This is a genomic window from Winogradskyella damuponensis, from assembly GCF_039538385.1.
Classification (GTDB): domain Bacteria; phylum Bacteroidota; class Bacteroidia; order Flavobacteriales; family Flavobacteriaceae; genus Winogradskyella; species Winogradskyella damuponensis.
In genome coordinates, this window is sequence record NZ_BAABCB010000029.1 from 1 (window position 1) to 105,782 (window position 105,782).

The following is a 105,782-nucleotide window of genomic DNA, read 5'->3' on the forward strand; positions in this document are numbered from 1 at the left end:
GTACTAAAGAACAACATGCCGAAAACAGACGTTCAGAGTTCCTTATTGTAAGTGGTGCTCCAATGACCGAATAAAAAAACATTAACTGAAGCGCAGAAATTAAATCTTAAGTTTTTGCATCTAATTGAGGTTATATTAATAGCTATATCTCTGCGCTTCTTTATAAAAAAGAAAACTAATTACACCGTATTTAATTAAATACATCATAAACAGTTTATTGTGAAAAAGACGTTATCTCCTAATACTATTATTCACCAAGATTCATTAAAATTTGAATTAATAGAGTTCTGCAAAAAAAACCAACTATTAACTTATGGTAGCAAAATAGAATTGGAAAAAAGAATAACAGCTTTTTTAAATGGACAAATAGAAAAAGACAAAAGCATACCTTCTCTTAAATGCAAAAGAAGAATTATAAAAAAAGTTATCTAAAATGTAATTTGTATCGGTTTTCAATGCAAAATAACTAAACCTAAAGAATTAACCTGCATTTTATAGTTCGCATTTATATTTCTACAATACTACACTAGCCTATTAAGGTTAATATCAATTCTATAAAACAATAGAGAATAGCACACATTAGAAAAACAAAACACACTTACAAAATCATTGTAAAAAAATGCTCAAAAAGAGAGCATTCTGTTTTTAGTTTCGTGCTTTAATCTTTAAAATTTGCAATACCTTCTTTTAACCAAGCATTATAATCATCAATATTTGGAGTATAAGCAACCGGTTCGTTTAGGTTTTCTTCATTATGATCCATCAACACATAATAAGGCTGCGTATTGGTTTTGTATTTAATAGTTTGCATTTCGCTCCATAGCTGTCCTTTATTTCTCAGTTTTTTACCTGGTCTTAATTTTGAATCTGGAGCTTCCCCTTCAGGAAAATCTATTTGTTCATCAACGTATAAAGAGATAAGTACAACTTCGTTTTTAAGCTTAGACAAAACCTTAGGATCTACCCAAACATTTTGCTCCATTTTACGACAGTTGACACAAGCCCAACCTGTAAAATCTAACATCACAGGTTTTCCTACTTTTTTGGCATAAGCTAATCCTGTTTCATAGTCATTAAATGCTAAAATATCATGTGGTGCTAATAAATGGGCTCCTTCAGGAATATCAGTTGAACTTACAGAACCGCCACCTTTAGAATTCCCTACTCCATATGGTGATTCAGAATAATCCAATGGAGGCGGAAAAGCACTTATAATTTTTAAAGGAGCTCCCCAAAGTCCAGGAATCATGTAAATGGTAAACGTTAGCGTTAGTAAACCAAATAATAAGCGTCCTACTGAGATATGCTTTAATGGTGAGTCGTGTGGTAATTGTATTTTCCCAAAAAGGTACAACGACAGTGTTCCAAAAATAGCAATCCATATGGCTATGAATACTTCACGTTCTAAAACATGTAATTGCAATACTAAATCGGCTTGTGACAAGAATTTAAACGCTAGGGCTAATTCTAAAAATCCTAAAACGACTTTCACAGTATTTAACCAGCCTCCTGATTTTGGTAATGAATTTAACCAACCCGGAAAAGCAGCAAATAATGCAAATGGTAATGCGATTGCAGATGAAAAGCCTAACATACCAATAACTGGAGCTATTCCACCTTTAGAAGCTGCTTCCACCAAAATAGTTCCTACTATTGGTCCTGTGCAAGAAAACGACACAATGGCTAAAGCTAAGGCCATAAAAAAGATGCCAACAAGTCCACCTCTATCAGCTTGTCTATCGGCTTTATTTGCCCATGAATTTGGTAATACAATTTCAAAAGCACCTAAAAAAGAAATGGCAAAAACCACTAATAATATAAAGAAAATAAGGTTAAACCAAACATTTGTGGCTAAGGCATTTAAAGCATCCGCCCCAAAAATTGCTGTTATGATTGTACCTAATAAGACATAGATTACAATAATTGATAATCCATAAATAATAGCATTTCTAATTCCTTTAGCTTTAGACTGGCTTTGTTTTATAAAGAAACTTACCGTCATAGGTATCATTGGAAATACGCATGGTGTTAATAATGCGACAAAGCCTGAAAAGAAAGCAATAATAAAAATAGACCATAAACCTTTACTTGACTCGTCGTCTTCTGTCTCAGAAGCTATCATATCTGTTGTTGCTGCAACAGTTTGAGTTAAATCGTATTCTAAATCTATATAGGTTGGCGCTGTACACTGAGTATCATCACAAGACATAAAACCAACCTCTGATACGACTTTAGAAATTGTAGCGTCTGAAATTTTAATTTTCTGCCTGAATTGCGCCTTATTTTTAAAGTATTTAATCTTCATATCGAAGACCTTGTCTATACTTTCATTCCCTTTTTCTTCGTTGGTAGATCCCACTAAAGTAACACCTTCTTTTAAGGTATAGTCAAAACTTGTTGGAATTGGTCCACCATCAGCAACATTTTGTGAATACAATTTCCATCCTTCATCTATTGTTGCTGTAGAAACCAAAATCAATTCGGAATCATTTATTTTTTCAACAGAAGTACTCCATTTTACGGGCTCTAGGATTCCTTCTAAACTACCCATTGCGTTTGTAGTAGCACCTGTTAAATCCAGAGACATTTCTGCAGAGTTAGCTTCTACAACCTCAGCGTCCTTTAAATTATACTGAAGGTCTATATAGCTTGGCGGCAAACATTTTTCATCGTCGCAGACCATAAACTCAACCTCCCCTTCTACTAAGGACAATTCCTTATTTAAAACTTTAATACGTTGTCTAAATTCTGCTTTACTATCGAAAAATTTAATTTTCATCTGAAAAATAGGATCATCTACTGTCTGACCTTCATCTTCAGAAGTTTTACCAACTAATTCAAAATTTTCATTTTCTGTATATGAAAAACCTGTGGAAATAGGCCCATTGTCGGGTACACTTTGTGAATACAAATGCCACCCAGAATCAATAGTTGCTATAGAAATAAGGTTATATTCTGTATCGGAAATTTTTTCAACTTTGGTTTCCCATTTTACGGGATCAAAAACTTGAGAGAATAAATTAAATGAAAAACAAAATGCAAAAAGGCTAAGTAGTAGTACTTTTTTAATCGTCATAAATAAAGCATTAAAACACAAAAATAATTGAAGTGTTTTTATTAATAATTAACAATCTACTAATTTATAAAAACCTTAGGAATTTCGTTTGTTTTTACAATAAAAAAACCGAACTAGATGTTCGGTTTGTTTGTTTTAAGATTTAACTTCAATCTTTATTTTATCGGAATGCTTCCATTTGGAAATTCCTCCTTCTAAATCGTATATTTTTTCAAAACCAGCATCTTTCATTTTTTTAGCACATTTAGCACTTCTCCCTCCTGACTTACAATACAATATTACGGGTTTCTTTTTATCTAATTTATTAATGTCTTCATCAAAAGTTGGAGACATAAAATCTATATTTTGAGAATTGGCAATATGAATTTGTTCGTGTTCTTTTGGAGTTCGCACATCAACTAATTGAACATCTTCCAACTCTAGAATAGATTCCATTTCTTCAGCCGTTACTAACTTTACTTCAGTAGTATTATCGAGTTTTTTATCTAAACAGCTTACATTAAAAACCATTGCTGTAAAAAGACAACAGATTACAAATACTTTTTTCATAATTATTTGAATTAAAATTAGTCTTTAAAGGCAACATCTCCTTGCCATTCGCTAAATCCTCCAATTAAATTATAAGCGTTATTAAAACCTAATTGATTCATTATTGCACAAGCCTGACCACTTCTACCACCAGATCGACAATACACATAATAGTTTTTAGTTTTATCTAACTCTTCAAGCTCATAAATAAAACCTTGACCTTTATAAATATCTATATGAATAGCATCAGTAATTATACCCATATCAACTTCTTCTTGTGTTCTAACATCTAAAACAACTGAATTATTGTCTTCTTCAAGTTGTTTTTTCCAATCTTCTTGGGATAAATCTGCCATAGTCTTCTTAATTATTAGTGCAAAATTAACATTTCATTGTGATATAGACGTAAAAAAACCCGAAGTGTTACATAACGGGTTCATTTTTTAACATATCTAATCTAAAAAGCACAAGCTCATGTCTATCTAATTACACTTTAATAGTACAACCTATTGCTTTTGTTTCCTTTACTTTAACGTCTTCTCCTTTTAATAAGGCATCAACCGCATTTTCTACATATTTTACTTTTACAGCTTTCGCATCTTGGTAATTATCGTCTATCGCCCCAATATATTTTACTTCGTTACCTGCTGTTGTTTTTTCTAAAATGTAAATATGTGGTGTCTTAGTTGCACCATATTGCGGATAAATTTTCTGACCTTTATCTGTTAAATAAGGAAACGTAAAGCCTTTAGATTTTGCTCTTTCTTGCATTGCTTTCATGTTGTCACCAGGCATAACATCTGTATTGTTTGGCATAATAGCAATAACAGGAAAACCTTTAGAAGCATATTTTTTATTTAAAGCCTCTATTCTATCTTCATAAGCTACAGCATAAGGACATGTGTTACAAGTAAAAGTCACAATAAAGCCTTTTGCATCTTTATAATCTGAAAGAGAAACCATATTGCCATCAATATTCTCTAGATTAAAATCTGTAGCCATATCTCCAACGTTATACCCCTGACCATTTAATTTTGTTGTAACAGCAGATAGTGTAACTAACACTACCATTACCGTTAGTAATTTTAATATCTTCATCTGTTTATTATTTTAAAAATTGTTTGAGTTCGGTTTCTAATTCTTGTTGCGTGAATGATTTTTCGTAAAACTGTCGTTTGTCATTATTGTAAATAATTGTCGCTGGTATTGCACCAGACCATTCTTCTGCTATTGCTGGAATCCATCGGTTTTGATCAACATCATCTAAAGCAACAACCTTAGCTTTTAAATTATTCTTTTCTATAAATGGCTGTAAGGCAGTGTCGTATTTATTTGGAAAATCTAAACTCACCAATAATAGCTCTACACCTTTGTCTTTATACTTTTCATTGACAGCCTCAAAATAAGGCAATTCTTTAATACAAGGTGCACACCAAGTTGCCCAAAAATTTACAATATGAACTTTACCATCCGTTTTATTAAGTAAAGGTGCTAAACCATCATAATCATAAACCTCAAATTGACGATCTGCCTCTAATTGTGCTACATTAGGTACGACCTCAGGTTTTATAATCTCATTTGTAGTAGATGTATCCTTACACGACATCAAGATTAATAAAACTAAAACTGCTACTTTTTTCATCTTATAAATTTATTAATCAAAGTCTATAACTTTATAAATTTAACAAAATATTAATTTTATATATCAAGAAAAAATATACATTTGTATATACAATTGTTGTATATGAAAGAATTGAATGACATATTAAAAACAAAAGCTGATTTACCGATATCAAGAGCGACAGTAATTAACATTTTTCATACCACCACTTGGATAAAAGATGATTTGTTATTGGAGCTAAAACCTTTCGATTTATCCTTAGAACAATTCAATGTGCTTAGGATTTTAAGAGGTCAAAATGGAAATGCCATAAACTTACAAGACATACAAGAACGTATGGTAAATAAAATGAGTAATACCACTAGATTGGTTGATAAGTTGATAAAGAAAAAATTTGTAAAACGTACGATTTGCAAATCCAACAGGAGAAAAGTTGAAATCGTTATTACAGATTTAGGTTTAGAAACGCTAAAAACAGTAGACCCAATTATAGATCACACAGAAAAAAACATTACAAAAAACTTAACTCAAGACGAGTTAACACAATTGAACACCCTTTTAATAAAACTTAAAAACAAATAATTATGAAAAACAGAAATTCAAACATTGCCATGCTATTAGTTTTAGCATTATCATTTATGTCTTTTACGACATTAAAAGACAAAACCGTAAAAGTTGAAGAGAGCTCAGTAATATGGAAAGGCTATAAAGTAGGTGGAGAACATACTGGAACGATTAATCTAAAAAGCGGTACTTTATCATTTGATGGCAAAACGTTAACTGGTGGAAATTTCAGCATAGATATGACCTCTATTAATACCACAGATTTACAAGGAGAATACAAAAGAAAATTAGATGGTCATTTAAAATCTGATGATTTCTTTGGTGTAGAAGAATTTCCTACAGCAACTTTAGAAATTACATCTGTGACAGGTAAAAATGGTACTTTTAATGTAAATGCAGATGTTACTATTAAAGGAAAAACGGAAGCGATCTCTTTTCCAATGTTAATTAAAAGCAACACAGCAACCGCAAGTTTAAAAATTGATAGAACAAAACATAACATCACTTACAAATCGCCTTCTCTTTTAGAAACCTTAAAAGATAAAGCTATTTATGATGACTTTGATTTAAATGTAACCCTTAAGTTTTAATCCCCCAATAACTAAATTTAGTAACATTTAAATTTTGATTCCTGTTTTAGTAAAAAAACTAATACAGGAATCTTTTTTTCCTAAAGTGTTTGAAATCCGAAATTTGATTTCTATCTTTGATGTTCAGATGAAAATAAATACAAATCATACTTGGTGGTGGAATTTCTCAAACTTACGTTCGTGAAATAATCCTTGGTATGTAATACTTATATAAAAAAAGGCTTGTCATTCACGACAAGCCTTTTTTTTTATTTAACAAGGCTTCAGAAGCTATTAAATTGAAACCTATCTCTGCCTAAAGAGATATCAAATTGAATTTGACATAAAATGAAAACATTTAGTTTAAACACACATTATAAAAAAATCTTAGCAGACACCATTACTCCTGTGAGTATTTATCTAAAAATTAGAGATAAATTCCCCAATAGTATTCTTTTAGAAAGTAGTGACTACCATGCTAACGACAACAATTTTTCTTATATATGTTGCAATCCTATTGCTTCTATAAAAGTTGAAGGCAATACAATTTACCAAACCTATCCCGACGGTAGTTCTAAAAATAGCCTTATTGAAAGCGACGGTGTTGTTGAGGAAATTCACAAATTCACACAACGTTTTAAAGTGGATTCAAATAAAGAATTCAAATTTATTAATAATGGAATTTTTGGATACACCGCATATGATGCTATTAAATATTTTGAAGACATTGAGATTTCAAAAAAAGACCATTCAGTGTCTATTCCTGAAATATACTATGCTGTATATCAAAACATCATCGCTATAGATCATCAAAAAAATGAAGCGTATATTTTTGCACATTGTTTTCATAGCGAAAATAATATTGAAGACATTTTACAATTGATCCAAACCAGACAATACGCTTCTTACGATTTTAAAACGAAAGGCAGTATTGAGTCAAATCTTACAGACGACGAATATAAAGCACACGTAGAACTGGCAAAAAAACATTGTGGTCGCGGAGATGTCTTTCAATTGGTACTGTCTAAACAATTCTCGCAACAATTTAGTGGTGATGAATTTAATGTTTACAGAGCCTTAAGAAGTATTAACCCTTCCCCTTACCTATTCTATTTTGATTATGGGAATTTTAAAATATTTGGTAGCTCACCAGAAGCACAATTAGTGGTTAGTAATAGTAAAGCCGAAATTCACCCTATTGCTGGTACTTTTAAACGAAGTGGAAACGACCTTAAAGACGCGCAATTAGCTGAAGAATTAATAAAAGATGACAAAGAAAACAGTGAGCATGTCATGTTAGTTGACTTAGCCAGAAACGACCTAAGTAGAAACGGAAGCAATGTTACTGTCGAAAATTATAGAGAAGTACAATTCTTCTCTCACGTGATACATTTAGTAAGTAAAGTTACAGGTACAATTCACAAAAACACCGACACCATGCAAGTGGTTGCAGACACATTTCCAGCCGGAACTCTAAGTGGAGCACCAAAACACAAAGCCATGCAGTTGATTGAAAAGTATGAAAAAACGAGCAGAGGTTATTATGGTGGAGCTATCGGTTTTATGGATTTTAACGGTAATTTTAATCATGCCATTATGATTAGAACATTTTTAAGTCAGAATCATAAATTATTTTGGCAAGCAGGAGCAGGAATAGTTGCCAAATCTGAAGCTGAAAGTGAATTGCAAGAAGTTTATAATAAATTAGGAGCATTGACAAAAGCGATTGAACAAGCTGAGGAAATTTGAATTAGCTATCATTCCTGCGTAGGCAGGAATCTATTTAAAAAAATTGAAGTATAATCAAAAAGACACCTGCTGTCGCAGGCATAAAATGAAAAAAATATTAGTCATAGACAATTACGACAGTTTCACATACAATCTCGTTCATTATTTAGAGGACTTAGATTGTGAAGTCACCGTAAAACGAAACGATAAACTAACGCTAGAAGACGTCGATGCTTTTGAAAAAATTGTGTTGTCACCAGGACCTGGTATTCCAGATGAAGCTGGTTTATTAAAACAGATTATAGAAACTTATGCACCAACCAAAAGTATCCTAGGTGTTTGTTTAGGGCAACAAGCTATTGGAGAAGTTTTTGGTGGTTCATTAGAAAATTTAGATAATGTGTATCATGGTGTAGCCACTAACATTACACTTTCAGTGGATGATGAATCCCTTTTTAAAGGCTTAGGTAAAACTTTTGAAGTGGGCAGATATCATTCATGGGTCGTTAATGCCAATTTACCAGATTGTTTAGAAGCCACGTCTTTTGATGATAACGGTCAAATAATGTCATTAAGACATAAAGTTTACGACGTTAAAGGTGTGCAATATCACCCGGAATCGGTGTTGACACCTAATGGAAAACAGATTTTAGAAAATTGGGTAAGCAGTAAGCAGTAAGCAGTAAGCAGTAAGCAGTAAGCAGTAAGCAGTAAGCAGTAAGCAGTAAGCAGTAAGCAAAAANAAAACTAAAATACAATTTGGGAAGAATACAAAATTCAGTAAAAATTAATGTCCCAAATTTCGACATCGTCGGAAACATCAAAAATCAGAAATAATGAACGAAAGAACGAAGATGCGAGGCGTAGCCTCAAGCACGAAGTTCTGAAAGTGAATGATGCTTTAGCAATTTCCTATTTTTGATTGTGATTTTTTGGTTCGTTTTGTATCAAGACAAAATGAACAGAACTAAAAAAGATATTTAATTAAAAAGATATTCCGTTTTACGGAACATTGATATGAAACAATTATTAAACAGACTCATTAACCAAGAAAGCATCTCTAGTGAAGAAGCCAAAAACGTCTTGGTCAACATATCCGAAGGAAAATATAATCAAAGTCAAATTGCATCATTCTTAACCGTTTATATGATGCGAAGTATCACCACGGAAGAACTTCGAGGTTTCAGAGATGCATTATTAGAGTTATGTATTCCTGTAGATTTAGACAATTACGAGACTATCGATTTATGTGGAACCGGAGGTGACGGAAAAGATACTTTTAATATTTCAACCTTATCTTCATTTGTAACAGCAGGTGCTGGAGTTCATGTTACGAAGCATGGGAATTATGGTGTGTCTTCGGCTTGTGGATCTTCAAATGTCATGGAATATTTAGGCATAAAATTCACAAGTGATACCGACTTTTTAAAACGTAGTATAGATGAAGCCGGAATATGCGTTTTACATGCACCTTTATTTCATCCTGCAATGAAAAATGTAGCCCCAATCCGAAAAGAATTAGGTGTAAAAACCTTTTTCAATATGTTAGGCCCAATGGTCAATCCTGCATTTCCAAAAAATCAAATGGTTGGTGTTTTTAATCTTGAATTATTGCGATTATACAGTTACTTATATCAAGAATCGGATAAAAACTATGCCATAGTTCATGCTTTAGATGGTTATGATGAAATCTCGTTAACAGGAAAAACGAAAGTGATTTCTAATACTTCAGAAACCTTATTTGAACCGCATGACTTAGGAGTCAATCAAATCCAACAATCTGAAATTTTTGGCGGAAACAGTATCAAAATGGCTGCCGAAATTTTTAAAAGTGTTATCAATTATAAAGGTACAGAAGCACAGCACAATGTGGTGTGTGCTAACGCCGGACTAGCCATTGCTACAGCCAAACAAATTTCACATAAGGAAGGATTTGAATTAGCGAAAGAATCGCTTGTTAGTGGAAAAGCAAAACAGAGTTTAGATAAACTAATTGAATTAAGCAAATGAACATCTTAGACAAAATAGTAATAGACAAACGCAAGGAGGTTAATCTTAAAAAAGAACTAATTCCTATAAAAGCTTATGAACAACTACCTTATTTCGGAATGAAAACAAGGTCTTTGTCTGAAAAATTAAGAGCAAGTCAGACTGGTATTATTGCAGAGTTTAAACGTAAGTCACCTTCTAAATCCATTATAAATGATACTGCTTTGGTTGAAGATGTTGCCATTGGTTACGAAAACGCAGGAGTATGTGGCATGTCTATTTTAACAGACGAGATTTATTTTGATGGCTCCATGGACGACTTAATGATTGCCCGAGAAAATTGCGAATTGCCCTTGCTTCGGAAAGAATTTATAATTGATGAATATCAGATTATTGAAGCCAAAGCTATTGGTGCAGATGCTATTTTACTAATTGCAGCCATATTAACTAAAGCTGAAATTAAGCAGTTTTCTGAATTAGCTAAAAGCCTAAATCTCGATGTGTTATTAGAAGTCCATAACGAAGACGAATTACATAAGTCCATTATGCCTTCTTTAGATATGTTAGGTGTAAATAACAGAAATTTAAAAACATTTGAAGTCAGTTTAGACATCTCAAAACAATTAAGTGCATTGATACCAAATGATTTTGTAAAAGTATCTGAATCAGGTATTAGTTCTGTGGACGCCATCAAAGAATTACAGCCTTATGGCTATAAAGGTTTTTTAATCGGCGAGAATTTTATGAAAACAGACAATCCTGGAGCAAGTGCTAATCAATTTATAAAAGACCTAAAGACCTAGCAGGTTTATAAAACCTAGCAGGTCTAAAATAGAAAAGAAACAAATTAATTTTAACGTCACTTCGAGTGCTATTTGAAGTACGAAAAAATTGTATCGAGAAGAAATAAATAGATTCTTGCCTTCGCAGGAATGACAAAAATAATAATTTAAAAAAGCCGAATGCGTGATGAGACTCCCGCTTTCGCGAGAATGAAGATGAAACTAAAAGTCTGCGGAATGAAATATAAGGAGAACCTAGAAGCTGTGGCTAATTTGCGACCAGATTATCTCGGTTTTATATTTTATAAAAAATCAGCCAGACATTTTGATTCTAGTATTCCTGAATTGCCAAAATCAATTAAAAAGGTTGGTGTTTTTGTGGATGAAGAACTAGAAATAGTGAAAGACACTATTAAAAAATTCAACTTACAAGCCGTGCAATTACATGGTCACGAATCGCCAGAATATTGTGCAGCAATAAACACTGTTGAAGTTATAAAGGTGTTTAGCATTAAAGATGAATTCAACTTTGATGTGCTTCAACCTTTCGAAAATGTCTGTGATTATTTTTTATTCGACACCAAAGGAAAATTACCAGGCGGAAACGGTTACACGTTCAACTGGAATGTATTAGAACAGTATCCATCCACCAAACCTTATTTTTTAAGTGGTGGTATTGGATTACATGAAATTGAAAAAATAAAAGAATTCAAAGAAAGTCCGGCTTCAAAGTTCTGTTATGCTATTGATGTGAATAGTAAATTTGAAATAGAACCTGGATTGAAGAATATTGAAGAATTGAAATTGTTTAAAGATAAATTAATAGTATAGTTTTAATGAGAAGTGAAAAGTGAAAAAAAATTAAAATATAAATTGGGAAGAAAACAAAATTCAGCAAAAATTAATGTCCCAAATTTCGACTGCGTCGGAAACATCAAAATTCAGAAATAATGAGCGAAAGAATGCAGGTGCGAGGCACAGCCTCAAGCACGAAGTTCTGAAAGCGAATGATGCTTTAGCAATTTCCTAATTTTGATTGTGATTTTTGGTTCGTTTGCATCAAGGCAAATGAACAAGAAAAAAAAAAGAAACAGATTGCCACATCACGTAAAAAACGTGATTAGCAATGACGATAATAAAACAATCATGAGTTACAAAATCAACGAAAAAGGCTATTACGGTGAGTTCGGTGGCGCATACATCCCTGAAATGCTTTATCCAAACGTAGAAGAATTACGTCAGAATTATTTAAAAATCATGGCTGAACCTTCGTTTCAAGAAGAGTTCAATCAACTTTTAAAAGATTATGTGGGTCGTCCTTCTCCACTCTATTTTGCGAAACGTCTTTCAGAAAAACACAATACCAAGGTCTATTTAAAACGTGAAGATTTAAATCATACTGGCGCCCACAAAATCAACAATACCATTGGTCAAATTCTGATGGCAAAACGTTTAGGTAAAAACAGAATTATTGCCGAAACCGGAGCTGGTCAACATGGAGTTGCAACCGCTACTGTTTGTGCTTTAACAGGTATTGACTGTGTGGTTTATATGGGAGAAATTGATATTGCACGTCAAGCCCCAAACGTCGCCCGAATGAAAATGTTAGGAGCCAAAGTGGTTCCAGCATTATCTGGTAGCCGAACGTTGAAAGACGCTACTAATGAAGCTATTCGCGATTGGATTAATAATCCGGTTGACACCCATTACATTATTGGTTCTGCGATTGGACCTCATCCTTATCCAGATATGGTGACGCAATTTCAGTCTATAATTTCCGAAGAGATAAAATGGCAGTTGAAAGAAAAAGAAGGTCGAGAAAACCCAGATTATGTTGTGGCTTGTATTGGTGGAGGAAGTAATGCCGCAGGAACCTATCATCATTTTTTAGATAATGAAGATGTTGGTATTATTGCTGTAGAAGCTGCTGGAAAAGGCATTCACTCAGGTGAAAGTGCCGCGACTTCTGTTTTAGGAAAAGAAGGTATTATACACGGTTGCAAAACCTTATTAATGCAAACCAAAGACGGACAAATTACAGAGCCCTATTCTATTTCTGCAGGGTTAGATTATCCTGGTGTTGGGCCGTTACATTCGCATTTGTATAAAACAGGTCGTGGTGAATTTTATTCAGCAACCGACGATGAAGCTATGAATTCTGGTTTAGAATTAACGCAATTGGAAGGTATTATTCCGGCTATTGAAAGTTCGCATGCCTTGGCTATTTTTAAACATAAAACCTTTAAACCTAGCGACGTTGTTGTGATTAGTTTATCTGGTCGTGGTGATAAAGATTTACAGAATTATATCGATTATTTTAAGCTGTAGAAGTTGAAATTGAATTTAAAAATGACATTAAAGTTGAATGTTTATTTTTGATTACATTTTATAGTTTTTATTAAAAACACCTCTAAGAGCTACGTTCGGTAATTTCTAATCAAAACATATTTTGATTCTTATTAGCCTCAAGGAGACAATTTGCTATTGAAGAATTTGGCTTTTTCAATTTGTCATTTGAAATTTTAAGCAATACATTTACAGTTACCAATTATTTATATTTAAAATATGTCCGAAACGGTTTTAGAACTTAGAGATGCTACGATTTATCAAGGTGACAGTATGGTGCTGTCTAAGGTGAATTTTGAAATGAAGAAAGGAGATTTCGTCTATCTTATTGGGAAAACAGGAAGTGGGAAAAGTAGTTTCATGAAAACGCTTTATGGTGATTTACAACTAACAGAAGGTGATGGCTCTGTTGTTGATTTCAATTTAAAAACCATGAAAGAAAAAGATATTCCGTTTTTAAGACGAAAATTAGGTATTGTTTTTCAAGATTTTAAATTATTACCAGATCGTACGATCATAGGCAACCTAGAATTTGTATTAAAAGCAACAGGTTGGAAAGAAAAAGACCGTATTAAAGATCGTATTGATGTTGTTTTAGATAAGGTAGCTATGAAGACTAAAGGTTTTAAATACCCTCATGAACTTTCTGGTGGCGAACAACAACGAATTGCTATTGCACGTGCTTTGTTAAATGACCCTGAATTGATTTTAGCAGATGAGCCTACCGGAAATTTAGATCCTCAAACCAGTATTGAAGTCATGGAAGTATTGCAAGACATTAATAAAAATGGGAATACCATTTTAATGGCCACACACGATTATGCTTTACTTTTAAAATATCCGAGTAAAACTTTAAAATGCGACGAAAATAAAGTGTTTGAAGTTGTGCAACGTAAAAGTTAGTCCATGCTTTCAATCTTAATTCCTTGCTATAATTACGACATACTTCCCTTAGTAAGTGAATTACACCAACAAGTTAAAGCCCTACCTATTGAGTTTGAAATCTTGGTATATGACGATGCTTCAAATTCTAAATTTAATAAAACCAATGCTTCAATTAACAACTTAGAAGGCTGCTGTTTTAAAATACTTTCTAATAATATCGGTCGGAGTAAAATAAGAAATCTACTAGGTAATGATGCCTCTTATGAGAATTTGTTATTTATGGATGCAGATACATTTCCTCAACAAAAGAATTTCATCAAAAATTACCTCAGTCATGAAAATGAAAAGGTTGTTTATGGTGGTATAACAAATGAAGTTGAAGTACCTGAAAAACCATACAAATTACGATGGCTTTACACAAAAAAGAGGGAAACGCAATCTATATGTTCTTCTAACTTTTTAATTAAGAAATCTGTTTTTCTATTAAACCAATTTGATGAGACCTTAACAACATATGGTTATGAAGATGTTGTCTTTTTTGCTGGCTTAAAAGAGAATAACATCAAAATAAAAACGATACAAAATTGGGCTATTCATCGTTGTCAAGAAACTGCTGACAACTATATTTCTAAATTAGAAACTGGTCTTCAAAATTTATTATACCTTATTGAAGGCAATAAATTAGCACAAGACGAATCTAAACTTCACAAGTTTTATGCATTAGCTCGAAAATTTGGAATGGTCCCAGTTGTGGTTCTTTTATTTAAAACATTAAAAAAGGGTTTAATTAAAAATTTTAATTCGTCTCATCCTTCTATAATTTTGCTCGATTTTTACAAACTTGGTTACTTTTGTCTTTTAAAAACTAAAAAATAATGTCGTTTTTCTCAGTTATAATAACAGTTTACAATAAAGCTGAGTGTATTAAAGACACAATAAATAGTGTTTTAAATCAGTCTTATAAAGATTTCGAAATTATTATAATTAACGATGGTTCTACTGATAAGAGTGAGGACATTATTAAAACTTTCAACGATCAACGTATCAATCTTATAACAACAAAAAATCAAGGAGCGTCAAAAGCAAGAAATATTGGTATAGAAAAAGCTACAGCGACATATATAGCTCTTCTTGATGGTGATGATACTTGGGAAATTGATTATTTAAAACACATACATAACGCTATTTCGAAATTTCCCGACATAAAAATTTTCACAACAGGAATTTCCCATAAATACGACAATAAAACGGTACCAGTTAGTTATAGTTTTAAACAAAAAGAACTTTATAAAATCCGCGATTTTTTTCAGTCAAGTTTAGACTTTCATTTAATTACTAGCTCTAGTGTTGTCTTTGATAAGTCCATAATTAGCAAAACCGGACTTTTTGATCCTTCTATTATTTCTGGTCAAGATACAGATCTATGGATACGATTTGGCTTACACTTTAAAATTCTATTTATAAATAAACAACTTGTTTACTATAATTTTGATCCCACAAGCTTATCTAACACAACTTTTAATCTTAGTAAGAAACCAAAGTTTGACAATTATTTTAATGAAGAAAAAAACAATATATATCTAAAAGTATTTTTAGACAATAACAGGTATGCAATGTCTATTCTAAGCAAGCTGCTAAATGATAAAAAACACTTTTTATATTACACATCACATATAAATCCTAAAAATTTAAACTTTAAACAACACTTCTTGTTAAAAAGCCCAAAATGGCTCTTAAAACTATTGCTTAAAGTAAAGTCTTTAAAAGGTGAAAAGGTATATTACCCTAATACCTAAATCTGAGATTTAAAAACCTCATAATCTCGGATATATTCTCCTTCATTATACTCTGTAGATGCTAGAACCAAACAGACTGAACCTGAGGAAAAATTATCTATTTCTCTCCATATATGTGTTGGTATATACAACCCTTGGTTAGGTTTATTAAGCATGATTCGTTTTTTGGTTTTACCATCATCTATAACAACCTCAAAACTGCCACTTAATGCAATAATAACGGATTCTTGTTCTTTATGAGCATGTCCTCCTCTACTGCTTTCTGTAGGCACATCATACAGATAATAAACACGTTTAATACTAAAGGGAATGGTGTCTTTTTCTATAACCGCTAAAAAACCACGTTCGTCATGAACTTTAGGAATATCAATTAATTTTACACTATGTATTGTATTCATGTTATTGTTTTCATTTACTTTAAAATGGATTGCCATTGCATTGCAATCTTTGCACTAGAAAATTGAGTAACACTTTGTTGTGCATTAGACTTACATTGCAAGTATAAATCTTTATCATTAATTAAACTATTCATTGCCTTTGCTAATGCAAGTGGATTATGATTTTCTACCAAAAGACCGTTGTATTTATTTACAATAACCTCATTAGGTCCCGACTTGCAATCTACCGCAATAACAGGCACATTAAGCGATAAAGTTTCAGGAATTACCATAGGAAACCCTTCGTACCTACTACTTAGGACCATAAACAAACTCTTTTTTACAAACGGGTATGGATTTTTTTCAAACCCTCGAAATATTATAGAATCTAAAAGTCCGATGCTTTGAACGTACGATTTTAAACGTTCTTCATCTAATCCACTGCCTAATACGAGTAGTTTAACTCCATTACTTGAAAGTTCAGATAGTTTATAAGCATCAAACAGTAATTTCAAATTTTTATGTTCATCATCCAATCTACCATAAAAGATAATGTATACGCCAAGGTTAATTTCAACATCCTGACTTGCTTTTGTTTTAATATCACTAAAATTAAAGCCATTATAAATAGTGCTTATATTTTTAAGTTGGTATAATTCTCTAAATTTTATCTCGGCTGCTTTAGAAACAGCAACCATAATTTCATTCTTGTACAAATACTTATTCAACCACTTGTATGCCGTAAATGTTTTTTCAGTTTTATAATTGTGTATTACATAAACTGTAGGTAATTTATAAATGAATTTTGTAATTACAAATTCTCTATAAGCCTGTGTTCGTGCTCTTCCATCTATAATAACATCAATTTTATTGGTTTTTAAGAACTTCTTAAAGATTCTAAGTCTATTTATTCTACCTAAAAAGGTATCATCCTTCAACTTTATATTACCAAGATTTAACAAAGTGCCTTTGTATTTATAATCTACAAATTCTAAAATAGTAACGATATAAACGTCATATCCCAAATCACTTAACATAACAGATAATAAAGCCGAAGATTTTTCCGCACCTCCTTTTCCTAAAGAAGAAGCCACAATACAAATTTTTTTTTTATTAGCTTTAATCATTAACGAGTATCTTTGAGACAAATGTAACATCCATATTTTAATTATAAGCACTCAGTAAGAGTATTTAGAAGGTGTTCTATCATAAATTAAAATTACAAGTTATAACGTATGAAAATTTTATTGGTTGGCGAATATAGCAGGCTTCATAATTCTTTAAAAGAAGGATTAGAATTACTTAACCATGATGTTACAATTGTGGCTGCAAAAGATGGCTTTAAGAATTATGATGTGGACTTCCCTATTTATAAAACATATGAAAAAGGATTTCTAAGAACATTCAAAAATCTTATTTATAGATTTACTAAAATTGACCTTGAATCAATTCAAATTAAAAAACAAATCATTAATCTGAAACCCAAACTCAGTGATTTTGATGTTGTTCAATTTATTAATGAAGCCTCATTTTTATGTACCGCCACTATTGAAAAAGAGATTTTCGATTTAATTTCAACTTGGAATAAAAACGTTTTCCTATTGTCTTGTGGTACCGATTACATAAGTGTGAAATATGCATACGATAAAAAATTTAGATATTCAATTCTAACTCCTTATCTAAATGGAAAAGATCAAATTTTAAGCTCTTATGGTTTAAAATATTTAGAGCCCGATTTTGTAGAACTTCACCATCATATTTATAAATCTATCGTTGGAGTTATAGCATCCGATTTAGATTATCATTTACCTCTATTAAATCATCCTAAATATTTGGGACTCATTCCAAATCCGATAAACACGGAACAATTAGAGTTTAAACCATTAAAAATTGAAGATAAAATCGTCATATTTCATGGTATAAATTCAAATAACTATTACAAAAAAGGGAATGATATTTTTGAAGAAGCCTTAGCGATTATAAATCAAAAATATGCAGATAAAATAAAAATTATAACTGTAAGAAGCTTGCCTTATAACGAATACATAAAAACCTATAACGAAGCACATATAATGCTCGATCAAATTTATGCTTACGATCAAGGGTTTAATGCTTTAGAAGCTATGTCCAAAGGGAAAGTTGTTTTTACAGGTGCAGAAAAAGAGTGGCTAGAGTATTATAATATTAAAGAAGATACTATTGCTATAAACGCTTTACCAGATGCTAAAACCATTGCAACTAAATTAGAGTGGTTAATTCTTAATCCTGAAAAAATTCTTGAAATTTCGATACAAGCTAGACGCTTTGTAGAAACACATCATGATTATAAAACTTGTGCTGAGAATTACCTAAAAACGTGGCAAAATCATATTTGAAACTACTCCGTTTTTGAGGCCGTTTGATTGTAATAACCTCTAATTACAAAAACTACGACTATAAAGTAGATGATATACCTTACGAAATGCGCAATAACAATGCCTTCTGTACCATAGTACTGAATAAACACTTTTGACAATACAAAAAACAATCCTAGAGAAATTATTTCAGTAAACACAAAACTTTTTACGAGTCGTTTAGCTAAAAACTGATGGGATAAGACTAAGGCGCCTAATCTTACAAAATCACCTAATAATTGCCATTTAAACAAAGGTTTCATTCCTGTAAAATCTGGGTAGATAAAGAGAATAATATAATCTTTCAGAATATAAACTAAAAGCATTCCCAGTCCAAAAATTGGCAAAATGGTTTTATAAATATTAAGCACTTCAATCTTAAACTCATGCTTATTATGGATACTCGCGAATTTTGGTAACACATACAGCGTAAATAATCCTGTGGCAAACACCATATAGTTTTTAGAAATAAATGTAATTGCGGTCCAATACCCAGCTTCATTAATGTTTATTTCATCTGTGACCAAGGTTCTTATATTCAACTCTATATAATTCAACAAAAATGAAGATATAAAAGACATTAATGTAAATGCCAATAACTTATTTTTATAAATAAGGCTAAGCGTTAAAGACTTAAACTTTACATAGGTTTTTAACGTTTTTCCAAATACAAATGCCAAAACAACTAACTGAATCACTGGTGCTAGTACAATGGCTATAATTACTCCTTTTAATTCTGAAGTATATAAACCAATAACAACAGCAACGGTTGCTAAAAGATAACTAATGAGTTCTATTTTAGCATAGCGTTTATAATCTGACAAACCACTAACTACAGCATTAACCACACGGCTTCCAGCAACAAAAGGCACAATAACCGCTAATAACTGAAAAATATAAATATACTCCTGAGAATGAAAAAGGTAGTTGGACAAATACGAGGCCCCAAAAAATAAAACAGCTGCAGAAACAACGGAACCAATTATAGCAAAAATGGTTACAGTTGAAAATACTTTTGAAAGTTCTGGCTGATTGTTTTTAAATTCAGCGACATACTTTACAACACCATTAAATGTTCCTAAGGTAGATGTACTTGTGAGCATTGCTAAAACATTCCTCACCTGACCAATACTAGCATAACCAGCTTCTCCAACAGTAACCGCAAGTAAACGCTGAATAAATGCAGAAACTATTAACCTAATAGTAATAACCACTGCATTAAGTGATGTAATCTTAAGCACTATATTATTACTAATAAATTTTGGAAGCTTCACTTGTTGGTTTTTATTAATTATCTAGGCCTTCTTCGGTAATAACCCCAAACAAAGAACTACTAAAAAGTAATAGTATTATTCCAAAGTACATAAAATAGCTTAAGCAGTGTCCCATTACTGCTCCTTTAAGTCCAAATTCATCAATAAGATAAATACTAGAAAAAAACATAACAACAAATAAGAACACTTCTAAAATAAGAAAGTGAGCAAACATCTTTTTTGCCAAAAATTGGTAAGCAATAACCATAGAAAGTACACGTGCAATATCTCCTAATATTTGGTAACCAAATAAATCTTCAACAGGTTTAAAGTCTTCAGTAAACAATAAGTTTACTAACAGAGATCTACTAAGGTAAATAATAAGTAACAACACTAAAAACACAGGCATTATGGTTTTATAAAAGCTAAAAACTTCTTTTCTAAATGCTGTTTTTGAATTGATTTCAGAAAATCGAGGTAAAATATACAGTGCCATTAACGAATTAATAAACATGAGATAATAATCTGAAACTCGAGTCATCGCTGTCCAATATCCAGCAGATTTTATTCCTACCTCATCAATGAGATAATTCCTAATTATAATCATAACAATAGGTAAAGCAATAGCACTAACCAAAGCCATTATCATATATGGGCTCAGTTTATTTAAAATAGACAAACTTACTTGAGTAATCTTAATTGAAGACACTAAGCTTTTTCTGAATGCGATACCTACAATAGTAATAAGTAAATTTAATGCTGGTGTTATAACAATAGCCAATAATGCGCCATCAATATTCTCTTGATAAATAAGAATTAAAGTCACTAAAAGCCCTAAAATTTGACTAAGAATATTAATAAGCAGTAAAAATTTATGCTTAGAAAACCCATTCATAATGGAAAACGCAAACATGTTTAAAGCATAAAACGGTAAGACAATCGCCAAGGTTTCAATGACATAAATATAGTTGTAGTTTGAAGAAAATATAATATCATTTATAAAGCCTGCATTGAAATAACATACAAAAGCCAAAAACACAGAAGAAAAGAATCCGAAGTAAAATACTGTAGATAAAGTCTTGGTAAGCTCAACTGCATTATCTTTAAATTCATTAACAAATTTAACGACACCTTTGTAAAGACCTGAAATTGCTAAGGATTGAATGGCACTTAAGAAATTTCGTAAATTCCCAATAAGGGCCATACCTTGTGGACCTATGTAAATAGCTATGAACTTAGAAATTAAAATTCCGGCAATAATCCTAAGACTAAGATTAGCCATATTTAAATTCGCAGCCTTTACTAAAACTTCGTCATTTATGTAATTAAAAAGCTTTTTCAATTAGTAGATATTTAAAATGTCTATAACAGTTTGAATGTCTTTATCTGTCATTACAGGACTTATTGGCAAACTTATAATTCTTTTATGAATCTTTTCTGTAAGCGGCAGATTAAAATACGAAAATGTTTGCAAGGCTTTTTGCTGGTGTGGTGGAATTGGATAGTGGATTAACCATTCAATAGCATTTTGATCTAAAAACTTAGTAAAATCTGCTCTATCCTCAACCTCAACAACAAATGCATAAAACACATGATTCTGAGAGCCATCGTAAAACGGAAGTTTAATTTTTAAATTATTAACTCCTTTTAAATAAGCTTTTGCAATTGTACGTCGTCTTTGATTGTCTTTATCTAAAGTTTTCAGTTTGATACTTAAAAAAGCTGCTTGCATATCATCTAAACGGCTATTGTATCCCACAATTTTATTGGTGTACTTTTCCTCGCTTCCATAATTACGTAGCAATTTTATAACTTCAATAAGTTCTGAATCATTGGTTGTAACTGCTCCTCCATCTCCGAGTGCACCCAAGTTTTTACTAGGATAAAAACTAAATGCTGCGGCATCTGAAAGGTTACCTGCTTTAGGTGAAATTGAAGTTGAAGTTGAACTGTCCTTTTTAGAATTTAAAATTGCTCCATGTGCTTGAGCTGCATCTTCTATGAGCAATAAGTTAAAATCAGACGCTATTTGCTGTAATGCTTCAACCGAAGCTAATTGGCCGTATAAATGTACCATAATAACAGCCTTAGCTTCTACAAATAAGCTGTGATCAGTCTCTACTGAGATATTATAAGTCTCAGAATTAGGCTCAACTAAAACAGGAATAAGTTCGGCATGTAAAACCGACAAAATTGTGGCAATAAAAGTATTTGCAGGTACTATGACCTTATCTCCTTTTTTTAATTTTCCGAGACGTATATACCCTTTTAATATCAATGTGAGGGCATCTAATCCATTTGCTGTACCTAAACAATGTTTAGTTCCACAATAAGTAGCAAATTCATTTTCGAATTTAGAGACATTATTACCTAATATAAAATGAGCATCGTCCAAGGATTTACTGAAAGATGCTTGAAACTCATCTCGAAAACGGTTGTTGATTTTATGTAGGTCTAGGAATTTAATCATATTCTAAAGTAATCAATTATAAGTTTGTTTTATAAAATCATCTAAAAACAAACTTAACTTTTTTGCACCATTTGTATTTAAATGGTCTGCATCGTAAAAGTCATCTGTATTAAAGCTTTCATTTGACATTAAATTTAAATAACTGCAATTATTATAGCTGTTATCCATTTTTAAACCCGTTGAAATTACCTTATCTAATTGCGCCTTATTTAAGTGCGCTATGTAACTTTTATAGGCGGGCAAGGTAACAATTATCACTTTAACATTTTGAGCATTACAGAGATTAACTATTTTCTCTAAATACTCGATATTTTCTATAACTAAATTATCATCCTCCGCAGTATGTTTCTGCGCAACTATTTGCCCTAATTCTTTTAAAGATTTACCTCCATTAGACTTCTTTAAAAAAGCCCAACCAGAATTCTCTACAGATATAGGTACTTCGCCTTTAATATAATAATTCTTAAGACGTTTAAGGTTGTTTTTTAGCTTTACACTAAGTACTTCACTATTAAATTTCAACTTATTAGACACTTTTAAGTTATAGTATAAATTATAATCCTTAAGTCTCCATGCTTCTTTAGTTTCACCAAGTTGTTCATGCAATGTGGTATATGACAAACGTATTACAACCGTTTTTAGTTTAGGCAATTCGTCTATATATTTCTGCAACAATAAATAATCTAAATCTATACTTTGCGAAACATGAGCTAAGTTGTAGGTTTCGTCTAAAAAATATTCTGGATTAATACCATACAAACTATGAGAACTCCCAAGAATAAGCGTCTCAACAGCTTCCTTTTTTAATTCTATTTGTTCGCTTTTTAATTTATAATCATTAGGAATTTGTCGTAACGAAAGTTCCATACTAATCATTATGATTATCACAGGACATATAAAAAACAAGGTATATATTATGAACTTTTTCATATCTAAAACTGAAAGTAAATAAATTGTTGTTCTTCACCATTGAAATAAAAGATGAGAAACACTAATACATAATAAAACGCAATACGATATTGTTTTTTATAGCTTGAAAAAATATGTTCTAAAGCATGTTCTTTAGCCCTACCAATCCATTCAATTATAAAAAAGAATGCTATCAGAATTAACAATATTAGAGCATCAGAAGCATTAGATAAATTTGGAAGACTAAACACTGAAAATGAAAAAATACCAGACAAAAACGTTACTGCACTTGTCAATGAATCTGCCCTAAAGAAAATCCTAGCAAAAACTAAAAACAGAAAGGTATGAAACATACCAAACAGCTCTTTACTATCAGGAAACCACCGATTATTTGCAATAACTGACGTATACTTTGTGTTTTTACCTTTAATAATATAAGGTACAAAATGCAAGGCATTAATAAATCCATAAACAACAAATTTCCAATGTGCGCCATGCCATAGACCAATAACTAAAAATATAGCGAAGGTATTGCGTAATTGCATCCATTTACTTCCTCTACTTCCACCTATAGGAATATAAAAATAGTCCTTAAACCATGTTGTTAAAGAGATATGCCAACGCCTCCAAAATTCTGCTATGTTTCTAGAGAAATATGGAAAAGCAAAGTTTTTCTTCAAGTTAAATCCAAACAATCTTGACACTCCAATAGCAATATCTGAATATCCCGAAAAATCACAATAAATCTGAATAGTAAACAAAAAAGCGCCAAACAACAACGTACTCCCTGAATAATTAGCATGGTTTTCAAAAATATCATTTACAAAAACAGCACAATTATCTGCAATTACCATTTTTTTAAAAAGTCCCCAAAGTATTTGTTTTAACCCATCTGTGGCTTTTATATAATTAAACACACGTCGCTTTTCTACTTGAGGCAAAAAGCTCGAAGCACGTTCTATAGGACCTGCAACCAATTGAGGAAAGAAACAAATAAACGAAGCAAATGCAACTAGATTAGTTGTTGGCTTTATTTTGTTTCTATAAATATCTATAGAATAACTCATTGTTTGAAACGTATAGAAACTGATACCTACAGGTAAAATAATATTGAGGTAATTGAGGTCTAAATCTCTTCCAAAAAGCTGAAAAGCAGCATTGAAATTTTCTATGAAGAAATTATAATATTTAAAAAAACCTAGGATACTTAGATTTAGTAAAATACTCAAAGTTAAATAAGCCTTTTTAGATTTTAAATTGGTTTGTTTTTCAATTGCTAAACCAATGCTATAATCTATTAAAGTACTTACTATTATTAGTCCTAAAAAACGCCAATCCCACCATGCATAAAACACGTAACTGGCAATTATTAATAAAACATTTTGAGATTTTAAAGACTTAAAAACAAACCAATATAGTATAAATACAATGGGTACAAAAATTGCAAAATCTATGGAATTAAATAGCATTATTTTTTATTCAGTATAATAAAAGTTAAAATCATGCTTTTACTATTTGAAGCGACTTATGAGCTGCTGTTTCAACAAGATACGTATTTGCAGTATGGCTACGAGCACCACAGCTTTCTTTCCAGAAGATAAGACCTTCGTTTATTTTTAGACCATTATCTTCACTTGATATATTAAAGTCGAAATAACGTTTATCCTCGCACATTTTATTAATAATATAATCGTACGCTAAATCTAAACTTCCAAATGAGTTTTTATCCACATTACCAGAAACATATTGCGGATGCACTGTGGTTTCGGTTAAAAAAACGGTTGTGCCTGCAACCACTTTATGATCCTTATAAATATTTACTTGTTTGATATTATCTGGAAAACGTGACGCTAATAATTCTATTTCTTCTAATGTATGTACAGGTAAAATGTTGTGTTTACTTTTTAAATTAGGAATTAGTACTTCATTCCAAAACCCAGCAAAATTAGAATCAACTTTTAATTCTAAATTTGCTCTTATGGCTTTATTAATGCCTTCTCTTCTGTTTTTTTGAAAACGTAATTTATGAGCATAATCAATAACCATTAAAACATCTTTCTTAATTAGTCTAGCATTTGCTTTATAGAGAAAATAATCTAATTCATCTGATGGCATTTTATTATAAAAAGTTGGAATCACCTTAATTTCCAATATTTTTAAGCCTTCATTTTCATAAAAAGCTAGCATAGTTTTAAAAGCTTCAAAAGCATAGAAAAACTTGGATGTATCTTGAAGCACAAAACTCCCATAAGTTAATCCTTGATGAGAAATCACTGTATCACCTACAACATTTGCAGGCAACAATGCATAAAGTTTATCTTCTTTATAAATCAATATAGAGCAATCTTCAAAACGATCACTGTGATAATCCATAAAACTGCGCTGAAACAAGAACGTTGCATTTTTTGCTGTTTTCACAAACGCATCCCATTCTGATTGTAACGCTGGTTGGTATTTTTTTACTGAGAAAATAATCTTTGCTTTTTAATTGGAGACTAAGGTAAATAAAAAACTACGAGTGATATTAATTATGATGGGTAATTGTTTAAAATAGGAGTTCTTGTAAATAAAAACTTTTAGAATTAGTTTTATATTACATTTATTTAAACTCAATAACTTATTACGTTATCAATATAAGTTAACTAAACTATTTAGTCTGTCAAATTATTGAAAACAAATCTCCCGTTATCATCAATATATTCGTAGTAATTAGCACTTCCACTTTCTTTTAAAGGTAAGAAGCTAGAATTCGCTACAGAATTAATAAGTAAATCTTCATTTTTACTTAGTGTATAAAATATATATCTAAACAAGTTAACATTAGATTTATACATTAAATCCTCTGAATCAACATCTTTTGGCCACTTTATACTTAACATACTACTAAATGCCGATTTGATTTCTAAATTATTTTGCTTTCGCTCTATAGACTCCAAAGTATAATCTAGACCAACATATCCACCGTGATCTGCAACAATAATAATTAAGGCTTGCTCATCAAATTGATTTATCTGAGATACGATTGATTTTAACCAATCATTGGCTATTTCTAATTTATCTAAATACTTCGTTCGCTCTATAACTTTACCTTCAGATATATCTTTTCTATGGCTTATATGACCTGGAACGGTTTTTTCAATAAAAAAGAAATTTTTAGATTTTGATAAGGTATCTAAAACAGTTTTAAAATCAGACAACATATCGACATCATGGAGGACACCGCTTTTATAAAATGAAGTTTGAGAAGGTTTAATATTACAATAATCAAAAAACATCGGTTCTCTATCGATTAGAAAATAGGAATTATCGGTTATTAAGTGCGACTTATAGTTGTTCGCTTTAAGAATGTTTAGCACATTATTATTTTCACCTATAATTGCGTTGTTAGCACCATGCGTTTTTAAGGTTGCTTTATCTGTATTAGAATAGTAATGATGTTGCATGGTAAACATCGATGCATTAGAAGTATATGTTGAGTAGTAATTACTTCTAAAGTTACTGTAATTAGTAAAACCCTCTAATCCCAACCAAGCTTCAAATACGGAATTATCATAACGATATGGTTCTTTGTTTATTTCTGAAAAATTGACGTAGCCATCGGGTTGAATTACAAAAATATTAGGCGTTTTTACAAATGTTGTATTTAATTCTTCTGGAGATAGCTTTGCCCAAGTGCTGTTGTCTTGTTGCATTTCAAACATTAATTTTGGCACTAAACCAATCATACTGATTACAGCAAGTAACATCTGGATTGCAACTATTTTTTTGAGGTGTTTTGCAATTACAAAACCTAATACAAATGCGATTATCAAAAGGAGAAGTAACATTTTTCTATTTAGGCTTAATACTAAAAAACCTATAAGCCCAAAAAACATAACACTATTTAAGATAGATAAACCATAAGGTCTCATCGGTTTAAAAAGCTTCATTTTATAACAAACGGACCAAATAAAGCGTAACACCAGTGGTAATACAATGCAAATACCTGCAATAAACAACAATTGCTGCCATGATGCTGCTATGGCTAAATTATTGTTGTAATACTGAAAAAACGGATACAAACCAGCAGCTACAACCACAAGAGTAGCGTATTGCTTACTATTCTTTAAAAAATTTTGAATTGGTCCTGTTATTTTTGAAATCATTTCTTTTTCAGTAAATACAATACACGTTCAGAGTTTTGGATTTCTTTTTTCTCTACAAGTTCAAAATAGTTTAAATAAGAAGATTCAAAATTATCAATATTGTAAAATTCAAAATAATGTTTAAAATCTGCTTTATTATTTAATAGTCGTTGTACCCAAGAATCGTCTCGTTTCGGAAATTCAATAATTAAATATTTAGAAAAAGAACTAAAAAACTTAGCCGACGCATTAAAAGGTACATTACCAGATAAAGACATGTGGTGAATTACAGCTAGTGCAAAAACAATATCTGGTTCAAAAGCTTCTATTCTCTTTAAAAAAGAATCGCGTTCTGTATTGTTTAAACCAATGGCTGGTGAAGGATTTAAAACATCTAATAAAAAAGCCAACATAAATTGCTCCTTTTTTAGTTTCGAGGTTTTATGGTTAAAATCTACCGCGTTATTATCGATATCACATACCAAGGCAATTTCAACCGAACGCTCTAATTTTCTAACAAATGTACCATCATTACCTCCTACATCAATGAGTCGTTCTGGTTTTAGCGTATTTACCCAAGTATTTATAATGTCTGATTTTTTTACAAAAGCATCATTAGTATAGTTGATTTTATCGTAATAATTTCCCCATTCCGAATGTTCCTTTAGGTCGATTTTTTTTATATAATCGTAAAGGCTTTGAATGATATTAAGTTGCCCTTTTTTAGATAAGGTGGCTTGTTTTGCTTCTCCTTTATAATCTTCGTTGTGCTTATCTTCTAATTTTGCCAATAAATGAATATTAGAATACAAAACAGGACTTAACTTAGTTTTCAACGGTAACATAGAGCTAATCATTTTTACAGGAATACCATCCATAAAATTGCTCAATAATTTTAATTGCTGAGCTCCATGATAATGTGCTAACACTAACGGTCCAAAAAAATGGGTAATGAATTGCTTATAGGCTCTCCAAGGGGAATCCTCAGTATAAAAGTCGAATGATAATGTGTCGATAAATACGGCTCTACCTTTATGGAATGTTATATTAAAAGCAGAAGCATCTTTTAAGGAAAAACCGTGTTCTAAGCTATACTTTTGAAGCTTTAAAGTGAGTAAAGCGGCTTCTTTATACATATTGAAACTCCATTCGTAAGGATACGTAACATATGGAATTTTTTCTGCTTGAATTATTATCTTTTCGGGAGTATTTGAAAGCTCTTCATGCGGAATTAATAAATTATTTTTAAACAAGACGTCATAAAACCCACTATCTGTTAGTGCTTTATATTGTTTAAAATATATAGGATTTATAACTCTTTTTATGTTTCCATTCTCCACAAAAACATAACCAGAAGGATCCCTAAATGAAGAAGGATGCGCGTTTTTAACGTTCACTAGAGTTTCGGTTTTCTGTATCTGAATCCTTAACCTCAATATCATCAAAAACATCATCTTCCATAGGCTTTGCCAACCCTAAAAACAATTTGATCTTATACATTAAATTCTTAGAAAAGAGTACGACTCCCGCAACTGCAGCTATAATAGCTTGTATAATCATAGCTCCTAAACCAGGATCGAAATAAAGTAAATGATGCATTTGGATTCTTTTTAGTAAATATACAAAACTTATAATATTATGATGTAAATAAAAAAGAGAAACACTTTTCAGTATTTCTCTTTTATAAATCTATCAATTAATTTGTAATTACATATTCTTATTACGCTTACGATCTACTTCTTTTAAATAGATTTTACGTATTCTTAAGTGGTTAGGCGTTACTTCTACATACTCATCTTTCTGAATATATTCTAAAGCTTCTTCTAATGAAAACTTAATAGCTGGTACAATCTTAGCTTTATCATCTGCTCCAGAAGAACGTACGTTACTCAACTTTTTAGTTTTAGTAACGTTAACTGTCATATCATCTCCACGAGAGTTTTCACCAATAACCTGACCTTCGTAAATATCTTCACCTGGATCTACAAAAAACTTACCTCTATCTTGTAATTTATCAATAGAGTAAGGAATGGCTTGTCCGTTTTCCATAGATACTAAAGACCCATTTTGACGTTCTGGAATTCCACCTTTTAACGGTTTGTAATCTGTAAAACGGTGTGCCATAATAGCCTCACCTGCCGTTGCAGTTAATAATTGATTACGTAAACCAATAATACCACGAGAAGGTACTATAAATTGACATACCATACGGTCGCCTTTAGCTTCCATACTTATCATTTCACCTTTACGCATCGTAACCATTTCAATAGCTTTACCTGAAACATTTTCTGGCAAATCAATAGTCATTTCTTCAAAAGGCTCACATTTAACTCCATCAATTTCCTTGATGATTACTTGCGGCTGTCCAATTTGAAGTTCATAACCTTCACGACGCATTGTCTCAATTAAAACAGATAAGTGTAATACACCACGGCCAAAAACCATAAATTTATCTGCACTATCTGTTTCTTCAACACGTAATGCTAAATTCTTTTCTAACTCTTTAGTTAAACGGTCTTTAATATGACGAGATGTTACAAATTTTCCGTCTTTACCAAAGAAAGGCGAATCGTTAATAGTAAATAACATGCTCATTGTTGGCTCATCAATAGCAATGGTTTTTAAACCTTCAGGATTTTCAAAATCGGCAACAGTATCACCAATTTCAAAACCTTCTAAACCTACAATAGCACAAATATCTCCCGTTTGTACTTCTTCTACTTTTAAACGTCCTACACCTTCAAATGTATGTAGTTCTTTAATCTTACTTTTTACAATTGAACCATCTCTTTTTACTAATGAGATTTGTTGGTTCACTTTTAAACTACCTCTTGTTAAACGACCAATAGCAATTCTTCCTGTAAATGAAGAAAAATCTAAAGATGTAATTAACATCTGAGTTGTTCCTTCTTCAAATTTTGGTTCAGGGATATGCTCAATGACCATATCTAATAAAGGCTCAATATTTTCAGTTTCATTTTTCCAGTCATCACTCATCCAGTTGTTCTTTGCAGAACCATATACTGTAGGGAAATCTAACTGCCACTCTTCAGCACCAAGTTCAAACATTAAGTCAAAAACTTTCTCATGTACCTCATCTGGTGTACAGTTTTCTTTATCTACTTTATTTACAACCACACAAGGTTTTAAACCTAAGTCAATTGCTTTTTGTAGTACAAAACGCGTTTGAGGCATTGGCCCTTCAAAAGCATCTACTAAAAGTAAAACACCATCAGCCATATTTAATACACGCTCTACTTCTCCGCCAAAATCGGCGTGACCAGGTGTATCAATAACATTGATTTTAGTGTCCTTATATATAACAGAAACGTTTTTAGAGGTAATTGTAATCCCTCTTTCACGTTCTAAATCGTTGTTATCAAGAATTAAGTCCCCTGTGTTTTCGTTCTCACGAAACAATTGACAGTGGTACATAATCTTATCTACCAATGTGGTTTTACCGTGATCGACGTGCGCAATAATTGCAATATTTTTAATCTTAGCCATAACTGATGCTGATTTTTAAGCGTGCAAATGTACGGTTAATTCTGCTTTTTTCGTTAATTAAATGTTATATTTTAATTATCAAGCAATTTGAGTTCATATCTTTAGTTAAATAATTGATTTACAACATAAAGCCTATCTGTAAAAACCAATCGTTAATTAGGCGTTTATAACTGTAGTTTTAAAACCCATTTAAACCTTTAATTATTAACAAATGCAAACCATTAATAAATTCACTAAGTTTATCCCTTACCTCTATTTTTTATCGGTAATTACCTATTGGTTTACTACTATAAATAAAACGGAAGGTATTTCTGCTTATCCTATTTTATTATTTGGAATTCCTTTTTTATGGCAACTTATTACACCTAATAGGAAGCTAAACTTCTCATTAGGAATTGTTTTTGTTTGCTTATCTTCTTACCTAATACTCGCTTATCTTTTTAACTTACTCAATATTATTCATTGGACAGATACAGCAAGAAAACTACTTTTCTACGGTGGTGTTTTAGTGGTTGGTAATTTTGTAATGTCGCTTTGGATGATACGAAATAGTATAAAAAAAGGATTTTAAATATTAAAAAAAGCCCTGAATTTTATACTCAAAACACAAATAACTAAAAATCTTGGTCCCAACTAAACATTCATAATCGTATCTTTGCACCTTAATTTTAAGTTTAAAGCTTTGATAACAATCCCAAAATTAAAACACACGCAATCCAATAATTTCTTTCTACTTTGTGGCCCTTGTGCTATTGAAGGCGAAGATATGGCACTTCGTATTGCAGAAAAAGTCATAAAAATTACAGACAAACTGGAAATTCCTTACGTTTTTAAAGGTAGTTTTAAAAAAGCGAATCGAAGTAGAATTGATAGTTTTACAGGAATTGGGAATGAAAAAGCTTTAAAAATACTAAGAAAAGTTTCTGAAACTTTTGATGTTCCAACAGTGACAGATATTCATGAAGCATCTGATGCGGCAATGGCAGCAGAATATGTAGATGTATTACAAATTCCTGCATTTTTGGTGCGACAAACCGATTTGGTTGTTGCGGCAGCTAAAACAGGTAAAGTTGTTAATTTAAAGAAAGGACAATTTATGAGTCCTGAAGCCATGAAACACGCTGTACAAAAAGTAAAAGATGCGGGAAACGAAAAAGCATGGATTACAGATAGAGGAACAATGTTTGGCTACCAAGATATGATCGTAGATTTTAGAGGTATTCCAACCATGCGCCAATATGCACCAACAGTTTTAGACGTTACACACTCATTACAACAACCTAATCAAAGTATTGGTGTTACAGGTGGACGACCAGATATGATTGAAACAATTGCTAGAGCTGGCGTTGTAAATAACGTAGATGGACTATTTATTGAAACCCATTTTGATCCTGCAAACGCCAAAAGTGATGGAGCAAATATGTTACATTTAGATAATCTAGAAGGTTTACTAACTAATTTGGTGGCCATTAGAAAAACTATCAATTCATTTTAATTTCATTTTCTAGACATATTTTGTAAGCAATCTTATTTGATTGTGACTATCTCTTTTTTACTCCAAGCTTATGACAATTAACTTTAATAGGGCCTTAATTATTGGGGTTACGCTTTTTTATTCAACCTTAGGTGCACAAACACAAGAAAGTCCAAAATACACATCTTCTAATAAAGGGAAATTCTTTATAAGTTGGGCCGGAAATAGAGATTCATATTCAAAGTCCGATATAAGGTTTAAGGGAAAGGATTACGACTTTACAATTAAAGATGCTACAGCTAAAGACAAACCTAAAGGCTGGCATGTAGATTATATAAATCCAACACGGATAACTATTCCGCAAACTAATTTTAAGCTCGGGTATTTTATTTCTAATCATTATATGGTTTCATTTGGAGTAGACCACATGAAATACGTAATGAACCGAGACAAATACAGAACTGCAGATGGTTATATCAATTTACCTGAAGATGAATTAGGAAGCACCTACAATGGAGTTTACAATAACGAAACCTTATTTGTTTCTTCAGATTTATTAAAATTTGAACACACAAACGGTCTTAATTATGTCTATACTGAATTTGCCCGATACGATGATATATCCTCAATCTTCGGAATTAAAAATACGGATACCTTTCAAATAAATATCACAGAGGGATTGGGTGCAGGTGTGCTTTATCCTAAAACCAATACTACACTTTTACAAAAAGAGAGGTACGATGAGTTTCATGTATCTGGCTATGGTTTATCTGCTAATGTTGGATTAAATTTTACTTTATATAAACACTTTTTTGTTCAATTAGAGGCAAAAGGTGGTTATATAGACATGAATGATATAAGAACCACAAATGATTCTGCAGATAGAGCAGAACAGCACTTTTTATTTTTTCAACGTATAATTGCTTTTGGTGGCATTTTTAGAATATAAATGATACAGGTTAGACAAGCACAAATAAAAGACAGTCTAGAAATTAGATCAATTTTTAGAGATACTATTATTCATGTTAATGCAAAAGATTACTCAGAAAAACAGATTGCTACTTGGGCTTCTGGTGCTGAAGATATTGAACAATGGGAAGAACGCATTAATACACTCTATTTTATTGTTGCTGAAACAGAAAATAACATTGTAGGATTTGCCTATTTAAAAAATGGCAATTATTTAGATGGCCTTTTTGTTCATAAAGATTTTCAACGTCAAGGTATTGGATCAAAATTATTACGAATTGTAGAATCTCAGGTTATGATGAATGATTTTGAAGTTATTAAATCTGATGTAAGCAAAACGGCTTTACCTTTTTTTGACAACAAATATTACGACGTAATTAAAAAGCAAAAGAAGAATTATAAAGGCCTTGTTTTTGAGAATTATTTGGTTGAAAAACCATTTTAACCAAACTAAAATTCTGTAATTATTTTACAAAATCTTTAACTCCTGCTTTAATTTCTATATCAACATAATTAACTCTTGGCACTATTGGACAAGAAAATTTTTCATTGTACACACAAGCTGGATTGTAGGCTTTGTTAAAATCAATTTCTAAAGTATCTCCATCAGGTATTTTTAAATCTAAATAACGTCCCCCTCCATAAGTTGAATCTCCATTGGTCTGATCTAAAAAGGGTAAAAACAAATAATCTTCAAAACCTTCCGTCTGCATTAATTCTTCACCTTGATACACGTTTAATTGAAATGATTGTCCTTTTATTTCAAACATTACAACACCATAAATACGCTCCTTAGAAAGTCTATCATCTGTTGTTTTCATATTAAACCACTCACTATCTGGTGTACGTTTTAATACCGCTTTTACAACAAACGTAGAATCAAATTTAAAAAAGTCTAAACCTTCAAATGTTTTTAAATCTTTTGCTTTTAAGGGAGATTTTGAAGCATCCTTAAACTCTGCATTCATTTTTTTCTGAAATGGCGTTTCGTCAACAATCCTTTTTTTACTTTCAGAACAACCAAACGTAAAGATGACCAAAAAAAACAATACCAAATTCTTCATTTCAAATTAATTTAAACTTCAAAAATACAACATATAGAATTTCATTTTAGTTTTATGAGATATTTAATAGTATACATTTTATAATTATCTACTTTAAATGTAATTTTAAACACTTATGAAAGAATTAGATTTAGACGTTTTAATTATTGGAGCAGGCCCAATAGGAATTGCCTGTGCTTTAGAATGTAAAAGGCGAAACTTAAATTATGTTGTACTTGAGAAAGGTGCTTTAACCAACTCATTATTTAATTATCCGTTAAACATGACCTTTTTTTCAACGTCTGAAAAATTGGAAATTGACAACATTCCTTTTATCAGTAACAATCCCAAACCAACACGAAACGAAGCTTTAGAATATTACAGACGTGTTAGTACTTCTAACTTATTAAAGATTCATCTTTATGAAAAGGTAACAGAACTCAACAAAACACCAAACGGGTTTACTATTCAATCTAACAAATCATTATACAATGCTAAAAATGTTATTATAGCGACTGGTTTTTATGACATCCCTAACCTCTTAAATGTAGAAGGTGAAGATTTACCAAAAGTGTTTCATTATTACAAAGAAGCACACCCTTTTTCGCTACAAAACATTGCCGTTGTGGGCGCCAGTAACTCATCTGTAGATGCCGCTTTAGAAATTTATAGAAAAGGCGGAAACGTTACCATGATTGTTAGAGGTGATGGCATTGGAGAACGCGTAAAATATTGGGTAAAACCAGATATTTTAAACCGTATTGAAGAAGGAAGTATTAAAGCCTATTTTAATTCTGAAATTAAAAGCATAAAACCTTCCGAAATTATTATAAATACTCCTGAAGGTGAAAAAATAATAGCTAACGATTACGTTATTGCATTAACAGGCTACAGACCTAACTTTGAATTTTTAGAAAACGCTGGAATTGATTTTTCAAAAGATGGCAAATCCATTCCAAATTACAATCCAGAAACCATGGAGTCTAATGTAAAGGGACTTTATTTAGCCGGAGTGATTTGCGGAGGAAAAGAAACCCATAAATGGTTTATTGAAAACTCTAGAATACACGCGAAACAGATTACTAAACATATAGATAAAAACAGACAAATTTAGATTTACCTAAAACACTTATTTTACAGGTTTTATTTCACTGTATTTTATAACATGAGACAGCACAATTTGAGTCTTTGTTTCTCCGTATGTTATAAGCTGATCTATAAAAGCTTCTAAGTGTTTTTGATTTTTTAGAACAACTTCCATTACAATGTTTTCATTTCCTGTAATTCGGTAGCAATTCACAACCTCATCATAAGTTTTAACCTTAACCAAAAACGGTTTTAGCATTCCCATAAATGCACGTAATGTAATTAAAGCTTTGAGTTGATAACCCGCTTCAAAAGGAGACACAAAAGTGGTATAACCTTGAATAATTTCGGCATCCTCCATTTTTTTTATACGCTCAGAAACCGCAGGCGAACTAATACCTACACGTCTTCCGATTTCGGCATTAGACATACGTGCATTTTCTTGCAAGCACTTTAAAATCTTCCAATTTAAATTATCTATATTCATTTAAAGAAACTAAGGTAAAATAACATCAATATTAAAGTAAATATACAAAACGACTTTAAATATTAAAGTTCAATTTCATTTTTAGTGCTTAAATTCGTGTGTATTGCTATTAAAATTATGAGTTACCACCTACCATCGCATTTTTCCGAATTGCCTGTTTACCAAAAGGCTATGGACATTATTGTACTTTCACGAAGTATTTCAACCTACCTCAATCAAGATTTATCATATTTGAATGCTGATGGTTCAGAGGATGAACATATTTATTTTACAGGAGATATTATACAGCAATCTACTAATCTGGCCCCTCAAATTATTAGTGCAGAACAGGAACGTTGTTCTCACAAAAAAAGTAAACATTTAGAAAGTTTAGATCGCCTAACCACTCGGTTATATAGTAATTGTAGGCGGTTAGAAAAATCGAATAGTAATGGAAGGGATTATTTACCTATTCTTAGAGGTGAATTAAAAAAGTTTAGAAAACTAAAGCGTCATTGGATGATGACCTTGTAATGCGCCATAACGCAGCTCTGCTCATGTCCTCTCGGAATTAATTCATCGTTTATATTATTTGCTTTTTATTAGGTGCGCATTACTCATAAAAGCATTTTGGTAGTTCTTTATTCTAGAATTCATATCATCTGCAATAATTACAAGCTGACATTTATTAAGACTCTCTGATAATCGTAAAATATGATTATAAGCATTATTTCGACCTAAATAATCGGCATCTTCAATAGCAAATAGCTGAACTTCTCCTAAATGAATTCCATTTAAAAAATAAAGTTTACTCAGACGAGACGGAGTTGCGATTACAATATCTTGCCCATAATACACTTCTGTTTTCTGCTTTTCAATATCGTATTCATCATAAAGCGCATAAATTCTTAAATCTGTGTTTTTGGTAAATCTTTCATACTCCTCCATTAATTTTAGAACATCAGCTTTATCTTTTGCAACAATAATTGCACGCGGAGAATCCTCATAAGCAGCTGCTTTTAATTTATGAATAGCAGTAATTATGAGTGCCGTACTTTTACCACTTCCTTTTGGTGCAATGACATAAGCATCTGATCCCCCTTTTAAAATGGGTAATACTTTTTTCTGAAGCGGATTTGAAGTTTCATAACCAGCGTTTTCTAAAGACTCTTTTAATAAAGGATGTAATTTTTTGAAAGACATGTATGCAATTTTTAATAGTAAATTAAAGATTTACTAATGGCTGCAAAGATACCATTAATGACAGACTTTACAGTCGGCTTTGTCTTGTATTTCTCCAACTAAATGGCCGTCTTCGTTCATTTTAAAACCACAGCAATCCATAAAACCTTGTGCAATCTGTTTTCTTGCACGTTGAATTTGAGATTTCACTGTAGGTAATGATAAGTGTAACTGATTGGCAACCTCTTGTTGTTTTAAACCTTTAATATCGGATAAAAACAAAGGGTCTCTATATTTTTTAGGCAAGCTTTTTATAATACCTCTAAGGCAATCTTGCTCAGAATGCTGATGAGTTTCTGGTTCTGATGCTACTTCTAAATCATCTACAGGAAGTTCTTTTTTACGCTCTCTGAAATAATCTAAAATGGTATATCTAGCAATTGAAAACAACCATGATTTTAGCTTGTCTTCATCTTTTAAAGTATGCAGTTTCGTATGAACTTTAATAAAGGTCTCCTGAAGAATATCTTCTGTAATCACAGAATTCTTAACCTTACTTAAAATAAAGTGTCTTATATCTTCTGCATAAATACCCCAAACATCTTTCGTAGTCATATTCTAAAGTAATTAAAATTAGTTCGGACACAAAACTTTGCATCCGAACTAACACTAATTTAACAATTGCAATTTGTACATGTACAATTATTGCATGTACAGTTTTGACAATTTCCTTTTGAGCAACCTTCACAGTTGCAAGTACAATCTTTATTTTTCATGATATCTGTTTTTTATGTTCATATAATAGACGAGATAATCCTAAAAAAGATGCAAAAAAGATGATAATATTTATTAAAGTTGAATTATTTTACCAATATCAATGCATCATGAGCAATTGGAAAATGACAAGAATTGGCTATAAAGCACAAGCTGTTGGCTTCTTTATGTAAACTTAGTGCTAAGTATTTTTGTCCTTCGTTTTTAGTTACTACTAGATTAAGTCTTTTAATAAATTGTGTAAAGTTCCATTTTCAAGTAGAAGACAATAATACTTAAAAATAGAGAATATTCGATAAGTCAAAACTAGAATTAGTCTATTTAATTGGCTACAAAAACCAATAAATGATACAAAACTAGGCTTTTTGTTATGAAATGAATTTTCTTAAATTGTAGCGTTAAATTTATATAGTAAATTTGGTAAAATTTTAATTAAATGCTGAATTCTAGATTTCTAATATCATAAATAAAAAACGTATCTTTCTAACAATAGCTTTACAAAACTTGTTAGTCAACTTGTCGTTAAAACAAATAAGTCAACTTGAGAGTTCTTTTTTTAATCTTACTATTTCTAAACTCAATATACTGCTATACACAATCTCGTAATTACGATGCGTTTTATAAGAACATAGAAAACAACATTTTTTATCACGAACACGCTAAGGTTTTAAACGAAATAAATTTTGTTCTTACTAACAAACCGAAAAATTATAGCACAGAACAAATAGATAATTTAAAAGTCTTAAAAGTTGAGGTACTTGTTGATGCTAATCTATTAGACGAAGGACTGGCGCTTTCAAACGAAATATTATCACAAAATCATTTAAATGACTATCACCTTACCAATTTATTTATAGAACGAGCTCTCATTTTTGAAATTACGGAAGACTTTTCAAGTGCTTTTGAAAACCTCACTTTAGCTAAAAAAAATATAGATAAAAATGAGGATCTCAAAAAAAAATATTATGCAACTTGGCTAATAAGGGTTTCTTCATGGTATCGAGTTCAAAAAAAAAGAAATAAATCCTATCAATATGCCTTAAAAGCAAAACAATATGCCGACAAAAACAACGATATTAGTAAAAGCTCTGAGGCTGGTACACTTCTGGCTTTCTATTATATTAATAAAAAAAACTATGATAAGGCCATACAATTATTCAATAAAGCGATTGCCGTAGGTAAGCAACTTAATAATAAAATAAGCGTCACTTATTTATATCTTAACCTTAGTAGTATTTATAAAAAAACAGACCAAGAAGCACTAGCATATAAATACATTGATTCTGCTTTTTACCATATAAAAAACACTAATTATCTCGAAATAAAATCTGCTAGCTATTTAGAGAAAAGTGAAGTTTTTGAAGCTCAAAATGCATTAGACTCTGCCCTACATTTTTATAAAAAAGCTATTGAATTTGAAAAAGCGCACAATTTCAATATGAAAACAATAAAAATGAACGAGCAAAATTTAGATTTTGAACTTCAAAAAGAAAAAATTCATACAGAAGAAATTGTTACCGAAAATAAAACCTTACAACAAAACCTTTTATTAATTCTAATTATTGCTGTTGTACTTTTCGCTTTTTTAATTCAAGAAAACAGAAGAAAAAAACAAATAGACAAACAAAAACTAATTATTGAAAAAGATGCGCTTGAACTAGAAAAAATAGTAAAGGATAAAACATTTTTAATCCATGAAATTAATCATCGTGTAAAAAATAATTTAGCAGTTATTTTAAGTTTAATTGAAATTCAAGGACAAGAAAACACCAAATCAACAGATGAGCTTATCAAGCAACTTCATGATCGCGTAAACACTATTGCTATTGGGCATCAACTATTTTCTTATGACTTGGATACTACTGAAAAATCTTTTGTTAACGTAAAACAATATGCAAATACTATTTTTCAAACCAAGCAATCTGCTACTACCAAAAAATGTAATTATATAGTAGAAGCTTCAGATATTCAACTAAAAGTAGATATCGCATTACCTTTTGGTTTGGTGTTAAACGAACTTATTACTAATTCTATAAAACATGCCAAACCTAGTAAAAATAAAGATCTCGAACTACAATTAAATTTAATTGCTAAAGACAAAACTATAGAGGTTATTTATAAAGATAATGGTGATTTTTTTCCAGATAATGCTAACCCCGAAGCGATGGGTATTTATATTATAAAAGGAATGCTTAACCAAATTTCGGGAACCTATAACAGAAAACAAAGTACTTTTTTTATTACCATACCTTATGCAAAAACAAGCTAATATCCTTATTGTAGAAGACGAGATGCTCATTGCATTTTCTATACAAAAAATGGTTCAAAAGCATTTTAACGTTTCACAGGTTGTTAAAAATTATGATGAAGCTATACAAGTGTTAGAAAATCAACCTATAGACTTAGCTCTTATAGATATTACATTAAACAACAGCAAAAGCGGAATAGACATAGGCCAACTAATCAATAAAAAATATAATATCCCGTTTATTTATTTAACGGCGTCTACAGACGAGGCTACCTTAACAAAGGTTATTCAAACAACACCAAGTGCCTATATTTCTAAACCGGTACAGGAAATCAATGTTATTACTGCTATAAAATTAGCATTAGTTAATACCATAGAAAAGAATATTGTACTAACTATAGGCAAAAAAGAATACCATATAAATATGGATCATTTTCTATTTGCACAATCAGAAGGAGTTTATATTACATTGCATTTCTCCATTTTGCAACCTATGTTATTAAGAACCACTTTTGCGCAACTACAAAAGCAACTTCCTAAAAGCAACTTTAAACGCATTAATAAAAGCGAAGCCATCAACCCAAATTATATTACTAAAACAGAGATAAAATGCGTGTTTTTAGATAAAAAAAGCTTTAAAATTTCAAAAACATACTGGAAACCATAAACAAAAAGTACGTTTCACAACAAAAAAAAGGCGTTTCCTAACATTTTTTTTATTTAAAGAGTTTTAGTTTCTATTATCGTTAAAAATATTAACAAACCTCTTAAATCTTATGAAAAAAACTACTTTACATCTTTTACTATTATTACTTTTTACAGTAACAATACATGCTCAAACTACGTACACTTATTTTGGATCTGGAGATTGGTCAAATACAGCAAATTGGTCGCCTTCTTATCCTGGAACAACCATTAACGCTGGAGATACTGTTGTTATTACTAGTGGTATTACTATTGATGAAACAATTACTAATGATGGAACTTTAGAATTTTCTGACTTTGTAAATAATCCTGGCACTATTACAAATAATGGCACTTTAAATATTTCACAGCCGGTTAATTATACTGGATCTATTATAAATACAACTACAGGAACTATAAATACAACTGGGAATATACATATTCACAATAATATTACTAATAACGGAACGTTTATTAACAATGGAAATATACATCTAGCTTATTTTGTTAACCTAGATGGTTCAGGTACTGTTACAAATAATGAAACATTAAGTCTTGATGGTAATATTGCCTCTAGTGCTACCTTAGAGTTTACAAATTCTGGAATTTTTAACATTAGTATTGTTAATTTTAATTCTAATATACAATTAATAAATACATCTACAGGAACTATTAATACAACTGGAAGCGTTTTAATTGGTGCCACTTTCACAAATGATGGAACCCTTACTAACGATGGAACTTTAAATTTATCTTCTTATCAACTTGACGGTTCTGGAACTTTTATTAATAATGGAACTTTAGATTTTGAAGGCCATACAGACTATAATAATTCTTTAACATATACTAATAATGGAATTATTAATTTAAATGGTCTTATTAATGGTCCCGATACTCTAATTAATTTGGGCACTTTAAATATTAATGGTGGTGAAATTGCCCTAGCGACTTTCACAAATACAGCTACAGGAACCATTACTACAACTGGAAATTCTTATTGGCGTGCTGATTTAACAAATGATGGCACAATTACTAATTACGGAACACTTAGAGCTATTGATTGTGATTTTAATGGTTCTGGATATTTAACTAATGATGGAATTTTAGAATTACCTAACATGAACATTGGTGCTAACCTAACAATTACAAATTTACTCACTGGAGACTACATTACTTCGGGAGTCACACATAATTATAGCTATAATTTCACAAATGAAGGAACACTTACTGTTTTAAATGGTACTTTTGAGAGTGTACATTGTACAAATAATGGAACTATAACTGTAAATAATTCTGGAACTTATAAAAATACTAGCCAACTTTTTAATACAGGAACATTTAACAACAATGGCACACTAACAGGTGTAAATACAGATCACACTGGTAATTTTAGTAATTCAGGCATCTTAAGTCCTGGTAATTCCCCTGGAACTTATACGTTTAGTAACGATTACACGCATGAAACTACTGCAACATTACTTACAGAATTAGAGAGCACCACAAGTTATGACAAAGTATACTCTTATGGTAATGCAAATTTAAATGGTACTCTAAACGTAAGCCTTTTAAATGGTTTTACACCTGCTGTAGGTGACAGCTTTACCATTTTAACCGCTAGTAATATTACAGGTACTTTTGATACAGTAAATTTACCTACTGGCTACGATTGGAATGTTAGCTATACAGCTACAGAGGTTATATTAGAAGTCGCTAATACTTTAAGCACACTAGATTTTGAATTAACTGATATTTCATTATATCCTAATCCAGCAAGTAACTTTATTACAATAAGTGGTTTACAAACTGAAGAAAACTATACAATATATAACACTTTAGGGCAGGAAGTAAAAAATGGAAGTGTTACAAACAATGCTAAAATTGATATTCAAAACTTAAATACAGGTTTATACTTTTTAAAATTTGAAAATAACACCACTATTAAATTCTTAAAAGAATAAAAATTTTGAGCAATACTTAGTTATAATTAGAAACTCTTAGTATATAAAATATTACATTTTCTACTTATAAAGAATAATAAACAAATAAAAAACCAAGCCTAGACTTGGTTTTTTATTTGTTTATTATGTTATACTACATATTTCTACGATACTGACCACCAACTTCAAATAATGCCGAGGTAATTTCTCCCAAGCTACAGACCTTACATACTTCCATTAAAGCTTCAAATATATTTTCGTTGTTTATGGCGCGTTGTTGTAAGTCTTTCAGCAATGCTTTTGTATCGTTTGCTGCATGAAGGTTCGCTAAGGTTTTAATCTGAAACTGCTTCTCTTCTTCTGTTGCTCTAATGACTTCCGCAGGCACAACTGTTGGAGACCCCTTACTACTTAAGAACGTATTTACTCCAATAATTGGGAATTTTCCGTTGTGTTTTAAGGTTTCATAATACAAGCTTTCTTCTTGTATTTTACTACGTTGGTACATGGTTTCCATGGCACCTAAAACACCACCTCTTTCTGTAATTCTGTCGAATTCTAAAAGCACAGCTTCTTCTACTAAATCCGTTAATTCTTCAATAATAAATGAGCCTTGGATTGGATTTTCGTTTTTATTTAATCCTAATTCTTTATTGATAATTAATTGAATTGCCATCGCACGTCTAACCGATTCTTCAGTTGGTGTTGTAATAGCCTCATCATACGCGTTAGTGTGTAATGAGTTACAGTTATCATAAATAGCGTATAATGCTTGAAGCGTTGTACGAATATCATTAAAGTCAATTTCTTGAGCGTGTAAACTACGTCCAGACGTTTGAATATGATATTTCAACATTTGTGCTCTTGCATTGGCGCCGTATTTGTGCTTCATGGCTTTTGCCCATATTTTTCTGGCAACACGACCAATTACAGCATATTCTGGATCAATTCCGTTTGAGAAAAAGAATGATAGGTTTGGACCAAACTTATTAATGTCCATACCACGACTTAAATAATATTCCACGTAAGTGAAACCATTAGATAAAGTCAACGCTAATTGCGTAATTGGGTTTGCTCCTGCTTCTGCAATATGATATCCAGAAATTGATACCGAATAGAAGTTACGAACGTTATTCTCTATAAAATACTCTTGAACATCTCCCATTAAACGCAACGCAAATTCTGTAGAGAAAATACATGTGTTTTGTGCTTGATCCTCTTTTAAAATATCTGCCTGAACCGTTCCTCTAACCTGAGCAATGGTATTCTTTTTAATTTCTGCGTAAACGTCTGCTGGCAATACTTGATCACCAGTGACGCCTAATAACATTAAGCCTAAACCATTATTCCCTTCTGGTAACTCACCATTATAAGATGGACGTTCTTTGCCTTTATAAAGCTTCGCTATTTTAGCCTCTACTTCTTTTTCCAGTCCATTTTCTTTAATATACAATTCACATTGTTGGTCTATGGCAGCATTCATAAAGAAACCTAATAACATTGGCGCAGGACCATTTATCGTCATACTTACCGATGTCATAACATTTGCCAAATCAAAACCAGAATACAGTTTTTTAGCATCATCTAAACAACAAATACTAACTCCTGCATTACCAATTTTTCCGTAAATATCCGGTCTTAAATCGGGATCGTTTCCGTAAAGCGTTACACTATCAAAAGCAGTAGATAAACGTTTGGCTGGTAAGCCTGCACTTACATAGTGAAAACGTCTGTTAGTACGTTCTGGCCCGCCTTCTCCTGCAAACATACGCGCAGGATCTTCGCCTGTACGTTTAAAAGGATATAATCCTGAAGTATATGGAAATTCACCTGGTACGTTTTCTTGCAATGTCCAACGTAATAAATCTCCCCAAGCTTGATACTTTGGTAAAGCAACTCGTGGAATTTGTAAATGCGATAACGACTCCGAATGTGTTTCTATTTTTATTTCTTTATCTCTTACCTTAAAGCTATAAATTGGATTTTTGTATTTGTTTACTTTCTCATCCCAACCCGTAATGACTTCCCAATTGTAAGGATCTAAGTTTAATTTTACACGGTCAAATTCGCTAACTAAAAGTTTTACAAAATCTTCATTACCGGCATTCTCCGAGATAGATTCTGAAGCAATTCCTGCTTTGTCTAATTTTGGTGTTACTTCTAAAACAGATTCTAATGTTTTATAAATACCGTATAAACGTTGTGCGACTTCAACTTGCGCATCAGCTGTTTTATCGTACGCGCGATTATTCTCAGCAATTTCAGATAAATAGCGTGTTCTTGACGGTGGAATCACAAAAATTTTCTCACTCATTTCCTTAGAAATTTCGAAAGTCGATTTTAATTCTGAGTCTGCCTTTTCAACCAATTTATCCATAATGGCTTTATAAAGCGTATTCATTCCTGGATCGTTGAATTGTGAAGCTATGGTACCATAAACAGGCAAATCGTCTTGATGCACATCCCAAAGATTATTGTTACGCATGTATTGCTTTTTCACATCACGCAACGCATCTAAAGAACCACGTTTATCAAACTTATTAATAGCTACCAAATCTGCAAAATCTAACATATCGATTTTTTCAAGTTGTGTCGCTGCACCAAATTCTGGAGTCATAACGTATAATGCCACGTCTGAATGTTCCATGATTTCAGTATCAGACTGACCAATACCAGACGTTTCTAATATGATTAAATCGTATTCTGCAGCTTTTAAAACTTCAATAGCTTCGTTTACGTATTTTGATAAGGCTAGGTTAGACTGACGTGTTGCTAAACTACGCATATACACTCTTGAGTTGTTAATCGCATTCATACGAATACGATCCCCTAAAAGTGCTCCTCCTGTTTTACGCTTAGAAGGATCCACTGAGACTAAACCAATGGTTTTTTCTGGAAAATCGATTAAAAAACGACGCACTAGCTCATCGACTAAACTGGATTTACCAGCTCCACCTGTTCCTGTGATACCTAAAACTGGTGTTTTAGACGTTTTATTTTTAATATGAATTTTGTCTAATGTTGCTTTTGCAACTTCAGGGAAATTTTCTGCTGAAGAAATGACTCTAGCAATTGCTTTTGGGTTTTTAGTAGGAAGTAGATCTACCTCGTTACTTAGTGTATCTCCTATGGCAAAATCGGATTGTTGTACCAAGTCATTAATCATGCCTTGTAAACCAAGTGCTCTTCCATCATCTGGAGAATAGATTCTGGTAATTCCATAATCCATTAATTCTTTAATTTCTTCAGGGAGAATAACTCCACCTCCACCTCCAAAGATTTTGATATGACCAGCTCCTTTTTCATTGAGCAAATCATACATATATTTAAAATACTCGTTATGACCACCTTGGTAAGAGGTTAATGCAATCGCATTTGCATCTTCTTGAATCGCCGTATTCACAACTTCCTCTACACTTCTATCGTGACCAAGGTGAATGACTTCCACTCCTGTAGATTGAATAATACGACGCATTATATTTATAGCAGCATCGTGTCCATCAAAAAGAGATGCGGCTGTTACTATACGTACTTTATATTTTGGTTTATAAGGTGCAACTTGTTCCATTCTTAAAAATCTTGCTTATTTGAGTGGCAAATTTAAGGAATATTCAAAAATCTAAAGCAATAATCATCAATTATCTAAAACTTAAAGAAAGTCAGGTTCGCGCGGAATTTTAATTAATTTTAACAATTCATTAAAGATCAATTTTATGCAAAAAATCACATTACTTATTCATTGTGAAGACCAATCCAACATTATTGCATCTGTAACTAATTTTATAGCTACCAATGATGGAAACATCGTTTATATAGACCAACATGTTGATAGAGAACAAAATATCTTCTTTATGCGTTTGGAATGTGAATTTGCATCTAACACATTTGCTCTAGAAAACTTCAAACAGCTTTTTAGTACAACCTTAGCTCAGAAATTTCAACTGGAATGGAAAATTTTTGCTGCTGAAAGAAAACCTAAAATGGCCTTGTTTGTTTCTAAGTACGATCATTGTTTATACGATATTTTAGGACGTTATAATTCTGGAGAATTGTTTCTTGAAATTCCATTCATCCTGAGTAATCATCTCGATTTAAAACCTATAGCAGACAGTTTTAATATTCCGTTTTATCATGTTCCGATAACTGCATCTACAAAAGATGAAGCCGAACAAAAACAATTAGAGCTATTGGAATCACACGCTATCGATTTTATTGTTTTAGCGCGTTATATGCAAATTGTATCTAAAACTTTAATTGATAATTATCCTAATAAAATAATTAATATTCATCATTCCTTTTTACCTGCATTTGTTGGTGCCAAACCTTATCATTCAGCTTATAAACGTGGAGTAAAAATTATAGGAGCAACCAGTCATTATATTACAGAAGTACTAGATGCAGGACCTATTATAGAGCAAGATGTGGCACATGTGTCCCACACGCATTCTATAAAAGATTTAATTGCCAAAGGTAGAGATTTAGAAAAAATCGTTTTATCTAATGCTATTAAGCTTCACACAAAAAGAAAGGTTATGGTATATAACAATAAGACAATTATATTCTCTTAAACACTAAAACACATACATTAAAACAAAAATTAAAGTGACTATTCATATTAACAAGTGTCTATAAATTAAGAACAATTTAGCTTTAAAATTTAAAGCATTTTTACCTATAAGAATTATCTTTACCAACAATTAAAACTACAATCATGATTAAAAGAATTTTTGCCCTACTAATTATTTTCAATTTAACAGCTTGCGCCGAGTTACAACAGGTTGTTGATTCTTTACCACAAGGTACAAGTGATGTTATAGGCAACGCTGATATCGCAGCAGGATTAAGAGAAGCGCTAGACGCAGGTATTGAGAAACAAGTAAGCAAATTAACCGCTGAAGATGGATTCTTTAAAAATGAATTAGTAAAAATAGTTTTACCAGAAGAACTACAGAAAGTAGACAGTGCACTTCGTAAAATAGGATTAAGCAGTTTAGCTGATGAAGGCTTAAAAGTATTAAACAGAGCTGCTGAAGATGCTGTATCGGAAGCTACTCCAATTTTTGTAAATGCCGTAAAAGATATCACTTTTGATGATGCTAAAAATATTCTTTTAGGAGAAGATAATGCGGCAACATCATATTTAACATCAAAAACGCAGACCGAACTTTATAGCAAATTTCAACCTGTTATTAATAATTCGTTTAGTAAAGTTGGAGCAGATAAAATCTGGTCTAATCTAATTACTAAATACAATAGCCTTCCATTAACTAGTGATGTAAACCCGGATTTAACGGATTATGTCACTGGCGAAGCTCTAAAAGGTGTTTATACAATGATTGCTGTTGAAGAAAAAGAAATTAGAACTAAAGTCTCTTCTCGAGGAACGGATTTATTGAAAAAAGTATTTGCTTTACAAGACTAAAACGTTAAAGTCATTATTTTTTGCTACAATTTTCTGTATTTTTAAAAGATAAATCACTAACTTTCAACGACTAACTAATATTTTTTTCGTTGTGGCCCATATTGATAAACTTCTAAATAAAAGGAAAAGGCTAAATCATAAATATAAGCAGCTTATTGAAGATGCTTATAATTTAAGACAAACAGACCACGCATTAAGTGACTTTTCAGAATACAAAGCCACAAAAGTTCTCAATAAACTTAACAAGCTTAAATTTGTTGTTGGAGATGCGAAATTGTACGCTAATTAATTAAAAACCTTAAGTGATTAAACTACATTTAATTATATCCTAATATTAGCATAACATTTAACTTATAAAATATCAGCATCTTTGTAATGCAAAAGATTGAGATAGTAATAATTTTAATTGAAATTATTAATTAAAAGTCGGTATTTAATTAAATACCGACTTTTCTATGTTATAGTATTTTACATTTAATCATATCCTAATATTAACATAACATTCAACCTAAAGAATATCAACATCTTTGCAGTGCAAAAAAGATTAAGTTAGTTAAGTTTTAAAGCAGTTAGTTAGTCAGAAGTCGATATTTAGTTAGGTATCGACTTTTTTATGTTTATTAATGAAGTGTTTGAAAATAGCTATAAGACTTTAGTAAGCGACTACCATACCAAGAGAACAACTCTCCATCTACAATTTTTATCGTTTTTTCTGGAAATTTTGATTGCAACTCCACAACATGAGCTTCTTTAAACGGAAAAGGTTCACTAGAAAGAAAAATCAGATCGGCTTCTTTTAATTTTGGATCATTTAAATCGATTTCAGGATAGCGTTTTTCATTGCTATAACTATTAATAAATCCTGCTTCCGTAATCATAGCATCTATAAAATTGTCTGATGCAGCAACCATCCACGGTTTTTTCCAAATAAAATAAGCCACTTTTAACTTATCTATATCTTGATATTGAAGTTGAAATGCTTCGCGTTCTAATTGAATATTGGCCACTAAAGTTGACGTGGTTCTTTTAATATTAAAAATCTCCCCATACATGGTAATGAGCTCAAAACAATCTTCTAAATTATAAATATCGCTGACATGAATAGGTGCGATAGCTTCTAGGCTTTCAATAATCTCCTTCGTATTTTCTTCTTTATTGCAAAGAATAATATCTGGACGAAGTGCTTTTATCTTTTCAAGATTAATTTGTTTTGTACCACCAACAACAGCTTTAGATATTCTAAGGTGCTTTGGATGTACACAGAACTTAGTCACACCTACAATTGAAGCTTCCAAACCTAAATCTACCAATAATTCGGTTTGAGAGGGCACTAACGAGATGATTCGTTTGGGTGTTTTTTTGAATTGAATTTCTCGTTTAAGTTGATCTTTCATTTAATTTCACTTTCTAGTCTCAGTTTACAAGCTAAAACACACTGAAGACTGTGATTGAGATTATAAACTCAGAATTTCTGACATCTGCAACTGTAATTCTTCAGCTTTTTGAGCTGCAGCTTCTGCAAAATCTCCATCTTGAGATGCATAAATAATGCCTCGAGATGAATTAATTAATAAGCCAATCGATTTATTCATACCATACTTACAAACCTCTTGAAGGTTTCCACCTTGAGCACCAACACCAGGCACCAATAAAAAGCTCTCTGGAATAATTTTTCTAATATCTGCTAAAAACTCAGCTTTAGTGGCACCAACTACGTACATTAAATTTTCAGCATTTTTCCAAGATTTAGACGTTTCTAAAACCTGTTTATACAACTCTACTCCATCGACTGATTTTGTTTGAAAATCAAAAGCTCCTTGATTAGAAGTTAAGGCTAAAAGTATGGTGTGCTTATCTTTAAAAGCTAAAAAAGGTTCAACTGAATCTTTTCCCATATAAGGTGCAACCGTAACACTATCAAACCCTAAGTCCTCTAAAAAAGCTTTAGCATACATGGTGCTTGTATTACCTATATCACCTCGTTTTGCATCTGCAATGGTGTAAATTTCTGGGTGATTTTTATTAAGATAATTGATGGTTTTTTCTAATGCTTGCCATCCTTTTATACCGTATGCTTCGTAAAATGCTGTGTTTGGTTTATAAGCTACGCAAAGATGGTGGGTTGCCTCTATAATTGCTTTATTGAAAGCGAAGATAGGATCCTCTTCTTTTAATAAATGCTTTGGGATTTTATTTAAATCGACATCTAAACCTATGCAGAGAAAGGATTGCTTTTTTTTAATTTGGTCTATAAGCTGTTGTGTGGTCATAGTATAAAAAAAGCCTCAAAAAGAGGCTTCAATTTAAATTACATCATCGTTCGCCTTTAACAACTCAGTGTTTTCAGCTAACATTAATTCGTCTATTATTTTTTGAATATCACCATTAATGATATTTGATAAATCATAAAGGGTTAATCCTATTCTATGATCTGTTACTCGTCCTTGAGGATAATTATAGGTTCTAATCTTAGCAGACCTATCACCAGAACTCACCATACTTTTACGTTTTTCAGAATCGGCAGCTTGTTGTTTTGCTAATTCTAAATCGTATAAACGCGAACGTAATACTTTTAAGGCTTTTTCTAAGTTTTTATGAGATGATTTCTGATCTTGACAACTTACAATCATACCTGTTGGTTCGTGATGTAACTTAATAGCCGAGTACGTTGTATTTACTGACTGACCACCAGGACCTGTTGATGTGGTACGCTCTATACGTACTTCCGTCATGTCTAATTCATAATCAAACTCTTCCGCTTCTGGCAATACCATAACGGTTGCTGCACTTGTATGCACACGACCTTGAGTTTCTGTTTGTGGTACACGTTGCACACGGTGTACACCAGCTTCAAACTTTAATGTTCCGTAAACATCTTCTCCAGAAACTTCAAAAATAATTTCTTTAAAACCACCAGATGTTCCGTCACTCTGACTTACCACATCGACTCTCCAGCCCTTATCACTACAATATTTAGAGTACATTCGGTATAAATCACCTGCAAAAATACTCGCTTCGTCACCACCTGTACCTGCACGTACCTCAACAACAACGTTTTTAGCATCATCAGGATCTTTAGGAATCAACATAAAACGAATCTCCTCTTCAAGTTTATCAATGGTTTCTTTTGATTCTTCAAGTTGCATTTTAGCCATATCTACCATTTCGGCATCAGAACCATCTGCAATAATTTCTTCAGCTTCAGAGATATTATCTAAGGCCTCCTTGTAAACCTCTCCTTTGTCTACAATTAATTTTAAATCCTTGTATTCTTTCATCAGCTTCGTGTAGCGTTGCTGATCTGATATAATATCTGGTTGAATGATAAGATCATTTACCTCATCAAAACGTTGTTTTATTATCTGTATTTTCTCTAACATCTCTCTTCAAAATTGGATTTCAAAAATACGATAAATTATGGATTTTGAAACGTTGGATATCAGGACATTTTAACTTAAAAAAAATAAAACACATAAAACATACGTTATCTATCAAGTATGTATCGATTCCTAGCTATACTTGCATTTTACAGACCGTTTGTGGTTTGGTCTTTTATTGCGAATGCTATTATCGGATTTTTCAATCCTATTATAGCACCAGCCTTAGTAACCAAATTATTTCTTACGATTTTTGCATGGTATTATGTGAGTGAAACCAATAATAAGCGAAAATTAACCTTTTATAAAAATTTAGGTATTTCTACTTTAAAGCTTTTTTCCGTTATATTTATTCTAGACTGCATTTTAACCATTATCTTTCTTACAATATTTAAGGAATTCACTTGATAACAAAATGATATTTGAATTAGACAATGTAGAACTTTACTTTAAAAACAAACGCATTTTAAATGGTATTTACTTAAAAGCTGAAACAGGAAAAGTAACAGCTATTTTAGGTAGAAATGGCTGTGGTAAAAGTTGTTTGCTCAATATTGCTTTTGGGAATTTGAAACCGAAATACAAATTGGTAAGACTAGACAACAAACCGCTTTTAAAGCCTTTATTTTCTACAAAAATTGCCAAATATTTACCACAATATAATTTTATTCCTAGCGAAATGAAGCTTTCATTTGTTTTTAAACTATACGCTATAGACTGGACTATTTTTATTGAAAATTTTGAAGCATTCGCCATCTATAAAAACTCAAAATTTAAAGCTCTATCTGGTGGTGAAAGGCGAATTATTGAAACTTATATTATTTTGAAAGCAAAAAGTAAGATTGTATTTTTAGATGAACCTTTTTCGCATTTGTCTCCATTACATATTGAAACCGTAAAACAACTTATTGAAGAAGAAAAAAAAGAGAAAGCTATTATCATTTCAGATCACATGTATCAACATATCATTACATCTTCTGATATTATATACTTACTAAAAAACGGTACTACAAAGAAAATTGAAAAACTTACAGAGCTTGAAGATTATAAATACTTAAGTGAAGGTAGCCTTAGAAGCTAAACATGTAATACACTCATCTAAGACGAGCCATTTGATTTTATAATATTATCTAAATCTACAACCACACCAACACCTAAAATTTGTTTCCACTGTAACTTTGGACCTTCAATTACAATTTCTTCGTTGGTCATTTCATTGGTTTCAACTTCAACTTTTATATCATCATCGTATCTGATATGCGACCCTAAAGTCGCTTTAACATACCTATTGACTTTCATGTCTAGGTTAAGTTCCCATTCAACATCTATATTTCCAAAACTATTTATATAATCTGTATATAAACGCAATAGACTGGTTATTTTAATATTCTCAAAGACCTCTTCTTCGTACTGGTTGGTTAACAAAATACCCAATTCTTGTCTAACTCTTTTTCCATCTCTAAGGATATTACCATCTAAATCATAAATTGCAGGATCTACACCAAAAGACCCTTTGTCTGCCAAATCTTTATCTAAAACAAATGTGGTTTTTAAGGTAAAAGGCGAAGCATAAAAAGACAAACGTTCTATATGTCTACCATATTCCATTCCCAATCCAAAAAACATATAACCAGGTGCTAAAAATCTTGATATAGGCTCATCTCTATTAGGATAATTATATCCATTAGCTAACTGCGTGTTAAAACTAAACTTTGCCGAATAAAACCAATTACTTTTAGGATCTAATTCTAGGCCTGCATTAGAAATTACCTCAAAAACATCTTCGGTTTTTCTAATGTCTTCAGCTTCTTGCTTGTTTAAACCATAACGCACATTAAAATTAGAGTTCCAAAACCATTTTTCTTGTTTGTATTTTGCTATTGCTTTTCCTGTTACGATTCCAGAAATAGAGTTTGTTCCTCCCGAATTCCAATTTGTAAACGAAACTTGATTAAGTGTTAAACCTATCTCTTTTTTTGTTCTCCATCCCAACTCTATAGGTTGGTCCTTTTTCTTCTGAAAATACAAAGAATCAGGCTGCGCAAATAGCATGCTAGAACACAACACAAAAATGCTAAAAAGAAACCACGAATAGTTTTTCATGCTTAAAATAAAATTAATATGTAAATGTTCCGTATGTGCTTTTTATAGTCAGTGCCTTTTGATCTGAAGCTTCTACTCTACCTATTATTTTGGCTTCTACATTAAAAGATTTAGAAATCTCAATAATAGTCTTAGCTACTTCTGGTTTTACATACAATTCCATACGATGTCCACAATTAAATACTTGATACATTTCTTTCCAATCTGTTTTAGATTGTTCTTGAATGAGTTTAAATAACGGAGGAACATCAAACATATTATCTTTAATGATGTGAAGATTATCTATAAAGTGAAGTATCTTAGTTTGCGCACCACCACTACAATGCACCATCCCATGAATATCTTCGCTTGTGTAAGTATTTAAAATTGCTTTTATAATTGGAGCATACGTTCGTGTTGGCGATAGCACCAACTTACCTGCATCTATTGGAGAATTTTCAACAGGATCTGTAAGTTTCGTTTGCCCAGAATATACTAATTCTTCTGGCACTGAAGCATCGTAGCTTTCCGGATACTTTTCGGCTAAATATTTAGAAAACACATCATGTCTTGCCGATGTTAAGCCATTACTTCCCATGCCGCCATTATATTCGGTTTCATAAGTTGCTTGCCCAAAAGATTCTAAACCAACAATAACGTCACCATCAGTAATATTTGCATTATCAATAACATCGCTTCGTTTAATACGAGCCGTTACTGTAGAATCTACAATTATAGTTCTTACTAAATCCCCAACATCTGCAGTTTCACCTCCTGTAGAATGAATAGTAACTCCAAAGGACTTTAAATCTTCTATTAATTCTTCTGTACCATTAATAATTGCAGATATAACTTCGCCAGGAATTAAGTTCTTATTTCTTCCTATAGTCGAAGACAACATAATATTGTCTGTTGCACCAACACAAAGTAAGTCATCAATATTCATTATTAACGCATCTTGTGCAATGCCTTTCCAAACTGAAATATCTCCGGTTTCTTTCCAGTACATGTAAGCTAAAGACGATTTAGTACCTGCACCATCTGCATGCATAACAAGGCAGTAATCCGCATCATTAGTTAAATAATCTGGTACTATTTTACAGAATGCTTTAGGGAATAAACCTTTATCAATATTCTTTATCGCATTATGAACATCTTCTTTAGATGCTGAAACACCTCTTTGCGCATATCTTTTACTCACCGAATTACTCATAAAACTATTGTATTTAACATTGGTGTTGCAAAAGTAAGAATTGCGTTTAATTATATGGAATGATTAGATTGGAATTAATTACTGTTTTCATTTTTCTGCGTAATGCTTCTTTTTTCTTTTGGCCTCCAAAGTAGATATTAAGGCCTAAACCCATCCTAAAGAGTAAATCATCTGATTCTCCTTCTATAAATCCGTCGAGTTCATCGGTAAGCATATAATTATACTCACCAAAGAGTTTTACACCTATACCTTCTCTAAAAATAAACTCAAACCCTAATCCGCCTTGAGCTTTTGTAGCTGTTAGTTTAAAATCATTAGATGCATTATAACCACTTCCGGCATATAAATAAGGCGAAAATTTTGTGTATGGACTGAATAGAAATTCTAAATTTAAATCAAAAGACATAAAACCTTCGTTATAAATATCTTTTATAACAACGTTATATTTATTGTACGTAAAATTAATATTTAGATGACTTGTAATATGATGTTTATAGCCAATTCTAAAATACACATCAAACTCAGATTCTGGATAATCTCCATCTATTATTGCTGAACCAGCTGCTAGATCAACAGCATTGGAACCTCTATAATCAAAAAAAGCATACCTACGATTAATAGATTTCTCACTACGTTCGTCGGTTTCTTGAGAAAATGAAAAATTAAAACTAACAATAGTCATTGCTATGCTTAATACAATAGCATTGATTTTAGGAATCATATACCTCTAATTAGAAGATAAGTCTATTTTCAGTGTAGATTTTTAAGGAGGTGTGCAATATAAAAAAATATTAATGATTTCATCGAAATCAAAAAAAAATATAGGAATAAAAAAAAAGGATAAAATCAAATTATTGATTTTATCCTTTTATCTTAATAACTGTGAATACTTAATTTTTAAGATTCAGCTTGTAGTGTAGATTGTATGTTTACAACATCTTCATTAGTCACTTCATTTAAATCATCAGAATTATCTTGTGAAAGAATTAAAGTTGCTCCAACAAGGATAGCTACACTAAGTAGTAACTTTTTCATTTTTACAAATATTGATTAATAGCCCTACAAAAATACAACATAACCGCATTATGGAAATAGCTATTTTGTTTTTTTTAATGCAAAACCACTACCTTTTCGACAACTAGTTTGAAGTCATCGACAAACGACACAAAACAGATTTTGTTCATATCATTTTATACGTAGAACTACGTATATATTAAGCGTAATTTCACATTAACACCAACTTAAACACCTGTAACGTTACTATTTAGTAAACAAAAGTTCTCTGTATTTTGTTAATGGCCACAATTCATCATCTATCATTATTTCTAACTTATCACAATGGTATCTTATCTCTTCAAATAAAGGTTTTACTTTATTACAATACCCATCTGCCTTCTTTTCTATATTAGCTTGTTTATTGTAAACTTTTCGTTCCTCTGTCATTTTAGTTACTAATGAATTAATAGCTTCTATATGCTGTGATATTTCTTCTATTAATGCCATCTGTTCTTTAGCAAAATCTTTAAAACGATCGCCATAAATAGCTTTTAATCCTGTAACATTTTCTATTAAAATATTTTGATATCTAACCGCTGTTGGTACCACATGATTTCTAGCAATATCTCCAACAACTCTACTTTCTATTTGGATATGAAGAATGTAATCTTCCATTTCAATTTCGTAACGCGCTTCGCATTCTACTTTATTCATCACTCCTAAATCATTAAAAAGATTTAAGGTTGTTTTATCCATTTTTACCTTCAAGGCTTCAGGAGTTGTTTTATTATTGCTTAAGCCACGTTTTTTAGCTTCCTTTTCCCATGCTTCACTATAACCATTACCTTCAAAAAGAATTGCTTTTGACGTTTTTATATATTCTCTCAATACATTGAAAATGGCATCATCCTTTTTCATGTTTTTCTTATCAATCAATTCATCAACTTCAATTTTAAAGTCCATTAATTGTTTAGCAACAATAGTATTTAAAATCGTCATTGGGTTAGCACAGTTAGCCGTAGAACCAACAGCTCTAAATTCAAATTTATTACCTGTAAAAGCAAAAGAAGAGGTTCTGTTTCTATCCGTATTATCTAATATTACTTCTGGTATTTTACCAACAACATTAAGTTTTAAGTCGGTTTTCTCCTTTGGTGATAATTTACCTTTAGTAACTGTTTCTAGCTCTTTTAAAACTTTAGTGAGTTGTTCCCCTATAAATACTGAAATTATTGCAGGAGGCGCTTCATTTGCACCCAATCGATGATCGTTACTTGCAGATGCAATGGCAGCCCTTAATAATTCTTCGTGTGTTTGAACCGCTTTTATAGTATTAATAAAAAAGGTTAAAAACTGAAGATTACTCATTGGTGTTTTTCCTGGCGACAACAAATTGACTCCTGTATTTGTACTTAAGCTCCAATTATTATGTTTTCCCGAACCGTTAACACCCGCAAAAGGCTTTTCATGCATTAATACTGTAAAGTTATGACGCTTAGCTATTTTCTGCATAATATCCATAAGCAAAGTATTATGATCTACAGCTAAATTTGCCTCTTCATATATAGGAGCTAATTCAAATTGATTTGGCGCGACTTCATTATGTCTCGTTTTTGCAGGAATACCAAGTAACATACAATGATGTTCTAGATCTCTCATATAAGCTAATGCTCTCGCAGGTATGGTTCCAAAATAATGATCATCTAACTGCTGTCCTTTTGCTGGGTGATGACCAAAAACGGTTCTCCCTGTAAGCAAAATATCGGGTCTTGAAGCTGCTAAAGTACTATCAATTAAAAAATACTCTTGCTCCCAACCTAATGACGCAGATACCTTTTTTACGTTTTTATCAAAATATTTACAAACGGCAACTGCAGCAGTATCAACTGCTTGCAAAGCTCTTAAAAGTGGAGTTTTATAATCTAGTGCCTCACCTGTGTACGACACAAAAACGGTAGGAATACACAAGGTATCATCATATATAAAAGCAGGAGATGTTGGATCCCAAGCAGTATAACCTCGCGCTTCAAATGTATTTCTTATCCCTCCGTTAGGAAAACTAGAAGCATCAGGCTCTTGCTGCACTAGCTGATCACCTCCAAATTTCTCAATTGCAAGCCCATTTCCTATGGTTTCAAAAAAAGCATCGTGTTTTTCTGCCGTAGCTCCTGTTAGTGGCTGAAACCAATGCGTATAATGAGTTGCTCCTTTTGAAATAGCCCATTCTTTCATACCTGTAGAAATATGATCTGCTACTAGACGATCTATTTTTGTACCTTTTTCTATAGCCTCTAACACGCTATTTAATGCTGTCTTAGTTAAATATTGTCGCATTGCTGCTTCATTAAATACATTAGCCCCAAAAATCTCTGAGCGTCGTTTGTCTATTTTAATCTTTAATGGTTTTCTGTTTATAGATGCTTTTACAGCATGAAATCTTAGTGTTGACATATTAATAAAATTTTAAGGCAAAAATACGAAATATTTAAAATATGCACATATACCCACTTAAAAATAGGGTTGTTGACAATAATTAGAAACATTTTATCTAAAATACCCTATTTTTTTTGACCTAATAAAAAAAAAAAGCAATATTTGTATCCTATTTAGATATAAACAAACAATTTATTATGGCAAAAATTAAATTAGAATACATTTGGTTAGATGGCTACTTCCCTACTCAAAACATGAGAAGTAAAACCAAGGTAGAAGAGCACGAAAACTTTAAGGGCACAATTGAAGAGTTAAGTATGTGGTCTTTTGACGGGTCATCAACTAGACAAGCTGAAGGTGGAGCTTCTGACTGTTTATTAAAACCTGTAGCAATTTACCCAGATCCTGATAGAATTAATGGATACTTGGTAATGACAGAAGTTTTAAACGCAGATGGAACACCTCACGTTTCTAATGGTAGAGCAACTATTGATGATGATGACAATGATTTCTGGTTTGGTTTTGAGCAAGAATATTTCATTATGGATTCAAAAACACAATTACCTTTAGGATTCCCTATTGGTGGTTATCCTGCTCCACAAGGTATGTACTACTGCTCTGTTGGTGGAAAAAACACACATGGTAGAGCTTTAGTTGAAGAGCATGCTGATTTATGTATTGATGCTGGTTTAAATTTTGAAGGCATCAACCAAGAAGTTGCTTCTGGTCAGTGGGAATTCCAATTATTTGCTAAAGGTGCCAAAAAAGCAGGTGATGAAATATGGATTGCAAGATATTTATTAGACCGTTTAACGGAAAAGTATGGCTACTATATTGAATACCACCCAAAACCTTTAGGTAAAGATATGGACTGGAATGGTTCTGGTATGCATGCCAACTTCTCTAACGAAGTATTGAGAACATGTGGATCTGAAGAAACTTACGGAAAAATCTGTGAAGCTTTCCGTCCTGTTGTAAAAGAACATATTGAAGTTTATGGTGAATTTAACGACCAACGTTTAACTGGCTTACACGAAACAGCATCTATTAATGATTTTTCTTGGGGAATTTCAGATAGAGGAGCGTCTATTCGTATTCCTATTATTACTGTAGAAAAAGGCTGGAAAGGCTGGTTAGAAGACAGAAGACCGGCTTCTAATGGTGACCCATACAAAATTGCTGGTAGAATTATTAAGACCGTAAAAAGTGCTGATATTTCTTAATTAGTAATGTTATAAATAAAAAAAGCCTGTATTATCTACAGGCTTTTTTTTGTGCTTATTATTTTAAAGCCACATATATAAAAACTAAATAAGCTCCAAACAATAACATCCCTTTTAACCTTCCTATCTCAAAACGTTTTGGAATTATAATCAATGGAATTAAAATGGCCGCAAAACCAATCATCCACCAGATATTAGTTGATAATATTTCTGGAGTTGCCGGATTTACAGCAATTGGTTTAATAACTGCAGTTAAACCCAAAACAGATGCAATATTAAAAATATTAGAACCAATAAGGTTTCCTAACGATAATGCTTTCTCTTTTTTTAATGCCGCAATAACAGAAGCAGCAAGTTCCGGGACACTTGTACCAATAGCTATTACAGTTACAGAAATAGCATAATCACTAATACCTATAGTCGTAGCCAATTGCTTAGCCCCTTCAACTAACCAATCTGATCCAAAATATAATCCCGCAGCACCAATTAGCAACCACATTACAATTTTAAAGTTTGAAACTACTGCGAGCGCATCATCGACTTCCTCCATGTTTGCTTTAGTCGATTTTCGAGAGCTTTTAATTAAAACAATTAAAAACACAATTAAAGCTATAAATAAAATTGCTCCTTCTATAGCTGTAAGGATATTATCATTCCACAAAAAATAATATAACACAAAGGAAGATAGCATCATCATTGGCCAGTTTAATTTATAGAAATCTTTATCAACTGCCAAAGGAGAAATTATTGCTGTAATACCTAGAACTAACCCAATATTTGCAATGTTAGAACCAATCACATTTCCCAATGCAATGTCAGATACTCCATCTAAAGCAGCCTGTAAACTCACCAACAATTCTGGTGCAGAAGTCGCAAAAGACACAACCGTCATACCTATCACTAGCTTAGACAACTTAAGCTTAAAAGACAAACCAACAGCAGCTCTTACCAAAAAGTCCCCACCAATAACCAACAACGCTAAACCCGCTATTACTAGAAATACACTCATCCCTTATATCTATTATTTATTGACTTAATTTATTAAAAACGCAAAGATAACACTTCATTGTACAGAAACTAAAACTATTTTTTTCGTTAAATAACTACAATTTTAGTTATGTAACTAAAAAAATAGTTATATTTGAATTCAACTAGAAAAATGCACCATACCCCTATGCAAAAACTAACAAATAAAGAAGAAGAGATTATGCACATTTTATGGAAGCTAAACAAAGCTTTTGTCAAAGATGTACTAGCAGAAATAAAAGTAGATAAACCTCATTACAATACACTCTCTACAATTATTAGAAATCTAGAAGAGAAAGGGTATGTAAGCTATAATGCCTATGGAAAAACACACCAATACTACCCAATTATATCTAAAGAAGATTACAAAACCAAGTTTATGAATACCGCTATTGAAAACTACTTCAATAGTTCGTATAAAAACGTTGTATCCTTTTTTGCTAAAGAAGAAAAAATTAGTGTTGATGAGCTTAAGGAAATAATTGAGCTAATAGAAAATAAAAAATAATATGGAATATCTTTTAAAAGCCTCCATGGTAATTGCTCTATTTTATTTATGTTTTTTTAGTCTACTAAAGAAAGAAACGTTTTTTCAACACAACAGAGGGTTTTTGTTAATAGGTTTAATAATCGCTTTAGTATTTCCCTTAATAGTAATTCCTGTTTATATCCCCATAACACCTTCAACAATAAGCGAAACTCTATTTGTTCAACCGACAGTTTCAAATTATAACACCTTAAAACCCGCAAACACTTTGGAATGGACAGCTCTTATTCCTATGATATATAGCGTAGGATTGATGGTCTTTTTAATTCAATTTATATTTCAATTTGGATCATTAGCGCTATTGCTATTTAAAAACCCAAAAACTACAGATAACATTTACACCTATGTTATTGTAGAAAACAAATTATCACCTTTTTCATTTTTCAAATGGATAGTCTACAATCCTAACTCCTATAAATCAGAAGAACTCGATCTCATTCTTACACATGAAAAAGTACATGTTAACCAATGGCACTCCATAGATATTTTATTTACTCAATTAACATGCATTGTATTTTGGTTTAACCCATTGGTATGGTTATACAAAAAAGAAGTAAGACAAAACTTGGAATATATCGCCGATGCTCAAACACAATTAAAATCTAACACAAAAAAAGAATACCAGCACTTATTATTAAAAACAAGTATCGCTAATCACGATATTTTACTAACAAATAATTTTTACAATTCATCAATCAAAAAACGAATTCTTATGTTAAACAAATCACGATCAAACAAAAAAAATCAATTGAAGTACCTTTTAATTCTTCCCCTTTTAGCTGGTTTACTAATGAGTATGAATACGGAAACTGTTTATATTGAAACACAAAACAACAGTATTAAAAACACTAGCACTACTGATTTTATTGATACCAATACCGCTACTAAAAATTCCTTCACAACTGAAAGCATCAAGGTTAAGTTCACGAAAAAGATGACCGACAATCGCTTAAGTGAAATAAAAACATGGTTAAAATCTAAAAATATCACCATGATTATAAAACATATAAAGCGAAACAGTAACAACGAAATTTCAAATCTAAATATTGATTTTATAACAGAAAGCGGCACCACAAATTACCATGTTAAAGACAAAAATGGCATCTCTCCTTTTGAGTTTAAAATGGATGATGACAGTAGTTTTGGAGTTGAAGTCGGCCAACCAAATGAGCAAAAGAAAACAACCTTTATAATCGAAGAATTACGTGATAGCTTAGATGTTATAGTTGAAGACTCAACCTATATTATCACTCAAATACCAAAACACGAAACATATATTAGAAAATTAAATACTACTGTAGTTTCAGATACTATTTATTTCTCAATGGATTCTTTAGAGATTAAGAATCAAATCAACACAAAACCTGATTTTTATTATGAAGATGGCTCTAAACCCAAAATTATAAGTCAAGAAGTCATCATTCATAATCCAACCAGTAAGGCAATTTATAACTCACGTTATGATTCGCAGAATCCAAAACCATTAATAATTGTAAATGGTAAACCTTCTACACCAGAATATTTAAAAACTATCGATGCTAATGCTATTGAAAGCATGACTGTTTTAAAAGGAGAAGACGCACTAGATGCTTATGGTAAAAAAGGAAAGTATGGTGTTATTACTCTAACAACAAAACCTCATCAAACATACAACAACACTGAAATCCAATTTTTAAATAAAAACAACTTTTTATACATTCTAGATGGTAAAGAAATATCTAAATCAGATTTATTAAAAGTATACTCTAAAGAAACGGTTTCAAGTTTAACAGTTTTAAAAGGAAAAGAGGCAAAAGAAAAATATGGTAAAAAAGGTGCCAATGGAGTTGTAGAAGTGATTTCTAAAAACAGCAACAAATTTACTCAGAGTAAAACCATTAAAAAAGATAACCCATGGAAAGTCGTTGGCAAACCAAAAATAAATAGCTTGACTTATATTGACGATGAAGATGCTTCAAAAAATGGATCCATTGCTTATATTTCAAAATCTACACCAGATCAAATTTTAGATTCTCACGTAAATGAACTTAAAAGAATTGGAATCACGGTTAAGTATTCCAAATTAAAACGAAACAAAGAAGGTGAAATTACAAGTATAAAAATTAGCCTCGAAGATAAAAACGGATATAAAAGTAGTGCGACCTGGAAAGCAACTGATGGTATTCCGAATATAGAATTTGGAAAATCAGAAGGTTCATTAATAGCGAGAACTCGATAGAAAAGCCATAAACATGAAAAAAGCCAAACTATTTAAATACAGTTTGGCTTTTTTTTATTGAAGTAATATTATACGTTAATCAACAATAATTTTCTTGATTACAGAACGATTTTCACTTGTTAACTTCAATAGATACATACCAGACGTAACATCTAAATCTATATAATCTACAACAGATTGCGATTGCTTTAGACGTTTTCCGTCTACAGAGTAGACTTCAACTTCTGCATTAACAGTTAACCCAGAAATATAAATACGCCCTGTTGTAGGATTTGGAAAAACACGAACATTAAGTTCTGTATCATCATTTACACTTAAAGGTTGGCTCCAATTTTCGCCAATCATATTTCCCCAAATATATTCTACCATATCTGGCTGATCTATAAAAGGGTTCCTATTTTTCTGCCAATTGTAAACCACATTGTTTCTATTCATTTCAAAATCATCAGGCGGATCATTTCTATGCCAATCTAACAAGGTTGCCAAATCTCCAAATTCACCAACATTACCATCAGGAAAACCATTTACTATTTCTAAACCATTGTAACGAACAGCCATATAAAATACGCTTCTTGCCACATCACCTTTAAATTTCCCTAAGGTACCAACTGGTCCATTATATTCACCGTAAAACTGATTATTTCTACTACTATTCTCTGGTCCATCAGCAGCTCGTAAAGCGTGTGCATCAGAGTTTCCATGACGTAAAGAATCAGCTTTAGTTGTCCAATAGATATCAATACCATCTGCAATTTCATCCTCTTCTATACTATCAAATCCACCTCGAGATCTAGGAAATGTATGCTCTCTATTCCATTTACCTGTACTCAAAGAACTTGTTTGGTAATCTAATTTTGATCTTCCTTCTTCCAAATACACCAACCAAACCTGATTGCTGTTTTCTGGATTTTGATCTGCTTCTTTTAAAATATCAATAACATCTGTATACGTCTGTGCTCTAACTGTACTTGGATCTGCAATTATATCCTGCATTGCCTGTCTTAACGCAACATCTGCCAACCCGTCTAAGCTATCATAATAGCCATCTGGCTGTGTACTTTGTACCATACCATAAGTAGGCTCCAATGGTGTTCCCCATGCTGCAACGGTATAGTCATTATCTACTACCCTAACCTCAACAGCTCCGTTAGATGCCACTATAGGCTCTACTAAATCTAAAAATCTAATTTTTAAAACCTCATCACCTTCATCATCAGTATCATCAACTAATGTAATAGTTGTGCTTGTTGTATTTTCACCAGATAAAATAGTAAGATCCGTGTTTCCGGTATAATCTGATGTATTAAATCCATCATTATCTAAACTAATAGTAAAATTAAGATCTGAAGTCACATTGGTTTCAGCAGTAAATGTTATATCAAAAGTAGCACCTTCATCATATTGCGTTTCTGCAATTGAAATTTCAATAGGGTTGATAGAAATACCTGAACCATCATTTTCTCTTCGAGGGGTTGGAGGCTCTGCAGAAAAGGTTACACTGCCCATACCATCTACAAAACGCTGAATTGATTTAGGATTTGCATTAGTTCCATTATCATTATGCTGTATAGTTTGCCCTAACTTGGTTAATAAACCTGTAGCATCTGAATCATTAGTACCATAAACCATTGCATCAATTAAATTGGTTTGAGACGCCACTGTTTCCTCTGGAAAATCATTTATCGAAGCTTGATAAATACCCACTGCATCTGGCCCATTTTGTATTACATTTTCTGCCATTAACGACTGCGGAAAAGGAGAAACATTTGCACTACCAACAACTAATAAACCATTAATATCTGTTGTTAGACCATTTAAATCATATACAAAATAACTAGCATCGCCACCACTACTAGAGCCATTAAAAAACACCAATATATAACCATCTGTTGAAAAATTGGGTGTTGCCGATTTTAATTCAATAAACTCATGAGTATCTATACTAGGAGTATCCGCATCTAACTCATTAATAACCAAAATTTGAGACCAACTAAATCCCGAAATCAATAGTAATACTATAAAAGTAATTTTTTTCATCGCTTTATTTTTCACAAAGATAGTTTATTATTAAATCTAAATGTTAAATGCCAATTAATTACAAAAAACACCTTAAATAAAACATGAAATTTATCATAAAATAAATTTCGAAAAAAGATGAATTCTTAAAATTGAGCCCTTATAAAGACCAAAGCCCTCTACGATTTCGAAAAGCACTCCAAAAAAGCCCTACAAAAGTTACAATATAAAAACACAAAAACCACTTTATGTATTAAATTAAAACTTAAACTAAGACAAGTCACATAATATTATAACAATTATTATCTTTTTAGTTATAATTTAGAATTCAAATTTGTCGATTTACACAAAAACATTTGGAACATAATGAGTTGAAAATATATATTGAAAACTCAATCAAACAAACAAATCATTTTATTAACCCTAAAAACCAAAAACTATGATGACATTAGCAAAACTGATTATTGAAATTATATTAGCAATATTTTAAAACCGACCAAAACAAAACCACCAATCAAAAACAAGTAAGACTTAGTTCTAGAATAAGTTTTACTATTTTTGCTAAAGATTTATTATTCAACCTCTAATGAAAAACAAAATCTTTAGAATTCTGGCTCAACTAAACAAAGCCATACTTCCATCTTACTCCAAAAAACAATTAGACCTTAGCAAAGCTTCTAAGCTACAACTTGCCATAATAGCTTGGCGTGTTTATGTAACTAAAAATGCACTTAGTTAATTAAAGACTTAGTGTTTGCCTATTTGAATTAAAAATCCATACCATTTATTGCACTACGCAATACAAGCTTTATAGTCATTTCATTAGCTCTTAAGTTAAAGAAAGGCTATTACAATAATGCTCTAAAACTTTCCAATTTTATGAGAAATTTAAGACTGTAAATTTCATCAAACTATTGCATGGTCTTATATTTAGTACATTAACCTTAAAAATAAAAAACAATGAAAACATTATATGAAGCAACCACAAAAGCAGAAGGAGGCAGAACCGGACACATCACATCAGAAGACGGTACTCTAGATCATAATTTATCGGTACCTAAATCTATGGGAGGTGACGGTGGAAATGGCACAAACCCAGAACAACTTTTTGGTGCTGCCTATGCAGCATGTTTTGGTGGCGCATTGCAATCTGTTGCTAAAAACGAAGGTATTAAAATTGATGATGACGCATTAAGTGTCACAGCTATTATTGGCTTTTGTAAAGATGAAGATGGCTTTTTCTTAGAAGCGACTTTAGATTGTTACATCCCAGGAGTTGATTTAGAAACTGGTGAAGATTTGGTAGAAAAAGCACATGAAGTCTGTCCGTTTAGCAAAGCTACACGCGATAATATTACAGTAACCTTGAATTTATTACTAGACGAATAAGGCTCAGCTATTTTTAGCTCGCCAATAATCTAATTAATAAACCACGTTTATCGTTATGATTTGCGTGGTTTTCGTGTTTAATGGAGTAAATTTTCTGCAAATAAAAAAAACCAACACTCTCAAAAATCGTTTGAAAGTATTGGTTTTAGTAGTGACCTCGACAGGATTCAAACCTGTAACCTCTTGAGCCGTAATCAAGTGCGCTATTCAGTTGCGCCACGAGGCCTTTTTAAGTGGGTGCAAATATAATACATTTATTAAATGATTGCCAAACTATTTATTTCAAATTTTTAAATTACTATTTTTGAAGTATGATTTCTAAAGAACTACTCCAACCTTTTAATTACTTATTCGATTCAGAAATAATCGATAGTATAGCCAATGTTGCGTTTCTTAAAACCTTTAAAAAAGCGGATATTATTATAGACATAGGTCAAGATTTAAATTTTATTCCGCTTCTAATTAAAGGTAATATTAAAGTTTTACGAGAAGACAACGATGGTGATGAACTTTTATTATACGTTTTAGAAACGGGAGATACTTGCGCCATGTCATTAACCTGTTGCATGGTTAAGTCTGTAAGTAAAATACGTGCCATTGCTGATGATGATGCCACTGTAATAATGATTCCTATAGAATACATGAAACTATGGTTTAGTTCTAATGAGAGTTGGAGAAATTTTATCTTACAAAGCTATCAAATTCGTTTTGACGAAATGTTAGAGACCATTGACACACTCGCCTTTATGAAAATGGACGAGCGCTTATTTAAATACCTTACAGATCAGGTAAAGCTATCTGCTTCTACACATTTAGAAATGACACATCAAGAAATTGCAGAAGACTTAAATACATCTAGAGTCGTAATTTCAAGACTATTAAAACAACTCGAAAGAGAGAAAAAAATAGAACTTGGTAGAAACAAGATTAGTGTTTTAGAATTTTAGTCACATTTATTACATTACCTAAATAACAGAACTTTATTTTTGTCTTATAATTAATTTTATGGAATATATTTTACAACCTTGGCCTTGGTATGTCTCAGGTCCATGCATTGCTATTGTCATGTTTCTTCTCCTCTATTTTGGAAGAACATTTGGCATGTCCTCCAATCTCAGAACCTTATGTGCTATTGGTGGAGCAGGCAAACGTGTAGCGTTTTTTAAATTTGACTGGAAAAGTCAACGATGGAATCTCGTCGTTGTACTTGGTGCTATTTTTGGTGGTTTTATTGCACATTATTTTTTATCAAATCCTATACACATGAATCTTAGTGAAGCAACAGTTAAAGATTTAACAGCATTAGGTTTTAATGATATAGGACAAAGTTTATTACCACCAGAACTATTTAGTTGGAATTCCGTTTTTAGTCTAAAGGGAATTCTAATACTTATCGTTGGAGGTTTTCTTGTTGGGTTTGGTACACGCTATGCAGGCGGCTGTACTTCTGGCCATGCCATAACAGGCCTAAGTAGCTTACAATTACCTTCACTCATTGCTGTTATTGGCTTCTTTATTGGCGGTTTAATTATGATTCACCTTGTTTATCCAATACTCTTTTAATTATGGGAAAATATATCAAATTCTTTATTGTCGGAATATTCTTTGGAATAGTACTCGTTAAATCAGAAGCAGTTTCATGGTATCGTATTTTCGAAATGTTTAAATTTCAATCCTTCCATATGTATGGCATTATTGGAACAGCTGTTGGAACAGGAATTCTACTACTATTACTTTCTAAAAAAAACAACGTAAAAACCATTAAAGGCACAACCTTAAACGTCCCTTTAAAAGAACGTGGCTTTACACGTTATATCATTGGCGGAACTATATTTGGCTTAGGTTGGGCTTTATGTGGTGCCTGTCCTGGACCAATGTATATTTTGTTAGGTACAGGAGCTTTTTCTATTATAATTGTCATTATTGCAGCATTATTAGGTACTTACACCTATGGGTTACTAAAAAACAAACTTCCACATTAATATGGAATTAATTGAAATACTAGGCTATATAGGTGCTTTAATTGTTGGACTTGTTTTAGGTCTTATAGGCGGAGGCGGTTCTATTTTAACCGTTCCTATTTTAGTATACTTTTTAGGATTTAGTCCAATCGTTGCTACAGGCTATTCGCTTTTTGTGGTAGGCAGCACCGCATTAGTAGGAACCATACGAAACATCAAAAAAAATACAATAGATTTTAAAACAGCTATAGTATTTGCAATTCCTTCAATAATTACGGTTTTTATGGTGAGAAGTTTGGTCATACCAAATTTACCCGAAGTCATATTTTCTATTGGAAACTTTAAACTTACCAATTCACTTTTCATCATGTTGCTATTTGCCATCATTATGCTTTTAGCTGGTTGGTCAATGATTAAATCTAAAACCATTAATAGCGACAATGTCATTAAAACATTTGACAACACCCATTATTTTGCCATTGGTACTCAAGCCATAGGTATTGGAGCTTTAGCAGGTTTAGTTGGTGCTGGAGGCGGATTCTTAATTGTCCCTGCACTAGTGCTATTGGTAAAACTCCCTATAAAAAAAGCCATTAGTACGTCATTATTTATAATCGCCATACAATCGCTTATAGGCTTTTTAGGAGATTTAAAAACGTTACAAATTGATTGGCAATTTCTAATCACGTTTACTGGAATCTCAATTGCTGGGATTTTTATAGGATTAGCACTTTCTAAAAAAATCAGTGCAAAAGGATTAAAACGAGGATTTGGCTATTTCACCATATTTATGGCCATTTATATTATATTCAAGGAGCTCTTTTAACAGACTTTGTGATAATTATCACATTTCAAAAAATGAAGTTTCGTAAATTTGCAATACAAACAAATAAAGAATGAAAATAGAACAATTATATACAGGCTGTTTAGCACAAGGTGCTTATTATGTTGAATCTGAAGGTGAAGTTGCTATAATTGATCCGCTTAGAGAAATCCAACAATATGTTGATAAAGCCAAAGCTAATAACTCCAAAATTAAATATATTTTAGAAACGCATTTCCATGCTGATTTTGTATCGGGACATGTAGATTTAGCCAATAAGACTGGTGCAACTATTGTTTTTGGACCAGGGGCTACTACAAAATATGACATCCATTCTGCTAAAGATGGAGAGGAACTAAAAATTGGAAACATAACTATTAAAGTCTTGCATACACCAGGACACACTTTAGAATCTGCAACCTATTTATTAATTGATGAAAACGGAAAAAATCACGCTATTTTTTCTGGAGACACACTATTTTTAGGCGATGTTGGAAGACCTGATTTAGCTATTAAATCTGATTTAACTAAAGAAGATCTAGCTGGAATGTTATTTGATTCTCTTCGAAATAAAATCATGCCTTTAGCCGATGACATTATTGTTTATCCTGCTCATGGCGCAGGCTCTGCTTGTGGAAAAAACCTAAGCAAAGAAACTGTTGGTGTTTTAGGAGAACAGAAAAAAACAAACTATGCTTTACGTGCAGATATGACTAAAGCTGAATTTGTAAAAGAAGTGCTTGATGGTATTGCACCACCACCACAGTATTTTGCAAAAAATGCTATGATGAACAAAATGGGTTATGATGCTTTTGAAACCGTTTTAAAAACGGGTGATGTGGCACTTAATCCTGATGAATTTGAAGCTATGGCCAATCACGAATCTGCTTTAGTATTAGATGTACGACCACAATCCGATTTTATAAAAGGCCATATTCCAAATTCTATTTTTATTGGACTTAATGGGCAGTTTGCCCCTTGGGTTGGCGCCTTAATTAAGGATATTAAACAGCCAATAGTATTAGTTGTTCCTGAAGGCAAATCTGCAGAGGCCGTGACAAGACTTTCTCGTGTTGGTTACGATAATACATTAGGCTACCTTAAAGGTGGCTTAGACGCATGGAAACGAGCAGGAAAAGATGTAGAAACATTAGATTCTGTTTCTGTTGAAGAATTTGCAAAAAGAGCAAAAGCAAATCCCATAAACATCTTAGATGTTCGTAAAGATGGAGAATACCAATCGTCTCATATTATAGATGCACAACATTTATCATTAGATTTTATTAATGAAAAGATGAACGAAGTAAGTAAAGATAAAATCTATTACGTACACTGCGCAGGAGGTTACCGTTCTGTTATTGCTGCATCTATTTTAAAAGCCAGAGGCTATGATAAACTTATAGATGTTGATGGCGGCTATAATGCAATTAAAGAAACGGATATAAAGACAACCGATTTTGTTTGTCCTTCAACTTTATAAAGTCAAAAATTATGAAAAACACACTTAAAATACAAAACTTAAAATGTGGTGGCTGTGCTAATACTATAGTAACACAGTTATCTAAACTCGACGGTATTTCTGAAGTTGTTGTAGATAATGACACAGACGAAGTAAGCTTTCTTGCGTCAACAGAAAACGACATAGAAGCTGTAAAAAGTAAATTATCTCATCTAGGTTATCCCATTCTAGGAGATGCAAACTCTTTACCTAAAAAAGCGAAATCTTTTGTGAGTTGCGCTGTAGGCAGAATGTCTAAATAAGATCAATAATTCTACATTACAAATAAGAATTACAAATAAAAAATCCCACTTTGAAGTGGGATTTTTTATTAAACTATTTCAGCACTGAGTCCTGCTTGTAAAAGCTTGGAACATCGTGGCTCTAAATCTTCATAAGAGCCCGTTTTTACGGTACACTTTCCTTTATAATGCACTAACAAAGCACATTGTTCTGCTTGTTCTGGCATATGATCGCAAGCGTAAATAAGGGTGTCAATAACATGGTCAAATGTATTTACATCATCATTAAACAATACGATTTCATTTTGTTTTAATTCTTCTTCTTTTAGAAGTAGCTCTACGGCATGTTTTTCTTTTGTCATAGTGGATATCTTTTTAAGTGCTTCTAGAGTACTCAATGTGACAGGCTCTATTTTTAATTACTACTAATTTATAAATTTTAACGAAACCCACTGCCCTTTTTGTATAGTTTCCTCTAATTTTAACATCTGCTTATTGCATTCTGCTTCAATTATTGGAATATCTTCTTGGTAAAAACCACTTAAAAATAGTGTTCCGTTAGGATTTAAACACTTAGCATAACTTGCTATATCTGCTAACAAAATATTCCTATTAATATTAGCAATGATACTATCGTATTGTTTTCCTTCTAGTAAAGCTACATCACCTTCATAAACCGAAATATGCTTACAATTATTTCGATTGACATTTTCTAAACTATTCAAATAGCACCAATTATCAATATCAATAGCATCGAGTTTAGTTGCTCCTACTTTTTCTGCTAAGATTGCCAAAACACCAGTTCCGCAACCCATATCTAAAACAGTCTTATTCTTAAAATCATTTTTCAAGATATGCTGAATCATCATATGAGTCGTTTCATGATGCCCAGTACCAAAACTCATTTTAGGCTCAATAATTAAATCGTATTTTGTGTTTGGTTTGTCATGAAAAGGTGCTCTAACAGAGCATACATCATCAACTATAATTGGGTTAAAATTCTTTTCCCATTCTTCGTTCCAATTCGTTTGCTCTATTTCCTCTGAAGTATAAGAGATTTTAAACTCATCTGATTTTAAAACGTAAACATCGTCTAAAATAGTTTCATTCCACTCCTCTTTTTGAATGTAAGCCGTAACCCCGTCTTCGGATTCTACAAAACTTTCAAAACCAGCATAACCTAATTCTGCTATTAAAATCTCAACTGCAGGTTGTAAAGGACTTACCTTAAATGTATAACCTAAATATATTTCAGACATTTATTTCTTTTTTTTGCAAATTTACTAATCATTAATTTAGTTACTATTACTTTTGTTGCAAATTAAAATATTATGAACAAATATATTGTTGCTATTCTTTTTTTGGTTTTTTCTCAAATATCTATTGCCCAAGACAATAATGATATAAAACTATCTGCACTACCTTATTATAGTTATGGTAAAGGTTTAGGCATTACCTCTCCTGACAGTATTTTTAAATTAAATATTCGTTTTAGAATGCAAAACCGATTTACCTATTTAAATAACGACGATGAAGATAATGGATACGAAGCCATGATTAGACGTCTACGTTTACGTTTTGATGGTTATGTTGGGGATCCTAGTATAATTTATGTCATTCAATTATCATTCTCTCCAAATGATGTAGGAGCAATTGAAGACGGCGACAACCTTAATATAATTAGAGATGCAATTGTATTTTACAGACCTGATGAGCATTGGAATATTGGTTTTGGACAAACCAAACTCCCAGGAAACAGGCAGCGTATAAATTCCTCTGGTGCTTTACAGCTTACAGATCGCTCAATAAACAATTCCCGCTTTAATATTGATAGAGATTTTGGACTACAGGTCTATTATTTAAATGAATTAGAACATAAATTTTCGTACAACATTAAAACCGCCATAAGTACTGGTGAGGGTAGAAATTGGACCAAAGAACCTGATACTGGATTAGCTTTTACAGGCCGTTTAGAACTGTTTCCTTTTGGAGCTTTTAAAAGTAACGGAACATTATTTGAAGGCGACTTAAAACGCGAAAAGACACCTAAACTAATGCTTTCTGGCGTTTATCATTACAATGATGATGCACGAAGAACTCGTGGTACTATTGGAGATGATTTATTTGAAAAACGCGACATACAGTCCCTATTTTTAGATGCCATTGTAAAATACAATGGTTGGGCGTTTCAAACGGCTTATATGAATAGAACAACTGATGATGCTATAACCATTAACCCAGATGATGCTTCAGAATCAAGATATGTTTTTGCTGGTAGTGGTTTTGACACACAATTAAGTTACCTTTTTAAAAGTAATTATGAGCTTGTAGGACGCTTTTCTTACCAAGAACCACATAAAGACATTGAAATGTTAACGCCACAAACCAACCAATATAGTTTAGGAATAACTAAATATATTTGGGAACACGCTTTAAAATTACAAGCAGAAATTACCAACAGTGAACTAAACTATTTTGATTCTAGTAAAGCCAATGATTGGTATTTACGATTTCAAGTAGAAATTGGTATTTAACTCTTGATATAACAATAGTTTTAAGCGTTTCTTTAAACGCAAAAAAAGTCCTTAAATAAGGGATTGTATTCCATTATTTAAGGACTTTTATTATGAGTCGTACTAAACGATATTTAGAAGGCGTTTACAATTGCATAAAAGTCTTCTGCTTTAAGCGCTGCACCACCAATTAATCCACCATCAACATCTGGTTTAGAAAAAATCTCTTTAGCATTTGCTGGTTTCACACTTCCGCCATATAATATTGAAACAGAATCTGCAACATCGTTTCCATATTTATCTGCCAAAGTTTTTCTAATGAAAGCATGCATATCTTGAGCTTGCTCTGGACTCGCTGTTTCACCTGTTCCAATGGCCCAAACGGGTTCGTAAGCTAAAACAATGCTTTTAAAAGCATCTGCACCTAAATGAAACAATGCGTTTTTAATTTGCCCCTCAACAACAGCTTCTTCATTTCCGGCTTTTCTATCTGCTAATTCTTCTCCAAAACAGAAAATAACGCGCATATCATTTGCTAAAGCCGCGTCTACTTTTTTAGCTAATGACTCATCCGTTTCGTTGTAATATGCTCTACGTTCACTATGCCCAAGAATTACTGTTTTAATTCCGATACTCTTTAACATACTAGCACTAACCTCACCTGTGTAAGCTCCGTTTTCTGCAAAATGCATATTCTGAGCAATAACCTCTATAGGTTCTTGGCGTAAAGATTCAAACGCTTGCCATAAATTTGTAAACGTTGGTGCAATCATTACCTCAGCATCTGATGTTTGATTTTGCTTTAACAAATCTGTTATTAACAGTTCTGTTTGAGGTAAATCATTATTCATTTTCCAGTTTCCGGCTACAATATGTTTTCTCATAATATAAGTGAATTGATTTTTTAATTTTAATGCACAAAAATAACACAATAAAGGTGAAAGTAAATTGACAATTATCAGTATTTCATTAAGATAACTTTACTCTAGGATCTAACCAAGCATAAATAATATCTACAAAAATATTAATGGTTATAAAAATGATGGCTATCACTAAAACAGCTCCCATTATTACAGGTAAATCTAAAGTGTTTAATGCATTTACAATTTCTTTACCTAAACCATTCCATCCAAAAATGTACTCTACAAAAACAGCTCCTGCCAACATAGACGCAAACCATCCTGAAATAGCTGTAACTACAGGATTTAACGCATTTTTAACTGCATGGTTTTTTATCACCTGAAACTCACTTAAACCTTTAGCTCTTGCTGTTCTAATATAATCTTGATTTAAGACTTCTAATAATGAATTCCGCATCAACTGAATCACTACGGCCAATGGCCTTATTCCTAAAACAATGGCTGGAAGTATTAAATTTTTCCATTTAATGGTCATTTTCTCACCAAAATCATCAAGTTCGTACAAGCTTCCTGTCATCTCTAAATTAGTGTACTTATGTAGTACAAAACCAAACAACCAAGCGAACAAAATAGCGCTAAAAAATGATGGCACACTCATACCAAACGTGCTTAATATTTGAATGGACTTATCAATCCAAGTATCTTTGTACAATGCTGAAATGATACCAAAAACAACACCTAAAATAATCGCAATAACAATAGCTGAAATTGCTAAAACAAACGTATTTGGAATAGTTTCCCCAATTACTTGAGTTACTTTTTTGCCTTGCTTGGTAAAAGATTCTCTTAAATAAGGTGCTTTTACAACCGTAGTTGTATTACCTAATGTAAAAAGCGTTGTTGCAGTATATTTATTAGGACTCAAATAAGTATAATCTTTTGGTGTATTTGAATGAAATGAAATGGGCGACAAATCATTTAAATAATATAAAAACTGAGTTCCAATAGGTTTATCAAAGCCATATTTTTGTTTTACCGCTTGTACTTGTTCTGCCGTTTGATTTTGACCTAACATCATCTTAGCAGGATCGCCTGGTAAAATTGTAAATAAAAAGAAAATGACAGTTATAACGCCAATTAAGGTGATACATGCGTAGCCAATTTTATGAAATAAATACTTTATCAAAAACAGATTCTTTTTTTAATTTCAAAATCTAACTATTGAAAACTATTACACAAAGAATATCTAAAGTTTTTCAAAAATTATTTTAGTTAGCATTTAACACCAATCTCAAATTCACGTTAATATTATTAACCACACAAAGGTTACAAACTACAATTCAATAGCTTCAATATCATTCCAATGTGCCTTGTTTACCACTGTTCCACTATTTAAAATAATGACTCCTGGATTTGCCCTAACGATAGTTTTTACAACTTTCTCGTCACATAAGTAAAATTCAAAATTAAGATTGTAATCTTTTTTTAGTTGTGCTTTATCTGCAGAGCCAGAAGATGTTAAACCAATTACAGTATACCCTTTTTTCATCGCTTCGTCTGTAAACGATTTTAACTTTGCTACACCTTCAGCTTCACCTTTAGTAACATTATACATCGTAATCATTATTAACTTTTCTTTTTCTAAGAAATATTGGGTTAAATCTTCATCATCAGATTCTATAGATAAATCCTGAATTGGAGGCACATAACCTTCATCAATAACTTTAGTTTCTACACCTACATACTCACCGTCTACTTTCGGATAACTTCCATTGGTTACAAATTGTTGCTCTTCGTCATTAACATTAAATGTCCATGTATATTCTGTAATTGCTTTTGGTGCACCTTCTGGAGTCACCATTTGTTCCGGTAAATTTTTACCAATCGCATAAGCTCTAAAATCTATTGATGGTAAATGCATTAAAACGTGATAACCAAACCAAAGTGACAATACAAAACTTAATAGAGCAATTATAGTTGTTGGCAATTTTGTAAAAATAGGTTTAATGTGTTTTATACCTACAAATAGAATTAAAACAAGCACTAACAGAATCACATCTTTAGTAAAACTTTCCCATGGTGTTAGTTTTAAAGCATCACCAAAGCAACCACAATCTTTTACTTTGTCGAAATAAGCAGAATAAAAAGTTAAAAATGTAAAAAAGATAATCATTAACAATAAACTCCACACCGTAAATTTTGGTTTATAGCCTATTAAAAGAAAAACACCTAAAACAACCTCAAACACTACGACAATAACAGAAATCCCTAAAGCATAAGGAATTAAAAATTCAATATTTAAAACATCTGAGCCAAAGTACTCTTCAAGTTTGTATGAAAATCCGAGTGGATCATTCAGTTTTATAAATCCAGAAATAATGAATAATATTCCGGTGAATATTCTGCTAAGGTTTACTATGTATTTCATATGCTTATTGTATTCCTTTTGTTCACTAAGAGTCGTCTAAGTGACATTAAATATATGTTTATTTTAATAGATTCCTGACTTTACAGGAACAACAAGTTAATTACCTTCGTTTAAATGAATTAAAGCAAAAACTGCATAATTTATCATATCTTGATAATTCGCATCAATCCCTTCACTAACAATTGTTTTTCCGGCATTATCTTCAATCTGTTTTACACGTAATAATTTCTGTAAAATTAAATCTGTTAATGAGCTTACACGCATATCGCGCCAAGCTTCACCATAATCGTGATTTTTATCTAACATTAATTGCTTTGTTACGGCAATTTTTTCATCGTAAAGTTTAGTAGCTTCTTCTGTACTTAAATCGGGTTGTTCTACAACTCCCTTTTCTATCTGAATTAGAGCCATAGCACAATAATTAATTATGCCTATAAACTCACTAACTTCGCCTTCATCTACTTTTCTAACTTCGTTTTGCTGCAACCCTCTTATACGCTGAGCTTTTATAAAAATTTGATCGGTTAATGATGGTAATCTTAAAATTCTCCATGCACTACCATAATCACTCATTTTATTTACATAAAGAGCTCTACATTTGGCAATTACGGCATCATATTGTTTTGAAGTATCTTGCATTGCTATAAATTAAGGTTCCGAAAGAATAAACTCTTGGATTAAAAACGATTCAAATATAAAGCCATGCCCTATATATTAATCTCGATTATCGCGTAAAATTTCCGTAAATTTCGCATAAATAAATTAGAAGTTCAAGATTTGAGGTTTAAAGTTTTCTTAACGTTTTTTTTAGATTAAATTATGAATATTAACTGCAAAGGCAAACTCATAGATTTATCCACACCTAAAGTGATGGGTATTCTTAATGTTACACCAGATTCGTTTTTTGACGGCGGAAAATATAATAACGAAACTGCTATTTTAAATCAAGTTGAAACCATGCTAAGCCATGGAGCTACTTTTATTGATATTGGTGGTTACAGCTCTCGGCCAAATGCTGATGATGTTAGTGAAACTGAAGAATTAAACCGTGTCATTCCTATTATTGAATTAATCTTAAAAGATTTCCCTGAAACTTTAATTTCTATTGACACCTTTAGAAGTCACGTTGCGAAAAAGAGTATTAAAGCTGGTGCGGCCCTAATTAATGATATTTCTGCCGGAAAGCTAGATAACAATATGCTTACTACGGTAGGAAAATTAGCTGTGCCTTATATCATGATGCACATGAGAGGAACTCCTAAGACCATGCAACAGCACACTCAGTATAATGACCTAACAAAAGAAATTATCTCTTATTTTGCAGACAGAATTGCAGTAGCTCACAAAGCAAAAATAAACGACCTTATTATAGACCCAGGTTTTGGGTTTGCAAAAACCACAGAACAAAACTTTGAATTGCTCAATACACTAGAATTACTACAACTAATAGACCAACCTATTCTAGCTGGAGTCTCTCGAAAATCTATGATTTACAAAACATTAAATTCAACTTCAGAAAATGCTCTTAACGGCACCACTGCTTTACACATGGTTGCTTTGCAAAAAGGAGCAAAAATTTTACGTGTACACGACGTAAAAGAAGCTTCAGAATGTATTACCCTTTATAACCAATTGCAATCTAATTAACCTATGCGCTATATATACTTACTTATCATTTTAACATGTTTTAGCTGTAACAACGAACGTGTTTTATACTTACCCGAAATTGAAAAAGCAGAAGTTACAGAAGTTTTAGATGTATCACCTGCTTATATTTTTTATGATGAAACACAAGCTGATTCGACTTTATTAAATCGAAAAAATCTGATTATCACTACAAATTGGCTAGTTAATGTAGATAAACGATTAACATTAAAACAAGCCATTCCGCATATAAAATTCATGCAAGACAAAAAGCGAAATGCCGAAATGCATAAAAATGAAGATGCTAAAAATTATTTTACTTGTAATGATACGAGTATTGGTAATTTGGGATTTTTAGAATTTACAGATGTTTTCTATGAATTTTCTGAACCAATAGACACCTCTATAAATCTACAAGATCTCGTAGCAGAAAAATTAAAAAACAACCAAGCCTCAACAAGTACTTTTTTAGAAATACCATTAGACATAACTAATAACAATAAAGATAAGATTCAACAAGAACTCCAATCTTATATAGAATTATTAGCTCTTAGTACTTCAATTTCTGAAGACATGGTAATAAACGGATATGCTATTGATCTTTATTTTGAAGGACGTATGAGCTTTCAAGATTACATTTCAGTAAAATCAAAATTATCAAAAATTAAATCCGATAAAATTATAATTACCAACAACGAGTTTATATACTAAAACAGTCCCCTTTTGTCTTTTTTAAAACCCAAAAAGACTTAATTATTAGATACGCATTTTCTTTTCTACTAAACATAAATTAGTAAATTAGCAGAAACACTAGCCATTTGGAAAACTTACAACTTTGGGATTTTAGATTTATAGACTTCGTGGATGTCTTCCTCGTAGCTATTCTACTCTATTACATCTACAAGCTTGTAAAAGGCACCGTTGCCATCAATATCTTTATTGGTATCCTTGTCATTTATTTTGCTTGGAGACTAACAGACTTCCTCAACATGCAGATGCTTTATAGCATTTTCGATGGATTTATGAAGGTTGGAATTATTGCTTTAATTGTCGTTTTTCAACCAGAAATTAGAAAATTTCTTTTAATGGTTGGCTCTACTAATATTGGTGGCAAACGAAATCTTTTTAAAAATTTTAAGTTTCTTAAAAATGATGATCAAACTTCTACAGACGTTGATGCTATTATTAATGCTTGCAACAAAATGGGGGCAACAAACACAGGAGCTTTAATTGTTATTGAACGCAATAATAATTTAGATTTTCTAACAGATACAGGAGACGAAATGAACATCTTAGTCTCACAACCTATTATAGAAAGCATCTTTTTTAAAAACAGTCCGCTTCATGATGGAGCTATAATAATAGACAAAAACATTGTAAAAGCAACACGAGTTATTCTTCCTGTGAATAATGAAAAAAACATTCCAGAACGTTTTGGGTTACGACACAGAGCTGCCATTGGTATTACAGAAAAAACAGATGCTTTAGCACTTTGTGTAAGTGAAGAAACAGGACAGATTTCTTATATTAAAAATGGCGAGTTCGAAATGTTTAAAAATACAGATGAACTTAGAGAAAAAATTAAGCAAGATTTAGGCTAATGAATTGTAAAAATTGTAATAACACGCTTAGAGCATCACAAAAATTTTGTGATGAGTGTGGTGCAAAAATTATTCATAATCGCCTAAAGCCAAAAGTATTAGCTCAACAAATAAACGAACAATTTATTTCCATTGATAATAAATTCCTACGCACATTTATTGATCTTTTTAAACAACCTGAAACCGTAATTATAGGCTATATTGAAGGGACTCGAAAAAAATATATAGATGTACTTCAATATTTTGCGATTGCCCTAACTTTAGCCGGAATTCAGGTCTTTTTAATGACCACCTTTTTCAAAGAAGCTTTGGATTTTGGATCAGCATTTATGGAAGGTTTTAATTCTGCTACATCACAAACAAAAAATCCTTTTGCAGATTTTAATTTCGATATTTTCACTAAATATCAAGGTCTTATATATATCATTTCTGTACCTTTTTCTGCTTTAGGCACATGGTTAGGTTATTATCTACTAGGTGAAAGACGCTATAATTTTACAGAACATTTAGTGATTAACCTATACTACTCTGCCCAAGTCATTATTGTTTCGGCTGTTTTAACAATTTTGTTTTTAGTATTCGGATTAGACTATCTAATTGTTTATAGCATTATTGCCATACCAAGTTTTGTTTACTTTTTCTACGTTCTCAAACGTATATTTAAAGGGCCTTTTTGGGAAGCATTTACACGATTTATTTTTGTAATGATTACCTATTTTATATCATTCTCTATTGTAGGACTTATTTTCTTTATCTTAGGTATTATTATTGCAATAATGGCACATAACTGAATTGTAAAAACTGTCATATAACGCTTGAAGAATACGATGCCTATTGTAAAAGTTGCGGTGCTAAAGTGATTAGAAACCGATTGACGATTCGTAATCTTTTTGAGCATATTAGCGAAACCTTCTTTAACTACGATAATAAATTACTCCAAACGTTTATTCAACTTTTTAAACAACCTGAAGACGTAATAGTTAGTTATATAAATGGTGTACGAAAAAAATATGTTAATCCTATTAGTTTCTTTGGATTGGCATTAACCTTAACTGGACTTTCAATATTTTTATTGAAGAAATTTTACATGCAGCATTTAGACTTTTCTAGTCTTTTTGGAGACATTAACCTTTCACAAAATGCGTTTGACTCATCGTTTAGTTTTGGCTTAGAGTACAATTCCTTAATTTATGTTGCATTTATTCCAATATCGGCAATTATTTCATGGATTGTTTTTATAGATAAAAAATACAATCTCACTGAGCATGCTATAATTTACTTATACTCCATGTCTTTTTTAATGGTACTGATGTTTTTTTTAGCACAAATCGCATTACTCGTTACGCCAAGCAATTACATGCTCTTTAGTCTCCTATTATGGCCATTAATGTTTATATATCATTGCTATATTTTAACACGAATATTTAAACTATCGTTAGGAAGTTTAATTATGAAATCTATGCTGTTTTTTATACTATTCTTTGTGACCTATATTGGTGTTTCAATTTTAGTATTTGTAATAATGCTGATTACAGGCGTTGTTAATCTTGAAGATTTCGCCCCAAAGTAAGGGTCTTTTACTAAACCTCTTCAGCTTTTAAAAACTGCACTTCGTAAAGGTTTTTATAATATCCTGTTTCTTTTTCTAAAAGCGTTTTATGTGTCCCAATTTCAACAATTTCTCCAGCTTCCATAACTATTATTTTATCAGCTTGCTGTATCGTTGCCAATCTATGAGCAATAACAATAGACGTTCTTCCTTTAGTTATTTTATCTGTAGCATCTTGTATTAATTGTTCGGAATATGAATCTACAGAAGATGTTGCTTCATCTAAAATTAAAATACTAGGATTGGTTACATAAGCTCTTAAGAAAGAAATTAATTGACGCTGACCAGAAGACAACATTACACCACGTTCTTTTACATTATAATGATAACCATCAGGTAAACTAGAAATAAACTCATGAATGCCTATTGCTTTTGCTGCATTAACAACATCCTCTTCTGTAATAGCATCGTTATTTAATGTAATATTATTCAGAATTGTATCTGCAAATAAGAATACATCTTGCAATACAACAGCTATTTGACTTCGAAGAGAACTTAAAGTCATATTTTTAATATCTGTATCGTCAACTTCAATAGTTCCTGAATTGATATCGTAAAAACGATTCAGTAAATTTATAATTGTAGATTTTCCTGCACCTGTTGCACCTACAATAGCTACAGTTTCTCCTGCTTCTACATGAAACGATATTCCTTTGAGAACCTCTTCCTCTTTAATATAAGAGAATCGCACATTTTTAAACGAAATATTACCTTTAAAGTGATTAGCTTCAATAGTCCCAGAATCGTCAATATTAGACGTAGTATCTAAAACTTTAAAGACACGATCTGCAGCCACCATTCCCATTTGTAGCGTGTTGAATTTATTGGCTATTTGATTTAAAGGTCTAAACAACATAGGAATAAACATAGTAAAGGAAATTAAATCCCCTAATGTTGTGTCAGGGTTTTCAGAAATAGCATCAAAGCCACCAACTAAAATAACCATTGCCATAGTTAATGATGCTAAAAATTCTGCGATTGGAAAGAAAATAGAATTATACCAAACCGTTTTTAACCACCCTTTTTTGTGACGCTCATTAATCTTCTTGAAATTTTTGTATTCCGTATCTTCACGTGTAAATAACTGTAAGATTTTCATACCAGTTACACGCTCTTGAACAAATGAATTTAGGTTAGAAACCTCTGTTCGTACATCTTCAAATGCACGTTTCATATATTTTTGAAAAATCTTAGTCGCAAATAAAACAATAGGCATTGTTATAAATACAATAAGACTCAACTTTATATTTATAAATGCCATAAAGCCAGCAACCACTAGCATTTTTAAGACATCACTAAAAATCATAAACAGCCCTTGTCCAAAGATATCGGCAATACGCTCCATATCTGTAACAGCTCTTGTAATTAAAACACCAACTGAAGATTTATCGAAGTACGTCATTTTAAATTTGAGCATGTGCTTAAATAACTTCACACGTATATCTCTAACCACAGATTGCCCTAACCAACTCGCATAATAAATAAACAGTAATTGAGAAACAACCTCAAGCACCAATAAGGCTAGCATGATAAGCATGTATAGCACAAAACCGTTATATTCTTTATTCGCAATTTTAACATCAATAGCTTCCCTTAACACATAAGGTCTAAATGCACCAAACAATGCCAAACCTATTACACAAAATAAGGAAATAACAAAAACTGTACGATAGGGTTTTATGTAGTGCAACAATCGTGTAAACAACGATATATCAAATATTTTTTTTCCTTTTTCTGCCATTTTATGCCGAACTTGTTTCGGTATCTTTTCCGTTACAACGGAAATTTAATTTATTAACTCTCTACTTTAATTGTTTCAGGATAAACTATTTTAACCAAATACAATCCATGAGCAGGAACTGAAAATCCAGCTTCACTTCTATTCTTTGATGCAATAATTTTATGCAAATCTTCAGATTTCAGTTTACCTAAACCAATATTTACCATCGTCCCAACGACAGCTCTTACCATATTCCTTAAAAATCGGTCCGCAGTAATTGTAAATATGAGCTGATTAGAGTGTTGGGTCCAAAAAGCTTCTTTTATATCGCAATTATACGTTTTTACTTCAGTATTACTTTTAGAAAAACATTGAAAATCTTTATACTGAAATAATATTTTGCAAGCCTCGTTCATAGCTTCAACATCTAAAGGTTGTTGAACTTCGTAAGCAAAATCGTAATCAAACACATTTTTTGATGTCGATATTTTATAATGATACGTTCTACTTACGGCATAAAACCTAGCGTGTATTTCTGGTTTAACTTCAAATACAGAAATCACAGCAATATCTTTTGGTAAAAAAGAATTCAGTTTATAAACTATATCAATATTTTTAAAGTCGCCTTCAAAATCAAAATGTGCAAACATTTGTGACGCATGAACACCTGCATCTGTTCTACCAGCTCCCATTATAGCTATTTCGGTTTTCAGTATAGTAGAAAGTGCCTTTTCTACAACTTCTTGCACAGAAATAGCGTTAGGCTGATTTTGCCATCCATGATAGGCTTTACCATTATATGAAAGTTCAATAAAAAATCGCAATAGAAATCTTACTTTTGTTAAAGTGCAAAGTTACTGTTTTAGTTGCTAAAGAAATCCTAAAATATAAAGTTATAGTTTAGCGATTTCTCTAAAAATAAATATGAAAAAAATACTCCTTTTATCAGACACTCATAGTTACATAGACGAGGCCATTCTTAAACACGTAAAGCAGGCTGATGAAGTTTGGCATGCTGGAGATATTGGTGATTTACAAGTTACCGATAAAATTAAGAACCTAAAACCCTTACGAGCCGTTTATGGCAATATTGATGATGCCAAGGCACGAACAGAATTTCCTCTTCACAACAAATTTATGTGTGAAGACATGAGTATATGGATAACTCATATTGGTGGTTATCCTCCAAAATACAATAACCGTGTAAAAGAAGCATTAACGGCAAATCCACCAGATATTTTTATCACAGGACATTCTCATATTCTAAAAGTGATGCCAGATAAAAAACTAGATTTATTACACATGAATCCTGGCGCTGTAGGTAAACACGGTTTTCATAAGGTGAGAACAATGTTACGGTTTAAAATTGAAGGAAAAACAATTAAAGATTTGGAAGTAATTGAGTTTGATTCTTAATTATAAAAAAACAAAAGCATCATGAATACGTTTAGTCCAAATTATTTTTTACAATTATTCATAGCATATAACAACCCTAAACCTGCCGTACCTACACCAATGAAGATTGAAGTAACTATAGTAAACGCAGCTAATTTATACAACAAAAAAATTAAAGCCAAAGCGGCTAATACATGTAAAAAAACTTGTTTTTTCATTTGTTAATAGAGACTTTAAAATCAATAACTAAACTATATTATTTTAGTTTATAAAACAAGTCTATTTTTTTAAGAAAATATGAAGAACAAAAAAAAACCCAAACGGCAGCGTTTGGGTTTTTCACACTAATACTACTAAGATTTTAGGTCTATCGTAATCGATCTACAGATTTTACGAGATCTTCATCCTTTTTAATAGCCTTGTTAGCCAAGACTAAACACACAATAGAAAAAATAGGAAGAAGAATCCCAATACCTTTCTCAGAAACGTTAATTTCTCCAGATAAATTTAGAGATTGATATACAAAGATTCCTAGTAAAACAAAGTTTAATACTATATTGAGTCGTCCCAAAACAAATTGGGATTTCCTGTTTTTAAATCTAAAAATCGAAAATACAGATAATAATGCAGAACCCAAAAATAAACCTAGATAAGTATAATTATCTATCGCAAATACTTTTGCTCCTGAATTATCTGTCCACAAATGAAACACAAATATTAAACCTGCTGAGATAACAGCAGCTAAAAATAAATATAAGGTTTGTATGCGTTGAATCATATCTTTTATTAAAAAAGTTCTGCAAAATTAGCAGTTTATTTTTTAAAAAGATAGAAATTGTTTTAAAATAAAATTGTATTATTGCAATAGAAAGAAGTAACGTACTGAGTTGCATCATTCTAATCTTCCAAATTAATCTCACTTTTTTTCTTTTTATTTCATTTAGAAAATATTGAATTAATAATATCAAAATTATAATACATATACAACATACGAATGTTTGAAATTTCTCAGTTAAAAGCTAAAAAACTTCCTGAATTACAGGAGATAGCGAAACAACTAAACGTACCAAAATACCGTACACAAAAAAAATTAGACTTAGTTTATCAAATTTTAGATTATCAAGCAGCCAATCCTGCTGCTGTTAAAACTAAAGTAGAAACAGAAGCTAAAGCTGAACCTAAACCAAGTAAGCCGCCACAAAAGCGTGCTAGAGTTCAAAAAGCTCCTCCAAAAACTAAAGAACAAAAAACGCTAGAATTTTCTGACGATAAAGAAGAAACTAAAGCAACACCTCCAGAGCGTAAACCTCAGCCACGCAAGCCCCAAGAACGCAAGACACAAGAGCGCAAACCTCAAGAAAACAAACCTAGAGAAGATAAATCTAGTACTGACAAACCTACTAACGAAAAGGCTCATAACAAACCTCAAGAACAGAAGAAACCTAACCCTCGTAAAGACGACAACAGACGTTCACAAAACAACAAGGACAACAGGCAACCACGTTCTAAAGATGGCAATAAAAATAACGGTAATAAAGATAGCAGAAATCGCTATCGTGAACCAGACTTTGAGTTTGATGCGATTATTGAAAGTGAAGGTGTTTTAGATATTATGCAAGACGGTTATGGGTTTTTAAGATCTTCGGATTACAACTACCTATCGTCTCCAGATGATATTTATGTCTCTCAATCTCAAATTAGATTATTTGGTCTAAAAGTAGGAGATACTGTTTTAGGTAATGTTAGACCGCCAAAAGAAGGTGAAAAATATTTCCCATTAATTAAGGTAAGTAAAATTAATGGTCAAAACCCTAATGTTGTAAGAGACAGAGTTGCTTTTGAACATTTAACACCATTATTTCCTCAAGAGAAATTTAATATTGCCGAAAAGCAAGCAACAATTTCTACACGTATCATGGATTTATTTGCTCCAATTGGAAAAGGGCAACGTGGTATGATTGTATCGCAACCAAAGACAGGTAAAACCATGTTATTAAAGGATGTTGCCAATGCTATTGCAGCGAATCATCCTGAGGTTTATCAAATGATTTTATTAATTGATGAACGTCCTGAAGAAGTTACAGATATGCAACGTAATGTACGTGGCGAAGTCATTGCTTCTACCTTTGATAAAGAAGCACATGAACATGTAAAAATTGCAAACATCGTTTTAGAAAAAGCAAAACGATTGGTAGAATGCGGGCATGATGTTGTTATTCTTTTAGATTCTATTACACGTTTAGCTAGAGCTTATAACTCTGTTCAACCAGCATCTGGAAAAATTCTTTCTGGTGGTGTTGATGCGAACGCTTTACACAAACCAAAGCGTTTCTTTGGTGCTGCTCGTAACATTGAAAATGGTGGTTCTTTAACCATTATTGCAACAGCGCTTACAGAAACAGGTTCTAAAATGGACGAAGTTATCTTTGAAGAATTTAAAGGAACAGGTAATATGGAATTACAGTTAGACCGTAAGATTTCTAACCGTCGTATTTTCCCTGCAATAGATTTAACATCATCTAGTACAAGACGTGATGATATTTTATTAGATGCAACTACTATTCAACGTATGTGGGTTATGCGCAAATATTTAGCAGACATGAATCCAGTAGAAGCTATGGAATTCATTAACGATCGTTTCAAACAAACTAGAAACAATGAAGAGTTTTTGGTTTCTATGAATGGCTAAACCATTTCAATATATATCAAAAAAAAACCTTGAATTAAAAATTCAAGGTTTTTTTATATATCATATTATCCTGATGTTATACTCTGGGTTTATTAATACCTCTATCGTACATCACAATACTGCCTGCGACAGACACATTAAGACTTAATTGAGATTGAAATTTTACTAAAAAATGGCTTTTTTCGATAGCCTGTTTAGACAGCCCATGGTCTTCTGCACCTAATAAATAAACACAACGTCTAGGATGATTAAAAGTTTCTAAAGCCACAGCTTCTTCTGTTAATTCTACTCCAACGAGTCTTGCTCCTTTAGGGATATTATTAAAGAAATCTTCAAAAGTATCGTAGTGAAAATATGGCATTGATTTAACCGCATTATGGGTATCACAAGCTTGTTTTGCATAACGATTGCCTATTGTAAAAATAAAACTTGCTCCTAGATTTTGAGCAGACCTCCAAAGCACTCCTAAATTTTCTGGCGTTTTCCCATTCTGAATTCCAATTCCGAAGAATTCGTTTGTAAAATTATCATTCATGAATCAAAAATATAAATTTGAGTTATTCTTTGATTAAGAAATCAAAAAAAAAGAGGTTGTATAAATATTTAAAATACTATTTTATACAACCTCTTTTTAATATATATTATGCTGTTACAGCTAACTTAATCTTTATGACATTAGATATGTCTAAGACAATCTGTTTGAACATATGTCAGCTTGAGTGCAGTCGAAGAATTAAATCCCTATAAGTATTTCGACTGCGCTCAATATGACATTTCATTCTTTATTCTTTTTTTTAACACTCTTTTTTTGATCTATATTATGCTGTTGCAGCTAACTTAATGTTTTGTTTATACTCTATTGGCGAGCAATTGTATTGCGCTTTAAAGATTTTAGAGAAGTAACTTCTACTTGAAAACCCTAATGAATATACAATTTCAGAAATGTTTAAGTCTGTGTTTTTAATAAGCTCTTCAGACTTCTTAACTCTTACTGATCTTATAAAACTGTTAAGCGTCTTACCATGCATTAATTTAAATCCTTCCTGAACCTTAGCTGGACTTATTGAAATCTTCGCTGCCAATTCTGTAACGCTTAGGTTAGTCTCAGGGAAATTATTAATGTAATCCGATAATTCTTTTATTTGCTTTAATTCAAATGCAGTTAATGATCCTGTTGGATTTTGAGAACTCTTTAGATCTAAAGAATGTTGTTCTATCTCCATGGCTAATACAAAATTCACTAATCCTTGAATTAATAATGTTCTTACAACACCATCTTGCTTTATAGCCTTTAATTGCTTAATGTTTTCTGCAATTTTTAAGTTATAAGAACCTACATAACTATAATCTGCTGTTTTTCCTGAAATAAAAAGTTCTGAAACCATACTATTTATATGGTGCTTCGCTGAGCTCTTTTCAGAGGTGTTCACCGAAATAATCGTAGAGTTTACATAAACGTCTTTAAAAAAGCTGATATGATTTTCATTGGTCTCAATATTAGCAGAAATTCCTGTTTGAAATGTTTTAACTGTGTTTGAAGACCCATTATTATTAAAAGAATGTTTTAATTTTCCTTCTGAACAATATAAAAAGTTAACTACTGATCGTTTAGAACTTTCTACAACGAACTTAATGTCTTCTTTAAACTTTACATCAAACTCAATGAATACAGTGTTTCTTTCTAGTTCTATACCTCTAATTAAGCCTACACCTAACTCATTATCTATTTTTAACTCAACCTCTTTTAGGTTTGTTGTAAAAGTTCCACCAACTTCATTATTTAAAGCGTGAAACATAAATTGTAAATTATTTGCTTTAATCTCTATAGTTTTCATATGTGTTTGTTTTTGGTTAGACTGTAATTTTTATAAACCTTAATTAATCTTACTTATTAGGATTGTAACTCTTGTAAACTTAAATGGTCTCTTTGGTGCTTACTACGGCATTAAGTTTTGAATACCTTAGTTCTGAATAAGCAACTTCAAATTTGCGTTTTGGAAAAATTCTTCCCACTCTTGCAAACTGCTTTTGTAAATGTTTAGATGATATTTTCATGATATAATTGATTGGTTAATTTTCTTATGACAAAGTAACAACCTCTTTAGGCTTGCTATGTTATACAATTCCTCAGTTTTGTTACATCATTTCTAATATGTGTTAAACAAAACATAAAAAAGTACAAATTAGAGGTCTATTAAATCAACCATCAACTCCATATAAACCAATGCTTACAAATACACTGAAGAATAACCAGGCAGAATGGATAATTAAAAAAATAGATTTAAATGGAAACGTTTAAATTGAAGTAACCTTGAAGAAGGCTTGTGTTAATCTTTAGAATTATTTCTATTGACAACTATAAGTAAGATAATAGCTACTACTAATACAATGTGAATTACAGCAGATAATGCATAAACAAAAAAGCCTATCGCCCAAAGGATAACTAACAGCACTAAAAAAACGTAAAGAAAAGTCTTCATTGTAGAAAAACGATTTTATTAAGAGCTCCAACTCTTTACAGAAATTTGCTATAAACCGGTTAAAAGAAATAGTTTAAGCACTAATAAAAATGAGGAGTAAAACTCATAACAAATATGCTCAATTACAAATAGAGCATGTTATACAATTTCAGAAAATGTTTATACTATTTTAAGGCAGATGATAATGTCTATTATTTTAAAAACGGCAAGTAAATTATAAATGTGGCACCAATATTAGGTTTGCCCTCTGCAATAATAACTCCTTTATGGTTTTCTACAATCTTTTTACAAATGGCTAAACCAATACCTGTACCTGAATATTCAGATTTACCATGCAACCTATTAAAGAGTAAGAAGATCTTTTCGGCATAAGTTTGCTCAAACCCAATACCATTATCCTTAAAGGTGATTTTATGATGAAACTTATATAAGGATTCCTTTATTTGCTCTACATCTCTAGAGCGCACCTCTTCGTGTGTAATTTCTATTATTGGAGGAACATCTTCTTTACTATACTTTAACGAATTGCTTATTAAGTTGATAAACAATTGTTGAATTTGAAACGAAATGACCTCCATTGTTGGTAAATCATCACAAATAATTTTAGCTTGTTTCTCTTCAATACTATCTAAAAGCTCTGTCTTAGCATGCTCTAAGAGCATATTCATATTTGTTTTTAAATATTCCTTTTCTGATGTGTTTGTTCTGGAATATTGCAATAAATCTTCGATAAGCATACGCATTCGCGCAGATGCAGACTTCATTCTTTGAATATAGAGTTGTCCACTTTCAGAAATACGATCCTTTTCTTTAGCCTCTAGTCGTGACATAAAAGTCTGGATTTTTCTTAAAGGCTCTTGCAAATCATGACTCGCAACATAATTAAACGCAGACAGTTCTTTATTGGTACGTTCTAACTCTTGATTACGCTGCTCTATAATTCTGTAGTTTTCAACTTCACTTGTAATATCAATGGTAACACCAAACATTTTTTTATCACCTTCAGTATCATCCATAAGTTTAGAATAAGCCTTTAGATGCCTAATGGTCCCATCTTTGTGTACTACGCGATACGTCGTAAAAGGCAATTCTTCTTCGCGCATCATCATATTAACTTGCTGTCCTAAATGGTTGATATCTTCTTCGTGTACGTATTTATAAAAATTTTCTAAAGTTGGTTCAAAACTTTGTGGCTCTTCACCTACTAGACGATATAAATTATCTGAAAACTCAAATTCATTTTCTTCAATATACCAAACCCAAGTACTGGTATTACTCACAATCTCAGATTGTTTGGTTAATTTTTCAAAAATTTCTAATTCAACATTATTCTCTTTTAGAACTTTTAAATCCTTAGTCATCTTAAAATAAGCTAGTAAAAGAATAACTAATGTCACTATTAATAGGCCATAAAACAACAAGGGTGTTAAACCTATTTTCTCTTCATTAATCTCTTGATTGTGTATTAATAAACGCTGCTCTAATTCTAACATTTCGGTGATATCTGCACGGATTCTGTCCATCTTAATTTCACCTTCATGAAGTAAGAATAATAAATCTTGAGAGAGTATTGCATCATCCTTTGCTAGACTAAACGATTTGTCAAAATTCTTAAAGCGTGATGCAATATCGCTCTTTAATTCCTTGAGTTTTTCTACCTGCTCACCATTAGGAACAATTAGAGTATCTAGCCTAGAAAGGTTGTTGGTTATTTTTTGTAGACTCTCATTGTACGGATTAAGAAATAGTGAATCATGCGTTAGCAAAAAGCCTCTATGTCCTATTTCAGCATCTTTAAGGTTGGAAATAATAAGCTCTAACTCACTTCTTAACGAGTAATTATCTTTAACAACTTTTGATGTTTGAGATAACTCACTAATATGTTTATACGTAAAACCACCTATACATAAAATAACAAAAAGACCAACGACAAAAGCGGTTCTTAGGTATCTGCTGGAAGGTGTTGGCATAGCTTATAATCTTAATAAAAAATTGTCTTTATTTAAACCACTGGTATGATATTGCCAATTGGTAGTTACGACTTCTGAAAGTACTTTTTTAAGTTTTTCAAAATCATTAGGCTTCTTAATATATACATTGGCACCTTTAACAAAGGTGTTTTCGATATCTTCTTCTGATGCCGACGTAGAGTAAATGGCAATGGCCATACCTCTTAATCGTTTAGCCGATTTGATATCTTTTAAACATTCTAGTCCTGATTTTTTTGGCATATTAAGATCTAGAAATAATAAGTTAGGAAGGGTATTATTGGAATCATTTAAATATTCCATTAATTCTATACCATCCTTAAAAAGTAAAACTTTACTTTTAATTTTCAATTCTTCAAAGGCTTCGGTAAAAAATAACCTATCGTCCTCATCATCATCAGCCAAAGCTATATTAATATAATCGCTATTCATATCTACAAACTTATAGTTAGGTTAGTTTATTTGTTTTCTTTTAGCAATAATACGCTGAAAAGCTGAAGGTGTAATACCTGTTGTATTTTTAAATTGTTTACTTAAATGTGCCACACTGGAATAGTTGAGTTTAAATGCTATTTCGGTAAGCGAAAGATCTTCATTTGTCAATAATATCTTAGTGTACTCTATTTTCTGTAATATAATAAAATTTTCAATGGACGTATAAGTCATTTCAGAAAACAAATTAGACAAGTAGTTGTAATTCTCTTCGAGTTGCTCAGACAAATAAACAGAAGTCTTCACATTTATATCCTTTTCATTAAAGACCATATCTACGATGACATCTTTAATTTTTTGAATAACGATTTTTTTAGGGTCTTCTACAACCTCTATTCCGAAACTATTAATATCTTCATGAAACAGTTTTAACTGCTCTTCTGATACTTTATCCATCAATTCTATTTCACCAAAAGCTGTTTGCTGATAATTGAATTGGTGCGCTTCCAATTTCTGCTTTAAAACAGTATTGCAAACTTTAGTAAAATCGAATTTTAACAATAATTTCATTATAAATCGTATAGCACTAGGTTAATATTTACTCTATTTTGATTTTAATCAAATTTAATATTAAAATTCACATAAATCACTATGTTATTTTACAGAATCACTAAAACATAAAGATTGAAACTAAATATTTCTATAGGTTGAACTTTTTAAAATGTAAAAAAAGCCGATTATAATAACCGGCTTTCCTTTGTGATATGGATTTAATTGATCTATTAAAATTCTGAATAATTAAATTTTTGACCACCTATTGAAATATCTGCCATTGCTCCAGCTTTTGATTTTGCAAAAATGACAACACCATCATTATAATTGACATTTTTACTAGCTCCTTTATCTACTATTACCGCTTTTGCTTCTGCAGAAAACTCAAAGTTTCCTTGCTTAAATGCATTTAAGGCCTCTTCTGTTTCAAAGAACACAACTTGTATATAGGCTTCTCCGCCTGCTTGTAAACCAATGTCTAGCTTTTTCATATCAGCCATTCCTATAGGCATTCCGTCTTCATAAACAACACCATTACCTGAAGCCGCTCCTATAATTAAGGCACCTTCTCCTATATTTGGAAACACAACATAGCCCGAAGAATTGCTAAAAAATTTCTCTAATCCAACATCTGACTTCTTTAACGTTGAGATTGCTTTCTCTGCATCTTTCATAACACGTTTATCATCTTTATTTTGAGCAAATGCAAATACAGTTACAAACAGCAATGCCATCGTTATTATTAAATTTCTAATTTTCATAATTTTAAATTTATTGATTAAACATTCATTTAAAGAAAGTCTTAAAAACAGTTAGTCATATAACTTTCTTTATGGTAAAATTATGAGTATTCTCTATTCTTAATTGATGCAATACAATTAATTATTGATGCTATTAGAGATCGTATTATAACAGGATTATATAAAAAGAAGGCAAATAAAAAAGGCTTTCGATTTCTCGAAAGCCTTGTCTTACTTCGTAGCGGGAACAGGACTCGAACCTGTGACCTTCGGGTTATGAGTTTGATATTTTTATCAAAAAAACCCTTATTTTACCTTTCCGCTATAAAATCGTGTACGGTATTGTGTACTCTGATTAATACTAATTCAAATATATTAAAATCTTCCAATATAATTTTAGGCTTAAAACTTTTATTGACCTATTTTTTTTACATCCTATTTCTTGGTAACAGAAAGAAACAAGCTATGTACTATAATAGCATTGAATAGAACTATTACAATATAAAACCAACTATGTAATATGAGTTGACAACACAAAAAACAGAGATTTTTTAAGATATAAAAACTGGGTTATGGGCTGTGAGGATAAAAAGAGCCTTCCGAAAAAGACTCTTTCAAAGCTGGTTTAATGGTCGTGATTAGAATGGTCTTTGGATTTCATTTCACCTGACTGATTCATCATCATTTCGTGGTCGTATTGACAACAACCTGGTAAACCTTTATAAGCGTCTTCACTTCCTGGAACTTTATCTGTATCGTAACCTGATGCCGCTATTGCTTTATGAATTGCCATTGCATCTGTTTTAGTATCATCAAAAGAGACATCAATTTTCTTTTTATCCACATCCCAATTAGCACTTGCTACACCATCCACACTATTTGCTGCTTTTTCAATGGTACTTTTACACATTCCGCAATTACCTCTTACTCCAAAAGATAAGTCTGCCATAGCCATATCTTTAGACTTTTCCGTTTTTGCTTCTGTTGTTTCTTTTTTTGTTTCGTCTTTACAACTTGTTAAACCTAATGCTGCTATTACAGCGACACTTAAAATTACTTTTTTACTCACGTTGATTACATTTTCGTTTTTGTGTTCGTGATTTTTCTTTGAAAAATTCATTGATTTAAAATTTAATTGTTAGTACTTGATTTATTATTATTCTATTACTTGTTTTACTTCTCCACAGGTTAGCATGGCGCTGCCAAAATATGGATTGATTACTTTTTCTTCTTTGCTCAACCAATATGCACCTTTATTGTTATCACCCATTGGACAAAACTCTACATAGACTTTTTCATTGACTCCAAACACTTGTACAACATTGATGAAGTGTGATGATAAATATTTGAAATGGTCTCTTTGAGCTTTTATATCTGAAGTTTTAGAAATGGAAGTTGCAGAAGATTTAATTTCCTTTTCTAATGACATCCAACGGTTATGCGCCATATTATCGGCCAACAACTTCATATCCACTTTACTTAAATTGTTTAATAAACTTGTTGCGCTTATTGAAGTACTTTTTGAATCTTCTTTAACTAAAGCATCTTTTAAATTGATATACTCATTGTAAACAACTTTTAATTGTTCTTGAAATTTCTCTGATACTGTCAATCTTTCGTTCATGTTAGTATGGTCACTTTCTTTTTTTGATACATTATGATCCATTCCTAAATGCCCTTCGTGACCTGTCATTACTTTGCCACCATCTTTATTCATCATAGACTTTTTACCTTGCAATTGAGCTGCTGCATCAACAGTAAATGTTCCGTTAGTTACGATTTCATTTCCAACAAACACTCCTTCTAACACTTCATATTTATTACCAATTTGATTACCTAATTTAATCTCTCGCATTTCAAAAACAGGCTGATTTGAATTTGTTTTTATATAGACTACAGAGCGCTCACCTGTCCATAGAACAGCGGAAGTTGGTATGGTTAATACTTCGGTTTTTTTATTTTTAGCAGCATTGATAGTTGCTGTAACAAACATTCCTGGTTTAAATACATCGTTTTCATTATTAAGCACGACACGTAAGGTTACTGTTCTTGTTTTGTTATCTAAAATTGGGTCAATAAAATCTACTTTCCCTTTAAACTCTTTATTGGCATAAGCATTTGTAGTCACTAAAACTTCTTGTCCCTTTTTAAATACATCTATTTGATTTTCATAGACATCAAAATTTGCCCAAACGGTATTTAGGTTTGCAATTTTAAGCAATGGCTGCCCTTGCTTTATGTAATCTCCTTGTTCTACTAATTTTTCGGTAACTGTTCCAGAAACCGTAGCATATACTGGAAAGTTTTCTTTCACTTTTTGGGTTTCTTCAATCTGATTGATTTGATTTTCAGAGAGCTTCCATAATTTCAATTTATTACGAACCGCCTTATATAATGCAGGTTGCGATTCTTTTAATGATGAAGCTGTAATCAATTCTTGTTGTGCTGCATACAATTCTGGCGAATAAATGGTTGCTAACAATTGACCTTTACGAACTTTTTCGCCTGTAAAACTGACATTCAAACGTTCTATTCTACCCGAAAAATAACTGACTTGAACTGCGTTTGCCTCTTCATTTTGTGCTATTTTACCAGATAGTTTAATCGTGTTGCCATCAACATTGCCTTTGCCAACAATAGTTGTTTGAATATTAGCTAAAGCCATCGCATTTTCAGTCAATTTGAATTGGTCTGCTAATAAACCATCTGCACTACTCTCAGCAGGAATTAAATCCATCCCACATATAGGACAATCCCCTGATTCTGGTTGCATAATTTGTGGATGCATAGAACAGGTCCACATTTGATTAGTTGATGCAACCTTATCGTGATTATGCTCTGTTTCTTCTTTTGATGAACCACCGAAAAGCAACCATCCTAAAAGAACACCTGCTATGAGCAACCCAACGTATATTACTATTTTATTATTTTTCATTTTCTAATCGTTTTATCATTGCTTTCATGTCTGCGATTTCCTTTTTTTGTGCTTTAATAATATCATTTGCCAACTTTTGAACTTCATCATCTTTAAAATTTGCATTTGAACTTGTTAATATAGCCGATGAATGATGTGGTATCATAGCTTTCATCCATTGCAGATCACCAATAGGTGTTTGTGTTCTTAAACCGTATAGGCTGCATACAAATACAAGTGTTGAAACACCAATAATTGCATAATTGACTTTTACATTTTTATACATTTTCCACATAAATAATAGCATTGATATTACCATTGGTGCAACCATTAACAATGCCATATAAGTACGAGTTGTACTTAATAAAACGTGATCTAATTCAAATACATTTAAAAACATAATTGCATACATCATTATAAATGAGACCAGCATCATTAATGCCAATTTTTTATAATTTGATTTCTTTATATTGTTGTGATTTTCCATCATAATTCTATTTAAAAGATTAACATTAAACTTGCCATCACTATCATGATAGCATTCTCTATAAAAGTAGCTTCTGTCATTGGTAGCTTTAAAGCTGTCCCTAAGCAGGCACATCGAATAGCTTTCTTGTCTAAAAGTGTTTTTGTAACACCAATTGTTGTAATTCCTAAAACAAGAAGTGTGACGATGAGTGCGATAGTTATTTCAAATCGCATTAGGAACATAATACCTAAAACCGTTTCAATAAAAGGATATATTTTACCATAGATTGGCAAGCGTTTTGCTAAAGGGTCGTACATACTAAATGATTCTGGGAACCCTTTTAAGTCTAACATTTTAAAGAAACTGAATACGATATAGAACAAGCCCATAAAATCGAGCATAAATGCGTTCCAAGACCAATTTTTATAGTGAAGTAAAATACTTGCCGAAGCGATATAAAAGATTATAAGCAAAAGCGGTTTTAATTGTTGCAGTTTGCTTTTTTCTTCTTCCATTGGCATTGCCGCCATACTTGAAGATCTAAACACATTCTTCTCTTCCTTTTCGGATAAGGTATACTTTTCTGGCAATGCTTTTTGTAATATTTCAGTTGAAATATGCTTATCCATTTTCACTTCCGCTTCACCTTTTTCAAGATTAACAGACACCTCTGATACGTGGTCTATTTTACTTAAATATTTTTCTACGGAAGCCTTACAATTATTGCAGGTCATTCCTGTTATTATATATGTGTGTTTCATTGTTACTGTGTTAAATAATTAATAATAGTTGATTGAACATAATAAGTTTTGATTGACTCTATTTGGCTTATTTGAAACTTTAGTTGTAGTTCTTGGATATCTAAAACATCATTAAAATCAATTGTTCCTGTTTCGTAGCTTTTAATAAGAATATCTTCTGCATCTTTAGCTTGTTTTAAGTTTTTAGTTTGGGTGGCATAACTTATTCTTGCAGCAATACGTTCATTTATCGCTTTATCTAGAAGCGTTTTCAACGTGTTTAAGCGTTCTTGTTTTTGAGCTATAATTTCTTGCTGTTCCAACTCATTTTGCTTGGTTTGCGATTTATATTTTTTATTAAAAATTGGGATAGAAACCGAAAACATAGGCATCACAATATCTTTACCGTTATCCGAGAAATTCATATCTGGTCTTGGCGTTATATTGATATAGTCCAATCCAAAACCAATCATAGGACTGCTTTCTTTTTGGTTTAATAATTCTGATTGTTCTATGGATTGATATAATTTATCATACTTCAACAATTCGGGGTGTAACACTAAGTTTCCTGTAGCGATTTCAAAATCTTCTGAAGGCATCATCAAACGATCTACCACAGTAATAGCAACATCATTTTCCCTGTTCAAAAGCTTATTCAAATTAGTTTGTTCTGCTAAAAACTGTTGACTTAAAACATCTTTTAGTTGTTGCATTTCGTTTTGACGCATTTGCAATCGCAACACATCTACAGCAGATGCTTTACCAACCTCAACAGAAGTTAGTGCTAATGTCTCATAGGTTTCCAATAGTTTAATGTTTTCAATTAGCACCATCTGTTTTGCCTTATTCGCATATAAATTATAATAGGATTGAGATATCGAAGCCATTAATTTTCGTTTAGCAATAACAATGTCTTCATATTTTGCATCTGCCAAGGAACTAACATAATTTTCTCGTGAAGTAATTGTACCAAACCATGGCATCATTTGCTTTACTGAAAGTTTAAAACGCTGTGGTCCAGTTCTGGTCTCTGGTTCGCTTACAAAATAGCCAACACTAAATTCGGAATTAGGAAGTGTATTTACTTCATTCACTTTTTCTAAAGCAATATTATACTGTAATTCAAACTTTTGAATCTCAGGATTATTTTTTAACCCTTCGTCCATAAATACTTCTAATTCTTGCGCATTAGAAACACTAAAAGTTAATAAACCTATAAGTGTATAAATTATTCTTTTCATTTGTTTGCTCTTTTTAATTTGAACTCTTCTCTCCAGCTATATAAAACAGGTACAATAAAGTAAGAAGTAATGTCTATAACCATTCCGCCAAATATTGGAATTGCCATAGGTATCATAATGTCGCTTCCTTTCCCTGTGGATGTCAATACTGGTAACAGCGCCAAAATGGTAGTAACTGTTGTCATTAAACACGGACGAATACGTTTTTCGGCTGCTTGTAAAGCGGAAATTCTAATACTCTTTTTATCCGAAGGTTTGTCTCGTTTAAATGTTTGTGTAAGGTATGTTGCCATAACAACACCATCATCTGTGGCGATACCAAATAGCGCAATAAAACCAACCCAAACTGCGACACTTAAATTGACCGTTTTCATATTAAAAAGGTCTCGCATATTCTCGCCAAATAAACTGAAATTAAAAAACCAATCTTGACCATACAGCCATAGCATAATAAAACCACCTGCAAATGCAACCGTTATTCCTGTAAACACCATTAATGATGTGGTTACAGATTTGAACTGGAAATACAGAATTAGGAAAATAATAGCGAGTGCTAATGGCACAACAACAGATAATGTCTTTTCTGCTCTTAATTGATTTTCGTAGGTTCCTGTGAATTTATAACTGATGCCTTTGGGAACCGTTAATTCTCCTGAATCAATTTTCTGTTGAAATAAAGCTTGTGCATTCTCCACAACATCCACTTCTGCAAAACCATCTAATTTATCAAACAACACATAGCCAACTAAAAAAGTATCTTCACTTTTTATAACTTGTGGACCTTGCTCATATCGAATAGTCGCCAACTCGCTTAACGGAACAGGACTGCCTTTTTCAACAGGAATATAAATGCCTTTTATATCTTTTGGATTACCACGCAACTCTCTTGGATATCGCACTCTAACAGCATAACGTTCTCTGCCTTCAACCGTTTGCGTTATAGGCATACCTCCAATGGCCACTTTTAGCACACTTTGTACATCTTCAATAGACACACCATAGCGTGCTATTTTTTGGCGATCAATATCAATAAGCAAATACGGTTTACCTACAATTCTATCGGCAAAAACAGCTTCAACTTTAACGCCTTCCGCCTGTTTTAGAAGGCTTTCTAATTGCAATCCAAAGGCTTCAATTTGTTTTAAATCTTGTCCTTTTACTTTTATTCCCATTGGTGCTCGCATACCTGTTTGAAGCATGACCAATCTGGTTTCTATGGGCTGTAATTTTGGTGCAGAAGTAACGCCTGGTAATTTGGTAACTCTTACTATTTCATTCCAAATGTCATCAGGACTATTAATTTCTGGTCGCCAATTACGATAGAATTCGCCATTATTATCTTCGATAAGTTGTTTATGTTCAACTTTTGTAAAAACAGTATTTTCTGAATTATTAGGATTCGCTATAAACCTTCCATCTTTTAACTCAAAAGCGCCATCATCGTTTACTTTGTATCGTTGTATTTTTCCTTTTGAGTTACGCATGTATTCAGATTTATACTGAATCATGTTTTCGTACATAGATAAAGGTGCAGGATCTAAAGCAGATTCTGTTCTTCCAGCTTTTCCTACTACGGTTTCGATTTCAGGAATTGTGGCTACAGCCATATCTAATTGCTGAAGCACGTGTTTATTTTCTTCAACACCAGAATGTGGTAAAGACGTTGGCATTAACAGAAAAGAACCTTCGTTTAGAGATGGCATGAATTCTTTTCCTGTATTGTTCATTATCCATGCTCCAAAAACAAGCACTGTTGCTGGAATCATTAAAAACAATAACTTGTTTGCTAAAGCCCAATTTAAAATTTGTCCATAATATTTTCTGAAAATTGAAAATATCCCTAAAATTCCGAAGCAAATAATCGATACAAAAATTAAGTTTATTAGAATACTTCTGTCAAAGCCTAATGGTCTCCAATACTCGGCAAGTAAAAATATAATGGCTGTACACGAAATAATAATATTTGTAAGATTGCTATTTTTCTTATTCAGTTTACCTAAAACTCCAAGTAAACCTACAACACCAAAAGCAATTAAAATAATTCCTAACCAATACCCAATGACCATAATTGCTATTCCTACAATTATTAAAGCACCATTAATAATGTATTTAAATGAACTTTTAAGTGATGTCTTTCTGAATAAATAAGCTGCAAATGGTGGAATTAAAAACAAAGCAATAACCAAAGATGCAGATAAAGCCATCGTTTTGGTAAATGCAAGTGGTCTAAACAATTTTCCTTCTGCACCAATCATTGTAAAAACAGGAACAAAACTGATAATTGTAGTTAATACCGCAGTTAAAATAGCTCCAGAAACTTCGGCTGTTGCATTATAAACTATTTCATTTGTAGTTAGCTCTGTACCATCTTCTCGTAGCCGTAATTTTTCATCATCGAGATGGCGAATCATATTCTCTGCGAGAATGACGCCTACATCTACCATGGTTCCAATTGCAATTGCAATACCAGAAAGTGCTACAATATTTGCATCTACGTTAAACAGTTTCATGGTAACAAATACCATTAATACGGCTACAGGCAACAATCCAGAAATTAAAATAGAAGCTCTTAAATTAAAAACCATAACAATAATCACCAAAATGGTAATTAATATTTCTAGAGTCAATGCTTCATTAAGCGTGTCTAATGTTTCCTCAATAAGCTCGGTTCGATCATAGAAAGGAACAACTGTTAATTGAGATGTTCGTCCATCTGCCAATACTTTTGAAGGTAACCCACCTTTCAGTTCTTCAATTTGAGCTTTTACATTATTAATGACTTCCATGGGGTTAGCACCATATCGCGCCACCACAACACCTCCAACAACTTCTGCACCTTCTTTATCCAATAAACCTCTTCGTGTTGCTGGACCTAATGCTACTTTACCAATGTCTTTAATCTTAATTGAAGTAAAATCTTCTGAAGTCACTACAGCATTTTCAATATCTTCAACAGATTTTACATACCCTAAACCACGCACTAAATACTCCGCTTGATTGATTTCTAGAGTCTGTGCACCAATATCTTGATTGCTACTCTTTACAGCTTTCACAACTTGATTTAAACTAATGTTGTATTGACGCATCAATTCAGGATTAACATCAACTTGATATTCTTGAACATAACCACCAATGGAAGCCACCTCGGAAACACCACTTGCAGATGACAAGGCATACTTTACATAGTAATCTTGAATGCTACGCAGTTCGTGTAAATCCCAACCACCAGTAACATTTCCGTTTTCATCTCGACCTTCAAGAGTGTACCAATATATTTGCCCTAAACCTGTGGCATCTGGTCCCAAAGCAGGATTGATCCCTTCTGGCAATAAGCCGCTTGGTAAGGAATTGAGCTTTTCGAGTATGCGACTTCGACTCCAATAGAACTCTACATCTTCTTCAAAAATGATATAGATACTTGAAAACCCAAACATAGATGAACTACGAATGGTTTTTACTCCAGGAATACCTAGTAAAGAAGTGGTTAAAGGATAAGTGATTTGATCTTCAATATCTTGTGGCGAACGACCATCCCACTTTGTAAATACAATTTGTTGATTTTCTCCAATATCTGGAATGGCATCAACAGCTACAGGATTACTAGGTAAAAAACCTGTATCCCAATTAAAAGGTGCGTTTACAGTTCCCCATCCAACAAAAAGGACGAGTAGAAGCACCGCAACGAGTTTATTCTCGATAAGACATTTGATTGCTTTATTAAGCATACATATTGATTATTAAACAGTTAGACATTGACGTTAGGAAAACACCGAATACAACAAATTATCCTTATAACACAAAGCCGTAGGATAAAACAGTCTATTGTTTAAAAATCAAATTAAATACGTCTCGTCTATTTTGTAGAGTTGTCTTATGACGAGTGGCGGTTTGTATTCTTCGTAAGAAGATACATTATTTTCTAAACCTTCAAAAAGGTTAATATAAGTGTAAACAAATGAAGCAATGAATACCTGTTGTTCTAATGAAATTTTGTCAACTTGTAATTGTAGTTCATCCTGACCATCAACTAATAATTGTTTATCATTACAACAGTTTTTCTTAGTAATAGAACATCCTTCTGTAGATGGCTTTTGCATTTCCATACCACAGCCTTTTGCCTTATTGAAAACAGCTGTTTCTACTAAAGCATCTCCACAATAATGCATATTAAGCGTAAATGACATTGTAGAGCATAACACTACAAAAGCCATTGCTAAAGACATTATTTTATGGAATATTTGTTTCATACTAAATACAAATTTACGAAATTTTGAAATAGAAAGATTTAATTAACAAGAATTTAGTGCTTTGTGACCTTAGTATTATTCAAGAAAAAAATTATTGCTTCAATATCTATTTAAAATACCAAATGAAATCAAACTAAATTAAATCGAGCTATAAAACGCAACTTTATAGCTCAATAAAACATCATATTACGGAAAACCATAACCCAATTTCAATAATAATATCCAACTTTATACTCTAAATTAATTTGTATAAAATACGTAACATCACGTATATAAATTTCCAAACTATTTTATAATTTTATAAAAATTACAGTACCGAACTAAAAACACATGATAGCCCTAATATAAAAAGGGATAAAGAGTGTAAAGAAATTTATATAACACGTTGTGTGTAATTATGAAAAACAATCGTCTGAAATTCATATTATTGATTTGTCTGATTGGCATAATTGCAGTCGGAATAGCTTTTATGAGTCAACCAAGCATAGAAAACATCCACGAAGAAATTGCTAAAAACAACAGTTATTCAGTCGAAACACCATTGCATGAAACATATGATTCACTCTGTCGAATAGAAAATGAAAATGGAATTTACTTTCCGAATAAGAGCGTTAAATATGCGAAACTGACAAAAAACGGAATTTGGAAAACCTCAGAATTAATCAAAGGAAAGGAATTGAAAGAACTTCTTGAATTTCTAAATGATAGCACGAGTTATCGTTGGGGAGAACTTGGAACACCAGAAACACATTACTTTCTGACTTATTATGACCAAAGTGACCTATGTATTGGAATGACTACTATTGATTTAGAAGGAATGGCTTACAGTTATCCAAGTACTGCTCGAATGAAATGGGGAATGTTAAAAGAAATGAAATTGATCGATAAATTGATATTTGAATAATAAAAAATAACTACACACAACAAAGTACTGTGGTAAAAAACAAGTAAAAATAAATTAATTTTTCACTAAGGTACTTTTATAGTTTCCATAATATATTAATCCTGATTTAGCTATAGCAAAGGCCTGTTTTAGTTGTTTATTACACACTGCAATTAATGCTAATTTTTTGCTCTTTCCTTTGGCTACGATTCTCGCATAAAGATCTCGGCAAGCTTTGTTGTGTTTACAAGCATTAAAACTGCACATAAATAATAAATTTCTCAGCTTTTGATTCCCATTTTACTTATTCGTGGCCTCCCTTTTATACTACTCCCACTTTGTCTAATTATTGGTGTTAATCCAGCATAGCTGCACAACTCACTTGCACTTGTAAAACGATCAAAACCTCCTGTTAAAACCACTAACATAATTGCTGTTTTTGGGCCGATGCCTGGAATCGTTTTTAAGCGGGTAAACAAATTTTGATGCGATTGTTTTACTAAAATTAACAGCTTATCCTCTAACATTTTCATCTCTTTTGTTAGTTGTCTTAAACTACGTTTTAAAGAGGTAACAACAAGCTTACTGGGATTTCCCAAAACAGATTCACCATGCAGTTTGTTTTTTTAGCATAGTGCTTTGCTTTGTATATACAGAAAGCGTTCTAACGATTTGAAGACATTCTATTTCTTCCTTAGAATTGCCTTTCCATAGCTTTAAGTCTACTTGATTCGTGTAACTACAAATAAGTTTTGAATCGCTCTTATCGGTTTTAACTTTTGACAGTCCTACCTGTATATATTTTAGGCTCGGAATAATTTGATTTCATCGGAAAAACGTGTACGTTTTCGTGTACGCTTTGTAAAAGTAAGAAAATAGAAGACATAAAAAAACGGATTGTGAGACACAATCCGTTGATTTTTTTAGCTTTCGCTTCGTAGCGGGAACAGGACTCGAACCTGTGACCTTCGGGTTATGAGCCCCAAGACCTCCTTTTTTGAAACCATTTTACTGGGGTTTCACGCTATTATTATGTAGAATCGTGTTCAAAAACGTGTTCAGTTTTATGTTCACTAGTTATACAAATATTTATATGCAATATAAAAAATAATTTCATACCATAAAACATCTTTTTTTTTGTTGAATACAATTAATTAGTACTTCGATTAAACCTAGTAATCTGAAAACATTTTCAACATATAATTAGCTATGCGCAAAGCATAAAACAACTAAAAAAACTTTAGATATCATAAATAAAACAAAGGATAACAATTACAAAAAACTGCTGTTATCCCGAATATTTACATGATAAATTACTATTATTGTGTTGATATAACACGTTGTGATTAATATTGCCGACTTTCGGTCACCCACCAAACATTGTAGCTTTC

103 protein-coding genes, 1 tRNA gene and 1 pseudogene are annotated in these 105,782 nt (G+C 31.8%); 46 read left to right on the forward strand and 59 right to left on the reverse strand.

The window, feature by feature from the left end:
- Window positions 1–219: 219 nt before the first annotated feature.
- A complete protein-coding gene (locus ABD730_RS14730; protein WP_334471410.1) occupies window positions 220–432 on the forward strand; it encodes a hypothetical protein in 213 nt (70 codons plus the stop codon).
- A gap of 226 nt (window positions 433–658) precedes the next feature.
- On the opposite strand, the gene ABD730_RS14735 is transcribed toward ABD730_RS14730, so the two are convergent.
- From ABD730_RS14735 to ABD730_RS14755, 5 genes are all read right to left on the reverse strand, one after another.
- Window positions 659–3,076 (reverse strand): protein-disulfide reductase DsbD family protein, encoded by a 2,418-nt coding sequence (locus ABD730_RS14735; protein ID WP_344715671.1) that lies wholly within the window; start codon window positions 3,074–3,076, stop codon window positions 659–661.
- 135 nt (window positions 3,077–3,211) lie between these two features.
- Window positions 3,212–3,625, reverse strand: coding sequence for a rhodanese-like domain-containing protein (locus ABD730_RS14740; protein WP_215924505.1), 414 nt, complete (start codon window positions 3,623–3,625; stop codon window positions 3,212–3,214).
- 17 nt (window positions 3,626–3,642) lie between these two features.
- Window positions 3,643–3,960 carry a rhodanese-like domain-containing protein gene (locus ABD730_RS14745; protein ID WP_215924506.1) on the reverse strand — a complete coding sequence of 106 codons (318 nt, stop codon included), beginning with the start codon at window positions 3,958–3,960 and terminating at the stop codon, window positions 3,643–3,645.
- 130 nt (window positions 3,961–4,090) lie between these two features.
- Complete coding sequence (locus ABD730_RS14750) at window positions 4,091–4,702, reverse strand: thioredoxin family protein (RefSeq protein ID WP_334471415.1); 612 nt, start codon at window positions 4,700–4,702, stop codon at window positions 4,091–4,093.
- A 7-nt stretch (window positions 4,703–4,709) separates the two neighbouring features.
- Window positions 4,710–5,246, reverse strand: a complete 537-nt coding sequence (locus tag ABD730_RS14755) for a TlpA family protein disulfide reductase (protein WP_334471416.1) — start codon at window positions 5,244–5,246, stop codon at window positions 4,710–4,712.
- Window positions 5,247–5,348: 102 nt separating this feature from the next.
- Between ABD730_RS14755 and ABD730_RS14760 the strand changes: the two genes are divergently transcribed.
- The 11 genes from ABD730_RS14760 (at window position 5,349) to ABD730_RS14810 (ending at window position 15,884) form a co-directional block, all read left to right on the forward strand.
- Window positions 5,349–5,807, forward strand: coding sequence for a MarR family winged helix-turn-helix transcriptional regulator (locus ABD730_RS14760; RefSeq protein WP_215924509.1), 459 nt, complete (start codon window positions 5,349–5,351; stop codon window positions 5,805–5,807).
- A gap of 2 nt (window positions 5,808–5,809) precedes the next feature.
- Window positions 5,810–6,379, forward strand: a complete 570-nt coding sequence (locus tag ABD730_RS14765) for a YceI family protein (RefSeq protein ID WP_344715674.1) — start codon at window positions 5,810–5,812, stop codon at window positions 6,377–6,379.
- A 327-nt stretch (window positions 6,380–6,706) separates the two neighbouring features.
- Complete coding sequence (locus ABD730_RS14770; RefSeq protein ID WP_344715676.1) at window positions 6,707–8,107, forward strand: anthranilate synthase component I family protein; 1,401 nt, start codon at window positions 6,707–6,709, stop codon at window positions 8,105–8,107.
- A gap of 85 nt (window positions 8,108–8,192) precedes the next feature.
- Window positions 8,193–8,765 (forward strand): anthranilate synthase component II, encoded by a 573-nt coding sequence (locus tag ABD730_RS14775; protein WP_344715678.1) that lies wholly within the window; start codon window positions 8,193–8,195, stop codon window positions 8,763–8,765.
- A 338-nt stretch (window positions 8,766–9,103) separates the two neighbouring features.
- A complete protein-coding gene (gene trpD, locus ABD730_RS14780) occupies window positions 9,104–10,096 on the forward strand; it encodes an anthranilate phosphoribosyltransferase (protein WP_334471423.1) in 993 nt (330 codons plus the stop codon).
- The gene (gene trpC, locus ABD730_RS14785) at window positions 10,093–10,878 is read left to right on the forward strand and encodes an indole-3-glycerol phosphate synthase TrpC (RefSeq protein WP_344715680.1); all 786 of its coding nucleotides are present in this window, start codon (window positions 10,093–10,095) and stop codon (window positions 10,876–10,878) included. Before trpD ends, trpC begins: the two co-directional genes overlap by 4 nt.
- Window positions 10,879–11,073: 195 nt before the next feature.
- Window positions 11,074–11,688, forward strand: a complete 615-nt coding sequence (locus ABD730_RS14790; protein ID WP_344715681.1) for a phosphoribosylanthranilate isomerase — start codon at window positions 11,074–11,076, stop codon at window positions 11,686–11,688.
- Window positions 11,689–12,003: 315 nt separating this feature from the next.
- Window positions 12,004–13,185: a tryptophan synthase subunit beta gene (trpB, locus tag ABD730_RS14795; protein ID WP_344715683.1), complete on the forward strand. Its 1,182-nt coding sequence runs from the start codon at window positions 12,004–12,006 to the stop codon at window positions 13,183–13,185.
- Window positions 13,186–13,422: 237 nt separating this feature from the next.
- The gene (locus tag ABD730_RS14800) at window positions 13,423–14,106 is read left to right on the forward strand and encodes a cell division ATP-binding protein FtsE (RefSeq protein WP_344715684.1); all 684 of its coding nucleotides are present in this window, start codon (window positions 13,423–13,425) and stop codon (window positions 14,104–14,106) included.
- A 3-nt stretch (window positions 14,107–14,109) separates the two neighbouring features.
- Window positions 14,110–14,964, forward strand: coding sequence for a glycosyltransferase family 2 protein (locus ABD730_RS14805; protein WP_344715686.1), 855 nt, complete (start codon window positions 14,110–14,112; stop codon window positions 14,962–14,964).
- On the forward strand, window positions 14,964–15,884 hold the full coding sequence (locus tag ABD730_RS14810) for a glycosyltransferase family 2 protein (protein ID WP_334471434.1): 921 nt from the start codon (window positions 14,964–14,966) through the stop codon (window positions 15,882–15,884). The genes ABD730_RS14805 and ABD730_RS14810 overlap by 1 nt, the downstream gene beginning before the upstream one ends.
- Here ABD730_RS14810 and ABD730_RS14815 read toward each other — a convergent pair.
- Both ABD730_RS14815 and ABD730_RS14820 read right to left on the reverse strand, forming a co-directional pair.
- Window positions 15,881–16,318 (reverse strand): sugar 3,4-ketoisomerase, encoded by a 438-nt coding sequence (locus ABD730_RS14815; protein ID WP_334471436.1) that lies wholly within the window; start codon window positions 16,316–16,318, stop codon window positions 15,881–15,883. The two genes, ABD730_RS14810 and ABD730_RS14815, sit on opposite strands and share 4 nt — an antisense overlap.
- The gene (locus ABD730_RS14820) at window positions 16,297–17,388 is read right to left on the reverse strand and encodes a glycosyltransferase (protein ID WP_334471438.1); all 1,092 of its coding nucleotides are present in this window, start codon (window positions 17,386–17,388) and stop codon (window positions 16,297–16,299) included. Before ABD730_RS14820 ends, ABD730_RS14815 begins: the two co-directional genes overlap by 22 nt.
- Window positions 17,389–17,496: 108 nt before the next feature.
- Between ABD730_RS14820 and ABD730_RS14825 the strand changes: the two genes are divergently transcribed.
- Window positions 17,497–18,636 (forward strand): glycosyltransferase family protein, encoded by a 1,140-nt coding sequence (locus ABD730_RS14825; RefSeq protein ID WP_334471440.1) that lies wholly within the window; start codon window positions 17,497–17,499, stop codon window positions 18,634–18,636.
- Between the two features lie 2 nt (window positions 18,637–18,638).
- Here the strand turns inward: ABD730_RS14825 and ABD730_RS14830 are convergent, their stop codons facing one another.
- The 10 genes from ABD730_RS14830 to typA form a co-directional block, all read right to left on the reverse strand.
- Complete coding sequence (locus ABD730_RS14830; RefSeq protein ID WP_334471442.1) at window positions 18,639–19,928, reverse strand: O-antigen translocase; 1,290 nt, start codon at window positions 19,926–19,928, stop codon at window positions 18,639–18,641.
- A gap of 13 nt (window positions 19,929–19,941) precedes the next feature.
- The gene (locus tag ABD730_RS14835; RefSeq protein ID WP_334471444.1) at window positions 19,942–21,249 is read right to left on the reverse strand and encodes an O-antigen translocase; all 1,308 of its coding nucleotides are present in this window, start codon (window positions 21,247–21,249) and stop codon (window positions 19,942–19,944) included.
- Window positions 21,250–22,377 (reverse strand): DegT/DnrJ/EryC1/StrS family aminotransferase, encoded by a 1,128-nt coding sequence (locus tag ABD730_RS14840; protein ID WP_334471446.1) that lies wholly within the window; start codon window positions 22,375–22,377, stop codon window positions 21,250–21,252.
- 12 nt (window positions 22,378–22,389) lie between these two features.
- Window positions 22,390–23,307 (reverse strand): hypothetical protein, encoded by a 918-nt coding sequence (locus ABD730_RS14845; RefSeq protein ID WP_344715689.1) that lies wholly within the window; start codon window positions 23,305–23,307, stop codon window positions 22,390–22,392.
- 2 nt (window positions 23,308–23,309) lie between these two features.
- Entirely contained in the window at window positions 23,310–24,755 is a 1,446-nt protein-coding gene (locus ABD730_RS14850) for an MBOAT family O-acyltransferase (RefSeq protein ID WP_344715691.1), read from the reverse strand.
- Between the two features lie 31 nt (window positions 24,756–24,786).
- Window positions 24,787–25,704: a GNAT family N-acetyltransferase gene (locus ABD730_RS14855; protein ID WP_344715693.1), complete on the reverse strand. Its 918-nt coding sequence runs from the start codon at window positions 25,702–25,704 to the stop codon at window positions 24,787–24,789.
- 233 nt (window positions 25,705–25,937) lie between these two features.
- Window positions 25,938–27,431 carry an alkaline phosphatase family protein gene (locus ABD730_RS14860; protein ID WP_334471454.1) on the reverse strand — a complete coding sequence of 498 codons (1,494 nt, stop codon included), beginning with the start codon at window positions 27,429–27,431 and terminating at the stop codon, window positions 25,938–25,940.
- On the reverse strand, window positions 27,428–28,807 hold the full coding sequence (locus ABD730_RS14865) for a class I SAM-dependent methyltransferase (RefSeq protein WP_344715695.1): 1,380 nt from the start codon (window positions 28,805–28,807) through the stop codon (window positions 27,428–27,430). The genes ABD730_RS14860 and ABD730_RS14865 overlap by 4 nt, the downstream gene beginning before the upstream one ends.
- Window positions 28,797–29,009 (reverse strand): hypothetical protein, encoded by a 213-nt coding sequence (locus ABD730_RS14870; RefSeq protein WP_334471457.1) that lies wholly within the window; start codon window positions 29,007–29,009, stop codon window positions 28,797–28,799. The genes ABD730_RS14865 and ABD730_RS14870 overlap by 11 nt, the downstream gene beginning before the upstream one ends.
- Window positions 29,010–29,117: 108 nt before the next feature.
- Window positions 29,118–30,917, reverse strand: coding sequence for a translational GTPase TypA (typA, locus tag ABD730_RS14875; RefSeq protein WP_334471458.1), 1,800 nt, complete (start codon window positions 30,915–30,917; stop codon window positions 29,118–29,120).
- Window positions 30,918–31,128: 211 nt separating this feature from the next.
- On the opposite strand from typA, the gene ABD730_RS14880 reads away from it, so the two are divergent.
- From ABD730_RS14880 to ABD730_RS14895, 4 genes are all read left to right on the forward strand, one after another.
- Complete coding sequence (locus ABD730_RS14880) at window positions 31,129–31,488, forward strand: hypothetical protein (RefSeq protein ID WP_344715698.1); 360 nt, start codon at window positions 31,129–31,131, stop codon at window positions 31,486–31,488.
- 120 nt (window positions 31,489–31,608) lie between these two features.
- On the forward strand, window positions 31,609–32,412 hold the full coding sequence (kdsA, locus tag ABD730_RS14885) for a 3-deoxy-8-phosphooctulonate synthase (RefSeq protein WP_344715764.1): 804 nt from the start codon (window positions 31,609–31,611) through the stop codon (window positions 32,410–32,412).
- Window positions 32,413–32,482: 70 nt separating this feature from the next.
- Window positions 32,483–33,340: a hypothetical protein gene (locus ABD730_RS14890; RefSeq protein WP_344715700.1), complete on the forward strand. Its 858-nt coding sequence runs from the start codon at window positions 32,483–32,485 to the stop codon at window positions 33,338–33,340.
- Window positions 33,341–33,805: a GNAT family N-acetyltransferase gene (locus ABD730_RS14895; protein ID WP_344715701.1), complete on the forward strand. Its 465-nt coding sequence runs from the start codon at window positions 33,341–33,343 to the stop codon at window positions 33,803–33,805.
- Window positions 33,806–33,824: 19 nt separating this feature from the next.
- Here the strand turns inward: ABD730_RS14895 and ABD730_RS14900 are convergent, their stop codons facing one another.
- Window positions 33,825–34,424, reverse strand: a complete 600-nt coding sequence (locus ABD730_RS14900) for a DUF1684 domain-containing protein (RefSeq protein WP_215924534.1) — start codon at window positions 34,422–34,424, stop codon at window positions 33,825–33,827.
- Between the two features lie 115 nt (window positions 34,425–34,539).
- Between ABD730_RS14900 and ABD730_RS14905 the strand changes: the two genes are divergently transcribed.
- Window positions 34,540–35,517: a YpdA family putative bacillithiol disulfide reductase gene (locus tag ABD730_RS14905; RefSeq protein ID WP_344715703.1), complete on the forward strand. Its 978-nt coding sequence runs from the start codon at window positions 34,540–34,542 to the stop codon at window positions 35,515–35,517.
- Window positions 35,518–35,532: 15 nt separating this feature from the next.
- On the opposite strand, the gene ABD730_RS14910 is transcribed toward ABD730_RS14905, so the two are convergent.
- Complete coding sequence (locus tag ABD730_RS14910; RefSeq protein WP_215924536.1) at window positions 35,533–35,976, reverse strand: Lrp/AsnC family transcriptional regulator; 444 nt, start codon at window positions 35,974–35,976, stop codon at window positions 35,533–35,535.
- A gap of 117 nt (window positions 35,977–36,093) precedes the next feature.
- Between ABD730_RS14910 and ABD730_RS14915 the strand changes: the two genes are divergently transcribed.
- On the forward strand, window positions 36,094–36,489 hold the full coding sequence (locus ABD730_RS14915) for a hypothetical protein (protein WP_334471469.1): 396 nt from the start codon (window positions 36,094–36,096) through the stop codon (window positions 36,487–36,489).
- A 54-nt stretch (window positions 36,490–36,543) separates the two neighbouring features.
- On the opposite strand, the gene ABD730_RS14920 is transcribed toward ABD730_RS14915, so the two are convergent.
- The gene (locus ABD730_RS14920) at window positions 36,544–37,158 is read right to left on the reverse strand and encodes a DEAD/DEAH box helicase (RefSeq protein WP_344715705.1); all 615 of its coding nucleotides are present in this window, start codon (window positions 37,156–37,158) and stop codon (window positions 36,544–36,546) included.
- Between the two features lie 54 nt (window positions 37,159–37,212).
- Window positions 37,213–37,752 carry an RNA polymerase sigma factor SigZ gene (sigZ, locus tag ABD730_RS14925; protein WP_334471473.1) on the reverse strand — a complete coding sequence of 180 codons (540 nt, stop codon included), beginning with the start codon at window positions 37,750–37,752 and terminating at the stop codon, window positions 37,213–37,215.
- 700 nt (window positions 37,753–38,452) lie between these two features.
- Here sigZ and ABD730_RS14930 point away from each other — a divergent pair.
- The 3 genes from ABD730_RS14930 (at window position 38,453) to ABD730_RS14940 (ending at window position 42,801) form a co-directional block, all read left to right on the forward strand.
- Entirely contained in the window at window positions 38,453–40,180 is a 1,728-nt protein-coding gene (locus ABD730_RS14930) for a tetratricopeptide repeat-containing sensor histidine kinase (RefSeq protein ID WP_344715707.1), read from the forward strand.
- Entirely contained in the window at window positions 40,164–40,826 is a 663-nt protein-coding gene (locus ABD730_RS14935) for a response regulator (RefSeq protein WP_344715708.1), read from the forward strand. Before ABD730_RS14930 ends, ABD730_RS14935 begins: the two co-directional genes overlap by 17 nt.
- A gap of 109 nt (window positions 40,827–40,935) precedes the next feature.
- Entirely contained in the window at window positions 40,936–42,801 is a 1,866-nt protein-coding gene (locus tag ABD730_RS14940) for a beta strand repeat-containing protein (RefSeq protein WP_344715710.1), read from the forward strand.
- A 133-nt stretch (window positions 42,802–42,934) separates the two neighbouring features.
- Here the strand turns inward: ABD730_RS14940 and ABD730_RS14945 are convergent, their stop codons facing one another.
- Window positions 42,935–46,348, reverse strand: a complete 3,414-nt coding sequence (locus tag ABD730_RS14945) for a methylmalonyl-CoA mutase family protein (protein ID WP_334471477.1) — start codon at window positions 46,346–46,348, stop codon at window positions 42,935–42,937.
- A 145-nt stretch (window positions 46,349–46,493) separates the two neighbouring features.
- On the opposite strand from ABD730_RS14945, the gene purU reads away from it, so the two are divergent.
- The 3 genes from purU (at window position 46,494) to ABD730_RS14960 (ending at window position 48,491) form a co-directional block, all read left to right on the forward strand.
- Entirely contained in the window at window positions 46,494–47,348 is an 855-nt protein-coding gene (gene purU / locus ABD730_RS14950; protein ID WP_344715712.1) for a formyltetrahydrofolate deformylase, read from the forward strand.
- 143 nt (window positions 47,349–47,491) lie between these two features.
- The gene (locus ABD730_RS14955; protein ID WP_215924543.1) at window positions 47,492–48,202 is read left to right on the forward strand and encodes a DUF4197 domain-containing protein; all 711 of its coding nucleotides are present in this window, start codon (window positions 47,492–47,494) and stop codon (window positions 48,200–48,202) included.
- A 91-nt stretch (window positions 48,203–48,293) separates the two neighbouring features.
- Complete coding sequence (locus tag ABD730_RS14960; RefSeq protein WP_334471482.1) at window positions 48,294–48,491, forward strand: Lacal_2735 family protein; 198 nt, start codon at window positions 48,294–48,296, stop codon at window positions 48,489–48,491.
- 331 nt (window positions 48,492–48,822) lie between these two features.
- Here the strand turns inward: ABD730_RS14960 and ABD730_RS14965 are convergent, their stop codons facing one another.
- The 3 genes from ABD730_RS14965 to prfA are packed head-to-tail and all read right to left on the reverse strand — an operon-like array spanning window position 48,823 to window position 51,582.
- Complete coding sequence (locus ABD730_RS14965; protein ID WP_334471484.1) at window positions 48,823–49,596, reverse strand: ABC transporter substrate-binding protein; 774 nt, start codon at window positions 49,594–49,596, stop codon at window positions 48,823–48,825.
- Between the two features lie 60 nt (window positions 49,597–49,656).
- A complete protein-coding gene (pyrF, locus tag ABD730_RS14970; protein ID WP_334471486.1) occupies window positions 49,657–50,472 on the reverse strand; it encodes an orotidine-5'-phosphate decarboxylase in 816 nt (271 codons plus the stop codon).
- A gap of 33 nt (window positions 50,473–50,505) precedes the next feature.
- Window positions 50,506–51,582, reverse strand: coding sequence for a peptide chain release factor 1 (prfA, locus tag ABD730_RS14975; protein WP_215924547.1), 1,077 nt, complete (start codon window positions 51,580–51,582; stop codon window positions 50,506–50,508).
- A 412-nt stretch (window positions 51,583–51,994) separates the two neighbouring features.
- Here prfA and ABD730_RS14980 point away from each other — a divergent pair, with 412 nt between their 5' ends.
- The gene (locus tag ABD730_RS14980) at window positions 51,995–52,660 is read left to right on the forward strand and encodes an ATP-binding cassette domain-containing protein (RefSeq protein ID WP_334471489.1); all 666 of its coding nucleotides are present in this window, start codon (window positions 51,995–51,997) and stop codon (window positions 52,658–52,660) included.
- 17 nt (window positions 52,661–52,677) lie between these two features.
- On the opposite strand, the gene ABD730_RS14985 is transcribed toward ABD730_RS14980, so the two are convergent.
- The 5 genes from ABD730_RS14985 to ABD730_RS15005 all read right to left on the reverse strand — a co-directional run bounded on the left by ABD730_RS14985 (window position 52,678) and on the right by ABD730_RS15005 (window position 58,321).
- On the reverse strand, window positions 52,678–53,682 hold the full coding sequence (locus ABD730_RS14985) for a DUF3078 domain-containing protein (protein ID WP_344715714.1): 1,005 nt from the start codon (window positions 53,680–53,682) through the stop codon (window positions 52,678–52,680).
- A gap of 13 nt (window positions 53,683–53,695) precedes the next feature.
- Window positions 53,696–54,874, reverse strand: coding sequence for an AIR synthase related protein (locus tag ABD730_RS14990; protein ID WP_344715716.1), 1,179 nt, complete (start codon window positions 54,872–54,874; stop codon window positions 53,696–53,698).
- Window positions 54,875–54,920: 46 nt separating this feature from the next.
- Complete coding sequence (locus ABD730_RS14995; RefSeq protein ID WP_344715717.1) at window positions 54,921–55,595, reverse strand: Curli production assembly/transport component CsgG; 675 nt, start codon at window positions 55,593–55,595, stop codon at window positions 54,921–54,923.
- Window positions 55,596–55,771: 176 nt separating this feature from the next.
- A complete protein-coding gene (locus ABD730_RS15000) occupies window positions 55,772–55,909 on the reverse strand; it encodes a hypothetical protein (RefSeq protein ID WP_334471497.1) in 138 nt (45 codons plus the stop codon).
- Between the two features lie 225 nt (window positions 55,910–56,134).
- A complete protein-coding gene (locus tag ABD730_RS15005) occupies window positions 56,135–58,321 on the reverse strand; it encodes a glutamine synthetase III family protein (RefSeq protein ID WP_344715719.1) in 2,187 nt (728 codons plus the stop codon).
- A gap of 179 nt (window positions 58,322–58,500) precedes the next feature.
- Here ABD730_RS15005 and ABD730_RS15010 point away from each other — a divergent pair, with 179 nt between their 5' ends.
- Complete coding sequence (locus ABD730_RS15010; RefSeq protein WP_334471501.1) at window positions 58,501–59,526, forward strand: glutamine synthetase beta-grasp domain-containing protein; 1,026 nt, start codon at window positions 58,501–58,503, stop codon at window positions 59,524–59,526.
- Between the two features lie 58 nt (window positions 59,527–59,584).
- Here the strand turns inward: ABD730_RS15010 and ABD730_RS15015 are convergent, their stop codons facing one another.
- A complete protein-coding gene (locus tag ABD730_RS15015) occupies window positions 59,585–60,535 on the reverse strand; it encodes a calcium/sodium antiporter (protein ID WP_344715721.1) in 951 nt (316 codons plus the stop codon).
- A gap of 165 nt (window positions 60,536–60,700) precedes the next feature.
- On the opposite strand from ABD730_RS15015, the gene ABD730_RS15020 reads away from it, so the two are divergent.
- Window positions 60,701–61,060 carry a BlaI/MecI/CopY family transcriptional regulator gene (locus ABD730_RS15020; protein ID WP_334471505.1) on the forward strand — a complete coding sequence of 120 codons (360 nt, stop codon included), beginning with the start codon at window positions 60,701–60,703 and terminating at the stop codon, window positions 61,058–61,060.
- Between the two features lies 1 nt (window position 61,061).
- Complete coding sequence (locus ABD730_RS15025) at window positions 61,062–63,317, forward strand: M56 family metallopeptidase (RefSeq protein ID WP_344715723.1); 2,256 nt, start codon at window positions 61,062–61,064, stop codon at window positions 63,315–63,317.
- Window positions 63,318–63,392: 75 nt separating this feature from the next.
- Here ABD730_RS15025 and ABD730_RS15030 read toward each other — a convergent pair whose 3' ends face one another.
- Window positions 63,393–65,354, reverse strand: a complete 1,962-nt coding sequence (locus tag ABD730_RS15030; protein ID WP_344715724.1) for an endonuclease — start codon at window positions 65,352–65,354, stop codon at window positions 63,393–63,395.
- Window positions 65,355–65,919: 565 nt separating this feature from the next.
- Here ABD730_RS15030 and ABD730_RS15035 point away from each other — a divergent pair.
- Together ABD730_RS15035 and ABD730_RS15040 are read left to right on the forward strand one after the other, a co-directional pair.
- Window positions 65,920–66,072: an SsrA-binding protein gene (locus ABD730_RS15035; protein WP_215924558.1), complete on the forward strand. Its 153-nt coding sequence runs from the start codon at window positions 65,920–65,922 to the stop codon at window positions 66,070–66,072.
- Window positions 66,073–66,293: 221 nt separating this feature from the next.
- Window positions 66,294–66,722, forward strand: coding sequence for an organic hydroperoxide resistance protein (locus ABD730_RS15040; protein WP_334471511.1), 429 nt, complete (start codon window positions 66,294–66,296; stop codon window positions 66,720–66,722).
- A 152-nt stretch (window positions 66,723–66,874) separates the two neighbouring features.
- On the opposite strand, the gene ABD730_RS15045 is transcribed toward ABD730_RS15040, so the two are convergent.
- Window positions 66,875–66,948, reverse strand: a tRNA-Arg gene (locus ABD730_RS15045).
- Between the two features lie 85 nt (window positions 66,949–67,033).
- Here ABD730_RS15045 and ABD730_RS15050 point away from each other — a divergent pair.
- From ABD730_RS15050 to ABD730_RS15075, 6 genes are all read left to right on the forward strand, one after another.
- A complete protein-coding gene (locus ABD730_RS15050) occupies window positions 67,034–67,669 on the forward strand; it encodes a Crp/Fnr family transcriptional regulator (protein ID WP_334471513.1) in 636 nt (211 codons plus the stop codon).
- 58 nt (window positions 67,670–67,727) lie between these two features.
- The gene (locus tag ABD730_RS15055) at window positions 67,728–68,285 is read left to right on the forward strand and encodes a YeeE/YedE family protein (protein WP_344715727.1); all 558 of its coding nucleotides are present in this window, start codon (window positions 67,728–67,730) and stop codon (window positions 68,283–68,285) included.
- Between the two features lie 2 nt (window positions 68,286–68,287).
- Entirely contained in the window at window positions 68,288–68,704 is a 417-nt protein-coding gene (locus tag ABD730_RS15060) for a DUF6691 family protein (RefSeq protein WP_215924562.1), read from the forward strand.
- 1 nt (window position 68,705) lies between these two features.
- The gene (locus ABD730_RS15065) at window positions 68,706–69,509 is read left to right on the forward strand and encodes a sulfite exporter TauE/SafE family protein (protein WP_334471518.1); all 804 of its coding nucleotides are present in this window, start codon (window positions 68,706–68,708) and stop codon (window positions 69,507–69,509) included.
- Window positions 69,510–69,579: 70 nt separating this feature from the next.
- On the forward strand, window positions 69,580–70,986 hold the full coding sequence (locus ABD730_RS15070; RefSeq protein ID WP_344715730.1) for an MBL fold metallo-hydrolase: 1,407 nt from the start codon (window positions 69,580–69,582) through the stop codon (window positions 70,984–70,986).
- 11 nt (window positions 70,987–70,997) lie between these two features.
- Window positions 70,998–71,267 carry a heavy-metal-associated domain-containing protein gene (locus tag ABD730_RS15075; RefSeq protein WP_344715732.1) on the forward strand — a complete coding sequence of 90 codons (270 nt, stop codon included), beginning with the start codon at window positions 70,998–71,000 and terminating at the stop codon, window positions 71,265–71,267.
- 68 nt (window positions 71,268–71,335) lie between these two features.
- On the opposite strand, the gene ABD730_RS15080 is transcribed toward ABD730_RS15075, so the two are convergent.
- Both ABD730_RS15080 and prmA read right to left on the reverse strand, forming a co-directional pair.
- Window positions 71,336–71,608 carry an ATP-dependent Clp protease adaptor ClpS gene (locus ABD730_RS15080; RefSeq protein WP_215924566.1) on the reverse strand — a complete coding sequence of 91 codons (273 nt, stop codon included), beginning with the start codon at window positions 71,606–71,608 and terminating at the stop codon, window positions 71,336–71,338.
- A gap of 63 nt (window positions 71,609–71,671) precedes the next feature.
- Entirely contained in the window at window positions 71,672–72,505 is an 834-nt protein-coding gene (prmA, locus tag ABD730_RS15085; protein WP_344715734.1) for a 50S ribosomal protein L11 methyltransferase, read from the reverse strand.
- 72 nt (window positions 72,506–72,577) lie between these two features.
- Between prmA and ABD730_RS15090 the strand changes: the two genes are divergently transcribed.
- A complete protein-coding gene (locus tag ABD730_RS15090; RefSeq protein ID WP_334471522.1) occupies window positions 72,578–73,780 on the forward strand; it encodes a porin in 1,203 nt (400 codons plus the stop codon).
- Window positions 73,781–73,893: 113 nt separating this feature from the next.
- Here the strand turns inward: ABD730_RS15090 and tpiA are convergent, their stop codons facing one another.
- From tpiA to ABD730_RS15110, 4 genes are all read right to left on the reverse strand, one after another.
- Window positions 73,894–74,643: a triose-phosphate isomerase gene (gene tpiA / locus ABD730_RS15095; protein WP_334471523.1), complete on the reverse strand. Its 750-nt coding sequence runs from the start codon at window positions 74,641–74,643 to the stop codon at window positions 73,894–73,896.
- Between the two features lie 85 nt (window positions 74,644–74,728).
- Window positions 74,729–75,805, reverse strand: a complete 1,077-nt coding sequence (locus tag ABD730_RS15100) for an ABC transporter permease (RefSeq protein WP_334471524.1) — start codon at window positions 75,803–75,805, stop codon at window positions 74,729–74,731.
- A gap of 147 nt (window positions 75,806–75,952) precedes the next feature.
- Window positions 75,953–77,047, reverse strand: a complete 1,095-nt coding sequence (locus ABD730_RS15105; RefSeq protein WP_344715736.1) for a BT_3928 family protein — start codon at window positions 77,045–77,047, stop codon at window positions 75,953–75,955.
- A 96-nt stretch (window positions 77,048–77,143) separates the two neighbouring features.
- Entirely contained in the window at window positions 77,144–77,686 is a 543-nt protein-coding gene (locus ABD730_RS15110) for a DUF1599 domain-containing protein (RefSeq protein WP_334471528.1), read from the reverse strand.
- 180 nt (window positions 77,687–77,866) lie between these two features.
- On the opposite strand from ABD730_RS15110, the gene folP reads away from it, so the two are divergent.
- From folP to ABD730_RS15135, 5 genes are all read left to right on the forward strand, one after another.
- Window positions 77,867–78,694, forward strand: a complete 828-nt coding sequence (gene folP, locus ABD730_RS15115) for a dihydropteroate synthase (protein WP_344715737.1) — start codon at window positions 77,867–77,869, stop codon at window positions 78,692–78,694.
- A 3-nt stretch (window positions 78,695–78,697) separates the two neighbouring features.
- Complete coding sequence (locus tag ABD730_RS15120; protein ID WP_344715739.1) at window positions 78,698–79,402, forward strand: hypothetical protein; 705 nt, start codon at window positions 78,698–78,700, stop codon at window positions 79,400–79,402.
- A 107-nt stretch (window positions 79,403–79,509) separates the two neighbouring features.
- A complete protein-coding gene (gene cdaA / locus ABD730_RS15125; protein ID WP_334471534.1) occupies window positions 79,510–80,292 on the forward strand; it encodes a diadenylate cyclase CdaA in 783 nt (260 codons plus the stop codon).
- On the forward strand, window positions 80,292–81,083 hold the full coding sequence (locus ABD730_RS15130; protein WP_344715741.1) for a DUF3667 domain-containing protein: 792 nt from the start codon (window positions 80,292–80,294) through the stop codon (window positions 81,081–81,083). Before cdaA ends, ABD730_RS15130 begins: the two co-directional genes overlap by 1 nt.
- A gap of 65 nt (window positions 81,084–81,148) precedes the next feature.
- A complete protein-coding gene (locus ABD730_RS15135; protein WP_344715743.1) occupies window positions 81,149–81,862 on the forward strand; it encodes a DUF3667 domain-containing protein in 714 nt (237 codons plus the stop codon).
- Between the two features lie 10 nt (window positions 81,863–81,872).
- Here the strand turns inward: ABD730_RS15135 and ABD730_RS15140 are convergent, their stop codons facing one another.
- Both ABD730_RS15140 and truA read right to left on the reverse strand, forming a co-directional pair.
- Window positions 81,873–83,642: an ABC transporter ATP-binding protein gene (locus tag ABD730_RS15140; RefSeq protein ID WP_215924578.1), complete on the reverse strand. Its 1,770-nt coding sequence runs from the start codon at window positions 83,640–83,642 to the stop codon at window positions 81,873–81,875.
- A 53-nt stretch (window positions 83,643–83,695) separates the two neighbouring features.
- Window positions 83,696–84,445, reverse strand: a complete 750-nt coding sequence (gene truA / locus ABD730_RS15145) for a tRNA pseudouridine(38-40) synthase TruA (protein ID WP_344715744.1) — start codon at window positions 84,443–84,445, stop codon at window positions 83,696–83,698.
- 100 nt (window positions 84,446–84,545) lie between these two features.
- Here truA and ABD730_RS15150 point away from each other — a divergent pair, with 100 nt between their 5' ends.
- Window positions 84,546–85,037 (forward strand): metallophosphoesterase family protein, encoded by a 492-nt coding sequence (locus ABD730_RS15150; RefSeq protein WP_334471540.1) that lies wholly within the window; start codon window positions 84,546–84,548, stop codon window positions 85,035–85,037.
- Between the two features lie 41 nt (window positions 85,038–85,078).
- Here the strand turns inward: ABD730_RS15150 and ABD730_RS15155 are convergent, their stop codons facing one another.
- Complete coding sequence (locus tag ABD730_RS15155; protein ID WP_344715746.1) at window positions 85,079–85,234, reverse strand: hypothetical protein; 156 nt, start codon at window positions 85,232–85,234, stop codon at window positions 85,079–85,081.
- A gap of 149 nt (window positions 85,235–85,383) precedes the next feature.
- Entirely contained in the window at window positions 85,384–85,794 is a 411-nt protein-coding gene (locus ABD730_RS15160) for a DUF4293 domain-containing protein (protein WP_215924581.1), read from the reverse strand.
- Window positions 85,795–86,010: 216 nt separating this feature from the next.
- On the opposite strand from ABD730_RS15160, the gene rho reads away from it, so the two are divergent.
- Window positions 86,011–87,705: a transcription termination factor Rho gene (rho, locus tag ABD730_RS15165; protein WP_344715748.1), complete on the forward strand. Its 1,695-nt coding sequence runs from the start codon at window positions 86,011–86,013 to the stop codon at window positions 87,703–87,705.
- 76 nt (window positions 87,706–87,781) lie between these two features.
- Here the strand turns inward: rho and ABD730_RS15170 are convergent, their stop codons facing one another.
- The 15 genes from ABD730_RS15170 to ABD730_RS15240 all read right to left on the reverse strand — a co-directional run bounded on the left by ABD730_RS15170 (window position 87,782) and on the right by ABD730_RS15240 (window position 103,508).
- The gene (locus tag ABD730_RS15170; protein WP_334471735.1) at window positions 87,782–88,240 is read right to left on the reverse strand and encodes an RNA methyltransferase; all 459 of its coding nucleotides are present in this window, start codon (window positions 88,238–88,240) and stop codon (window positions 87,782–87,784) included.
- Window positions 88,241–88,523: 283 nt separating this feature from the next.
- Complete coding sequence (locus tag ABD730_RS15175; protein WP_334471736.1) at window positions 88,524–89,540, reverse strand: helix-turn-helix domain-containing protein; 1,017 nt, start codon at window positions 89,538–89,540, stop codon at window positions 88,524–88,526.
- A gap of 79 nt (window positions 89,541–89,619) precedes the next feature.
- Entirely contained in the window at window positions 89,620–89,760 is a 141-nt protein-coding gene (locus ABD730_RS15180) for a hypothetical protein (RefSeq protein ID WP_334471738.1), read from the reverse strand.
- A gap of 272 nt (window positions 89,761–90,032) precedes the next feature.
- Entirely contained in the window at window positions 90,033–90,185 is a 153-nt protein-coding gene (locus ABD730_RS15185) for a DUF5670 family protein (RefSeq protein WP_334471740.1), read from the reverse strand.
- Window positions 90,186–90,376: 191 nt separating this feature from the next.
- Window positions 90,377–92,155: a CHASE3 domain-containing protein gene (locus tag ABD730_RS15190; RefSeq protein WP_215924587.1), complete on the reverse strand. Its 1,779-nt coding sequence runs from the start codon at window positions 92,153–92,155 to the stop codon at window positions 90,377–90,379.
- A 3-nt stretch (window positions 92,156–92,158) separates the two neighbouring features.
- Window positions 92,159–92,605, reverse strand: a complete 447-nt coding sequence (locus tag ABD730_RS15195; RefSeq protein ID WP_215924588.1) for a response regulator — start codon at window positions 92,603–92,605, stop codon at window positions 92,159–92,161.
- Window positions 92,606–92,626: 21 nt separating this feature from the next.
- Window positions 92,627–93,175, reverse strand: a complete 549-nt coding sequence (locus ABD730_RS15200) for a helix-turn-helix domain-containing protein (RefSeq protein ID WP_344715751.1) — start codon at window positions 93,173–93,175, stop codon at window positions 92,627–92,629.
- Window positions 93,176–93,387: 212 nt separating this feature from the next.
- Window positions 93,388–93,918: a lipid-binding SYLF domain-containing protein gene (locus tag ABD730_RS15205; protein WP_334471745.1), complete on the reverse strand. Its 531-nt coding sequence runs from the start codon at window positions 93,916–93,918 to the stop codon at window positions 93,388–93,390.
- Between the two features lie 604 nt (window positions 93,919–94,522).
- Window positions 94,523–95,017: a heavy-metal-associated domain-containing protein gene (locus ABD730_RS15210; RefSeq protein ID WP_344715752.1), complete on the reverse strand. Its 495-nt coding sequence runs from the start codon at window positions 95,015–95,017 to the stop codon at window positions 94,523–94,525.
- Between the two features lie 36 nt (window positions 95,018–95,053).
- The gene (locus tag ABD730_RS15215) at window positions 95,054–96,832 is read right to left on the reverse strand and encodes an efflux RND transporter periplasmic adaptor subunit (protein WP_344715754.1); all 1,779 of its coding nucleotides are present in this window, start codon (window positions 96,830–96,832) and stop codon (window positions 95,054–95,056) included.
- Window positions 96,822–97,301 (reverse strand): DUF305 domain-containing protein, encoded by a 480-nt coding sequence (locus ABD730_RS15220; RefSeq protein WP_418636851.1) that lies wholly within the window; start codon window positions 97,299–97,301, stop codon window positions 96,822–96,824. Before ABD730_RS15220 ends, ABD730_RS15215 begins: the two co-directional genes overlap by 11 nt.
- A gap of 8 nt (window positions 97,302–97,309) precedes the next feature.
- Window positions 97,310–98,041 (reverse strand): heavy-metal-associated domain-containing protein, encoded by a 732-nt coding sequence (locus ABD730_RS15225; protein WP_344715756.1) that lies wholly within the window; start codon window positions 98,039–98,041, stop codon window positions 97,310–97,312.
- 2 nt (window positions 98,042–98,043) lie between these two features.
- The gene (locus ABD730_RS15230; RefSeq protein ID WP_344715757.1) at window positions 98,044–99,261 is read right to left on the reverse strand and encodes a TolC family protein; all 1,218 of its coding nucleotides are present in this window, start codon (window positions 99,259–99,261) and stop codon (window positions 98,044–98,046) included.
- Window positions 99,258–102,986: an efflux RND transporter permease subunit gene (locus ABD730_RS15235; RefSeq protein WP_344715759.1), complete on the reverse strand. Its 3,729-nt coding sequence runs from the start codon at window positions 102,984–102,986 to the stop codon at window positions 99,258–99,260. The genes ABD730_RS15230 and ABD730_RS15235 overlap by 4 nt, the downstream gene beginning before the upstream one ends.
- A gap of 108 nt (window positions 102,987–103,094) precedes the next feature.
- Entirely contained in the window at window positions 103,095–103,508 is a 414-nt protein-coding gene (locus ABD730_RS15240) for an HYC_CC_PP family protein (protein WP_344715761.1), read from the reverse strand.
- Between the two features lie 469 nt (window positions 103,509–103,977).
- Between ABD730_RS15240 and ABD730_RS15245 the strand changes: the two genes are divergently transcribed.
- Window positions 103,978–104,412, forward strand: coding sequence for a hypothetical protein (locus tag ABD730_RS15245; protein WP_344715762.1), 435 nt, complete (start codon window positions 103,978–103,980; stop codon window positions 104,410–104,412).
- Window positions 104,413–104,466: 54 nt separating this feature from the next.
- Here the strand turns inward: ABD730_RS15245 and ABD730_RS15250 are convergent.
- Window positions 104,467–105,195, reverse strand: a pseudogene (locus ABD730_RS15250) (IS110 family transposase); the annotation flags it as partial.
- Between the last annotated feature and the right edge of the window lie 587 nt (window positions 105,196–105,782).

Bases quoted from the DNA above. Each gene is read 5' to 3' on its own strand.
- ABD730_RS14735 (WP_344715671.1), bottom strand. From the start codon at position 3,076: ATGACGATTAAAAAAGTACTACTACTTAGCCTTTTTGCATTTTGTTTT.
- ABD730_RS14740 (WP_215924505.1), bottom strand. From the start codon at position 3,625: ATGAAAAAAGTATTTGTAATCTGTTGTCTTTTTACAGCAATGGTTTTT.
- ABD730_RS14745 (WP_215924506.1), bottom strand. From the start codon at position 3,960: ATGGCAGATTTATCCCAAGAAGATTGGAAAAAACAACTTGAAGAAGAC.
- ABD730_RS14750 (WP_334471415.1), bottom strand. From the start codon at position 4,702: ATGAAGATATTAAAATTACTAACGGTAATGGTAGTGTTAGTTACACTA.
- ABD730_RS14755 (WP_334471416.1), bottom strand. From the start codon at position 5,246: ATGAAAAAAGTAGCAGTTTTAGTTTTATTAATCTTGATGTCGTGTAAG.
- ABD730_RS14760 (WP_215924509.1), top strand. From the start codon at position 5,349: ATGAAAGAATTGAATGACATATTAAAAACAAAAGCTGATTTACCGATA.
- ABD730_RS14765 (WP_344715674.1), top strand. From the start codon at position 5,810: ATGAAAAACAGAAATTCAAACATTGCCATGCTATTAGTTTTAGCATTA.
- ABD730_RS14770 (WP_344715676.1), top strand. From the start codon at position 6,707: ATGAAAACATTTAGTTTAAACACACATTATAAAAAAATCTTAGCAGAC.
- ABD730_RS14775 (WP_344715678.1), top strand. From the start codon at position 8,193: ATGAAAAAAATATTAGTCATAGACAATTACGACAGTTTCACATACAAT.
- trpD (WP_334471423.1), top strand. From the start codon at position 9,104: ATGAAACAATTATTAAACAGACTCATTAACCAAGAAAGCATCTCTAGT.
- trpC (WP_344715680.1), top strand. From the start codon at position 10,093: ATGAACATCTTAGACAAAATAGTAATAGACAAACGCAAGGAGGTTAAT.
- ABD730_RS14790 (WP_344715681.1), top strand. From the start codon at position 11,074: ATGAAACTAAAAGTCTGCGGAATGAAATATAAGGAGAACCTAGAAGCT.
- trpB (WP_344715683.1), top strand. From the start codon at position 12,004: ATGAGTTACAAAATCAACGAAAAAGGCTATTACGGTGAGTTCGGTGGC.
- ABD730_RS14800 (WP_344715684.1), top strand. From the start codon at position 13,423: ATGTCCGAAACGGTTTTAGAACTTAGAGATGCTACGATTTATCAAGGT.
- ABD730_RS14805 (WP_344715686.1), top strand. From the start codon at position 14,110: ATGCTTTCAATCTTAATTCCTTGCTATAATTACGACATACTTCCCTTA.
- ABD730_RS14810 (WP_334471434.1), top strand. From the start codon at position 14,964: ATGTCGTTTTTCTCAGTTATAATAACAGTTTACAATAAAGCTGAGTGT.
- ABD730_RS14815 (WP_334471436.1), bottom strand. From the start codon at position 16,318: ATGGCAATCCATTTTAAAGTAAATGAAAACAATAACATGAATACAATA.
- ABD730_RS14820 (WP_334471438.1), bottom strand. From the start codon at position 17,388: ATGATTAAAGCTAATAAAAAAAAAATTTGTATTGTGGCTTCTTCTTTA.
- ABD730_RS14825 (WP_334471440.1), top strand. From the start codon at position 17,497: ATGAAAATTTTATTGGTTGGCGAATATAGCAGGCTTCATAATTCTTTA.
- ABD730_RS14840 (WP_334471446.1), bottom strand. From the start codon at position 22,377: ATGATTAAATTCCTAGACCTACATAAAATCAACAACCGTTTTCGAGAT.
- ABD730_RS14845 (WP_344715689.1), bottom strand. From the start codon at position 23,307: ATGAAAAAGTTCATAATATATACCTTGTTTTTTATATGTCCTGTGATA.
- ABD730_RS14850 (WP_344715691.1), bottom strand. From the start codon at position 24,755: ATGCTATTTAATTCCATAGATTTTGCAATTTTTGTACCCATTGTATTT.
- ABD730_RS14860 (WP_334471454.1), bottom strand. From the start codon at position 27,431: ATGATTTCAAAAATAACAGGACCAATTCAAAATTTTTTAAAGAATAGT.
- ABD730_RS14870 (WP_334471457.1), bottom strand. From the start codon at position 29,009: ATGCATCATTTACTTTATTTCGATCCTGGTTTAGGAGCTATGATTATA.
- typA (WP_334471458.1), bottom strand. From the start codon at position 30,917: ATGGCTAAGATTAAAAATATTGCAATTATTGCGCACGTCGATCACGGT.
- ABD730_RS14880 (WP_344715698.1), top strand. From the start codon at position 31,129: ATGCAAACCATTAATAAATTCACTAAGTTTATCCCTTACCTCTATTTT.
- ABD730_RS14890 (WP_344715700.1), top strand. From the start codon at position 32,483: ATGACAATTAACTTTAATAGGGCCTTAATTATTGGGGTTACGCTTTTT.
- ABD730_RS14895 (WP_344715701.1), top strand. From the start codon at position 33,341: ATGATACAGGTTAGACAAGCACAAATAAAAGACAGTCTAGAAATTAGA.
- ABD730_RS14900 (WP_215924534.1), bottom strand. From the start codon at position 34,424: ATGAAGAATTTGGTATTGTTTTTTTTGGTCATCTTTACGTTTGGTTGT.
- ABD730_RS14905 (WP_344715703.1), top strand. From the start codon at position 34,540: ATGAAAGAATTAGATTTAGACGTTTTAATTATTGGAGCAGGCCCAATA.
- ABD730_RS14910 (WP_215924536.1), bottom strand. From the start codon at position 35,976: ATGAATATAGATAATTTAAATTGGAAGATTTTAAAGTGCTTGCAAGAA.
- ABD730_RS14915 (WP_334471469.1), top strand. From the start codon at position 36,094: ATGAGTTACCACCTACCATCGCATTTTTCCGAATTGCCTGTTTACCAA.
- ABD730_RS14920 (WP_344715705.1), bottom strand. From the start codon at position 37,158: ATGTCTTTCAAAAAATTACATCCTTTATTAAAAGAGTCTTTAGAAAAC.
- sigZ (WP_334471473.1), bottom strand. From the start codon at position 37,752: ATGACTACGAAAGATGTTTGGGGTATTTATGCAGAAGATATAAGACAC.
- ABD730_RS14935 (WP_344715708.1), top strand. From the start codon at position 40,164: ATGCAAAAACAAGCTAATATCCTTATTGTAGAAGACGAGATGCTCATT.
- ABD730_RS14940 (WP_344715710.1), top strand. From the start codon at position 40,936: ATGAAAAAAACTACTTTACATCTTTTACTATTATTACTTTTTACAGTA.
- ABD730_RS14945 (WP_334471477.1), bottom strand. From the start codon at position 46,348: ATGGAACAAGTTGCACCTTATAAACCAAAATATAAAGTACGTATAGTA.
- purU (WP_344715712.1), top strand. From the start codon at position 46,494: ATGCAAAAAATCACATTACTTATTCATTGTGAAGACCAATCCAACATT.
- ABD730_RS14955 (WP_215924543.1), top strand. From the start codon at position 47,492: ATGATTAAAAGAATTTTTGCCCTACTAATTATTTTCAATTTAACAGCT.
- ABD730_RS14965 (WP_334471484.1), bottom strand. From the start codon at position 49,596: ATGAAAGATCAACTTAAACGAGAAATTCAATTCAAAAAAACACCCAAA.
- pyrF (WP_334471486.1), bottom strand. From the start codon at position 50,472: ATGACCACACAACAGCTTATAGACCAAATTAAAAAAAAGCAATCCTTT.
- prfA (WP_215924547.1), bottom strand. From the start codon at position 51,582: ATGTTAGAGAAAATACAGATAATAAAACAACGTTTTGATGAGGTAAAT.
- ABD730_RS14980 (WP_334471489.1), top strand. From the start codon at position 51,995: ATGATATTTGAATTAGACAATGTAGAACTTTACTTTAAAAACAAACGC.
- ABD730_RS14985 (WP_344715714.1), bottom strand. From the start codon at position 53,682: ATGAAAAACTATTCGTGGTTTCTTTTTAGCATTTTTGTGTTGTGTTCT.
- ABD730_RS14990 (WP_344715716.1), bottom strand. From the start codon at position 54,874: ATGAGTAATTCGGTGAGTAAAAGATATGCGCAAAGAGGTGTTTCAGCA.
- ABD730_RS14995 (WP_344715717.1), bottom strand. From the start codon at position 55,595: ATGATTCCTAAAATCAATGCTATTGTATTAAGCATAGCAATGACTATT.
- ABD730_RS15000 (WP_334471497.1), bottom strand. From the start codon at position 55,909: ATGAAAAAGTTACTACTTAGTGTAGCTATCCTTGTTGGAGCAACTTTA.
- ABD730_RS15005 (WP_344715719.1), bottom strand. From the start codon at position 58,321: ATGTCAACACTAAGATTTCATGCTGTAAAAGCATCTATAAACAGAAAA.
- ABD730_RS15010 (WP_334471501.1), top strand. From the start codon at position 58,501: ATGGCAAAAATTAAATTAGAATACATTTGGTTAGATGGCTACTTCCCT.
- ABD730_RS15015 (WP_344715721.1), bottom strand. From the start codon at position 60,535: ATGAGTGTATTTCTAGTAATAGCGGGTTTAGCGTTGTTGGTTATTGGT.
- ABD730_RS15020 (WP_334471505.1), top strand. From the start codon at position 60,701: ATGCAAAAACTAACAAATAAAGAAGAAGAGATTATGCACATTTTATGG.
- ABD730_RS15025 (WP_344715723.1), top strand. From the start codon at position 61,062: ATGGAATATCTTTTAAAAGCCTCCATGGTAATTGCTCTATTTTATTTA.
- ABD730_RS15030 (WP_344715724.1), bottom strand. From the start codon at position 65,354: ATGAAAAAAATTACTTTTATAGTATTACTATTGATTTCGGGATTTAGT.
- ABD730_RS15035 (WP_215924558.1), top strand. From the start codon at position 65,920: ATGAAAAACAAAATCTTTAGAATTCTGGCTCAACTAAACAAAGCCATA.
- ABD730_RS15040 (WP_334471511.1), top strand. From the start codon at position 66,294: ATGAAAACATTATATGAAGCAACCACAAAAGCAGAAGGAGGCAGAACC.
- ABD730_RS15050 (WP_334471513.1), top strand. From the start codon at position 67,034: ATGATTTCTAAAGAACTACTCCAACCTTTTAATTACTTATTCGATTCA.
- ABD730_RS15055 (WP_344715727.1), top strand. From the start codon at position 67,728: ATGGAATATATTTTACAACCTTGGCCTTGGTATGTCTCAGGTCCATGC.
- ABD730_RS15060 (WP_215924562.1), top strand. From the start codon at position 68,288: ATGGGAAAATATATCAAATTCTTTATTGTCGGAATATTCTTTGGAATA.
- ABD730_RS15065 (WP_334471518.1), top strand. From the start codon at position 68,706: ATGGAATTAATTGAAATACTAGGCTATATAGGTGCTTTAATTGTTGGA.
- ABD730_RS15070 (WP_344715730.1), top strand. From the start codon at position 69,580: ATGAAAATAGAACAATTATATACAGGCTGTTTAGCACAAGGTGCTTAT.
- ABD730_RS15075 (WP_344715732.1), top strand. From the start codon at position 70,998: ATGAAAAACACACTTAAAATACAAAACTTAAAATGTGGTGGCTGTGCT.
- ABD730_RS15080 (WP_215924566.1), bottom strand. From the start codon at position 71,608: ATGACAAAAGAAAAACATGCCGTAGAGCTACTTCTAAAAGAAGAAGAA.
- prmA (WP_344715734.1), bottom strand. From the start codon at position 72,505: ATGTCTGAAATATATTTAGGTTATACATTTAAGGTAAGTCCTTTACAA.
- ABD730_RS15090 (WP_334471522.1), top strand. From the start codon at position 72,578: ATGAACAAATATATTGTTGCTATTCTTTTTTTGGTTTTTTCTCAAATA.
- tpiA (WP_334471523.1), bottom strand. From the start codon at position 74,643: ATGAGAAAACATATTGTAGCCGGAAACTGGAAAATGAATAATGATTTA.
- ABD730_RS15105 (WP_344715736.1), bottom strand. From the start codon at position 77,047: ATGAAATACATAGTAAACCTTAGCAGAATATTCACCGGAATATTATTC.
- ABD730_RS15110 (WP_334471528.1), bottom strand. From the start codon at position 77,686: ATGCAAGATACTTCAAAACAATATGATGCCGTAATTGCCAAATGTAGA.
- folP (WP_344715737.1), top strand. From the start codon at position 77,867: ATGAATATTAACTGCAAAGGCAAACTCATAGATTTATCCACACCTAAA.
- ABD730_RS15120 (WP_344715739.1), top strand. From the start codon at position 78,698: ATGCGCTATATATACTTACTTATCATTTTAACATGTTTTAGCTGTAAC.
- ABD730_RS15130 (WP_344715741.1), top strand. From the start codon at position 80,292: ATGAATTGTAAAAATTGTAATAACACGCTTAGAGCATCACAAAAATTT.
- ABD730_RS15140 (WP_215924578.1), bottom strand. From the start codon at position 83,642: ATGGCAGAAAAAGGAAAAAAAATATTTGATATATCGTTGTTTACACGA.
- ABD730_RS15150 (WP_334471540.1), top strand. From the start codon at position 84,546: ATGAAAAAAATACTCCTTTTATCAGACACTCATAGTTACATAGACGAG.
- ABD730_RS15155 (WP_344715746.1), bottom strand. From the start codon at position 85,234: ATGAAAAAACAAGTTTTTTTACATGTATTAGCCGCTTTGGCTTTAATT.
- ABD730_RS15160 (WP_215924581.1), bottom strand. From the start codon at position 85,794: ATGATTCAACGCATACAAACCTTATATTTATTTTTAGCTGCTGTTATC.
- rho (WP_344715748.1), top strand. From the start codon at position 86,011: ATGTTTGAAATTTCTCAGTTAAAAGCTAAAAAACTTCCTGAATTACAG.
- ABD730_RS15170 (WP_334471735.1), bottom strand. From the start codon at position 88,240: ATGAATGATAATTTTACAAACGAATTCTTCGGAATTGGAATTCAGAAT.
- ABD730_RS15175 (WP_334471736.1), bottom strand. From the start codon at position 89,540: ATGAAAACTATAGAGATTAAAGCAAATAATTTACAATTTATGTTTCAC.
- ABD730_RS15180 (WP_334471738.1), bottom strand. From the start codon at position 89,760: ATGAAAATATCATCTAAACATTTACAAAAGCAGTTTGCAAGAGTGGGA.
- ABD730_RS15185 (WP_334471740.1), bottom strand. From the start codon at position 90,185: ATGAAGACTTTTCTTTACGTTTTTTTAGTGCTGTTAGTTATCCTTTGG.
- ABD730_RS15190 (WP_215924587.1), bottom strand. From the start codon at position 92,155: ATGCCAACACCTTCCAGCAGATACCTAAGAACCGCTTTTGTCGTTGGT.
- ABD730_RS15195 (WP_215924588.1), bottom strand. From the start codon at position 92,605: ATGAATAGCGATTATATTAATATAGCTTTGGCTGATGATGATGAGGAC.
- ABD730_RS15200 (WP_344715751.1), bottom strand. From the start codon at position 93,175: ATGAAATTATTGTTAAAATTCGATTTTACTAAAGTTTGCAATACTGTT.
- ABD730_RS15205 (WP_334471745.1), bottom strand. From the start codon at position 93,918: ATGAAAATTAGAAATTTAATAATAACGATGGCATTGCTGTTTGTAACT.
- ABD730_RS15210 (WP_344715752.1), bottom strand. From the start codon at position 95,017: ATGAATTTTTCAAAGAAAAATCACGAACACAAAAACGAAAATGTAATC.
- ABD730_RS15215 (WP_344715754.1), bottom strand. From the start codon at position 96,832: ATGAAAAATAATAAAATAGTAATATACGTTGGGTTGCTCATAGCAGGT.
- ABD730_RS15220 (WP_418636851.1), bottom strand. From the start codon at position 97,301: ATGATGGAAAATCACAACAATATAAAGAAATCAAATTATAAAAAATTG.
- ABD730_RS15225 (WP_344715756.1), bottom strand. From the start codon at position 98,041: ATGAAACACACATATATAATAACAGGAATGACCTGCAATAATTGTAAG.
- ABD730_RS15230 (WP_344715757.1), bottom strand. From the start codon at position 99,261: ATGAAAAGAATAATTTATACACTTATAGGTTTATTAACTTTTAGTGTT.
- ABD730_RS15235 (WP_344715759.1), bottom strand. From the start codon at position 102,986: ATGCTTAATAAAGCAATCAAATGTCTTATCGAGAATAAACTCGTTGCG.
- ABD730_RS15240 (WP_344715761.1), bottom strand. From the start codon at position 103,508: ATGAAACAAATATTCCATAAAATAATGTCTTTAGCAATGGCTTTTGTA.
- ABD730_RS15245 (WP_344715762.1), top strand. From the start codon at position 103,978: ATGAGTCAACCAAGCATAGAAAACATCCACGAAGAAATTGCTAAAAAC.